Source organism: Saccharophagus degradans 2-40 (assembly GCF_000013665.1).
Lineage (GTDB): Bacteria > Pseudomonadota > Gammaproteobacteria > Pseudomonadales > Cellvibrionaceae > Saccharophagus > Saccharophagus degradans.
On record NC_007912.1, the window covers coordinates 403,700 to 519,042 of the forward strand.

98 protein-coding genes, 1 tRNA gene and 1 riboswitch (2 of these 100 running past the window's edge) are annotated in these 115,343 nt (G+C 47.4%); of the genes, 52 read left to right on the forward strand and 47 right to left on the reverse strand.

Features of this window, described 5'->3' with window-relative positions; genetic code table 11:
* Together SDE_RS01710 and SDE_RS01715 are read left to right on the forward strand one after the other, a co-directional pair.
* Positions 1 to 940 carry the 3' portion of a helix-turn-helix domain-containing protein gene (locus SDE_RS01710; protein ID WP_011466812.1) on the forward strand. The gene continues 212 nt to the left of window position 1, outside the view, so only the last 940 of its 1,152 coding nucleotides appear in the window; its start codon lies off the left edge, out of view; it ends in the stop codon at positions 938 to 940.
* Positions 941 to 1,156: 216 nt separating this feature from the next.
* Complete coding sequence (locus SDE_RS01715) at positions 1,157 to 2,512, forward strand: glycoside hydrolase family 5 protein (RefSeq protein WP_011466813.1); 1,356 nt, start codon at positions 1,157 to 1,159, stop codon at positions 2,510 to 2,512.
* Between the two features lie 83 nt (positions 2,513 to 2,595).
* On the opposite strand, the gene SDE_RS01720 is transcribed toward SDE_RS01715, so the two are convergent.
* Together SDE_RS01720 and SDE_RS01725 are read right to left on the reverse strand one after the other, a co-directional pair.
* Positions 2,596 to 3,948: a sensor histidine kinase gene (locus SDE_RS01720; RefSeq protein ID WP_011466814.1), complete on the reverse strand. Its 1,353-nt coding sequence runs from the start codon at positions 3,946 to 3,948 to the stop codon at positions 2,596 to 2,598.
* The gene (locus SDE_RS01725; protein ID WP_226986463.1) at positions 3,938 to 5,428 is read right to left on the reverse strand and encodes a sigma-54-dependent transcriptional regulator; all 1,491 of its coding nucleotides are present in this window, start codon (positions 5,426 to 5,428) and stop codon (positions 3,938 to 3,940) included. Before SDE_RS01725 ends, SDE_RS01720 begins: the two co-directional genes overlap by 11 nt.
* 142 nt (positions 5,429 to 5,570) lie before the next feature.
* On the opposite strand from SDE_RS01725, the gene SDE_RS01730 reads away from it, so the two are divergent.
* The 6 genes from SDE_RS01730 to SDE_RS01760 all read left to right on the forward strand — a co-directional run bounded on the left by SDE_RS01730 (position 5,571) and on the right by SDE_RS01760 (position 14,026).
* Complete coding sequence (locus tag SDE_RS01730) at positions 5,571 to 6,875, forward strand: efflux RND transporter periplasmic adaptor subunit (RefSeq protein ID WP_011466816.1); 1,305 nt, start codon at positions 5,571 to 5,573, stop codon at positions 6,873 to 6,875.
* Between the two features lie 46 nt (positions 6,876 to 6,921).
* Positions 6,922 to 7,602 carry an ABC transporter ATP-binding protein gene (locus SDE_RS01735; protein WP_011466817.1) on the forward strand — a complete coding sequence of 227 codons (681 nt, stop codon included), beginning with the start codon at positions 6,922 to 6,924 and terminating at the stop codon, positions 7,600 to 7,602.
* 9 nt (positions 7,603 to 7,611) lie between these two features.
* The gene (locus SDE_RS01740) at positions 7,612 to 10,119 is read left to right on the forward strand and encodes an ABC transporter permease (RefSeq protein ID WP_011466818.1); all 2,508 of its coding nucleotides are present in this window, start codon (positions 7,612 to 7,614) and stop codon (positions 10,117 to 10,119) included.
* 454 nt (positions 10,120 to 10,573) lie between these two features.
* Complete coding sequence (locus SDE_RS01745) at positions 10,574 to 11,806, forward strand: RNA ligase RtcB family protein (protein WP_011466819.1); 1,233 nt, start codon at positions 10,574 to 10,576, stop codon at positions 11,804 to 11,806.
* Positions 11,807 to 11,808: 2 nt separating this feature from the next.
* Positions 11,809 to 12,555, forward strand: coding sequence for a peptide chain release factor H (prfH, locus tag SDE_RS01750; RefSeq protein ID WP_011466820.1), 747 nt, complete (start codon positions 11,809 to 11,811; stop codon positions 12,553 to 12,555).
* 493 nt (positions 12,556 to 13,048) lie between these two features.
* Positions 13,049 to 14,026: a transposase gene (locus tag SDE_RS01760; RefSeq protein WP_011466821.1), complete on the forward strand. Its 978-nt coding sequence runs from the start codon at positions 13,049 to 13,051 to the stop codon at positions 14,024 to 14,026.
* 349 nt (positions 14,027 to 14,375) lie between these two features.
* On the opposite strand, the gene SDE_RS01765 is transcribed toward SDE_RS01760, so the two are convergent.
* From SDE_RS01765 to mutY, 5 genes are all read right to left on the reverse strand, one after another.
* Positions 14,376 to 14,840, reverse strand: coding sequence for an immunity protein YezG family protein (locus tag SDE_RS01765; protein WP_011466822.1), 465 nt, complete (start codon positions 14,838 to 14,840; stop codon positions 14,376 to 14,378).
* 12 nt (positions 14,841 to 14,852) lie between these two features.
* A complete protein-coding gene (locus SDE_RS21750; RefSeq protein ID WP_011466823.1) occupies positions 14,853 to 16,253 on the reverse strand; it encodes a DNA/RNA non-specific endonuclease in 1,401 nt (466 codons plus the stop codon).
* 690 nt (positions 16,254 to 16,943) lie between these two features.
* Positions 16,944 to 17,019, reverse strand: a tRNA-Phe gene (locus tag SDE_RS01780).
* 74 nt (positions 17,020 to 17,093) lie between these two features.
* Positions 17,094 to 17,366, reverse strand: a complete 273-nt coding sequence (locus SDE_RS01785; protein WP_011466824.1) for an oxidative damage protection protein — start codon at positions 17,364 to 17,366, stop codon at positions 17,094 to 17,096.
* Positions 17,363 to 18,430, reverse strand: a complete 1,068-nt coding sequence (gene mutY, locus SDE_RS01790; protein WP_011466825.1) for an A/G-specific adenine glycosylase — start codon at positions 18,428 to 18,430, stop codon at positions 17,363 to 17,365. The genes SDE_RS01785 and mutY overlap by 4 nt, the downstream gene beginning before the upstream one ends.
* Positions 18,431 to 18,615: 185 nt before the next feature.
* Between mutY and gcvT the strand changes: the two genes are divergently transcribed.
* Together gcvT and gcvH are read left to right on the forward strand one after the other, a co-directional pair.
* Positions 18,616 to 19,707: a glycine cleavage system aminomethyltransferase GcvT gene (gcvT, locus tag SDE_RS01795; protein WP_011466826.1), complete on the forward strand. Its 1,092-nt coding sequence runs from the start codon at positions 18,616 to 18,618 to the stop codon at positions 19,705 to 19,707.
* A gap of 210 nt (positions 19,708 to 19,917) precedes the next feature.
* Positions 19,918 to 20,310 carry a glycine cleavage system protein GcvH gene (gene gcvH, locus SDE_RS01800; RefSeq protein WP_011466827.1) on the forward strand — a complete coding sequence of 131 codons (393 nt, stop codon included), beginning with the start codon at positions 19,918 to 19,920 and terminating at the stop codon, positions 20,308 to 20,310.
* Positions 20,311 to 20,455: 145 nt separating this feature from the next.
* Here gcvH and SDE_RS01805 read toward each other — a convergent pair whose 3' ends face one another.
* From SDE_RS01805 to SDE_RS01835, 7 genes are all read right to left on the reverse strand, one after another.
* Positions 20,456 to 20,881: a substrate-binding domain-containing protein gene (locus SDE_RS01805; RefSeq protein WP_011466828.1), complete on the reverse strand. Its 426-nt coding sequence runs from the start codon at positions 20,879 to 20,881 to the stop codon at positions 20,456 to 20,458.
* 11 nt (positions 20,882 to 20,892) lie between these two features.
* Positions 20,893 to 22,089, reverse strand: coding sequence for a porin (locus SDE_RS01810; protein WP_011466829.1), 1,197 nt, complete (start codon positions 22,087 to 22,089; stop codon positions 20,893 to 20,895).
* Between the two features lie 249 nt (positions 22,090 to 22,338).
* Positions 22,339 to 22,755 carry a phosphate ABC transporter substrate-binding protein gene (locus tag SDE_RS01815; protein WP_011466830.1) on the reverse strand — a complete coding sequence of 139 codons (417 nt, stop codon included), beginning with the start codon at positions 22,753 to 22,755 and terminating at the stop codon, positions 22,339 to 22,341.
* Positions 22,756 to 22,825: 70 nt separating this feature from the next.
* A complete protein-coding gene (locus SDE_RS01820) occupies positions 22,826 to 24,469 on the reverse strand; it encodes a methyl-accepting chemotaxis protein (protein ID WP_011466831.1) in 1,644 nt (547 codons plus the stop codon).
* Between the two features lie 159 nt (positions 24,470 to 24,628).
* Positions 24,629 to 25,504 (reverse strand): HDOD domain-containing protein, encoded by an 876-nt coding sequence (locus SDE_RS01825; RefSeq protein WP_011466832.1) that lies wholly within the window; start codon positions 25,502 to 25,504, stop codon positions 24,629 to 24,631.
* 88 nt (positions 25,505 to 25,592) lie between these two features.
* Positions 25,593 to 26,672: an imelysin family protein gene (locus SDE_RS21060; protein ID WP_011466833.1), complete on the reverse strand. Its 1,080-nt coding sequence runs from the start codon at positions 26,670 to 26,672 to the stop codon at positions 25,593 to 25,595.
* A gap of 96 nt (positions 26,673 to 26,768) precedes the next feature.
* On the reverse strand, positions 26,769 to 27,425 hold the full coding sequence (locus SDE_RS01835) for an HAD family hydrolase (protein ID WP_011466834.1): 657 nt from the start codon (positions 27,423 to 27,425) through the stop codon (positions 26,769 to 26,771).
* Positions 27,426 to 27,614: 189 nt separating this feature from the next.
* Between SDE_RS01835 and SDE_RS01840 the strand changes: the two genes are divergently transcribed.
* From SDE_RS01840 to SDE_RS01890, 11 genes are all read left to right on the forward strand, one after another.
* Positions 27,615 to 28,127, forward strand: a complete 513-nt coding sequence (locus SDE_RS01840) for an RNA pyrophosphohydrolase (RefSeq protein ID WP_011466835.1) — start codon at positions 27,615 to 27,617, stop codon at positions 28,125 to 28,127.
* Complete coding sequence (gene ptsP, locus SDE_RS01845) at positions 28,121 to 30,391, forward strand: phosphoenolpyruvate--protein phosphotransferase (RefSeq protein WP_011466836.1); 2,271 nt, start codon at positions 28,121 to 28,123, stop codon at positions 30,389 to 30,391. Before SDE_RS01840 ends, ptsP begins: the two co-directional genes overlap by 7 nt.
* Before the next feature lie 166 nt (positions 30,392 to 30,557).
* The gene (gene lgt, locus SDE_RS01850; RefSeq protein WP_011466837.1) at positions 30,558 to 31,382 is read left to right on the forward strand and encodes a prolipoprotein diacylglyceryl transferase; all 825 of its coding nucleotides are present in this window, start codon (positions 30,558 to 30,560) and stop codon (positions 31,380 to 31,382) included.
* Positions 31,383 to 31,403: 21 nt separating this feature from the next.
* Positions 31,404 to 32,237 (forward strand): thymidylate synthase, encoded by an 834-nt coding sequence (locus SDE_RS01855; protein WP_011466838.1) that lies wholly within the window; start codon positions 31,404 to 31,406, stop codon positions 32,235 to 32,237.
* Between the two features lie 11 nt (positions 32,238 to 32,248).
* On the forward strand, positions 32,249 to 32,764 hold the full coding sequence (locus SDE_RS01860) for a dihydrofolate reductase (RefSeq protein WP_011466839.1): 516 nt from the start codon (positions 32,249 to 32,251) through the stop codon (positions 32,762 to 32,764).
* A 348-nt stretch (positions 32,765 to 33,112) separates the two neighbouring features.
* The gene (locus SDE_RS01865; RefSeq protein WP_011466840.1) at positions 33,113 to 33,895 is read left to right on the forward strand and encodes a DUF3450 domain-containing protein; all 783 of its coding nucleotides are present in this window, start codon (positions 33,113 to 33,115) and stop codon (positions 33,893 to 33,895) included.
* Positions 33,892 to 35,274 (forward strand): MotA/TolQ/ExbB proton channel family protein, encoded by a 1,383-nt coding sequence (locus tag SDE_RS01870; protein WP_011466841.1) that lies wholly within the window; start codon positions 33,892 to 33,894, stop codon positions 35,272 to 35,274. Before SDE_RS01865 ends, SDE_RS01870 begins: the two co-directional genes overlap by 4 nt.
* A gap of 12 nt (positions 35,275 to 35,286) precedes the next feature.
* On the forward strand, positions 35,287 to 35,814 hold the full coding sequence (locus tag SDE_RS01875) for a MotA/TolQ/ExbB proton channel family protein (RefSeq protein WP_011466842.1): 528 nt from the start codon (positions 35,287 to 35,289) through the stop codon (positions 35,812 to 35,814).
* Between the two features lie 33 nt (positions 35,815 to 35,847).
* On the forward strand, positions 35,848 to 36,252 hold the full coding sequence (locus tag SDE_RS01880) for an ExbD/TolR family protein (protein WP_011466843.1): 405 nt from the start codon (positions 35,848 to 35,850) through the stop codon (positions 36,250 to 36,252).
* A 7-nt stretch (positions 36,253 to 36,259) separates the two neighbouring features.
* On the forward strand, positions 36,260 to 36,859 hold the full coding sequence (locus SDE_RS01885) for an energy transducer TonB (protein ID WP_011466844.1): 600 nt from the start codon (positions 36,260 to 36,262) through the stop codon (positions 36,857 to 36,859).
* A gap of 13 nt (positions 36,860 to 36,872) precedes the next feature.
* A complete protein-coding gene (locus SDE_RS01890; protein WP_143710825.1) occupies positions 36,873 to 38,255 on the forward strand; it encodes a tetratricopeptide repeat protein in 1,383 nt (460 codons plus the stop codon).
* A 157-nt stretch (positions 38,256 to 38,412) separates the two neighbouring features.
* Here the strand turns inward: SDE_RS01890 and ilvD are convergent, their stop codons facing one another.
* The 4 genes from ilvD to SDE_RS21065 all read right to left on the reverse strand — a co-directional run bounded on the left by ilvD (position 38,413) and on the right by SDE_RS21065 (position 44,322).
* Positions 38,413 to 40,257 carry a dihydroxy-acid dehydratase gene (gene ilvD, locus SDE_RS01895; RefSeq protein WP_011466846.1) on the reverse strand — a complete coding sequence of 615 codons (1,845 nt, stop codon included), beginning with the start codon at positions 40,255 to 40,257 and terminating at the stop codon, positions 38,413 to 38,415.
* A 162-nt stretch (positions 40,258 to 40,419) separates the two neighbouring features.
* Complete coding sequence (locus tag SDE_RS01900) at positions 40,420 to 42,102, reverse strand: tetratricopeptide repeat-containing response regulator (protein ID WP_011466847.1); 1,683 nt, start codon at positions 42,100 to 42,102, stop codon at positions 40,420 to 40,422.
* A gap of 150 nt (positions 42,103 to 42,252) precedes the next feature.
* Positions 42,253 to 43,572 carry an amino-acid N-acetyltransferase gene (gene argA, locus SDE_RS01905; protein WP_011466848.1) on the reverse strand — a complete coding sequence of 440 codons (1,320 nt, stop codon included), beginning with the start codon at positions 43,570 to 43,572 and terminating at the stop codon, positions 42,253 to 42,255.
* Positions 43,573 to 43,683: 111 nt separating this feature from the next.
* Positions 43,684 to 44,322 carry a TetR/AcrR family transcriptional regulator gene (locus tag SDE_RS21065; protein ID WP_011466849.1) on the reverse strand — a complete coding sequence of 213 codons (639 nt, stop codon included), beginning with the start codon at positions 44,320 to 44,322 and terminating at the stop codon, positions 43,684 to 43,686.
* A gap of 167 nt (positions 44,323 to 44,489) precedes the next feature.
* Here SDE_RS21065 and SDE_RS01915 point away from each other — a divergent pair, with 167 nt between their 5' ends.
* The gene (locus tag SDE_RS01915) at positions 44,490 to 45,167 is read left to right on the forward strand and encodes a glutathione S-transferase family protein (RefSeq protein WP_011466850.1); all 678 of its coding nucleotides are present in this window, start codon (positions 44,490 to 44,492) and stop codon (positions 45,165 to 45,167) included.
* Between the two features lie 37 nt (positions 45,168 to 45,204).
* On the opposite strand, the gene argE is transcribed toward SDE_RS01915, so the two are convergent.
* The gene (gene argE, locus SDE_RS01920) at positions 45,205 to 46,368 is read right to left on the reverse strand and encodes an acetylornithine deacetylase (protein ID WP_011466851.1); all 1,164 of its coding nucleotides are present in this window, start codon (positions 46,366 to 46,368) and stop codon (positions 45,205 to 45,207) included.
* Between the two features lie 128 nt (positions 46,369 to 46,496).
* Between argE and SDE_RS01925 the strand changes: the two genes are divergently transcribed.
* Both SDE_RS01925 and SDE_RS01930 read left to right on the forward strand, forming a co-directional pair.
* Complete coding sequence (locus SDE_RS01925; protein WP_011466852.1) at positions 46,497 to 48,275, forward strand: GspE/PulE family protein; 1,779 nt, start codon at positions 46,497 to 46,499, stop codon at positions 48,273 to 48,275.
* A gap of 134 nt (positions 48,276 to 48,409) precedes the next feature.
* Positions 48,410 to 49,237, forward strand: a complete 828-nt coding sequence (locus tag SDE_RS01930; protein WP_143710826.1) for a hypothetical protein — start codon at positions 48,410 to 48,412, stop codon at positions 49,235 to 49,237.
* A 42-nt stretch (positions 49,238 to 49,279) separates the two neighbouring features.
* On the opposite strand, the gene SDE_RS01935 is transcribed toward SDE_RS01930, so the two are convergent.
* Positions 49,280 to 50,644: a TolC family outer membrane protein gene (locus SDE_RS01935; protein ID WP_011466854.1), complete on the reverse strand. Its 1,365-nt coding sequence runs from the start codon at positions 50,642 to 50,644 to the stop codon at positions 49,280 to 49,282.
* 160 nt (positions 50,645 to 50,804) lie between these two features.
* Entirely contained in the window at positions 50,805 to 51,221 is a 417-nt protein-coding gene (locus SDE_RS01940; RefSeq protein ID WP_011466855.1) for a hypothetical protein, read from the reverse strand.
* Positions 51,222 to 51,392: 171 nt separating this feature from the next.
* Positions 51,393 to 51,508: riboswitch (TPP riboswitch) on the forward strand.
* 92 nt (positions 51,509 to 51,600) lie between these two features.
* Here SDE_RS01940 and thiD point away from each other — a divergent pair.
* The 7 genes from thiD (at position 51,601) to parE (ending at position 59,208) form a co-directional block, all read left to right on the forward strand.
* Positions 51,601 to 52,449, forward strand: a complete 849-nt coding sequence (thiD, locus tag SDE_RS01945) for a bifunctional hydroxymethylpyrimidine kinase/phosphomethylpyrimidine kinase (protein ID WP_011466856.1) — start codon at positions 51,601 to 51,603, stop codon at positions 52,447 to 52,449.
* 70 nt (positions 52,450 to 52,519) lie between these two features.
* Positions 52,520 to 54,436: a phosphomethylpyrimidine synthase ThiC gene (thiC, locus tag SDE_RS01950; RefSeq protein WP_011466857.1), complete on the forward strand. Its 1,917-nt coding sequence runs from the start codon at positions 52,520 to 52,522 to the stop codon at positions 54,434 to 54,436.
* An 83-nt stretch (positions 54,437 to 54,519) separates the two neighbouring features.
* Complete coding sequence (locus SDE_RS01955) at positions 54,520 to 55,137, forward strand: NUDIX domain-containing protein (protein WP_011466858.1); 618 nt, start codon at positions 54,520 to 54,522, stop codon at positions 55,135 to 55,137.
* A 63-nt stretch (positions 55,138 to 55,200) separates the two neighbouring features.
* The gene (locus tag SDE_RS01960) at positions 55,201 to 55,761 is read left to right on the forward strand and encodes a DUF1249 domain-containing protein (RefSeq protein ID WP_011466859.1); all 561 of its coding nucleotides are present in this window, start codon (positions 55,201 to 55,203) and stop codon (positions 55,759 to 55,761) included.
* A 79-nt stretch (positions 55,762 to 55,840) separates the two neighbouring features.
* Positions 55,841 to 56,656: a 3',5'-cyclic-AMP phosphodiesterase gene (gene cpdA, locus SDE_RS01965; RefSeq protein ID WP_011466860.1), complete on the forward strand. Its 816-nt coding sequence runs from the start codon at positions 55,841 to 55,843 to the stop codon at positions 56,654 to 56,656.
* A gap of 44 nt (positions 56,657 to 56,700) precedes the next feature.
* Complete coding sequence (locus tag SDE_RS01970) at positions 56,701 to 57,291, forward strand: YqiA/YcfP family alpha/beta fold hydrolase (RefSeq protein ID WP_011466861.1); 591 nt, start codon at positions 56,701 to 56,703, stop codon at positions 57,289 to 57,291.
* 21 nt (positions 57,292 to 57,312) lie between these two features.
* On the forward strand, positions 57,313 to 59,208 hold the full coding sequence (parE, locus tag SDE_RS01975) for a DNA topoisomerase IV subunit B (protein ID WP_011466862.1): 1,896 nt from the start codon (positions 57,313 to 57,315) through the stop codon (positions 59,206 to 59,208).
* Between the two features lie 87 nt (positions 59,209 to 59,295).
* Here the strand turns inward: parE and SDE_RS01980 are convergent, their stop codons facing one another.
* The 5 genes from SDE_RS01980 to SDE_RS02000 all read right to left on the reverse strand — a co-directional run bounded on the left by SDE_RS01980 (position 59,296) and on the right by SDE_RS02000 (position 64,474).
* Positions 59,296 to 60,363 carry a DUF748 domain-containing protein gene (locus SDE_RS01980; protein WP_158303842.1) on the reverse strand — a complete coding sequence of 356 codons (1,068 nt, stop codon included), beginning with the start codon at positions 60,361 to 60,363 and terminating at the stop codon, positions 59,296 to 59,298.
* An 82-nt stretch (positions 60,364 to 60,445) separates the two neighbouring features.
* Positions 60,446 to 62,929: a fatty acid cis/trans isomerase gene (locus SDE_RS01985; RefSeq protein WP_011466864.1), complete on the reverse strand. Its 2,484-nt coding sequence runs from the start codon at positions 62,927 to 62,929 to the stop codon at positions 60,446 to 60,448.
* 375 nt (positions 62,930 to 63,304) lie between these two features.
* The gene (locus SDE_RS01990) at positions 63,305 to 63,511 is read right to left on the reverse strand and encodes a hypothetical protein (RefSeq protein ID WP_041324036.1); all 207 of its coding nucleotides are present in this window, start codon (positions 63,509 to 63,511) and stop codon (positions 63,305 to 63,307) included.
* 142 nt (positions 63,512 to 63,653) lie between these two features.
* Entirely contained in the window at positions 63,654 to 63,899 is a 246-nt protein-coding gene (locus SDE_RS01995; RefSeq protein ID WP_011466866.1) for a VF530 family DNA-binding protein, read from the reverse strand.
* Positions 63,900 to 63,919: 20 nt separating this feature from the next.
* Positions 63,920 to 64,474, reverse strand: coding sequence for a helix-turn-helix domain-containing protein (locus SDE_RS02000; protein ID WP_011466867.1), 555 nt, complete (start codon positions 64,472 to 64,474; stop codon positions 63,920 to 63,922).
* Positions 64,475 to 64,585: 111 nt separating this feature from the next.
* Here SDE_RS02000 and SDE_RS02005 point away from each other — a divergent pair, with 111 nt between their 5' ends.
* Both SDE_RS02005 and SDE_RS02010 read left to right on the forward strand, forming a co-directional pair.
* Complete coding sequence (locus SDE_RS02005) at positions 64,586 to 65,326, forward strand: SDR family NAD(P)-dependent oxidoreductase (protein ID WP_011466868.1); 741 nt, start codon at positions 64,586 to 64,588, stop codon at positions 65,324 to 65,326.
* Positions 65,327 to 65,405: 79 nt separating this feature from the next.
* Entirely contained in the window at positions 65,406 to 66,437 is a 1,032-nt protein-coding gene (locus tag SDE_RS02010) for a Stealth CR1 domain-containing protein (RefSeq protein ID WP_011466869.1), read from the forward strand.
* Between the two features lie 53 nt (positions 66,438 to 66,490).
* On the opposite strand, the gene SDE_RS21070 is transcribed toward SDE_RS02010, so the two are convergent.
* The 9 genes from SDE_RS21070 to glnE all read right to left on the reverse strand — a co-directional run bounded on the left by SDE_RS21070 (position 66,491) and on the right by glnE (position 79,341).
* On the reverse strand, positions 66,491 to 67,144 hold the full coding sequence (locus SDE_RS21070; RefSeq protein WP_011466870.1) for a DUF4253 domain-containing protein: 654 nt from the start codon (positions 67,142 to 67,144) through the stop codon (positions 66,491 to 66,493).
* 30 nt (positions 67,145 to 67,174) lie between these two features.
* The gene (locus SDE_RS02020; protein ID WP_011466871.1) at positions 67,175 to 67,588 is read right to left on the reverse strand and encodes a GFA family protein; all 414 of its coding nucleotides are present in this window, start codon (positions 67,586 to 67,588) and stop codon (positions 67,175 to 67,177) included.
* A gap of 24 nt (positions 67,589 to 67,612) precedes the next feature.
* Positions 67,613 to 67,786 carry a hypothetical protein gene (locus SDE_RS22785; RefSeq protein ID WP_158303843.1) on the reverse strand — a complete coding sequence of 58 codons (174 nt, stop codon included), beginning with the start codon at positions 67,784 to 67,786 and terminating at the stop codon, positions 67,613 to 67,615.
* A 237-nt stretch (positions 67,787 to 68,023) separates the two neighbouring features.
* Entirely contained in the window at positions 68,024 to 69,763 is a 1,740-nt protein-coding gene (locus SDE_RS02025; protein ID WP_011466872.1) for a hypothetical protein, read from the reverse strand.
* Positions 69,764 to 69,942: 179 nt separating this feature from the next.
* The gene (locus tag SDE_RS02030) at positions 69,943 to 71,838 is read right to left on the reverse strand and encodes an alkaline phosphatase PhoX (RefSeq protein ID WP_011466873.1); all 1,896 of its coding nucleotides are present in this window, start codon (positions 71,836 to 71,838) and stop codon (positions 69,943 to 69,945) included.
* A 305-nt stretch (positions 71,839 to 72,143) separates the two neighbouring features.
* Positions 72,144 to 73,427 carry a lipid IV(A) 3-deoxy-D-manno-octulosonic acid transferase gene (waaA, locus tag SDE_RS02035; protein ID WP_011466874.1) on the reverse strand — a complete coding sequence of 428 codons (1,284 nt, stop codon included), beginning with the start codon at positions 73,425 to 73,427 and terminating at the stop codon, positions 72,144 to 72,146.
* Between the two features lie 100 nt (positions 73,428 to 73,527).
* Positions 73,528 to 75,288: a lipid A export permease/ATP-binding protein MsbA gene (gene msbA / locus SDE_RS02040; RefSeq protein ID WP_011466875.1), complete on the reverse strand. Its 1,761-nt coding sequence runs from the start codon at positions 75,286 to 75,288 to the stop codon at positions 73,528 to 73,530.
* An 81-nt stretch (positions 75,289 to 75,369) separates the two neighbouring features.
* Entirely contained in the window at positions 75,370 to 76,299 is a 930-nt protein-coding gene (locus SDE_RS02045) for a branched-chain amino acid transaminase (RefSeq protein ID WP_011466876.1), read from the reverse strand.
* 102 nt (positions 76,300 to 76,401) lie between these two features.
* On the reverse strand, positions 76,402 to 79,341 hold the full coding sequence (gene glnE, locus SDE_RS02050; RefSeq protein ID WP_011466877.1) for a bifunctional [glutamate--ammonia ligase]-adenylyl-L-tyrosine phosphorylase/[glutamate--ammonia-ligase] adenylyltransferase: 2,940 nt from the start codon (positions 79,339 to 79,341) through the stop codon (positions 76,402 to 76,404).
* Positions 79,342 to 79,612: 271 nt separating this feature from the next.
* On the opposite strand from glnE, the gene SDE_RS02055 reads away from it, so the two are divergent.
* Positions 79,613 to 83,440 carry a PAS domain S-box protein gene (locus SDE_RS02055; RefSeq protein WP_011466878.1) on the forward strand — a complete coding sequence of 1,276 codons (3,828 nt, stop codon included), beginning with the start codon at positions 79,613 to 79,615 and terminating at the stop codon, positions 83,438 to 83,440.
* A 195-nt stretch (positions 83,441 to 83,635) separates the two neighbouring features.
* On the opposite strand, the gene SDE_RS02060 is transcribed toward SDE_RS02055, so the two are convergent.
* The 3 genes from SDE_RS02060 to SDE_RS02070 all read right to left on the reverse strand — a co-directional run bounded on the left by SDE_RS02060 (position 83,636) and on the right by SDE_RS02070 (position 87,057).
* Positions 83,636 to 85,135, reverse strand: coding sequence for a methyl-accepting chemotaxis protein (locus SDE_RS02060; protein WP_011466879.1), 1,500 nt, complete (start codon positions 85,133 to 85,135; stop codon positions 83,636 to 83,638).
* A gap of 317 nt (positions 85,136 to 85,452) precedes the next feature.
* Positions 85,453 to 86,412: a sensor domain-containing diguanylate cyclase gene (locus SDE_RS02065; protein WP_011466880.1), complete on the reverse strand. Its 960-nt coding sequence runs from the start codon at positions 86,410 to 86,412 to the stop codon at positions 85,453 to 85,455.
* 33 nt (positions 86,413 to 86,445) lie between these two features.
* A complete protein-coding gene (locus SDE_RS02070) occupies positions 86,446 to 87,057 on the reverse strand; it encodes a histidine kinase (RefSeq protein WP_011466881.1) in 612 nt (203 codons plus the stop codon).
* A 160-nt stretch (positions 87,058 to 87,217) separates the two neighbouring features.
* On the opposite strand from SDE_RS02070, the gene SDE_RS02075 reads away from it, so the two are divergent.
* Together SDE_RS02075 and SDE_RS02080 are read left to right on the forward strand one after the other, a co-directional pair.
* Entirely contained in the window at positions 87,218 to 87,865 is a 648-nt protein-coding gene (locus SDE_RS02075) for an MBL fold metallo-hydrolase (protein WP_011466882.1), read from the forward strand.
* A 75-nt stretch (positions 87,866 to 87,940) separates the two neighbouring features.
* Entirely contained in the window at positions 87,941 to 88,324 is a 384-nt protein-coding gene (locus SDE_RS02080; RefSeq protein ID WP_011466883.1) for a DUF2750 domain-containing protein, read from the forward strand.
* Between the two features lie 11 nt (positions 88,325 to 88,335).
* Here the strand turns inward: SDE_RS02080 and SDE_RS02085 are convergent, their stop codons facing one another.
* Together SDE_RS02085 and SDE_RS02090 are read right to left on the reverse strand one after the other, a co-directional pair.
* Complete coding sequence (locus SDE_RS02085; RefSeq protein WP_011466884.1) at positions 88,336 to 88,683, reverse strand: hypothetical protein; 348 nt, start codon at positions 88,681 to 88,683, stop codon at positions 88,336 to 88,338.
* Positions 88,684 to 88,838: 155 nt separating this feature from the next.
* The gene (locus SDE_RS02090; RefSeq protein WP_011466885.1) at positions 88,839 to 89,573 is read right to left on the reverse strand and encodes a GNAT family N-acetyltransferase; all 735 of its coding nucleotides are present in this window, start codon (positions 89,571 to 89,573) and stop codon (positions 88,839 to 88,841) included.
* A 164-nt stretch (positions 89,574 to 89,737) separates the two neighbouring features.
* On the opposite strand from SDE_RS02090, the gene parC reads away from it, so the two are divergent.
* Both parC and SDE_RS02100 read left to right on the forward strand, forming a co-directional pair.
* Complete coding sequence (parC, locus tag SDE_RS02095; protein ID WP_011466886.1) at positions 89,738 to 91,984, forward strand: DNA topoisomerase IV subunit A; 2,247 nt, start codon at positions 89,738 to 89,740, stop codon at positions 91,982 to 91,984.
* A 361-nt stretch (positions 91,985 to 92,345) separates the two neighbouring features.
* The gene (locus SDE_RS02100; protein WP_011466887.1) at positions 92,346 to 92,606 is read left to right on the forward strand and encodes a PilZ domain-containing protein; all 261 of its coding nucleotides are present in this window, start codon (positions 92,346 to 92,348) and stop codon (positions 92,604 to 92,606) included.
* Positions 92,607 to 92,647: 41 nt separating this feature from the next.
* Here the strand turns inward: SDE_RS02100 and SDE_RS02105 are convergent, their stop codons facing one another.
* From SDE_RS02105 to SDE_RS02115, 3 genes are all read right to left on the reverse strand, one after another.
* On the reverse strand, positions 92,648 to 93,427 hold the full coding sequence (locus SDE_RS02105) for a glucosaminidase domain-containing protein (RefSeq protein WP_011466888.1): 780 nt from the start codon (positions 93,425 to 93,427) through the stop codon (positions 92,648 to 92,650).
* Positions 93,428 to 93,546: 119 nt separating this feature from the next.
* A complete protein-coding gene (locus SDE_RS02110) occupies positions 93,547 to 94,167 on the reverse strand; it encodes a replication protein P (RefSeq protein ID WP_158303844.1) in 621 nt (206 codons plus the stop codon).
* On the reverse strand, positions 94,130 to 95,284 hold the full coding sequence (locus SDE_RS02115) for a DnaT-like ssDNA-binding domain-containing protein (RefSeq protein WP_011466890.1): 1,155 nt from the start codon (positions 95,282 to 95,284) through the stop codon (positions 94,130 to 94,132). The genes SDE_RS02110 and SDE_RS02115 overlap by 38 nt, the downstream gene beginning before the upstream one ends.
* 348 nt (positions 95,285 to 95,632) lie before the next feature.
* On the opposite strand from SDE_RS02115, the gene SDE_RS02120 reads away from it, so the two are divergent.
* The 4 genes from SDE_RS02120 to radA all read left to right on the forward strand — a co-directional run bounded on the left by SDE_RS02120 (position 95,633) and on the right by radA (position 100,068).
* Complete coding sequence (locus SDE_RS02120; protein ID WP_158303845.1) at positions 95,633 to 96,604, forward strand: ABC transporter substrate-binding protein; 972 nt, start codon at positions 95,633 to 95,635, stop codon at positions 96,602 to 96,604.
* Positions 96,604 to 98,100 (forward strand): sensor histidine kinase, encoded by a 1,497-nt coding sequence (locus SDE_RS21075; protein WP_011466892.1) that lies wholly within the window; start codon positions 96,604 to 96,606, stop codon positions 98,098 to 98,100. The genes SDE_RS02120 and SDE_RS21075 overlap by 1 nt, the downstream gene beginning before the upstream one ends.
* A gap of 93 nt (positions 98,101 to 98,193) precedes the next feature.
* Entirely contained in the window at positions 98,194 to 98,700 is a 507-nt protein-coding gene (locus SDE_RS02130; RefSeq protein WP_011466893.1) for an NADAR family protein, read from the forward strand.
* Positions 98,701 to 98,703: 3 nt separating this feature from the next.
* A complete protein-coding gene (radA, locus tag SDE_RS02135; protein WP_011466894.1) occupies positions 98,704 to 100,068 on the forward strand; it encodes a DNA repair protein RadA in 1,365 nt (454 codons plus the stop codon).
* A gap of 69 nt (positions 100,069 to 100,137) precedes the next feature.
* Here radA and SDE_RS02140 read toward each other — a convergent pair whose 3' ends face one another.
* Both SDE_RS02140 and SDE_RS02145 read right to left on the reverse strand, forming a co-directional pair.
* Positions 100,138 to 100,500 carry a PilZ domain-containing protein gene (locus tag SDE_RS02140; protein ID WP_011466895.1) on the reverse strand — a complete coding sequence of 121 codons (363 nt, stop codon included), beginning with the start codon at positions 100,498 to 100,500 and terminating at the stop codon, positions 100,138 to 100,140.
* 10 nt (positions 100,501 to 100,510) lie between these two features.
* Positions 100,511 to 100,873, reverse strand: coding sequence for a PilZ domain-containing protein (locus SDE_RS02145; RefSeq protein ID WP_011466896.1), 363 nt, complete (start codon positions 100,871 to 100,873; stop codon positions 100,511 to 100,513).
* A 199-nt stretch (positions 100,874 to 101,072) separates the two neighbouring features.
* Here SDE_RS02145 and SDE_RS02150 point away from each other — a divergent pair, with 199 nt between their 5' ends.
* From SDE_RS02150 to SDE_RS02175, 6 genes are read left to right on the forward strand one after another with little or no spacing between them, the layout of a single operon-like run.
* On the forward strand, positions 101,073 to 101,768 hold the full coding sequence (locus tag SDE_RS02150; RefSeq protein WP_011466897.1) for an RDD family protein: 696 nt from the start codon (positions 101,073 to 101,075) through the stop codon (positions 101,766 to 101,768).
* Positions 101,765 to 102,793 (forward strand): stage II sporulation protein M, encoded by a 1,029-nt coding sequence (locus tag SDE_RS02155; protein ID WP_011466898.1) that lies wholly within the window; start codon positions 101,765 to 101,767, stop codon positions 102,791 to 102,793. The genes SDE_RS02150 and SDE_RS02155 overlap by 4 nt, the downstream gene beginning before the upstream one ends.
* Positions 102,790 to 104,409: a hypothetical protein gene (locus SDE_RS02160; protein WP_011466899.1), complete on the forward strand. Its 1,620-nt coding sequence runs from the start codon at positions 102,790 to 102,792 to the stop codon at positions 104,407 to 104,409. The genes SDE_RS02155 and SDE_RS02160 overlap by 4 nt, the downstream gene beginning before the upstream one ends.
* Positions 104,402 to 106,021 carry a DUF4350 domain-containing protein gene (locus SDE_RS02165; protein WP_011466900.1) on the forward strand — a complete coding sequence of 540 codons (1,620 nt, stop codon included), beginning with the start codon at positions 104,402 to 104,404 and terminating at the stop codon, positions 106,019 to 106,021. The genes SDE_RS02160 and SDE_RS02165 overlap by 8 nt, the downstream gene beginning before the upstream one ends.
* The gene (locus SDE_RS02170) at positions 106,018 to 106,995 is read left to right on the forward strand and encodes an AAA family ATPase (protein WP_011466901.1); all 978 of its coding nucleotides are present in this window, start codon (positions 106,018 to 106,020) and stop codon (positions 106,993 to 106,995) included. The genes SDE_RS02165 and SDE_RS02170 overlap by 4 nt, the downstream gene beginning before the upstream one ends.
* Before the next feature lie 39 nt (positions 106,996 to 107,034).
* Positions 107,035 to 108,411: a DUF58 domain-containing protein gene (locus SDE_RS02175; protein WP_011466902.1), complete on the forward strand. Its 1,377-nt coding sequence runs from the start codon at positions 107,035 to 107,037 to the stop codon at positions 108,409 to 108,411.
* Positions 108,412 to 108,505: 94 nt separating this feature from the next.
* On the opposite strand, the gene SDE_RS02180 is transcribed toward SDE_RS02175, so the two are convergent.
* A complete protein-coding gene (locus SDE_RS02180) occupies positions 108,506 to 109,066 on the reverse strand; it encodes a DUF805 domain-containing protein (RefSeq protein ID WP_011466903.1) in 561 nt (186 codons plus the stop codon).
* A gap of 379 nt (positions 109,067 to 109,445) precedes the next feature.
* Positions 109,446 to 111,107 (reverse strand): energy-dependent translational throttle protein EttA, encoded by a 1,662-nt coding sequence (gene ettA, locus SDE_RS02185; RefSeq protein WP_011466904.1) that lies wholly within the window; start codon positions 111,105 to 111,107, stop codon positions 109,446 to 109,448.
* A 323-nt stretch (positions 111,108 to 111,430) separates the two neighbouring features.
* Between ettA and glyA the strand changes: the two genes are divergently transcribed.
* From glyA to SDE_RS02205, 4 genes are all read left to right on the forward strand, one after another.
* Positions 111,431 to 112,693, forward strand: a complete 1,263-nt coding sequence (glyA, locus tag SDE_RS02190) for a serine hydroxymethyltransferase (RefSeq protein ID WP_011466905.1) — start codon at positions 111,431 to 111,433, stop codon at positions 112,691 to 112,693.
* Positions 112,694 to 113,198: 505 nt separating this feature from the next.
* On the forward strand, positions 113,199 to 113,624 hold the full coding sequence (locus tag SDE_RS02195; RefSeq protein WP_011466906.1) for a GtrA family protein: 426 nt from the start codon (positions 113,199 to 113,201) through the stop codon (positions 113,622 to 113,624).
* Positions 113,624 to 114,460, forward strand: coding sequence for a glycosyltransferase family 2 protein (locus tag SDE_RS02200; protein ID WP_011466907.1), 837 nt, complete (start codon positions 113,624 to 113,626; stop codon positions 114,458 to 114,460). The genes SDE_RS02195 and SDE_RS02200 overlap by 1 nt, the downstream gene beginning before the upstream one ends.
* A 24-nt stretch (positions 114,461 to 114,484) precedes the next feature.
* On the forward strand, positions 114,485 to 115,343 hold the 5' portion of the coding sequence (locus SDE_RS02205) for a lysylphosphatidylglycerol synthase domain-containing protein (RefSeq protein WP_011466908.1). Its footprint extends 35 nt past the window's final position; 859 of the gene's 894 nt are visible here — the first part of the coding sequence; its start codon is at positions 114,485 to 114,487; its stop codon lies off the right edge, out of view.

The window sequence follows — 115,343 nt, forward strand, 5'->3', positions numbered from 1 at the left end:
AGATTTTGAATTCAAAATGGCGAGCGCGCTGGAATACCCATACGCCTCTATGGCCATTAGTATTTTAGATGAAGACGGTGGCGAGCTGCTTATTGATATGTCTCGCTATACTCGGCTTTCGTTTATGGTGCGCTGCGAACCGCATAATATTTTGTTTTTTGCCGCGCACATGGTTGATGAAGACGTAACAGACCCAGAAGACCCATCCAAATACAGAAGCCCTTCGTCGCATTTTTCCTGTGAAAAGGAATGGGCACAGGTACATATAGACCTAACGCGCCTTAAAACCCCGCAATGGTGGTTCGATAAATTTGGTTTAGATCTTTCTCGCGAAGCCTACAGGCTTACCCAAGTATCTAAAATATCCATAGGGGCAACCCACCAAAGCCCACAAGATGTAAGCTCCTTAGTAAAAATAAATGAGTTAACAATGCACGGCCGCGATTGGCGCTATATGTATGCACTGGCGGTATGGGTAGTGCTGGTGTGGGGTGGTTTTATATTTTGGTTGTTTAGGGCACACACAAACGCACTTATTGCCGAATTAAAACGCAAATTTGAAAAAGACAGGCCCCTAATTGCCTACCAGCAGTTATCTATGCAACCGCAGCGAGCCAAAGAGCAAAGCGATATTTTGCGCTATATGACAACCGAATATGCTAACCCAGAGCTTAACTTAGATTTAGCCGTTACCCAGCTGGGGGTTAGCCGCACAAAAATAAACGCAATATTAAAAGATGAAATTGGCTACACCTTTAGCGCCTACCTTAACAAACTAAGGTTAACTGAGGCCGCAAGGCTGCTAACCGAAAGTGATAGGGCCAACGTGGCAGAAATAGCCTACTCGGTGGGCTATAACAATGTATCGTATTTTAATAAGTTGTTTAAAACCGAATACGGCTGTACCCCTAAAACCTTTAAGGATGTTTACAAAGGCTAGCGCAGGTGCGCCCAGTTTTGGGGGGCTTGTGCCTTCAATTTCTGATAAAAAATCTTCAACTATCTGCAAATTCAAAGTGTTATTGGTAAATACACCATTGTTTTGGTCTTCAATACCGTAATGTGATTGTTTGGGCGGTGGTGCCATTGCGCACATACACGTTTTTGCCGGCCCACATTCAACAATGTAAATAACGGTTTTAGAGGCCATAAATAAATGAGAATAATAACGGCGTTTGCAGTTATGCTGCTATGCATAACAGGCTGTAGCGGATCGGGCGCGAGTGATAGCCCGCAAGCATCCAATTCGTCTTCGGGCAGTTCTTCTAGCTCTAGCAGTTCGTCAAGTTCGAGCAGTTCCTCTAGTTCGTCGTCTAGCTCTTCAACAAGCTCTAGCAGCTCATCTAGCTCCAGCTCATCATCAAGCTCTAGCAGTTCTTCGGGCGGCGAAGCGCTTTACCCAAGCTACAATACAAACCCGCCAGCGCCAGATATGACCGGCATGACAAGTACTGCCACACAACTAGCAGATCGTATAACCGTGGGCTGGAATATTGGTAACACGCTAGAGGCAATAGGCGGCGAAACCAACTGGGGTAACCCGCTGGTTACTAACGAATTAATTCAAGCGGTAAAAGCCAGTGGCTTTGATTCCATTCGTATACCCGCCGCGTGGGATCAATACGCCAACCAAGAAACGGCCGCAATAGATATAAACTGGCTAAACCGCGTTAAACAAGTTGTGCAATACAGCATAGATAACGACATGGTGGTAGTGCTAAACATCCACTGGGATGGCGGTTGGCTAGAGCGCAATGTAGAGCCCAGCGAGCAAGTAGCAGTAAATGCAAAACAAAAAGCCTATTGGGAACAAATTGCCACTCACCTGCGCGACTTTGACGAGCGCCTAATATTTGCCAGCGCCAACGAACCCCATGTAGAAACCGAAGCACAAATGGCCGTACTAAACGTATACCATCAAACGTTTGTAGATACAGTGCGTGCAACTGGCGGTAAAAATGCTTACCGCGTACTGGTATTGCAGGGGCCAAAAACAGATATAGAAACCACCTCGCTATTGTGGACCCAAATGCCGCAAGATAGCGCCGTAAATAAACTTATGGCAGAGCTACACTTCTATACCCCGTACAACTTTACGTTAATGAATGTAGATGAAAGCTGGGGCAACCAGTTCTACTACTGGGGCGAAGGTAATCATTCCACTACCGACACAGGCCGCAACCCAACCTGGGGCGAAGAAGCAACAGTAGATTCACTGCTGGCAATTACCAAACAACAGTTTGTGGACCAAGGTATACCCGTAATTATTGGCGAATACGGTGCACAACGCCGCGATAACCTTACCGGCGATGAATTGGCCCTGCACTTACAATCGCGCAACTACTACTTAAAATACGTTACTCAAAAATGTGTAGAGCTAGGCTTAAAACCTTTTTATTGGGATACCGGCGGCTTAGACAACAATCAATCTGGCCTGTTTAATCGCAGTACCTACCAAGTATTTGATCAAAATGCCCTAGATGCCATTATGGAAGGGGCCAGAGGGGAATAATCGCTAATTAAAACCAGTCGCTAAATACTAGCTGCTAATCGCTAGTAGTTAATTACTAGTGATTAGCGACTGGAATCTAGCAATTAAAAAATAAGCGTAAATATTGCTCCACCTGTTTTTGCGTTCTCTGCCTTTACTGCGCCACCGTGTAATATCATTGCTTGGCGGGTAAGTGCTAAGCCCACACCAGACCCTTCCTTTTTAGTGGTAAAAAATGGAACAAAAATTTGTTCTATTAAATCCGTCGCTAAGCCGCTGCCGTTGTCTGATATTTTAATGGTTGTATGGTCGCGCGAGTTAAGGCCGGCGCTTATCTCTATGGTTGGGTTTGGCGTATTGTGTAAGGCTTGTTCGGCGTTTTTAATTAGGTTAATAAATACTTGGGTTAGCATTTCTTTATCTGCAAACAGTTGTAGTTGGGCTGGGTTAACAGATGTTACTAACTGAATACCTTGTTGGGCTAAATCTTGGCTTACCAAACTACGTATATGTTCAATAAAGTCGCTTACCAAAAACGTTGAGCGATTAGGTGCAGGCAAGCGGGTAAGTTTACGATAGCTGTTTACAAATTGCGTTAGGCCATCACTGCGTTTAGCTACCGTATGCACGGCGCTGGCAATATCATCTAGCTCTTCGGCTAATTCACTACTATTGGCGTAATTGGTTTTTACATCGTGTATTAATTCATCTGCCGTTTTGGCAAGCGATGCAATAGGCGTAATGCTATTCATTATTTCGTGTGTAAGCACACGCACTAAATCTTGCCACGCCTGCAGCTGGGCGGCATCGAGTTCCGATTGAATATTCTGTAGGCTTATTAACCTTTCTTGCTTGCCCTCTACAATTAAATCGCTGGCGGTAACCATAAGTTGTTGTTCCATACCATCGCTAGCTATTTTAATTAGTCGGGTACCGCCGTTAGGTATGGCAGTTAATTGCGCAGCAAAGTTTTCGCCTAATTGGTTTAAATCATCGGTATTTTCACAGCATAAAATACCTAGTAACTTACGTGCCTTGCTATTCCAAAGTGTTACGCGGTTATCTTCGTGTAGGCTAATCAACGGTACCGGTACTTGCTCTACTAAGGCGGCTAATTGCCGGTATTTTGCTTCCTTGTGTAGGGCAATCTGTTGCTGCTTTTGTAATACCGCCTCAATGCTATTGCCTAACTCCTCAAACCCATTACCGGTATGTGCAAAATTAAAATGCTGCGAAAAGTCGGCGTACTTAAGCGCATCTAAAAACCGAGCTATTTCCAAATTAGTTTTATTAGTGTATTTAAAAAGGGCAACACATTGCATAATAGCGATGCCAATTAGCAGGGTAGTAACGGCAAAATAACCCTGCTGTTGTAAGACGAAAGCAATAACAATAAACAGCGCTAAAATAGCACCAAGCCGAATGGATAATTGCAGGCTAAACTTTTTAAAGGCCATATTTTTCCATCCTGCGGTACAGTGCTGCTCGAGTTAAACCCAACGCTTTTGCGGCATGGCTAATGTTAAAATTGTAGCGTTTAAGTGCAAGCTGTATGGTGTTTTGTTCTATTTTCTCTAGGTTTAACTCATCTTGCGTGTTGGGGCTGTTGGTTGTAAGCGTGCCGGTGCTAGCTTCAATCGCGCTGGTTTGGTTAGCTAGTTGAAAGTCTTGCGGCAGTAACATTTCACTTTGGCTAAGTATAACGGCGCGTTCTAATGCATGGCGCAATGCGCGAATATTGCCTGGCCAGTCGTAGCATTGCATTGCGGTTAAGGCTTCGTTGCTAATTGGCTTTACGGGCTTGTTATATTTTTTACTGTAATGCGCCAAATAATACTCGGCTATGGCTTGTATGTCGTCTACTCGTTGCCTTAAAGGCGGCAGGTGTATTTCAACTGTATTTAAGCGAAATAATAAATCTTGCCTAAATTTTTGCTCATCATTTAATTGCTGCATGGTTAAGTTGGTGGCAGCTATTACTCTTGCATCAAATGGAATGCTTTGATTGCCACCTACTGGCGTTATTCGTCGCTGCTCCAGCGCGGTTAATAGTTTGGCCTGTAGGTGTAGGGGTAAATTGCCTATCTCATCTAAAAAAAGTGTACCGCCATCGGCGGCTTTAATACGCCCAACTCTATCTTCATTCGCGCCGGTAAATGCGCCTTTTTTGTAGCCAAATAATTCGCTCTCAAAAAGTGTTTCGGTTACCGCGCCTAAATCTACGCTCATAAAAACGTTATTTGCTCTTTGGCTGCGGTGGTGCAGCTCACGCGCTACAAGCTCTTTGCCTGTGCCGTTTTCGCCTAAAATTAACACATTGGCATCGGTTGGCGCACTTAAATTAATAAGGCCCATAACCTCTTGCATAGCGGTAGATTGCCCAAGTATTTGCTGGCCTGTTAGTTGGCTGCTTACCTCGGCGAGCAATTTATTTGTGCTGCGCAATTGCTTGGCTTCGTTGCGAGTATTACTTAACGCCACCGCGCTAGACAACGTCGCCACCACTTTTTCGTTTTGCCAAGGCTTGGCAATAAAATCTGTGGCGCCCAGTTTCATAGCTTCTACGGCGGTGTGCATATCTCCGTGGGCGGTAATCATAACAACGACAGCTTGCGGGTCTATTTGCAGAATTTTTTGCAGCCAGCCATAGCCTTGCTCGCCGCTGCTTTCGCCTGGGCCAAAGTTCATATCCAACAAAATTGCGCTGTACTGCTGCTTTGCTAAAAGCGCGGGAATATTCGCAGGGTCGTTACATGTATCTACTTTGGCGAAGTGGCGTTTTAACAGCAGCCTACCGGCGGTAAGAATATCGTCGTCGTCATCAACAATAAGAATGCAATCGCTGTGTTTCATAGCCTGCCCTGTCGGTGTAATCCATGCCGTAGAAGAAAAATAGTGTTCATAATCGTACACATGGTGTTCGGCGTCGTACAGCAAAAAGTGTTCATAACCGCACACTTAAAATAATAGTTCAATAAAAACAACAGGTTACGAACTGGCACGGTAATTGTAAACACCTATACGAGCTAAGTCGTTAAATAAAAGTTAAGCCGTTAAGCAAATAGCCAAGGCCAGTTAAATGAGCAGTGTTAAATCAATTAGCCACATAGAAAGCGCACAACCAACCAGCAGCGCGGGCATGGATAGAAAAATTGCCAAGCCCCCACAGCGCAAAAAGCTTGTGCTGGCCGGAGGTGTGTTACTTGGCTGCGCAGTATTGGTTGCAACATTGCTAAGTGTAAGTGGCGGCAGGTCATTAAATGTGGATAGCCAGCGCATAGCCACTGGTGTAGTTAGCAAAGGTAGCTTTGAAGATTTTATCCCCCTGCGTGCGCGGGTAACGCCAGCCAAAACGCTTTACTTAGATGCGGTAGAAGGTGGGCGTGTAGAGCGAGTGCTAGTAGAAGATGGCGCGCAACTACAAGCGGGCGATTTAATTGTGGAGCTTTCAAATGCGAGCTTGCAGCTAAGCGTGTTAAGTAACGAAGCGCAAGTAGCCGAACAGTTAAACAATATGCGCTCTATAGAACTTAGTTTAGAGCAAAATAGGTTGCAGCATAAACGCAACCTCGCCGATATAGATTATCAAATAAAAATGCTCACGCGACAGTTGCAGGCTGAACAAAAATTATTAGAAACGCAATCCCTTAGTCAATCGCAATTTGATAATACACACGATACTTTAAATTGGTACCAAGCTAGAAAGCAGCTCACCTTAGAAAGCCAAGCCTCCGATGCCAAAATGCAAGAGGCGCAATTAATTTTTTTACAAGAAACAAGTGAGCGTTTGCAAAATAGCTTGGCGTTATCGCGCCAAAATTTAGACAACATGAATGTACGTGCACCGGTAGCCGGCAAACTTTCTGGGTTTGATGTTGAAGTAGGGCAGAGCATTGGCCGCGGTGAACGCCTAGGGCAAATAGATACACCCAATGACTTTAAGCTAAGCGCGCTTATAGATCAGTTTTATCTAGGCCGAGTTGATATTGGCCAGCGGGCTAGTTTTGAAGGCTACGAACTCACAATAAGTAAAATTTACCCACAAGTGCAAAACGGCCAGTTTGAAGTGGATTTTACCTTTGTAGGTGAACAGGCTAGCAATATTCGCAGGGGCCAAACTATTCAATTAAAACTTGTACTAGGCGACGCCACCGAAGCCCTGCTAATTCCAAATGGTGCCTTCTATCAAGATACCGGCGGCAACTGGATATTTGTTATTAGCCCAAATGGCGACCATGCAATAAAACGCAATGTACGTTTAGGCCGGCGCAACAGCCAATTTATAGAAGTGCTTGAAGGTTTAGAGGAAGGGGAGCGTGTAGTAACAAGCCCTTATAGCAGCTATCAAGATTTACAGAAATTAAACTTATCTAGTAGCGAATAGTACCTACTACACACTAACAAACTAATAGTAATACTAGGAAAGCAACATGTTAAAATTACACAATATTTGCCGCACATATCGCACCAACGAAGTAGAAACCTTGGCACTGAATAATGTCAATGTAGAAATAGCTGCGGGCGATTTCGTGGCTATTATGGGGCCGTCTGGTTGTGGAAAATCAACATTGTTAAACACCATTGGCATGTTAGATTCACCCACCAGTGGCGATTACATATTTAATGGCGAAAATATTGCGGGCTATAGCGAATCGCAGCTGGCAAATATTAGAAAGCGCAATATAGGCTTTATATTTCAAAACTTTAATTTAATAGATGAATTAACAGTAGAAGAAAATATAGAGCTGGCACTGCTCTATCACAAAATTCCAGTTGCAGAGCGAAAACAACGTGTAGCCAAAGTAATGGATAAAGTAGGTATAGCGCATAGAGCCAAACATATGCCCAGCCAACTTTCCGGTGGTCAGCAGCAGCGGGTTGCCGTTGCGCGCGCGGTTGTGGGCAATCAGGATGTGATATTAGCAGATGAACCAACCGGTAACTTAGATAGCGCCCACGGGCAAGAAGTAATGGAAATGCTGTTAGCACTTAACAAAGAGGGCACTACCATCATTATGGTTACCCACAGCCCAGCCCATGCCGACTATGCAAAGCGTACCATCAATCTATTTGATGGAAAAATAATAACCGAAAATATGCGCGCAGCCTAAGGGGGCACTATGTTTACGCACTATTGTATTAGCGCTTGGCGCAATGTGGTAAAAAATACGCTGTTTTCAATTATTAATATATTTGGCTTGGCGGTAGGGTTAACCAGTTGTATTTTAATTTTACTATTTATAAAAGCAGAAAGCGGCTTCGATAGCTGGGTGCCGAATAGTGAGCGTATTGTACGTTTACATACAGCGTATATGTTTCCTGGTCAGGCAGACTTTTTAACGGTTAGATCTGCAGGAAAAATGAAAGACGCCATTACGAATTACGCACCCAATTACGTAGAAGAGGCCACCCGTATTGCGCCCATTAATTTTACAGTAAGCCGCGATAAAGATGCATTCTCTGAGCGGATTATGTTTGTAGACGCGAGCTTTTTTGATGTATTTGATTTTCCATTTGTACACGGCGACAAAGCAAACTCGTTTGCCAAGCCGTTAGATTTGGTGGTTACGGAACGCACAGCCATAAAATATTTTGGTAGCACAGACGTTATAGGTAAAACGCTAACAATATGTTGTATTGAAGATAAAACTCACAATTTTGCGATTGCGGGTGTAATTAAAGACTTTCCAAGCAATAGCCACTTTAATCTAGATTTCATTGTGCGTATTGAGCCGGAAATATTTAAGCTTTACCCAAACATATTGGATACGTTTACAAGTGTGAACGTATACACCTATTTCAAACTAATGCCGAATACCAAGCTGGAGGATTTTCAGCAACGTATATATCAGTGGGTGGATAACGAAAGCCCATTTTACGAAAAGCTATTAGAACATGCCGCTATAAGCGAAAGTGCTAAAGCAACGGATAGCGTAAAACATAGGGTAATGCCATTAGAAAACTTACACCTAGATGCAAAACCATACGCTGGCACAATGGGCGATTTGTCACCTATGGGCGACCGCGTAATGATCAATACCTTTGCGGTTGTAGCGCTACTTATTATAGTTATTGCGAGTATCAACTTTATTAACCTAACCACAGCTAAATCTAGTCAGCGAGCTAAAGAAGTGGCAATGCGTAAAGTGTTAGGCGCTAGCCGCTCACAGGTAGCGCTGCAGTTTCTAAGCGAGGCAGTTGTACTGGTATATATTGCTTTATTTTTCGCCCTTGCAGCGGTGGAGGTGCTATTACCTATTTATAGCAATGCGATAGGCATAGAAATACAATTTTCATTGTTGGCCAACCCTGCAATGTTATTTGGCTTTTTACTGTTAACATTTGTAATAGCGTTGGGTGCAGGTATCTACCCTGCAATGTATCTATCGCGCTACATGCCGGGTGATATTTTGCAGTCGAGTAAGGGCGCAGAGTCTGCTTCTTCTGCGAATGTTAGGTTTGCTCTGGTTATTTTTCAGTTCGCCATATCAATATTCCTATTGGTTTGCACTGGCTTTATTTATGCGCAAACTATGTACGCAAATGCTATAGACGTAGGCTACACCCATCAAAATAAATTGGTATTAGATGTTGGTTCTGCTGGTGATAATAAAAGTAGATTACAACAAGAAATGCTCGCGCTTAACGCAGTAACGAGTGTTGTGTTTTCCTCAGAAGTGCCCTCACAGGATAACGAAAATAACACATCGTTTACTTTAATTGATGATGGCTTGGCCAAAGTTGCTAGCCAAACACAACTGCTTAATCATCACTCAATGGGGTATGGCTTTTTTGAAGCGTACAATATAAAACCCTTAGCAGGACGTTTATTCAGCGAAGCCTACGGCTCCGATGCCATGTCGTATAACAGTGAAGAGGGCACTAACGGCGGTAGTGCTATTTTAAATGAAAGCGCAGTAAAGAAATTTGGCTTTGAGAGTAGTGAACAGGCTATTGGTAGCACGCTATTTGTAGATGCATGGGGTGGGCATAACCTCACTATAATAGGCGTAATACCAGATGTATATTTCAGGTCTGTTAAATTTAGTATTCGGCCATCTGTTTACATGCTAAACCCAAAGCGATTAAGTTGGGCAACAGTTAGCTACACCACAAAAAATGTACCGCAATTGATAACTGCAATAGAAAAAGTGTGGGCCAGCACGGTGCCGATGCAGCCAGTGCATATTATATTCTTAAACGAAATGATGGCGGCGCAATATAAAAGCGAACAAATACAGGCAAAATTATTTAGTGCGTTTTCGTTTTTAGCCATACTTATTGCTTGCTTGGGGTTGTATGGTTTAGCCGCCTTTACCGCCGAGCGGCGAGCAAAAGAAATAAGCATTCGCAAAGTAATGGGTGCAGGTGTTAGAGATATTGTTATCTTACTGGTATGGCAATTTTCTAGGCCAGTACTGCTAGCAAATCTAATAGCTTGGCCCATAGCAATATACGCTATGGCAAATTGGTTACAGGGCTTCACCTACCGTTTAGAGCTGTATTGGGTGTTACCAATATGCGTAGTAGCAGGAATACTCTCGCTACTGGTTGCTTGGTTAACGGTAGGTGGCAATGCGGCAAAGGTAGCCAATGCAAACCCAATAAAAGCATTGCGCTGTGAATAGTAGGTAACTCTTTCGTAATATGTTTTATTGCCAGCCTGTATGTATATAGGCTGGCTTTTTATTACTAAATAAAACTAAAAAAGGGTTGCACCCATAAAAAACCTTGGTTATAGTTCGCGCAATTATTAATCACCCATCAAATTTTACGTAAAGGAGGCGCAATATGATTTATTTAAATTCAAACATTCAGTTGGGCCTAAATGTGCGTAAGGTTGTTCGTAAGTTCAATTCAACCGCTTTTAAATAAGCGCGTTATCTTGCCTATTTAACCGAGCTTCTTCAGTTCGCACGGCAGCCCAATTTAAAACTTAAATTTTATTCATCGTAACTGCTTATTTTGGCAGTACGTAATGCTATTCGTTAATTCTATTTTCTCGTGCATTTTTAACCAAAACAATGCGCGCTGGCGAAGCTTTGCCTAAAGAAAATGAATTAGCCAAAAAGAGAATTAAAAATGGGCACAGTAATAAACGAAGTGCCGCTGCACGGCGAATGTAGTGACGAAAGTGGCAGCGTATGTAAGGTTCGTTACATTTCATCTAGTAAAAACTGGATGGAAAGCGAAGCACTTCAACAATTAACCAAAACCAGCCAACTGCAAGGCATGCGCTTTGCTGTAGGTATGCCAGATTTACACCCGGGCAGAGGTAACCCAATAGGTGCGGCGTTTGTAACCCAAGGCTGCATATATCCACACTTGGTGGGTAGCGATATTGGTTGCGGTATGGGTTTATGGCAATTAGATGTAAAACCCAAGCAAATAAAAATAGATGCTTGGGAGAAACGCTTAATAGGCTTAGACGACCCCTACCAAGGCGAAATCAGTGATGCTATAGCCAACATAAACTTAAATGCATTAAGCGTAGATGCAGGGTTGCATAACTTGGGCACAATTGGTGGCGGCAACCACTTTGCAGAGTTTCAAAAAGTAGAGCGTGTGTTTTGCCAAGATAGTTTTAATGCATTGGCGTTAAAAAGCCAATCGGCATTTTTACTTGTGCATTCCGGTTCGCGCGGCGTAGGGCAAAGCATTCTTAATAAATATGTGGCAGAAAGTGGCGTAAGCAAAGTAGATGTTGGTACCCAACAATTTACTAGCTACTTGGCGGCACATAACGCAGCGCTTAGTTGGGCAGAAGCAAACCGACAGTTAATTGCAAAACGATTTATGGATTGCATTAAAACTACCGGCAAACAGGTATTAGATGTTAACCACAATACCGTTACGCCATTAACGGCTCCGCAAGCCTTGCAGCTGGCACAACTTCTAGGCAACAAAGCCTGCGCCGCCGAGTATTGGATTCATAGAAAAGGCGCAAGCCCAACGCATTTAGGGCCAGTAGTTATTCCCGGCTCTAGGGGCAGCCTAAGTTATTTGGTGCAACCGCTACAGCAAAATAGCCAGCACCTTGTTAATGCAGGCTTTTCTCTAGCGCACGGTGCGGGCCGCAAATGGAAGCGAAGTGACGTAAGGGGGCGTTTAGAAAATAAATACAAAGTGGCAGATTTAGAAAACACGCCCCTAGGTAGCCGCATTGTGTGTAAGCAGCGCGATTTACTGTATGAAGAGGCACCGCAAGCCTACAAAAATATTCACGTAGTAATAGACGACCTAGTGCAAGCGGGTGTAGTTAAAATAATTGCCACCTTAAAGCCCCTGCTTACCTATAAAACAAGGCGGAAATAAACATGGAAGTGAACCCAATAGAAGTAAAGTCGAAAGCAACAAGATCGGAAACAACTAAAGGCTACCCACAAGCAAATTCAGTTGAATGGCTGCAGCTAACCGCAGGCCAAGGGCCAAAGGAGTGTGGCTGGGTAGTGGCGCAATTGTTAAAAGTAATGCTCGTACAGGCGCAAGCCCGTGGCATAGATGTAGAAGTAGTCGAATCGCTCGCCTTCGACAAAATGTTACGCAACCAACACATAGTCATGCCAGATGCATATCTATCGGTATTACTGCGTATAGAGGGCGAGCAAGCGCAGCTGTTTGCCAACGAGTGGTGCGGTACGCATAAGTGGCAGGGCGAAAGTATTTATCGGCCTAAACACAAACGCATTAACTGGTTTGTTGGCGTAGAGCGCATAACACCGGTTAAACCCGTTGAGACCAGTATTAATTACCAGCAATTACAGCGGCAATTGGTGTTCGAATCTATGAAGTCATCTGGCGCGGGTGGGCAGCATGTTAATACCACTAATAGTGCGGTAAGAGCTACCCACACACCCAGTGGTATTACCGTAAGGGTAGATACCGATAGATCGCAGCATCGCAATAAACGCCTAGCGTTAGAGCGGATAGCCATGCTTCTACTGAGCGCAGAAAAAGAAGGAGCAAACAAACAAGTGAACGAGCGCTGGTTACAACATTATCAAGTTAAACGGGGCAGCCCAGTTAAAACATTTATTGGGCAAGAATTTAAAGAAATTAATTAGAGGGTTACCTATGAGTTATCTATTTACACCCATTTTAAATGGGCAAGCTAAACAACACATACAAAAATTAATTAAGCGTAGGTACAGCACATATTACCCGCGCGTATGGATTACAACTTATGAAACTAGAACTGGTAAACGAGATTATAGAATGCTTGGGCGGTGAACGTAGGCTATTTTGTTTTTACCCCGGTTGCCATTGGGTAAATACCTTAGTAAACGCAATGCAGCAACGTGCGCTTTATACCGTTAAGTGTGGCGAGCTAAATACACTTTGTGGTACGAATGTAAGAGATCATCCCAAACCCCAGACACCCATCCCAAACCCCAGACAAACCCCAGACACCCACTCCAACCATTGACACCCCATCAATACAACGCTATAAATAACTGTATATTCAGACAGCAGACAAACCCCAGACACCCACTCCAACCATTGACACCCCATCAATACAACGCTATAAATAACTGTATATTCAGACAGGGGGTCGATATGCCCAAACCAAGGAAAATGCAGGTTTCTTTAGATGCCACACCATATTATCACTGTACTTCACGCTGTGTACGCAGGGCCTTTTTATGTGGCTTTGATACGGTAACCAACAAAGATTACGAACATCGTCGCCAATGGGTTGAAGATCGCATTCATTTATTAGCCGAGGTATTTTGTGTTGATGTATGCGCCTATGCGGTGATGTCTAATCATTTACATCTCGTGCTGCATATCAATCAGCACAAAGCCTCAACGTTATCAGACTTGGAGGTGTGCCAGCGCTGGCACCGACTGTATAAGGGTACTTTGCTCACCCAACAGTTTGAGCAGGGCAAAGCACTTACCCAAGCCGAGCTTGAGGCTGTAAAAGCTAGAATAGAAGTATGGCGCGCGCAGCTGCACGATATTAGCTGGTTTATGCGGGCACTTAACGAGCCGATTGCGCGCATGGCCAACGCAGAAGATAACTGCACGGGGAGCTTTTGGGAATCGCGCTTTACTTCGCAGGCGCTATTGGATGAAAAAGCACTAGCAGCATGTATGGCTTACGTAGACTTAAACCCAGTGCGCGCCAAAATGGCCGCTACGCCAGAGGATTCGGAGCATACTTCTATCAAGCTACGTGTAGCGCAGGTAAAAAATAAAAAACAACAACCTACCACCCTATACCCATTTGTAGGCAACCCACGCCAACCTATGCCCGAAGGCTTACCATTTAAACTGGCCGATTATTTAGAGCTAGTTGATTGGACTGGTCGAGTAATTCGCGCAAATAAACGCGGCGCCATTAATGCAGATTTACCCTCTATCTTAAGCCGAATAGAGTTACCCATCACAGAATGGTTAACTCTTGCGACCCAATTTGAGCAGAGTGTTTCCACGTTTGCTGGTTCCGAGCGTGCCATCCGGTTAGCAGCTGAGGTACTAGGGTATAAAAAAACTCCCGGCGTAGGGTTAGCTAGACGGTTATTTGCTTAGCTCTTTTATTTAATTCCTTAATACTTTCGCCTTCAGTGGTTTGGCTCGCCTTGAATTTGGGTTTTTGGCGGGTGTGTCGTCTTAACTTGTTATTTATTTCATCTTATCATGCAGGTTTAAATTAACACTTGGCCAGAACTGTGGATTCGGACCGATTTAATAAGCCTTTTCAAAACATGGCTGTCATGAATATCTCCGTCATGAATATCTCCTACGGTTACATCGTAATTGGTAGTGGGTTATAGAATCTCTATGCTTGGGTCTGAATGGCATAACATAAGAGAACCCTACCTAATTAATCCGCCATGAAATTAGATAGGGCCAAAATATTTACTTCTATCGGATTTAATTATTGCTGCAACCAAGGCCTTGGGTGGTCTTGTGGTAGGCCTTCCCAGGATTCGATTAGGTCTGTTACATCCAGATCCAAAAGCTCATCGAATTCGTTACTATCGGCATCAAGTGATTTCATATAGGCGAAATCTTCATCGTATTTAAACTCTATATCGAAGGTGCCGTCGTTGTTAAGGGTGAATTTGTATTTGTTGAAAGGGGTGGCGTTTACTTGAGTTTTCATTAAATTAAATAGTGATTTAGTCGCGTCGAAGATCTCCGCGAAAGCCGTGTCTGCTCCATCGTCAATATCAAATTGACCCGCTAATTCGCTCTTTTTATAGTAATCCCCCCATTCCGATAATGCGCCACGCTGGCTATAGGAAACAAGAAATTCTGCTTTTTCCCACTCTGGGTCTGGAATAGCCCTTACTATACATTCAGCAATATATTGATAAATTTCTGCGGTAGAGTTAAACATTTACTTAATCCTTTACTTGTTCTCGAATTTTAGCGGGCGCATATTTTTTCCGTCTATTTTGGATAAGGTTTTGATCATTGAAGGTGTTTGACTGTCATCATTGTAGGAAATTTGAATTTCTACATCGATTGATTTGTTTTGGCTAAGTTTATGTGCCCAGTTTCGCTCCATTGCTCGCCAATCGCCATGCCTATTCTGCTCCGCCAATTGCGGCACCAAATTAACCTTCTCCGCAGGCCCTTGAAATAGCGTGGCAATTAAATGCCCGCCATCGTATTCTTTTACAGGGCCGCCGTATTTTCGTTGGGTTCTTGGGTTGCGGTGGTTTTTGTCGCGGTCTTTTGGTGTTTTTGCAATAGAAAGCGCTAACGAGCCTTGCACGCGCACTACTCGGCTAAGGTGGTCGGTTTCGTAACTATATACAACGGGTTGGCCGTCATGTACTACGGTTACGTCGTATATTGTGTTGGGTTGTAGTTTTTCGAGCTCTGGGTTCCACGTTCCTTTTTGGCCTTTCTTAGTCGATTTTTGGCCAGCGTTTACGTGTAGTACTGGTTTGGTTGTGCCGTCGGTACCGTTGCGGTGGGTTTCATGTGCTTGCTTTGCGGCTGCATCCATTTTCGCTTTTATAACTGTTTGTTCATCTAGCGGCATGTTCCCCAATACTTTATTTGCTGTTTTGTTTTCTGCTGCGCGTGCTTGTGCTAATTGTTCTAAAGTAGTTTGCGGGTCGTCTATTTGTTCGTCTATAAATTCGCTGTGTTTCGCTAATATTTCGTCATCGTTGCTGCGCGCGTAATCGAGTAGCCAAGCTTTTTGGTAGCGCGTTGATGCGGCGTCTTCGAGTGCTTCTTGTTTCCGTAATTTTTCGGCTAGCGTGTGGCCGAGTTTTTCTGACTGGCCCGCATTGGGTGACGGTACTGCTTCGTTATTGCTGGTGAAATATTCTTGCCATGCGTGTATGCCACCCGCCTCGCCGCGATATTTTACGGCTATGTCAGCTTCCATTACTTGGCGTTCGTAGTCTGATAGTTGTGGAGCATCTAAATTATTAAAGCTGTCTTCAAAAATTTGCCACTTCTCGTTGTGTTCGGCTTCGCTAATTATAACGTTACCACTGCCGCTGCCCGAGCCGTTGCCAATAAATACGGTGGGTGAACCCATAAGTAAACGGCCGCCGCAGTTTACGCTATCGCCAACACGCGCTGCATTTTTGCCGTTAATGGTTACCGTAGAGCTGCCAGAGGTAATAGTGCGGATACCGGGGTGATGAGGCGCGAGCATGTCGCCTTTTCTTGCTGCAGGGCGACTATTAATTAATACGTTAGCGCTACCGGTAATGACCGGTGTTGGGGGCGAGGGTGGGTGACCTGTGTCGATATCCCCTAAGCGAGCGGCAGGTTTTGCGGCCATGCGATGTACCTCCTTGTAGGCTATGCATTTTGTTGTGCATGGTAGCTAATAATTGATTGCCGTGGGTATTTAGCTTTGCGAAAGAGATCACAATTAAGTGTGCTTTTGGCGTGTGGGTAATTTAGCTTTTTATTTTTGGGTTTGAGTGGGGTTGGGTTTGGGTGGGGTTGGGGCGTTTATTGTTTTTTTTAGAATGCTAGGTGGTTATTTGTGGTTAGCGTTGTGGATTCAGCGGTTTGATGGGGGGCGAAATTGATATGTTTGCTATACGGGGCGTAGGAGTTGGATTGTAGTGTTGAATAAACTAGCGAGGGTCTAGTGACCTATTAGCTTGGCATTGGCAGGGCGTTTGGACGGAAGAATCCAAAAAGCCTAAGGGCTTTTTGGCCCCTGCGGGCTCAGAGTGGCCCGCGAAGCGCTTTGGCCAGCGCGCTTTGCGCTTGTTCAAAATGCTGCGCATTTAGTTGCTCGGCTCATCCGTGAGCCTCGGCCTTCGGCCCGCCCGTTGGGCGTCTAAAAATGTACCTACATTTTTATCGAACCAGATCCGTGCTACTGGCTCAAGCACATCCATGTGCTTGCCCCTTCGGGTGCCTGCGGCAGCCCAAAACGTTCCAGACGTTTTGTCATCCGCGACCGAACCCCATCCAAAAAAAAAGCCCAGCATTTCTGCTGAGCTTTTGTTTTGGATGGTGCCCGGTCGCGGAATCGAACCACGGACACGGGGATTTTCAATCCCCTGCTCTACCGACTGAGCTAACCGGGCTTCTTTCAGGGCTTGGCCGAAAGAGGCGCGTATTAAACCCGTTCAGGAAGCTTTAGTCAAGCCACCTTTTGAAATTACTTTTCGGGGGCTACGTAGCCTTCTGCTTGGTCGTATTCTTCGCCGCTTAGGAACTTATCCATTTGCTGGTTAAGATATGTACGGTCGGTGAGGTCCATCATGTTTAGGTGCTTTTCGTTTATTAGCATTGTTTGGTGGCTTAGCCATTCTTGCCATGCTTTTTTGGATACGTTTTCGAATATGTCTTGGCCTTTGGCGCCGGGCATGGGGGGAAAGTCCAAGCCTTCTAGCTCTTGTTTAAATTTGCGGCAGTTTACTGTGCGGCTCATGGGGTCTCCGAGTGGTGTTGTTTTACCAGTTGCAGTAGTTTTTTAACCGGTGCAGCAAGGCCAAGGGCCTGCGGGGTGTGTAGCTTATACCAAACGCAATCGCTTTGTTCCATTACCTGCACGGGTGCGCGTTTTAAGTCTAGCAAGTGGGCGCTTATATCTAGGTGGTAATGGCTAAAGGTGTGGCGCAATTGGGCTATTTGTTGGTGCTGTGTTACTTCGCCGTAGGTGGCTAAGGTGTGTTCTAGCGGGCTTTGTTCTGGCTCTATTTCTGGCAGGCTCCACAGGCCGCCCCATATGCCTTGCTGTGGGCGCTGCTGTAAAAATATATCGCCTGTGGGGCTGCGTAGCATAAGCATGTTTACCGCTTTTACGGGCATGAGTTTTTTAGGCTTTTTGCCGGGGTAGTCTAGCGGGTTGCCTTGGGCATAGGCTTGGCAGCTTTGGGCTACGGGGCAGGCGTGGCATTGGGGTTTGCTGCGTGTGCATAGGGTTGCGCCTAGATCCATTATGGCTTGGGTGTAGTCGCGGCAGCGTTTTTGCGGCATGTGGCTGTGGGCGTGTTGCCACAGGATGTTTTCTACCGGTTTTTGCCCAGGCCAGCCTTCTACGGTGTGGTGGCGGGCAAGTACGCGTTTTACGTTGCCGTCCAGTATGGCGGTGGGGTGTTCAAAGGCTATGCTGGCTATGGCGGCGGCGGTGCTTGGGCCTATGCCGGGCAGGCTGGCCAGCTCTTCTACGGTGTTTGGGAATTCGCCGTTGTAGTTTTCCCAAATGGTTTGTGCGCATTTGTGTAGGTTGCGGGCGCGGGCGTAGTAGCCTAGGCCTGTCCATAGGTGCAGCACGTCATCTTGTGGGGCTTTGGCTAAATCTAATAGGTTTGGGAAGCGCTCTAAAAAGCGATTGAAGTAGGGTATTACTGTTTCTACTTGGGTTTGCTGTAGCATAATTTCAGATAGCCACACGCGGTAGGGCGTAATGGGCTGCTGCCACGGCAGGTTTTTGCGGCCGTGTTTATCAAACCAAGCCAGTAGCTTGTGGGCAAATGGGTGTGTTTGCTTCATAGGGGTATCTGGTTGCTGTGCTTTACTTGGGGCATGCCAAGGGGAGTGCGCGTTTTACCACATAGTTGCGCGGTATCACAGGTTTGGTTTTGTGCGGCCACCATAAACCGGTACAATGCGCGCCTGCATAAAAGGCGTTTTAATGCGCTGGCACTCACCCACGGTAGATTCTACGGAACAAGCTTATGCTTAATGAAACAGTTTTAGCGCCACTACACCGCGAAATTGGTGGCAAGATGGTCGATTTTGGTGGCTGGGATATGCCATTGCATTACGGGTCGCAGGTTGAAGAGCATCAAAAAGTGCGTACCGATGCCGGTATGTTTGATGTTTCTCACATGACTGTAGTGGATGTGACCGGCGCTGGTGCTAAGACGTTTTTACAGTATGTGTTGGCTAACGATGTGGCCAAGCTTACCAAGAATGGTAAGGCGTTGTATTCGGGCATGCTTAACCATGAGGGTGGCGTGGTTGATGATTTGATTGTGTACCTTATGGAGTGGGGGTACCGCGTTGTAGTGAACTGCGCTACCCGCGAAAAAGATTTAGCCTGGATGGTCGAGCACGCAAAAGGGTTTGAGGTTGCGCTAAACGAGCGCGACGATTTGGCGATGATTGCGGTGCAAGGCCCTGCTGCACGCGAGAAAACGGCGCAAATTTTGCCCGAATTGTTAACTATGGATTTAGATATATTCCAAGGCGCCGATGTAGCCGCGCTGGGCGATGTAACTTTTTTTGTGGCGCGCACTGGTTACACCGGTGAAGACGGTTACGAAATTATGCTGCCCACTAGCGATGCCGATGCGTTTTGGCGTGCGCTTATGGCGGTGGGTGTAGCGCCTTGCGGTTTGGGTGCGCGCGATACATTGCGTTTAGAGGCGGGTATGAATTTGTACGGCCACGAGATGGACGATAACACCTCGCCGCTGGTGGCCAATATGGCGTGGACGATTGCTTGGCAGCCAGAAGAGCGCAATTTTATTGGTCGCGAGGCGATTAGCGCCGAGAAAGCGGCGGGCGTTACCCATAAGTTGGTGGGCCTAGTGTTGCAAGATCGCGGTGTGCTGCGCGCAGAGCAGGTTGTAACCTGTGAAGGCGTAGAGGGCGAGGGTGTAATTACCAGCGGTACTTTTTCGCCTACATTAAGTAAATCTGTGGCGCTTGCGCGCGTACCGGTGGCTTTTAGCGGTGAGTGCACAGTGGCTGTGCGCAATAAGCAGTTAAAAGCGTTGGTGGTTAAGCCTAGTTTTGTGCGTTTGGGTAAGGCTTTGGTTTAATTTTTTGCTCTTAACCAAGCAATAGCTGTTTGGTTATGCCATAAGGTAATGGTTTATGGCTGTATCTTTGATATAGAATATTGGGCATTAAGTCATTAACGTCGGCAACACATTACGTTAAATTTAAAACGAGTAAAGTTTAGTTATTAGCGAGTGCATTAGTTGCTGGCTAATAAGGAATTCAAACCATCGGGTGTAAGGACTCTGATAATGAGCGAATTGCGAAGCGAATTGAAATACCTAGAGAGTCACGAGTGGGCTCGAGTTGAAGAAGACGGTACGGTAACTATTGGTATTACCGACCACGCTCAAGAAGCCTTGGGTGATGTAGTGTTTGTAGAAGTGCCAGAGGTGGGCAGCCAAGTATCTATTGGCGAAGAAGCCGGTGTGGTTGAATCTGTTAAAGCTGCTTCCGATATTTACTCGCCCGTTTCTGGTGAAGTAATTGCCGTTAACGAAGCCTTGGAAGATGCCCCCGAAACTGTAAACAGCTCGCCTTACGACGATGGTTGGTTCTTTAAAGTTAAGCCAGATGATTTAGATGAGCTAGAAAAAGCGCTTTCTATGGAAGATTACAAAGCTGCTATTGAAAGCGACGACTAATTACTAGTTCGCTGTATGTAGTACTTAAAAGCCGGCTATATGCCGGTTTTTTTGCGCGTAATGGTTATGTGTAAGTGCCGCAAAACAAAAAGGCTTGAGACGTTGCCATCTCAAGCCTTTTTTAGTGCCTTTGGCTAGCGCAGGGTTAGAAAGTTAATGCAACTTTCACCGAGCTATCCACGTTGGCTGCATCTATGTAGCCAATCATATTGGGGTTAGAGGCAACTAGCTTTTTAATTTCGTCTTCGCTGCTTACTTCCTGTGGGGGTGTACCCTTGCCGGTAAATACCAGTTTGGACCAGTAGGATTTAAGCTGGCTAGCCGATTTGCCGATAATGCCATCGTCGAAAGCGGTGCGCACAATAGAGCCTTCTGCTTGGTTTACTGGCACTGCGGTAGCGCCACCAGGGAAGGATTTTGCTTTACCCAAAAAGATACGGCTCACTTCATCTGCGTCTAGTGCGGCGCCATTGGATGGGTGAACGATAATTGCGATATCCGCCAAGCTTTGCACGCTAAACAAGGTGCCAGCGAGGAAGATAGTCATGCCGATTAAGTGTTTAATTCTCATGATAGTCCCCCTTAGAATACGGTGCTGATTGCGAAGCGGAGTAGGCTGTCAGTACGTTCGTAGTGATTGGCGTTGTGCACTGTGTACTCAACTTTAAAAGCTGCCGATGAGTGGAAATCCCAGCGAATACCAGCAGTAACATAGTCGTTATCGACGATTAAATCTTTGTTGTTGAATACACCATCTGTAGTGAAAATTAACTCAGCAAGACCTGCATTACTGCGATATGGGTCGATAAAGCTTGTGCTTGAAGCTTCGTTTTCGTCTACACCGTAAGTTATATGCGGAGTTACATCGCCAAAGCGCTTACCTAAAGAGAAGTAATAGGATGTTTGTTTGGCAGGCAGGTTGGTGCCCTCTACCGTAATTTCGGTGTATTCAGTAATGGCGAGCCAATTACCATTATCGTAAGTTGCACCAAAGCCAACGAAACTACCCTTGTTATCTTCGTCGCTGGCAAGAATTTGTTCGCTAAAATCTTGACCAACGGCAGTTTGCCAGTTTGCTACTAGTGGCTCTAGCTCTGGTACGCTGTACTGCAGGTTTGCACTTGCGTAGCCAGCACGCAAAGAAAAGTCTGAAAAGTTAAGTGTCCAAGCTGCGCTGTACATGTCGGATAGGTCTGCGTCGCGAGGTCGGTCGAGTTGTAAGTCTTCTTTAATGCGACCAGTTACAAAGTGTAATGTGGAGTCGGCGCTACCGAGCTGGTGAGTAATAATTGCACCAATACCATTTGTTGAATCAAATGGTAGGCTGTATGCGCCTTCTGGTGGGGTAATCCAGTGGTAGGCGTAGCTCACATCTAGGTAATCTGAGAATACGTAGAATGGCATACGTTGACGGCCGGCTATAAGTTTAACGTTGTCGTTAATTTCATAACCGATGTAAGCCCAAGCTAATTTTGCATTCCACTGGTCTGAGCCGCGAGCAATAACCTGAGCGGTTGCACTTAAGCCGTCACCTAAATCTGAAGATGCCTGCAGCGCGAGTAATGAGTTGTTTTCATAGTCGAGCTGATCGTCGTACCCAAATAAACGGCTAGGCTGGCTTGAAAATGGATCTGCACTCAGATCAAGGCCTGGTTCATCGTCTATGCTTGCAACCCCCCCAGCCAATGTCGCAAACCCGTTAAAGGTCACTTCCGCTTGGGCCGATGCAGCTGCTAAGCCTATGCCGCACGCAAAAAAGAGTTTCTTCCTAGTATTCATGGTTTCTTGCCTCGTTTATAAACATGTTAATTTGTAATCAATTTTTCGCGCATTATACACGGAACTGCAAATCAATTTGGTTACGGATAACCCCTGTTTTTAGCGTAAATTTATGTAAATTTTAATCGTTTTGGGAGCGTGTTAATGGAAAAAGCTCAATTGCGGTTTGAGCTTTGTAAAAGCCGTGAGCGATGTTGTTTTTTCGCTAAATATTGGTGCATGGTTAAATTTTAACTCTTGAGGTTTAGATTAAAACTTAAGCAGCACTTTAACGCTGTCGTCTACCAGCGATGCGTCCACATAGCCAATAATGCTTGGGTTGGCGGCTACCAATTGTTTTACTTCGGCATCACTCTGCACTTCTTGTGGGGGTGTGCCCTTGCCGGTAAACATAAGTTTGGACCAGTAGGATTTTATTTGAGAAGACGATTTACCCAGTACAGACTCGTCAAAGGCGGCGCGCACGGGCGAGCCTTCGAGCTGGTTAATGGCAATAATGGTTCCGCCGTCGGGGTAGGATTTAACCTTGCCTAAAAATATTTTACTTATGGCGGTTTGATCCAGCGGGTTGGTATTGGAAGGGTGCGTGATAATGGCTATGTCGGCCAAGCTACCCATACTGAAAATGACGAGCCCTAATACTGTGGCAAGCTTGAGTAATTTCATTGTTAATCCCTTGGGTTGCGCTAGCGCATTGGCAAATTATGTTTGCAGGTAATGTTCGCGCAGCGTGATGCTAAACGCGAAACTGCCTTGTTATTTGTTCTAGGTTAGAAGCTAAAGTGCTAAGTTGCGTACTCACATCATTTAATTTGTAGGCAGAGCCGGCAGTATTTTCTGTTTGTTGGCTAATTTGCTCCGCTTCTACCACTAATTCGTTAGATATTGTTTGTTGCTCGTCAGTGGCGTTGGCAATTTGCTCGTTCATCGCGTTAATAGTGTTAACGGTATCGGCAATGGTTTGCAGGCTTTGCCCTGCAAGGTTCGCTTTGGTTACCGAAGTTTCTACTGCTGCAGTGCTTTCTTGCATGGTTTGCACCGCTGCCTGCGATGCTGCTTGTAACTGGGCTAATATGCCGTTAATTTCTGCTGTAGATTCTTGTGTGCGCGAGGCTAGCCCGCGCACTTCATCGGCCACTACCGCAAAGCCTCTGCCTTGCTCACCCGCGCGCGCTGCTTCAATGGCGGCATTAAGTGCAAGTAAGTTGGTTTGCTCGGCTATGGATTTAATTACCGCAAGCACCACGTTTACGCTGGCGGTGTCTTCTTTTAGCTGGTCGATAACTTTAGATGCTTCGGCAATGCTTACCGATAAACTTTGAATGCTGGCCACGGTGTTAGACACTATTTCGCGGCCGCGGTTGGCTTCTTCGTCGGCAATGCGTGCCGAGTGCGATGCTTCGGCAGCGTTTTGCGCAATGGTGCTTACGCTGTGACTCATCATTTCTATGCTGTTTTTAGATTCAGAAACGCTTTTATTTTGTATGGTAAGTGTTTGAGTTATTTCGCCAGAGAGCGAGCTTACATCTGTGGCTAAGTGAGCGAGTGGCGGTGCGGTTTCCACAATTTTTTGCATTACCGACTGCAGTTTATCCATAAAGGTGTTAAACCACATTACCAAATCGCCAATTTCATCCTTTTGTAGAGTTCGCAGGCGTACAGTTAGGTCGCCGTTATCTTCGGCTATGTCTTTTAGGCGGGCTATTACTCGGTCGATACTGCGTTTAATCATACCGCTAACAAAAACGCCAACAAATATAAGCAGTAAGCTTGTGCCTACACCTATTACTATGCCGATGGTAAACACTTTGTTTGATTGGTCGTCTGCGGTTTCGAAGGCTGTGTCGAATTCTTGGCGGCGATTGTTGTAAAAAATATCCAGGCGTTCGGTGAGTTTTTCTAACGCTTTTGCCATATCTTCTGAGCGGGCAGGCAGCGTTGAGAAGTCTATTTCATTGTTAAGCATACCCGATGAAATAGAGTGAGCTTTACCGTAGTAGTCATCGAACAGGTTTTGTAGGTCGGTGAGGTCGTCGTCAAGTTTGCTGTCGATAGCCTTAGATTGGGTAATATTTTCGGCAAAGGCTTTGGCCATTTTTTTAGCGCTTTCTATGCCTTCTGGCTCATCGGACGATACAGCAAAACTTAGGGTTTCTTGAATTTTTTCAACTCTGCCAATGTTGTCGTTGGCCAGTAAGAGCAGGGGAAACTGCTGACTTTGTGCTGATCTAACTAGATCCATTGCGCCGCTAATTAGCCACGCACTTACAAATAAATAACTAAAAAAACCTACAGCACCTACAAAGGGGATGAGCAGAATTTTTTTTCTAATGGAAAGCTGACGCAAAATATCCAACGGTGGGTCCTCAGTAACTGTCACCTTTACCCGTTGTGGGTATTGTTAAAGGTAGTAATTCAAGTCTAGGACACAGCGAAATAAATGCAAAAAAAGCGGTAAAAACAGTGTTTTTATATAATCAAAGCTAAATTTTGGTGCGTTTTTAAAACCTTTCGGGCTCTTGTGTTGATTCAGGCGACGTTAGCTGTAGTAATCGGTAGAGCCCAATCCCAGTTCAATAACGGTGGCGTGCAGGTTCTCGAAGTCGTACTCGGTCATACCTACGTAATCTAAAACGTATTGCTTTACTTGGTGCCACTCATAATTTTCGCTTTGGCCGCCTATGGTAGCGTGACAACCACATATAAATTCCGCCATTTTTAGCACTGCTAGCAGGTTCTTTTTGCGGTTATCTGCAAATTCATCGGTGAAGATGTTTATAGGGTTGTGGTGGTCGTGAATGGCTTCGCACAAATATTTTGGCAGGTTCCAGGCTTTGCCTACGTAGTAACCTACAACCGCGTGATTTGTGCGTATTAGTTCGTTTTCTTTTTCGGTAATAGATAGGGTTTGCTCGGCATAGCATTGCTGTATTACCGATTGGTAATCGTCGCAGCGTTTCATTAGCAGCGGAATACCACAATTGTGGAACAAGCCTAGAGTGTAGGCTTCATCGGGGTTTTGCATACTAATTTGCTTGGCTATGACTACCGATGTTGCGGCTACCTCCATGGCGCTATCCCAGAATCGCCCCAGGGCAATGATGTCTTCATCAGCAAGCTCGCCTTTTATAGAGTGGGCGTTTACTAGGTTAACAACGGTTTTTATGCCCAGCAGGTTTACCGCTTGAGTTATAGAGGTAATGTTACTTGCGTGCTGAAAAAAAGATGAGTTAACCGTTTTTAAGATACTGCCAGACAGGCCTACATCTTGGCTAATAAGCTTAGCCACCGAGAGCACGCTGCAATTGGGGTCGAGTTGCTCCATTTGCAGGTCGACTAGTATCTGGGGTTGCGGCGGAATCGCAATGCCTTGCAGGATGGTTTTTATTTGGTCGTCGGTAAGTTGTGCTGTCATCAATCGGCGCCATTATTAATGTTTAGGGGCTAGCCTAAGTTTAGACTAGCCATGATTGATGCGACCGAAAAAAGTGAAATTTGTGCTGCTAAATATTGGCGGTAGTGATGACCATTAGCTGTTCGTATACCGTCTTGTGCCAGTCTGGCTGCGAGCTGGCGGAGGCTGATAGGGCAAGGTCTAGGGCGCTGACAAGCTGGGTGCGCGCATCGCTTGGAATTACTGGCAGTGCGTGCTTAAGCGAGGACAGGCTCATTTTTACGCGGTCGCGGGTTACGCGATCTGGGCTTGCGCCTGCTGCTTGCTGGCTGCTTTTGGCTGCTTCTATTACCTCTAGTAGCAGCGACGAGGCGCTTTGTTTAAAGGCGTGCACTACCACGCTGTAGTGTTGTTTAGGGCTAAGAGTTAACCATTCGTTGCTAAGTGCTGGGCTCTGCCAGTAATCCGCTTGGTAGCGCATGTCTTCGAGCAGAATATCGTTTTGCAGTTGTAGCAGTAAGCGCCTGCGGTTGTTGGGTGTTTCCTCAAGGTTTTGATAGCCGTGAGTTTGGTGCGCAGAGGTAAGCTCTAAGTGGGCAATGTAGTCTTTTATGGTGCGCGTGTTTTGGTAGCCAAACAGCATGTATTCTATGGCGTAAAAACCGAGGGCGGCATCTGCTAGGTCGGTCATACCGTGCTGGTTAAGCAAAGTAGCTTTGTTAAGCGGCATGCTTATATCGTGCACAATGCCCGAGTATTGGTAATCGCCAAAGGAATCTAAATAGCCCGGCTGAATAGGGTGTGCCGCTATGCGGTAATGGTTGTCGGCTACGGTGTTAAACAGTACCGAATTTTGCGGCTGCAGTTGCGCAAATACATTGAACTCTTGATAGGTAATAGCCGCTGTAGCCCACGCTTTTTGCGCCTGCAGTAGGGCATCTTCGCTGGGGGTGTTTAACAGCGTGGTAATTGCGCTGTTAAGTGCTTGGGTTGCACTAAGGCTTTGGTTAAGAATTTGGCTGCCGCTGGCCCACAGTGCCTGTGCACTGCCGCTTTCCGCGGGAGGAGTGGCCTCTACGGGTTCTGGTTGCACCGCGGTGGCAGGTGCTTCCGTTTTGTCACAGCCGCCCAGCACTAATAAGCCTAAGCAGGTAAGTGTCGCAACACCCTTGTGGCGAAAGCGGGTCATGGTGAATCCTTATGGGGCAGCCTTTGCCCATGGTTTATTTGTTGTGCTGGTACTTCTGTATCGCCTATTGCATCACCGAGATACGGGCGGCGCATATTAATCGCGCAACGAGATAACAGGCCATTGTTGCTCTGTGGCGTGCTTTAGCAAGCGCTCGTCTGGGTCTACAGCTACTGGGTTTGCCACCCGTTCTAACAGGGGCAGGTCGTTGGCGGAATCGCTGTAAAACCAGGCGCCATCTAGCGAGTGGCCTGTTGTACTTAGCCATTCGTTTAGCTTAACAATTTTACCCTCTTGAAAGCAGGGTATTCCCACAATCTTGCCGGTGAACATGCTATCTATAATCTCAGGTTCGGTAGCCAGTAGGGTATCAATTCCAAGGGCGGTGGCTATAGGGCCGGTCACAAAACTGTTAGTTGCAGTGATAATAACTAATGTATCACCTTGTTGGCGGTGCTTCTCAATAAGTTTAACCGCTTTGGGTTGCATCATTGGGGTAATAACTTGCGCCATAAATTCATTGTGCAATTGTTTCCTTTGCGCGGAATCAAGCGGTATAAGTGCTGTCAAAGCAAACTCTTGATACGCCACTATATCTAACGTGCCGTTTTTGTAATCTTCGAAGAAGGCATCGTTGGCCTTGCCATAGGCTTTGGCGTCTACAATGCCCTTGTGAATAAGGAATTCTCCCCAGCTGTGGTCACTGTCGCCTGCTAGCAGGGTGTTGTCTAAATCAAAAAGGGCGAGTGTCAAAAGTGTCTCCTTGCGAAAAATGGCGCAAAATGTAGTCGATCTGTAGCGATAATGGAGAAATGCTGGCGGAATGGACGGTTATCTGGCACCTTTAATATCGATCGGCTTATTTGCCAATTGCTGTGCCTTACTATCTTATGGAACAATAAGGCCAATATTATAACAATTATTATCGCTTACGAGGTTTGTGTGATAGATGCAGATGGTTTTCGCCCGAATGTAGGCATTATCTTGACGGACGATCAGGGGCGATTACTCTGGGCGCGTCGCGTGGGTGGACAAGATGCTTGGCAGTTCCCGCAGGGCGGCATTAAGCACAATGAATCTCCCGAGAATGCGTTGTACCGCGAACTCGAAGAAGAAGTTGGCTTGTGTAAAGCCGATGTAGAGGTGTTAGGCGTAACGCAGGGTTGGTTGCGTTACCGCTTGCCGCGCCGTTTAGTGCGCGATAAAGAGCCAAAATGTGTTGGTCAAAAACAAAAATGGTATTTACTGCGTTTGGTATCTAACGACTCCGCTATTCGCTTAGATGCCTCTAGCCCCGCTGAGTTTGATACTTGGAACTGGGTAAGTTACTGGTACCCTCTGGGCAAGGTGGTGGCCTTTAAACGCGATGTGTATCGCCGTGCTTTAAAAGAGCTATCGCCTGTCTATAATCAATATTTTCTAAGCACTCTGGGTGAAGGCCGAGCTCTATGCTGAATGATTTGCGTAGTATCGTTCAAGAGGTATATGCCGCTACAGATCTAAGCTCGGTATTAGAGATTATTGTTCGCCGAGTTAAATCAGCCATGAACACCGAAGTGTGTTCGGTATACCTACGCAACGAAACTGGCGCTTACACTTTAATGGCTACCGATGGCTTAAATCGCGAAGCGGTAGGCCGCGTTACACTGGCTAAAAACGAAGGTTTGGTGGGGTTGGTTGCCGCGCGCGAAGAGCCTATAAACCTAGACGACGCCGAATCTCACCCCAAATATCAATACTTTGCCGAAACCGGCGAAGAGCGCTTTTCTGCATTTTTAGGCACCCCAATTATTCACCAGCGTCAGGTTATGGGGGTGCTGGTAGTGCAGCAGGCGGCTAAGCGTCGCTTTGATGAAGGCGAAGAAGCATTTCTTATTACCATGTCTGCCCAGCTTGCCGGTGTGATTGCACATGCCGAGGCTACAGGTACCTTGCGGGCAATGGGGTCTAAATCTGCGGTGCGTTTTAACGGCGTGCCGGGGGCCTCGGGTGTGGCTATTGGCGAATGTGTGGTGGTATCGCCGGTTGCCGACCTAAATGCCGTGCCTTATGCCACCTGTGACAACATAGAAGAAGAGCTGGCCTTTTTTAGCCGCAGTTTGGCGGCGGTGCGCGAAGACGTAAAGCGCTTGGGGCAGTCCTTAGAAAACCTGTTAAACAAAGAAGAGCGGGTATTGTTTGATGCTTACCTAGGTATGCTCGACGATACATCGCTGGCCCGCGAGGTAACCGAAAAAATTAGTATGGGTTTGGCTGCGCCTTACGCGTGGAGCGAGGTGATTTTAGATCACGTTAAAACCTTCTCTGCCATGCCCGATGCCTACCTGCGCGAGCGTGCATCCGATGTGCGAGACTTGGGCAGTCGCGTATTAGCCTACCTGCAAGAAACCACGCAAAAAGAATTGGTATACCCCGAAAAAACTATATTGGTGGGTGAAGATCTCACGCCATCAATGCTTGCCGAAGTGCCGGTGGGGCAGCTGGCGGGTTTAGTGTCTGTGCGCGGTTCGAGCAACTCCCACATTGCCATTTTGGCGCGGTCGATGGGTATTCCCACCATTATGGGGGCGGTCGATCTGCCGTTTACCAAGCTTAATGGCAGAGAAATGGTAGTCGATGGCTACCGCGGGTCGGTCTATATCGACCCAGGCGAAGCGTTGTTGCAAAGCTATCAAGCCATATTGGAAGAAGATTTACAGCTGGTTGCTGGCCTGCAGTCTATAAAAAACCTGCCCTGCGAAACCTCAGACCACCACCGCGTTGCCCTTTGGGTAAACACTGGTCTATTGGCCGATACCATGCTTTCTATCGAGCGCGGCGCCGAAGGGGTGGGGTTGTATCGCACCGAAGTGCCTTTTATGTTGCGCGATCGCTTTCCCAGTGAGGAAGAGCAGCGCTTGGTGTACCGCGAGCAGCTAGAAGCGTTTGCGCCGCACCCAGTAACCATGCGTACACTCGATGTGGGCGGTGATAAATCTTTACCCTACTTCCCTATCGAAGAGGAAAACCCTTTCTTGGGGTGGCGCGGTATTCGCGTAACCCTCGATCACCCAGAGATTTTTCTAGGCCAAGTGCGCGCCATGCTTAAAGCGAGTGTGGGGTTAGATAACCTGCGCATTATGCTGCCAATGATTACCAATATTGCCGAAGTCGAAATAGCCCAAATGCTTATTCATCGCGCCTACGATGAATTACTAGAAGAGGGCTACGATGTGCAAATGCCGCCCTTGGGGGTGATGATCGAAGTGCCTGCTGCGGTGTATCAAGCAAAAGAGTTGGCGGCGCGCGTAGATTTTATTTCTGTGGGCAGTAACGATTTGACGCAATACTTGCTGGCCGTAGACCGCAACAACCCTCGCGTCGCCGATTTGTATCATTCACTGCACCCGGCGGTGCTGCGCGCTTTGCGCAAAATTGTAAAAGATGCCCACAGCCAAGGTGTGCCGGTAAGTATTTGTGGTGAGTTGGCCGGCGAGCCTGCCGCAGCCCTTTTGTTGGTGGCAATGGGGTATGATGTGCTCTCGATGAACGCCACCAACCTGCTTAAGGTTAAATCGGTTGTGCGGGCTGTAACGCTCGAGCAAGCGGAAACCCTATTGGCAGAGGTGATGTCGCTGCCTGATGCCGAGTCGATTAACCGCTGCCTAGAGGCTGCATTCCGCCATGCGGGGCTCAATCGCATGTTGCGCCCAGACCTTGGCGATGACGCCAACATCTAGTAGCCTGCGCTCACAATTTTGTAGGTGGCTGATGACGTATTGGCTACCTTAGTGGCACCCTATTTGGAACACTAGGCTATTTGTAACACAAGGTAAGGGTAAGCAGCCCGTCACTTGGCGGATTTATAATTAACCTCTTACCCACTCAATTCTTTTGGACCCATCTATGAATTATCCGGATATTGATCCTATTGCGCTCTCCATTGGGGCGTTCGAACTGTTTGGCTTTGAAATTGGGCCTATTAATGTTCACTGGTACGGCATTATGTACCTGTGCGCATTTTTGGGGGCTTGGGGCTTGGGCCGCTATCGGGCCAGCAAGCCGGGCGCTTGCCTTACCAAGGCGCAGGTGGAAGACCTTATCTTCTACGGCGCTGTAGGGGTTGTGGTGGGTGGTCGTCTTGGTTATGTGTTTTTCTACAATTTCTCTGCCTTTTTGGCTGACCCCGTTTGGTTATTTAAAGTGTGGGAGGGCGGCATGGCGTTCCACGGCGGTTTAATTGGTGTGGCAGTTGCCATGCTGTTATTCGCCCGCAAGGTAAACCGCAATTTCTTTGATGTGATGGACTTTACTGCACCCTTGGTGCCTATAGGTTTGGGCTTTGGCCGTATAGGCAACTTTATTGGTGGCGAGCTGTGGGGCCGCGAAACAACCGTGTCTTGGGGTATGGTGTTCCCTAAGGATGAGCTTGGACTTGTGCGTCATCCATCGCAGCTGTATCAAGCATTTTTAGAGGGCGTTGTACTGTTTGCAATTCTCTTCTGGTTTTCGGCTAAGCCGCGCCCGCGCGCAGCGGTTTCGGCACTGTTCTTAATTGTGTATGGTTGTCAGCGTTTTGCGGTTGAGTTTGTTCGCCAGCCAGATGAGCATATTCAATTCGATTTATTTGACTGGGTAACGCGCGGCCAAATACTGTCGCTGCCAATGATTGCAGTGGGTTTAATTGTATTTGCATGGGCCTATCGCACCAAGCCTGGCGCTACTCGTTAAGCATTTTTTGGGGTAAAACAAGTGAAGCAATATTTAGATTTAATGCGCCATGTGCGCGATACCGGTACCAAAAAAGAAGATCGCACCGGTACTGGCACTGTGAGTGTATTTGGCTACCAAATGCGCTTCGATTTAAGTGAAGGTTTCCCGTTGGTTACCACCAAAAAGTGCCATTTAAAGTCGATTATTCACGAGCTACTTTGGTTTTTAAAGGGTGAGACTAACACTCAATACCTTACCGATAACGGCGTGCGTATTTGGAATGAGTGGGCAACAGAAGAGGGCGATTTGGGCCCAGTTTACGGCGCACAGTGGCGCTCTTGGCCTACGCCAGATGGCGGCTCGCTCGATCAGTTTGCATTGCTAGTTGAGCAAATAAAAAATAAACCCGACTCGCGTCGCCATATTATTTCTGCGTGGAACCCAGCGTTGCTACCCGACGAGGGCGTGTCGCCACAGGATAACGTGCGCAATGGCAAAATGGCCCTGCCGCCTTGTCACACCCTGTTTCAGTTTTACGTGGCCGACAATAAATTAAGCTGCCAGCTGTACCAGCGCAGTGCCGATATTTTCTTGGGGGTGCCCTTTAATATCGCATCCTACGCCCTGTTAACCATGATGGTGGCGCAGGTAACGGGTTTAGAGTTGGGGGATTTTGTGCACACCTTTGGTGATGCGCATCTTTACCTGAATCACCTAGAGCAAGTTGAAACGCAGTTGGCCAGAGAGCCCTTGCCACTACCCACGATGAAAATTAACCCTGAAGTAAAAGATATTTTTAGCTTCAAATTTGAAGACTTTGAACTGGTAGATTACCAGGCTCACCCGCACATTAGTGCGCCTATATCGATATAGCAGGAAGGTACATGGAGTTAGTTATAGTTGTCGCCGCAGCTCAAAACGGCGTAATTGGTATCAATAACACGCTGCCTTGGCGTATATCGGCAGATTTACAGCATTTCAAGCAGGTCACCATTGGGCACCCCATCATCATGGGGCGCAAAACCTACGATTCGATTGGTAAGCCGTTGCCGGGCAGAACTACCATTGTGGTTACCCGTCAGGCAGATTGGCAAGCCGAGGGCTACGAAGATCAAGTAAAAGTGGCCTATAGCTTGGAAGGCGCAATGGAACTGGCAGAACAAATAGCTGCCCAAATGGGGGTAGCAGAAGCCATGTTGGTAGGTGGTGCGCAGTTATATCGACAGGCGCTGGAGCGGGTAAGTAAGGTACATTTAACCCGTGTGCACGCCGAAATAGAGGGCGACGCGTGGTTTCCTGAGCTGGACGGTAACATTTGGGCGGAAGTTCAATGTGTGCGTTACAAGGCCGACGAGAAAAATGAATATGACTATTCCTTTGTGGAATTGCATAGGCGCTAGGCAACTTGCCTAAATATACGCCTTTTATGACAGTGTGTAATTTTTAAGAAATAGCGAATGTGTGATCTAACCACACTTTCACCTAAGCCTAATTAATGAGCTGGTGTTACCAAGGTGTTACTTTGTGGCGTTAATTTCTTTGTAAAGTGTTACTTTTGGTGATGAACTGAGTGCCCACTTTAGGGCATTTCCATTTGTGTTTGAATGTTAGGAAGCGGTCTTATTACAATGCGCTACTCTAACGAATACCAAGTCCAAAACTTATATTTTGTTAACCTTTCGGATGTAAACCATTACGGTTTTATTCGGTCGCAAACTTTTAATTAAGGTACCCAAGTTGGGGGAAATATGAAGAAGCAGCGAATGAAAGCTGTGGCACTGTCCACCGCGATCTCTGCAGGGGCGCTTTTCGCGGGCGCTGCACAGGCAGATCAACTAGATGCTATTTTTGAAACCAGCCAATCTAAGCTGGCTTTAGCTCAAGCATCACAAAAGCGTATCGATAAGTTGCAAGACGATACCGACTCGCTTTTGAATCAGTTCAAAACCGTAAGCAAGCAAATCGAAGATTTGCGCGTTTACAACGCTCAGTTAGACAAGCAGTTAGCTAACCAGCGCACTGTATTGAATGACTTAGACGAGTCTATCAACAACGTAACCGTAATTGAGCGTCGTATTCAGCCGCTAATTATGCGTATGTTGGATGGCTTGGAGCAGTTTATCGAGTTAGATGTTCCTATCTACTTGGATGAGCGCCGTGACCGTGTTGCCAAAATACGTGCAAACATGGAACGTGCCGATATCACCGTTTCTGAAAAATTCCGTCAAGTGCTAGAAGCTTACGACATCGAAGCTGAGTACGGCCGTAAACTATTTGTTTACACCGATACTTTGAGCGTTGGTGGTCAAGATCTTCAGGTGAACATCTTAGGTGTTGGTCGCGTAGCATTGATGTATCAAACACTGGATACCAAATACTCTGGTGCTTGGGATCAGTCGCAGCGTGCGTGGGTTGAGCTAGATTCTGGCGAATACCGTGCAGCAATCTTAAAAGCGATTAAGATCGCTCGTAAACAAGCGACTCAAGATATGATCCAGTTGCCAATCTTGGCTCCGGAGGCAGCACAATGAAAATGACCATCACTAAAAGCATAGTAACTTTTGCTGCAGCGGCCATCTTCGCACTTTCTGGTGCAGTGTCTGCGCAAAGCAACGATAAAGCGGCTTCCTTGGACGAGCTGCTAAAAATGGTTAAAGATTCTAAGATATCTGAAACCGCTGAATACAAACAGCGCGAAGCAGACTTCCGTCGCAAGAAGTCAGAGCAAGCGTCTCTACTTAAGCAAGCTGAGCAAACTCGTACCAACGAAGAAAACCGCTCTGCTCGTTTAGAAGCACAGTACAAAGAACAAGAACTCGCTATTCAACAAAAACGCGCTCAATTCGAAGAGCGTTTAGGTTCGTTGAAAGAGTTATTTGGTCACTTAACATCTACCGCTGGTGACTTGCGTTCTAACATGGATGTATCCATCGTTAGTGCTCAGTACCCAGGTCGTACCGAATTCTTAGATACGCTAATCGAAAAAATGAATAGCGAAACTAAGTTGCCAACTATCGAAGAAGTTGAGCGCTTGTGGTACGAAACTCAACGCGAAGTGGTTGAGTCGGGCAAAATTGTTAAATTCCAAGCAGAAGTTGCTAGCCCATCGGGCGACTCAGCAATGACCGAAGTGGTTCGAGTTGGTAATTACAACTTAATCGCTAACGGCGCTTACCTTGTTTACGATGAAGGTAAATTGCAAGAGCTACCAATGGATAACCAAGGTCGCTTAACCGCGGGTGCAGACGCAATTGCTGATGCTAACTCTGGTTTCGTTAAGCTAGCTATCGACCCTGCTGGTCCTCTTGGCGGCAACTTGCTTAAAGCGTTGGTTATCAACAGTAAAGGCTTGAAAGAGTACTACGAAGATGGTGGCCTAGTAGGTACTATCATCTTGGCAGTAGGTGCTATTGCTATCTTAATCGCTCTGTGGCGCTTCTTTGCTCTACAAGCTATTAGCAGCAAGGTTAACTCTCAGCTTAAAGCTAAGTCAGCTAACCCGAACAACCCATTGGGTCGTATCTTGAAAGTTGCTGAAGACAACCCAGGAATCGATACTGAATCCTTAGAGTTGAAGCTAGAAGAGGCTATTCTTAAAGAGCGTCCCGCTATTGAAAGCTGGTTGGGTGCCATTAAGATTATCTCTATGATCGCTCCTCTAATGGGTCTATTAGGTACCGTAACCGGTATGATCGTAACGTTCGAAGCGATTACTATCTTCGGTGCTGGCGATCCTAAGAACATGGCAAGTGGTATCTCGGGTGCCTTGATGACTACAGTAATGGGTCTGATCGTAGCTATCCCAACCGTACTACTCCACACTTGGTTGAACGGTAAAGCTAAGCACATTACTCATGTTCTTGATGAGCAAAGTGCAGGCATCATTGCTGAGAAATCAGAACAGAAATAAGGGGTGTGACACATGTTGGCACTATTGGATGCGATAGCAGACATACTAGCCTTTATTGAGAAAGGTGGACCGATTCTTTTAGTAATCGCGTTTATGACTTTCCTAATGTGGACTCTTATTTTTGAACGGCTCTGGTTTTACAAGGGCTCCCTTGGGAGACTTGTGAGCGATACGGTAGATGCTTGGGAAGCGCGTAAAGAGCGCAAATCATGGAATGCACGTCAAATTCGTGTAGCTATGATTTCCCGAGTATCCGGCAAGATCAATGCTAACCTCGATGTAGTAGGTACCATGGTGGCGTTATGTCCACTACTGGGCCTACTCGGCACCGTAACTGGTATGATCGAGGTGTTTGGTGTTATGGCTGCTACTGGCGGTGGTGATGCTAAATCCATGGCATCGGGTGTTTCCAAAGCAACTATCCCCACTATGGCGGGCATGGTTGCAGCACTTTCCGGAGTGTTTGGCGCAACCTTGATCAACCAGATCGCTAGTCGCGAAAACCAATTGCTTGAAGACCATTTGACGATGGACCACTAAGGTCCATCTCGGCCTTGAACTAAGAGAATTCTCATGAGTAGCAGAAACACGAAATCAGAAGAAGAAGTTGGGGCGATTGACTTAACCCCTATGCTGGACGTGGTTTTCATCATGTTGATCTTCTTCATTGTAACTGCGTCCTTTATTAAAGAGCCTGGCATCGAGGTTAATCGTCCCGACGCCACGACGGTGGAGCCGAAGGCTAACGCCAATATCTTGGTCGCAATTAGTTCGGATAATGAGATCTGGATTAACAAGAGTGTGGTCGACCCTCGCCAAGTTGAAACTCAACTACAGGTGTTGTTGTCAGAAAACCCAAAAAGCGCGCTAGTTATTCAAGCGGATAACGAAGCGAATGTGAAAACCATGGCAGAGGTTACTGAGGCAGCTCGTAAAGTAGGCATAGCCGACGTCTCTGTCTCTGCTGAGAAGAAGTAGGATTCCTATGACCTTAGCAAGATTAATTTCGTCTTTGATTCCTGCAGTGGCCATTACGGCTGGTCTATTGCTGTTAATGCATTTTTTGATTAACGCGAATATCAAGGCACCGGAAGAAGGGGAGGCGTTTAAAATCCCTGAAATTACCATGCCTGAGCGGGAAATTGAGACCGAATACGACACCAAGAAGCCAGCTAAGCCAGACGAGCCAGAGCAACCACCACCTGAGTTACCTGAGCCAGAGTTTCAGGATGCTGATATCGAAGCTACAGTGTCCATTCAACCTACGGTTAAAGCTAATTTAGATGTAGGCGGCATTGGCGGTTTTGCTTCAGACGGTGACTACTTACCTATCGTAAAAGTAGCGGCTAAATACCCACAGCGTGCTGCTGCACGTGGTATTGAAGGCTACTGTATTGTTATGTACACCGTGACCAAAACTGGTGAAACGCGTGACGTAGTGGTTGATGATTGTCCAGAAAGTATCTTTGCCCGCGAGTCCATCAAGGCGGCAGAACGCTTTAAATACAAGCCGAAAGTGATTAACGGCGAGCCCGTAGAAGTTCCAAACGTGCGCAACCGCTTCACCTTCGAAATGGCTAAATAAAATGGTAGACGTTATGAAATTGACTAACGCTGTCAGATCGTTAGGGATGGGTACAATGTTGGTTGCGGCCGGCCTTGTACTGCCCTCTGCAGTTGAAAAAGCAGTAAGCGAGCTGGGTTACTCTGTAACGCTTGGCTCTGCCGCTATGGCACAGGAAGATACTCGCCAACCGCGTAGGCTTCCTGGTCTTGCTCTTAAATTCACCGAAGATATGGCCAAGGTTGAAGAGTTTATCAACCCGCCAGACCCAGAAGACGGCAAGCCTGCGGCTAAGCAAGATCTACCCGCTGCCGAAAAACTTCTCAACTCTATGGAGAAGAAGTGTAAAGATAAGTGTAACGGCTACGAAATGGCCAACATTTATAACTTTATGGCTTACTTGGCTTACGAACGTGAAGACATGAAAAAGACTGCTTTCTACTACGAAAAAGTAGTAGAGCAAGCTCCAGAGATTCCATGGGGTTTGGAAGAGCAGACTTTGCTGTACTTGGCCAAATTGTACGCGGGTGAAGAAAACTACAAAAAAGCGATCCATTACATGGACCGTTACATGAATACTGTAGTTTCACCTAATGCCGATGCTTTCTACACCAAATCAACCATTTGTTATCAAATGAGTGATTACGACTGCTCACTTAAAAACGTGAATACAGCGGTTGAGATGATAGAAAAAGCAGGCTTTGTTGCTAAAGAGCAATGGTACAACCTGCAGCGCGGTATTAATAACGAGCGCGAAGATTACAAGCAAAGCTTAAAGTCTAATATCAAGCTAGTTAAAAACTATCCTAAGAAGTCCTATTGGAACGATATGGCGAGTTTTTACAGCCTGCTTGAAGATAACGACAAAGCCCTTGCTGTAATGGATGCTGGTTTTATTGGTGGTACTTTAACCAAAGAAAAACAATACCTCCAGTTAGCTCAATTCCTTTACCAAGCCGATGCGCCATACAATGCGGCTATGGTTATTCATAAAGGGATGAAAGCAAACGCCATTGAGCAAACTGAAGCTAACTTGGAAAAAGCCGGTCGCTACTTCCTATTGGCAAAAGAATACAAAATGGCCATTGATTACCTAACGCGTGCGGGTGACAAATCTGATAAGGGCGATATCTACAGCGATGTAGTGGGTATATACCTCGCCGTTGAAGATTTGAAAGGCGCGATTGCAATGGGTAAAAAAGCGCTTGATAAAAAAGGCGGCTTGAAAAAGCCTGGTCGTTTGCACTACAACATGGGCTCTGCCTATTTTGAAATGAAGCAATTCGACGCCGCACTTAAATCCTTGCAGAAAGCGACTGAAGATCGCGAAACCAAAAAGTTGGCTGAGCAATGGATTAAGTACGTAGAAAATGAAAAAGATCGTTACGAGCGTTTAGCTGAGTTTTACGATAAGTAATTTTGCGTTAAGCATTATATAGAAGGGGCTTTTATAGCCCCTTTTTTTATGGGTAAAAGAATTAGTTCACAGTTCACAGTTCACAGTAAGAAGAAAATGCGGGTATTAAAAAAGGGCCGCTTGGGCCCTTTAAGAATTTAGTAAGTAGAAATAAATACTACTGTAAGGACTCTAGTTTTTTCAGGTCTCTTACTGCGCCTTTATCTGCGCTGGTAGCAAGTAAGGCATAAGCTTTTAATGCGCTAGATACTTTGCGCGGGCGCGGTAGTTCGGGTTTCCAGCCTTTAGCATCTTGCTCTGCTCGACGTTTTTCTAATTCGCCATCTTCTAGCAATACGTTGATGCTGCGGTTGGGGATGTCGATAAGAATTTTATCGCCTGTTTTAACTAAGCCAATTGCACCGCCCGCTGCTGCTTCTGGCGATACGTGGCCAATAGATAAACCTGAGGTACCACCAGAGAAGCGGCCATCTGTAAGTAGCGCACAGGATTTACCAAGGCCTTTAGACTTAATGTAAGACGTTGGGTAAAGCATTTCTTGCATGCCTGGGCCGCCTTTGGGGCCTTCGTAGCGCACAATAACTACAGAGCCTGCGGTAACTTTGTCGGCAAGAATATCGGCCACGGCCTGATCTTGCGATTCTGTTACGTAGGCTGTGCCTTCAAACACTAATATACTTTCGTCTACACCTGCTGTTTTAACTACACAGCCTTGTTCCGCGATGTTACCGGTAAGTACGGCTAGGCCGCCTTCTTTGCTATAAGCGTGCTCAACAGAACGGATACAGCCATCAGCGCGATCGCCATCTAGCGACTGCCAGCGGGTAGATTGGCTGAATGCGGTTTGGGTTGGTATGCCTGCAGGGCCAGCTTTATAAAATTCAGCAACTTCTGCAGAGCCGGTTTGAGTGATATCCCACTGGGCGATTGCATCGGCCATGGTGGGTGAGTGCACGGTTGGGCAGTCTACGTTTAGTAGGTTGCCACGTGCTAGCTCGCCGAGAATAGACATAATGCCGCCTGCGCGGTGAACATCTTCTATATGGTATTTTTGCGTGTTTGGCGCAACCTTACACAGCTGCGGTACGTAGCGGCTAATGCGGTCGATATCTTCCATGGTGAAATCTAATTCCGCTTCTTGGGCAATGGCGAGCAAGTGCAGAATGGTGTTGGTAGAACCACCCATTGCGATGTCGAGCGTAATGGCGTTTTCGAAGGCGGCTTTGTTACCAATAGAACGTGGCAAAACGTTGGCGTTTTCGCGCTCGTAGTAATCTTTACACAGGTCAACAATAAGGTGGCCTGCGCGCTCGAATAAAGCTCTGCGGTCGGAATGGGTCGCAACTACAGTACCGTTACCTGGCAGGCTTAACCCTAACGCTTCAGTTAGGCAGTTCATCGAATTGGCGGTGAACATACCAGAGCAAGAGCCACAAGTTGGGCAAGCACTGCGCTCTATTTCTGCCACGTATTCGTCGCTTGCGCTGCTATCGGCTGCAATAACCATGGCGTCTACCAAGTCTAAGCCGTGCTCGGCCAACTTGGTTTTACCGGCTTCCATTGGCCCGCCAGATACAAATACAACAGGTATATTTAGGCGCATTGCGGCCATTAGCATTCCCGGTGTGATTTTGTCGCAGTTCGATATACACACCATGGCGTCGGCACAGTGGGCGTTAACCATGTATTCAACCGAGTCGGCGATAATGTCGCGGCTTGGCAAGCTGTAGAGCATGCCGTCGTGGCCCATGGCGATGCCGTCATCAACGGCAATGGTGTTGAACTCTTTCGCTACGCCGCCCGCTTTTTCTATTTCGCGCGCAACAAGCTGGCCCATGTCTTTTAAGTGAACATGACCAGGCACAAATTGGGTGAAGGAGTTAACTACGGCAATAATGGGTTTTTGAAAGTCTTCGTCTTTCATTCCAGTCGCACGCCATAGGGCGCGGGCACCCGCCATATTGCGGCCTTGGGTGGTGGTTCTAGATCGATATTGCGGCATGGTGTGCTCCAATTAAACGGTATTTCTATGGCGGGCGATGTTGTGCTTATCGCGCGCCTTAACGGCAAATTCTGGTTTTATATTGGGCGCAAGGATAACAGATTTTGCGTGCGGGTTCTTTCTGGTTCGTACGCCAGCAGTAGGTTTGGCAGTAAATAAAGCTTATTGAATCGCTTCTGGGTATAAGCGTTCTAGTTGTTTATGCAGATAAGTGTAACGTTTGTACTGTGCGTGATCTTCGTTGATTGTGCCAATGGCGCGAATACTGCGGCGACAGATAGCGCGGTATTCGTCACGTACACCATTGTCGTCTGAATCTGCTATAGCTGTTTGAATAAGGTTTAAATGCAGGCCAATGTGTTTGGGGTAGGTGGCAAGGGCTTCGTTAAATACGCGAATGGCTTCTTCGTATGCCTTGGAATCGTAAGAAGATATACCTTCTTTGGTAAGTTTCGCGGCAACTTCTTTACCGCCGCTACTAATAGGCTCACCGGTAATTGAATCGATAATTGATAGCGCATCTGTGTTGTTTGAATGCTTGGAAGCTAGTGTTGTTAGTAGGTCCCTGGCGCCTTGCTCATCGTTCATGGCGTGCATGGTGCGCGCAAATTCTAAGCTTGTTTCTAGCGGTGGTGCGGCCAGTTCGTTGTACATTTCTTTTGCTATGGCAGCGGCATTTTGCGCCTTTTCATCTTCGCCTTGGCTAGTGAGTATTTGCGCTTCTACCATTTGTGCTTGTACGGCAACTTCGGGGCGGTCTGAGTAGCGTTTTCTGGCCCTATCTAAAAAGCTATTTGCCTGCTTAACCATCACCTTAGCCTCGGTGGAATGGTCATCTTTGGTGACCTCAGAAACTTTGCGTGCGTAATTAAAGTAATCTTGTTCAGATTCGTGACAGGAGTTAGAGCCCCATTTAATTGCCTGTTGGTGAGATTTTAGCGAGAGTTCGTCATCGTGATTGATGTCGGCGAGCTTGGCCAATTTACGGTGCCTAAGCACAGACTTGGGTGATATTTGTGTGGCGTGCTCCGTGGCTTTTTGCGCGGCTAGGGTGTCTTTGCGTTTTAAGCTCACCTCGGCAAGCATGTCGTGGGCTTCAATATAGCGGTCGTCTTCTTCAATAATGTCTTTAAACAGCTCTTCTGCGCCATCTAGGCTCCCCATTTCTAGCAGGCTCTTACCCATGCCGAGTTTTGCCCATATGAGGGGTTTTTTGTTGAGCACGCTTTCGTAAACGGTCACAGCTTCTTTTAGCTGCTTAAGTAAAAAGTGAAGTTGGGCTTTGATTTTGAGAATATCGTGCGCGTAGCGGCTACCCCCTTTTATCATTTGATTACACTGGTCTAGCGCAGATTTGTAACTTCCTTCAGAAATACTGGTTTTAATGGGCAACAGCGCTTCGTGGCGAATAATGGCTTTGTTTAACCTTACTTTTAACGAGGCGGGGGTATAGGGCTTGGTTATGTAGTCGTCGGGTTGGCATTCGAGTGCGCCCAGTACCATTTCGCGCGATGATTCACCGGTAATCATTACAAACAGGCTGGTCATGAGTAGTACCCGCAGGTGGCGCACTTCTTCTAAAATTTGTTGGCCGTCTTTACCGCTACCTAGGTTGTAATCGCACAGTACTATGTCGTATTTGCGCTTAGTACAGTACTTAATGGCTTCTTCGCCGTTGGCGGCGGTATCTATATGGTTTACGCCAAAGGTTTTTAAGCTGCGGCTAAGGGAACCTCGAATCTCGGGGAAATCGTCGATAATTAAGCATTTTTTCTGGGCATAGATTTTTACGATATCTATTTGCTTAATATCGGCGGCGTTACTTTGGTGAAGTAATGGGTTCATACCTAGCTGCGAGCCTTTGCTTTATCGTAAACCAAGGGGGCACTTCTCCCTTTTATCAGTTGTTTATAAAGTGTAGGCGACGAATGCAGATATTTCCTGTTGTGAGAACAACAGTGAGAAGCGGCCCCGCATTTAGGGGGCCATAGCCAATTAGAGGTTTTTGATAAAGATTTTAGAGTTGCGGTGGTAGTTGTACAGCTCTTTGCGCTTTAACGGCAGCATATCTATATGGCCTTCCACAAAGCCTTGCTCCACGAACCAGTGCGATGTTTGAGTGGTAAGTACTAATAAGCGTTTTAGCTTGGCGCCTTCGGCTTGCTTCTCTAGGTGCGATAGCAGCTTGGCCGCGCGACCGCCGCGCTGGTAAGCGGGGTGTATGGCCACACAGGCAATTTCGGCGAAGTTCTCGTCTTCTATGGGGTACAGGGCCGAGCAGCCAATAATTAGGTTGTCTTTCTCCATAACAGTAAAGAAGTCGATTTCGGTTTCTAGGCGCTCGCGCGAGCGTTTAACCAATATGCCTTCATTTTCTAGGGGCTCAATTAGGTTAAGTATGCCCAGCACATCTTCTATGCGTGCGCGGCGTATGGTTTCGTAGCTATCGCGATACACCATGGTACCAGAGCCGTCTCGGGTAAACAGCTCTTTAAGCAGGGCGCCGTCTTCTGCGGCAGATATAACATGGGCCCTTGGTACGCCACCGTCACAAGCTTTGTAGCAAGCGCGCAACGAAAAGTAAGTATTACTTGTATTGTTTTGGCCTTGATCCACCAAAAATTTCTCACACTTGATAAGTGTGAGTTCTCGGTAGCGACTGCCATCTTTATCGCAAATGGGGCCGTCGTCGTTATAGGCGATAAGCTTATCTGCTTGTATTGCGGTAGCAATATGAATGGCCACATCGGCAAAAGAGAGGTTGAACACCTCGCCGGTAAACGAGTTGCCTAGAGGCGAAACCAGTGTAATAGAGCCTTCATCCAGCTGTTCGCGCACGCCTTTGGTATCTACGCTGCGCACCTTGCCGGTAAGGTGGTGGTCTATGCCATCTATTACACCTTGCGGCATAGCGGTAATAAAGTTGCCGCCTCGAATGCGAATTTTAGAGCCGTGCATGGGGGAGTTTGGCAGGCCTGAAGATAAATTTGCTTCCAAGGTAAAGCGTGTTTGGCCAACTGCTTTAAGTACGTCGGCCAAGTGTTCGCGCTCGGTAATGCGCACACCGCGATGAAATTTAGATTGCACGCCCGATGCATTAAGCTGCGCTTCAATTTGCGTGCGTGCGCCGTGCACAACCACAAGCTTAACGCCGAGGCTGTTTAGCAGGGCTATATCGCTAATGATGTTGGGGAAGTTGGGCTGATCGATACAATCGCCGGGCAACATAATGACAAAAGTTTTGCCGCGATGGGCATTGATGTAGGGCGATGAAGCTCTAAACCAATTGACGTATTGGTCGGTGTGTTCGCTCACTGGCTTTCCTAGGTAAGAGGCTTATTTAGGCGCTATTGGGCGCGCGTAAAACTATTACCTAACGATAGCAAATAAACCTAGGGTGTGAATAGGTGCCGCGCAGCCAGAGTTTTATTTAAGCAACGCGTTAAGCATTTTTTTAAAGCTGTCTACTTGCTGTTTAAAATCAGTCCAAGCTGGATCTATGCGGCTTACAAGTAGGGTGCCTTGCATAAGCGCAAAGTAGTGTTTACTCAGTGTTTCACCGCTAATGCCAGTCGGGCTATTAGCCGTTGCCAGTACTTCATCAAAGAGTGGTGCATAGGCTGTGCTAAACCGATTAATGGCTTGAGCGCTTATGGCGCGCAGGCTGGGAATATGGTTAAACAGTTGGTAGCTAAACGCGGCCATAAGGCAGCCATCTAAGCTTTCGTCGGCGCCGCCCTGTACATGGCGGCCATTAAATAGGTTTTCAAACTCGGTTAAACATATATCCAGAATTTGTCGCGGGTCGTCACTCTGTTGTGCGGCGGCGGTGCCAATTGCGTTGGCTGCTGCGGCTATACGCTCGAAGTACCTTTCCAGCAGGCGCTGGGCTAAGTCTTCTTTCGATTTGAAATGGTAAAAAAACGTGCCTTTACTTACCCCTGTTTGCGCAATTATTTTATCCACCGCTACGCCGTGGTAGCCGTTTTTAACAAACATGGCCTGCGCCACATCCATTAGCCGGTTGGGGGTTGAGCGTTTAGTGGGTGCGGGTGATGAGTTCATTGGGCAATTGTAGCTTGAACGGTGTTGACAGGGAAAAGTTAATATTTATACTGACTAGTCAGTTTATATTGTTTTTATAGCAATATGAGCTTTTACACGAGCGTATTGCTCACTTTTGCCAGCTTTAACGTGTTGGCTAAACCCGCCTCAAGATTAAGGACAGTGCTATGAGTAACCTGCGATTACATTATTTGCCTACGTCACCCTTCTCTAAAAAAGTGCTCTACGTAGCTAAACACTATGGAATAGATGCTGAGTTGATTCAGGTAAACCCGTTTATTCCCGAGCAGCGAGCGGCCTTGCGCAGCTTAACTGCACTGGGAAAGTTACCGGTGTTAGAGGTAGATGACAGTGTGGTAAGTGAGTCTTCACTTGTGGTGGAGGCGATAGAGCGTGCTGTGGATAAACATCAGTTTGTGCCAAAAGAGCCAAACGCATCGGCGCAGGTGCGCCACTGGGATAGAGTGCTAGATACCTACTTAATTGCGCCGGTGTTAGAGATGTTAATCGATAACTTTCAGGGTAAGGCGCCAGCAACCGATAACCGTGCAAAAGATAAACTTTACCGCATAGCCACTATTTACACCCAGTTAGAGCAGCAACTTAAAGCTGTAGCAGGCGAGGGTGGCGATAAACCAACTTTGTTGGGCGGCGCGATTACCTTGGCAGATATTACAGCGCTTTCAATTCTGCCTTTGGCGCACCTAGTTAAACCCCTTTCGGATTACCAATACCTGTCGGCGTATATCGAAGCGCACCAGCAAGACCCGATTTGGCAGGCTATAAACAGCGAAGCCGAGGCTTATACCCCGGCGTTTATTGAATCGGTAAGTAATGCTGCTTAGCTAGTTTTTGGCCCAAGTTAACCAGCTTTGGCCCCTATCAAAAACAAAACTGCTCTATCAGCCCGCGCACAATATTAATGCCGGGCTGAATTTGATCGTGAGCCAAATATTCGTTGGGTTGGTGGGCGCAGTCGATGGTGCCTGGCCCCATCACGATTGTTTCCATGCCCAAGTCTTGTAAAAACGGTGCTTCGGTGGCAAAGGCAACGCTTTCGGCTTGGTAGCCACTTAGCCTTTCTGCGGCTTTAACCAGTGCGCTATCGGCTTGCTCTTCGAATGAGGCGATGCCTGGAAACAGCGGTGTTAAACTGATAGGCGTGTGGTTTTTGTCGCCAATTGCTTGCAAGCGCTTTTCTATTTCTGCGTGTAAATCGTGGTTGCTCATGCCCGGTAGGGCGCGCAAATCAAAGTGCAGTTCGCAGGCACCGCATATTCTGTTGGGGTTGTCGCCGCCGTGAATGCAGCCGAGGTTGAGTGTAGGCACGTTAATATCAAAACCCGCATGTTGGTAGCGGCTTTGTAATTCGCTGCGAAATAAAATTAACTCGTTAAGTACTTGGGTCATGGTGTCGAGGGCGTTGTGGCCAAGTGCTGGGTTGGATGAATGCCCCGCTAACCCTTGTACGCGCACGCTCTCCATCATAATACCTTTGTGCATGCGAATTGGTTTTAATTCCGTGGGCTCACCAATCACCGCGCAGCGCGCCTTGGGTCTGCCCAGCGCGGCCAGTGCGCGCGCGCCGCACATAGATGACTCTTCGTCGGCGGTGGCCAAAATCATTACCGGTTGCTGCAACTTATTAAGGTCTAAGCCTTCTAATGCCGCTAACACCACAGGGAAGAAGCCTTTCATATCGGTTGTGCCCAAGCCGTAAAAGCGCTGCTCTTTTTCGGTTAGCTGGAATGGGTCCTGCTGCCAGCGGTTGGGGTCGCAGGGCACGGTATCGGTGTGCCCGCTAAGCACCAACCCGCCAGGGCCAGTGCCCCGCGTTGCCAGTAAATTGTATTTACCGGCAAAGCCTTCTACCGGCAAAATTTCTATTTTAAAGCCCAAATCTTCAAACCATTGAGCTAATAGTTCCACCACGCTTTTATTGCTCATGTCATATTCGGCAGACGTGCAGCTAATGGATGGGGTGGCGATAAGTTGTTGCAGGCGTTGTTTAAAAACAGTGACGTCGCTAGGCGCAATATTGGGCATGGTTCACGTAGATCCTTGCAAAGTGATACGGTGTTAGAGCTTCTTAGGGAAAACCGCTACAATCGATTGAGGCTAAAGCAGCCTTCTAATCATAATCCAATTACTGAATAAAAACCCTAAGGGTTGTTATGAGCGCTAAATTATCTGTCGACCGCGTATTAGATTTGCGATCCACACTGTTGGATCTTGTAACCGATGGCATTGTTAAGCAAGAAGATGCCAATGTGTTAATGGGGGCACATCGTACGCGCGAACAAACTGCCATGCACCCCTTGGTGTACCTTAGCACGCAGCAGTTGGCCGATCAGAAAAACCACGAAAAAGTTGTGGATGAAATGCGCCTCACTGCGTGGCTGGCCGATAAAGCCGAGCTGATGATTTACCACATAGACCCAATGAAAGTGCCGGTAGCGGATGTAACCGAGGTGATGTCCTACCAGTTTGCCAAGCGCCACGGCTTGCTGTGCGTAGATGTAAAAGCCGACTATGTAGTCATTGCAGTAACCCAACCATTTGCCAACGAGTGGATAGAGCAGTTGCAGCAGCTAGTGCGCCGCGATATCCGCCGCGTTATTGCCTTGCCCTCGGATGTCGAGCGTTATCGGGTAGAGTTTTATTCGTTGGCGCGCTCTATATCGGGCGCTCAAACCGGTGCCAGCCAAGGTCGCGGCAGCGGCATTGCCAATTTTGAGCATTTGTTGGAGCTGGGCACACTCAAAGACCCAGAAGCTAACGATCAGCACATTGTGAATATTGTAGATTGGCTACTGCAATACGCGTTTGATCAGCGCGCCAGCGATATTCATATTGAGCCGCGCCGCGAAATAACCCGCATGCGTTTTCGCATAGACGGGGTGCTGCACAATATTTACGAATTCCCTGCCTCGGTGGCAACGGCGATTGTGAGTCGTATTAAAATTCTTAGCCGCATGAATGTGGCCGAAAAGCGCAAGCCGCAAGATGGCCGAATTAAAACCAAGCGCCCAGATGGCAGCGAAGCCGAGTTGCGGCTATCTACCATGCCTACCGCGTTTGGCGAAAAATTGGTTATGCGTATTTTCGACCCAGAAGTATTGCTGCGCAGCTTTGAAGACTTGGGCCTAGGGGGCGACGACTACAAACGCTGGTCTGAAATGATTAATAAGCCGCACGGCATTGTGCTGGTAACTGGGCCTACCGGCTCGGGTAAAACCACCACGTTATATTCATCGTTGCGTCAGTTGGCAACCGACGAAGTGAATGTGTCTACCATTGAAGACCCAATAGAAATGGTGGAGGACGCGTTTAATCAAACGCAAGTGCAGCACAATATAGGTTTAGATTTTGCTGCGGGCATTCGCACACTTATGCGACAAGACCCCGACATAATTATGGTAGGTGAGATTCGCGATTTAGAAACCGCGCAAATGGCTGTTCAGGCTGCGCTCACCGGCCACTTGGTAATATCCACATTGCACACCAACGACGCGCCAACGGCCATGACGCGACTGCTAGATTTAGGCGTGCCGAGTTATTTGTTGCGCGCCACATTAATTGGCGTAATGGCGCAGCGCTTAGTGCGCACGCTGTGCCCGCATTGCAAAAAAGAATCGACCATTTCCAACGAAGATTGGGAAGGCATGGTTAAACCTTGGAAAGTCGCCAAGCCCACTAAAACGTTTGAGCCAGAAGGCTGTTTAGAGTGCCGCAATACCGGCTACCTTGGCCGCCAAGGCATTTACGAAATATTGGGTATGTCGGAATCGGTGCAGCAATTGGTAGGAGATCATTGCGATCTTGCCATATTGCGCCAGCAAGCTATGCGCGAAGGCATGCGCACACTGCGGCTTTCGGGCGCGCAAAAAGTTGCGCAGGGCATGACAACCGTGGCAGAAGTACTGCGCGTAGCACCACCGCCGGAAAAATAAATTGCGAAACAGGTCGGTAATTAAACCGGAATAATGGTCGGATTAATGCTTGGATTAATATTTGAGATAATAAAAAGGTAAGTAACATGAAGCGTGCCAGCAGGATTTGTACACTTGGAGTGTTAGCAGCGGCAATGTTAGCGGCCTGCAGCTCTGTGGAAATAGACCCCGCCGTGGTGCAGTCGCAAATTACCCCGAATGTAACTGTAGAAGAGCACCGCAAAGCACTGCCCATTGCAAATGCGCAGGTGCTGTTTAACAAAAATACTAACCTGTTAGGCGGTTGGAACCATGTGGCGAACTTCCCCGACGAATTCGCAGGCTTAAAATTTCCATCGGGTATGTATCGCATAGATAGAAAACCCGCGCTCAATCACGGCGAGCACCAGTACTCCACCACGTTGATAAAAAAATACGGCGATTGGCACCATCAACACGCCAACGGCATAACCGCACAGTACGCACCCGTGCCCTTCGCCAATGTGGCCGGTATTGAAATGGTACTACGCATAAACAGCGAAACTAGCAACCTGCCCAGCCGCAAAGAAATAGCCAAAACCTACGATGATTTAGTGCCCAAAGCACAGCTAGAAAAACTTGATGATGGCCAAGTGCATTTATCCATAGCACTGGTTGGTGTAGGCGCAGAAAGTGTAGAAACCCCTACGTTTAATGCCGATTATTTGCTGTCGTTAGATGCAAAAAAACAAACCGACGAATGGCTGCATATATTTATCCCCGCCGCAGAGCTAACCCGTTTTAGCGAAGTGAACTACAACAAAACCCCAGTAAACGCCCACCAAGCCAACCCAATCCCCGTTACCAGCCTACGCCTAATGGCCGAAACCAGCAGCACCAAAGTAATACGCAACCTAATACCAAACAACTTCGATGCGAACACACCGAAGTTGTTTAAGGAAGTAGGGGTGGAGTTGCAATATTTATCAATCGTTAAACGCTAATCGCTAACTACTAGTGATTAACGATTAGCAGCTAGCGATTGGTTAATATTGCACTTCTTTTGCCGTATCCAACCAGCCACTCAATGCGTCTATATCTGCAGTAGAAAGTGTGCCCGCTACTTGTTTTAGTTTGAGGGTGTTAACTACGTAAGCGTAGAGTGCGTCGGAGTAGTCGCGGCGGGCGCGGAATAGGCTGCGTTGTGCGTTTAGTACGTCGACTAAATCGCGTGTGCCTACCTCATAGCCAGCTTGCGTTGCGCGCAGGGCGCTCTCGCTAGAGGTAATAGCCTGCTTGCGCGCTTTTACAGTGGCCACGCCGGTCATTACTTCCAAGTGGTTAGAGCGTGCTTGCTGAATAATATCTCGCTGCGCTTTGTTGAAAAGCTCGCGCGATTCCCACGCTTGAGCATTGGCTTGGCGACGTGAAGCATGAGTGGCGCCACCGGCATAAATTGGCACTTTTAAAGTAAGGCTAAGGGTTTGGTTTTCTGGGTTTGTTTCGAACCCACTACCTATTTCGGTGGTTTTATCCGAATAGCTTACGCCTGCAGTTAGCGTTGGTGCGTGATCCGCTCTGCGCGCCTTGGCATTTTGCTGTGCGGCTTCGGCATTAAGTGACGCTGCTTTTAAATCAAAGTTATTTGCCAATGCAAACTCTACCCATTGGTTGCGATCGGCAGGTTCTGGTGCCGTTACAGGGAAGTCTGCACGCATTGGGTTGAGCGACCGGTAAGGGCGACCCGTAATAACTTCTAAGGCTTCGAATGCAATACCTAAGCGGCCTTCAGCAGCTAGGCGGGTTGCGGTTGAAGAGTCGAAAGCGGCTTGCGCTTCGTGCACTTCGGTAATGGCGGTTAGGCCCACTTCAAAGCGTTGTTTGGTTTGCTCTAACTGATGTTTAAGCGCTTCTTCTTCAGATTTAGCCGTATCGAAATTATCTACCGCAGCCAATGCATCAAAATAAGCTTGAGCAACCCGCACTATTACCTCTTGCTCGGCGGCAGCATAGTTAACCTCAGCAATTTGCGCCCTAGCTTTACCTTGCTTATAGGTATGCCAGCTTGCAAGGTTGAATAAGGTTTGGCTAAGGGAAACGCTATAGCCGGTAGTGGTGCTGTTTTGTGTGGTGCTGGTTTCTGTTGGGGTAGCATTTATATCGTATTCAGTTGTTGTATTTTCGCTATCTGCCCAGCTCGCTTCGGCACTTATTTGTGGCAACAAACCTGCGCGACCAATGTTTTTGTTTTCTTGGCCCGCTTCTAACGCCGCTTTGGCAGCCAAGAATGAGTGATCGTTCTCGAGCGCTTGCTGGTATATCTCGGCCAGCGTTTCCGCTTGGCTGTGTTGAGCTGCGGCGGCAAATCCAAAGGCCGCGAGCGCGATAATTTTTTGTAAAGACTTGTTCATTACTGATCCTTGCTGTTGTTTAGGCCCTGAGTAATAAGTACGCATTCTAGCTGAATAGTTAGCATCTTAACGTGAATTGAAAGACGAGAAGGTGCAAAAAATCGACAAAGCCTTGTTATGGAGGCACTTACTCAGAATTACACCCTAAAGGACGCGCGAACTACACAAAAAGATTCACTTGTTGGAATTTTTGTTGCCTGCTTTCACCATTATTTGATATTTCCCTAAAAATCTTCAGGGCCGCGGGCTCTGCATGCTCGTAGGTAAGCGGTGTTTTAGTCGCTGTGTTGCTAGCCAGTGTCGATGTATCTTGCTGCACGAATTGAAACACATTTTGCAATTGCGCAGGGGGCGTAAATGATAACTGGCGCTTAAACAGGCTGCTCGGCGAAAAATCGTAGGTAACCGGTGGCGTGCGCACGCTTGGGGTGTAGCGTGTTTCTTCTATGCCGGGTGTGGCTGTGGGGGCGGGCACCACGCGACCCACGCCTTCGTAAATTACCGAAGGCCTAGGCGAGGGGGTGGGTTTAGCGAAGGGGTGCGCTAAGCCCGATTGTGCAAGAAGCTTGTCTGCCATGGTGCGTTGGTTGGGTAATTAAATATTCTGTTGTTGCGCTGCCGAGGGCGAAACGGGTTGTTTAGTATTGGCGAAGCGGAATCAACACCTAAGTATAGGCCAGTATAGCGCGTGTGGTGCCAATCGCCGTCTGGGCCTTTACACCTGTGGGTAGCTTCCCTACACTGGGCGTCATTCTTGTCGGGGTGCTAGTTTTTGTGTGCTTTATTTGCGTGCAAAACAGGCTGAGAAAAACCCGTTGACCTGATCCGGCTAGTACCGGCGTAGGGAACGAGAAGAGTTTGGCGCTGTTTTCTGCCCGTTTACCACACGAGCCTCCTCGCGCGAACTCTGCCTTGTTTACTCACCGTGTACTTGCAACACGTGCTGAGTATATCGAATGACACCCACCGCTATTTTATCTATTGCCGCAAGCGACTCTTTTGGCGCCGCTGGTATTCAGGCGGATATCAAAACAGCTATGGCTCTGCACGCATACTGTGCCACGGCCATTACCGCTGTTACAGCACAAAACTCGCTGGGTGTTGCCGCCATTCACCCCGTACCTGCCAATATATTAAGCGCGCAGTTTACGGCGGCCGCACAGGGCTTTTTGCCGGCTAGGTTAGGTGCCATAAAAATTGGCATGCTCGGCCACGCCGAGGCATTGCCCGCTGTGGTGAGCTTTGTGCAGCAGCTAGCCGGGGCGATTCCAGTCGTGGTTGATACCGTACTTAACGCCTCTAGCGGTGCGGTATTACTGCCGCCTTCGGCGGTACGCGCTTATCGCGAATCACTTTTACCTTTAGCCACGCTCATAACCCCCAACCTACACGAAGCTGCACTTCTATTGGATGCGCCGCTAGCTACCAGCGAAGCCCAGCAGCGCGAGCAGGCGCAGGCCTTATTGCAATTGGGGTGTGGTGCTGTGTTGTTAAAAGGCGGCCACTTCGAAGGCAATAGCGCATCCGACTACTTAGTTACCCCGCATGGCGAAGCGCGTTTTTCTTCCTCCAAAATTCAAACCAATAACAGCCGTGGCACAGGTTGCAGTTTAGCAGCGGCTATTGCGGTGGGTATTGCACAGGGGCAGCCCTTAGAGCAAGCGGTAGAGGCGGCTAAAAATTACATAAGCGCTGCTTTGCAGGGGGCTGTGGGCTGGCAATTGGCGCAGGGTAGTGGGCCAATATGTCACGGTGCTAACAGTGCTTCAAGCCAGCAACTGCATTTAGGCCAAACCGATCATTAAAAAGACGATAGCAAAAAGATTTAGTTAAAAAACAAATTACATTCATTTCGTTACGCGAGAGAGACACCTCATGACAACCGATACATTAGAAAAACCACGCTTGAGTGATACCGCACAGGTAGACAGTCAATCCATTGCGCCGTTTCCAAATTCTAAAAAGATCTACGTGCAGGGTAGTCGCCCAGATATTCGCGTACCTATGCGCGAAATTAATTTATCTATAACGCCAACGGAATTTGGTGGCGAACAGAATCCACCCGTGCGTGTTTACGACACTTCTGGTGTGTACACCGACCCCAATGTAAAAATAGATGTGCGCCAAGGTTTGCCCGATGTGCGCAGCGCTTGGATAGCCGAGCGCGGTGACACCGAAGTGCTGCAACAAAAAAGTTCGTCTTTTACCCAGCAGCGCTTACACGATGCAAGCTTGGATACCTTGCGTTTTAATCACCAGCGCCAGCCCCTTAAAGCCAAGCCGCGCGCAAACGTAACGCAAATGCACTACGCGCGCTGCGGCATTATTACCCCAGAAATGGAATATATTGCCATTCGCGAAAATATGAGCTGGCAGCAAGCCAAAGAGCAAGGCGTGTTAGATCAGCAGCATGCCGGCGAGCATTTTGGCGCAAACATCCCAGATGAAATTACACCAGAATTTGTGCGCTCTGAAGTGGCCTGCGGCCGCGCAATTATTCCTGCAAATATTAACCACCCCGAACTAGAGCCAATGATTATTGGCCGCAACTTTTTAGTAAAAATTAACGGCAATATCGGCAACAGTGCGGTTACCTCATCTATTGAAGAAGAAGTGGCGAAGTTAACCTGGGGCACGCGCTGGGGTGCCGATACCATTATGGATCTGTCCACCGGTAAAAATATTCACGAAACGCGCGAGTGGATTATTCGCAACTCGTCAGTGCCCATTGGTACAGTACCTATTTACCAAGCTTTAGAAAAAGTAGATGGCGTAGCCGAAGATCTAACGTGGGAGATTTTCCGCGATACCCTCATCGAGCAAGCAGAGCAAGGGGTTGACTACTTCACAATCCACGCCGGTGTACTGTTGCGCTATGTGCCGCTTACCGCTAAACGGGTAACAGGTATTGTGTCGCGCGGCGGCTCGATTATGGCTAAATGGTGCTTGGCGCATCACCGCGAAAACTTTTTATACACCCATTTCGAAGACATTTGCGAAATTATGAAAGCTTACGATGTGAGCTTTTCTTTGGGGGATGGCTTGCGCCCAGGCTCCATTGCCGACGCCAACGACGAAGCGCAATTCGGCGAGCTAGAAACACTGGGCGAGCTTACCAAAATTGCGTGGAAACACGATGTGCAGGTAATGATTGAAGGCCCAGGCCACGTACCAATGCACATGATCAAAGAAAACATGGATAAGCAATTGCGCGAATGTGGTGAAGCGCCGTTTTATACCTTGGGGCCGCTGACTACCGATATCGCCCCAGGCTACGACCATATTACCTCGGGTATTGGTGCGGCCATGATTGGCTGGTACGGTTGTGCCATGCTTTGTTACGTTACACCCAAAGAGCATTTGGGTTTACCCAACAAAGACGATGTAAAAGAGGGTATCATCACTTACAAAATTGCTGCCCACGCAGCGGATTTGGCCAAAGGGCACCCCGGCGCACAGCTGCGTGACAACGCACTCTCTAAGGCGCGCTTTGAATTCCGTTGGGAAGATCAGTTTAATTTGGGCTTAGACCCAGATACTGCGCGGTCTTATCACGACGAAACGCTGCCAAAAGATTCCGCTAAAGTTGCGCACTTTTGCTCTATGTGTGGCCCCAAGTTCTGCTCGATGAAAATCACCCAAGAGGTGCGCGATTACGCAGCAGAACACGGTACAGATATTACACCAATCGCCGAAGATGAAGTGGTACGAATGATTGATGTAGAAGCCGAAATGCGCAAGAAGTCGGAGGAGTTCCGCGAGAAGGGCAGTGAGATATATGGGAAAATCTAGCTAACAGCTAACAGCTAACAGCTAACAGCTAACAGCTAACAGCGATTGCGGGGCTTGGCCCCGCAAAACACAGTGGATAAATAATGGAAGACTTGCCAGTTACACTTAATCGAGATGATGTAGACGTGCTCGATGAAAAAATTGTTTGGAACGGTTTTTTCAAAATGCACAAACTGACATTAAAACACCGTAAATTCGATGGAGAGTGGACGGGAGAGATTTCCCGTGAGCTGTTCCATCGCGGCGAAGCGTCGGCGGCGGTACTGTACGACCCCGAGCACGATCTAATAGGCTTGGTGGAGCAGTTCCGTGTGGGTGCTATCGATTCTTCCTTTGGCCCGTGGTGCCTAGAAGTGGTGGCGGGTATGTTAGAGGAGGGGGAAACCCCGGCAGAGCTAATCAAGCGCGAGCTAGAAGAAGAGGCTGGCGTAACCGATGCGGAGATTATTCCCATCACTACGTATTACTCCACCCCCGGCGGCTGCAGCGAACTCATCCACCTGTTTTGTGCCACCTGTAACCTAAAGGGGCGCGGTGGCGTTTTTGGGCTAGACGACGAAAACGAAGATATATATTTACACGTTTTGCCAGCCGACGAAGTATTTGCTGGTATGCTTAACAGTAGAGCCAACAACGCAGCCACCCTAATAGGCTTGCAGTGGCTACAGCTTAATAGGCAATCTCTAATGGCTAAGCGCTAAGTTAGCAGCGCTAGCGATTGGTGATTAGCGACTATAGATTGTTAACAGAGGTAACTATCATTCGTGGCATTAGTTAATCAGCGCAAATTGCCCAACAATCGCGGCTACAGTGTGGACATACAAGGCCATCACGCCCTGTGTGAAATGAACTTCCACCGTTTATTGCGCTTAATGCCCGGCCGCGAGGCGGGGGTAAAGCACTGGGGTTTCTCGGTAGGCCAGCTTAGTAACAATAAAGCCGAGGGCGAAACAGCTGCTGAAGCACCCGTAAACAATGCCGATATAAACCGCGAACAACCCAGCCTAATTAATGTTTCCATCAGCGTGGTGGACTCTGCCCCTTACACCACCACGGTAGAGCTGCAGCAAACCAGCTTTCTGCCACTGCTCAAAAAGCCCAAAATTCTTGTGCGCATGTACCACGATGCCGCCATGGCCGAAATAGTGGGCTGGGACAGGCACCGCCACTGGCGCCCGCAATACCTTTACCCCAATACTCACATGTATCAACCCGATGAAAAGCTCGCTCTGAATAAATTCTTAGGGGAATGGCTGGAATTCTGTCGCAAACATGGGTACCTTAAAGAAGAATTTTGTGACAAGGTTCTCGTAAACGGTAAATAGTATTCCCGCTTTAACCGTGATCGTACCAAACTATACAAACCCCAATCTCTAAGTGGCACTGTGCCCCTGTGGGTTTGATATGAATGTAAAAATTTTCAAGCGACGAGCGATGCGGCCTTTACGCGTAGTGCAGATAACGGATTGTCATTTGGGTAGCCAACCCGGTGAGCTTATGCTCGGTCTGGATACAGACCAGAGCTTATTTGACGTGCTTGAACTTATTCAAAACTCAGAGCCAACCCCCGATCTAATTCTAGCAACCGGCGATATCTCCAACGATGGCGGTGCCGCGAGCTATCAACGCTTCATAGATATTGTTAACCACTACTTCCCTGGTGTTGCTTTGGCTTGGTTGCCGGGTAACCACGACGACCCGCTAAACATGGATCAAGTGGACATCTTACCCATAGAAGCCCATTACCGAGCACAGGGATGGAACCTTATCCTGCTCGATTCGCGTATTCCCATGGAAGAAGGCGGCGAGCTGCACCCCAACGAGCTAATGCGCTTAGACGCCGAGCTAAAAGCCAACAGCGAACCTACCATGGTATTTTTGCATCACCAGCCAGTACCGGTAGGTAGCGAGTGGATAGACCAGTACGTGGTAAAAAATGCCGAAGCCTTTTTTGATGTGCTCGACAAATACGACCATGTAAAAGCGGTTTCTTGGGGCCATGTACATCAAGAGTTTCAAGATTCACGCAATAACGTAACTCTTCTGGCCACCCCCTCTACCTGCGTACAGTTTGCCCCCAAATCTAAACCCTTCAAGTTAGATACCATCATGCCTGGCTACCGCAGCTACTCGCTAAATGCCGATGGCAGCTTTACCTCCGAAGTAAAACGCATTCAAACTAAGGCCTATGCCATAGATTTTGCTTCTACCGGCTATTGAGCTGGTATACTCGCGCCTCAGTCATTCGCTAGAAACGAAGAACTATGGCCACCGTTCTCTATTTGCACGGCTTTCTAAGCTCGCCACAATCCAGCAAAGCTAAGGTTACTTGGCGTTGGTTGGCGAAAAATCATCCAGATGTCGACTTCTGTTGCCCGCAGCTTTCCTCCTACCCTAGCCAGGCAATAGCGCAAATTGAGGCAGAGCTAGATTCCCTTACGCAACCCGTGTACGTTATTGGCAGTTCGCTGGGCGGCTTTTGGGCCACTAACCTTGTAGAGCGCGGGCTAGTCGCAAAAGCGGTATTGGTTAACCCAGCCGTAGACCCGCACACCCGTTTCGACGAATTTAAAAACGTGCCGCTGCAAAGCTACTATTCCGATGAAACCTATTGTCTTACCGAAAAGGATTTGCAAGACTTGGTGGCGCTTAACTATGTCGAACCGCAGCAGCCCAACAAATATATGCTAATGGTGCAAACCGGCGACGAAACCCTCGACTACCGCATGGCTACAAAAAAGTATCGCCACTGCAAACAAATAGTTGAAGAAGGCGGCAGCCACACTTTTGACGGGTATGAAAATTGGCTGCCCCAAATAATCGAATTTTTTACCCAACAATCATCAGACCAATAATATAGAAAATAGACATACTCTATGGCTAATTATTCAGCAGAAGATATTGAAGTATTAACGGGCCTAGACCCCGTAAAAAAACGCCCCGGCATGTACACCGACACGGTGCGGCCCAACCACCTCGCGCAAGAAATTATTGATAACAGTGTGGATGAAGCACTGGCGGGGCACGCCAAAAAAATTGAAGTAATACTGCATAAAGATCAATCGGTAACCGTTACCGACGATGGCCGCGGTATGCCAGTAGATTTACACCCAGAGCAAAAAAAGCCGGGGGTAGAAGTTATATTATCTACCCTGCATGCCGGTGGTAAATTCTCCAACAAAAATTACCAGTTCTCTGGTGGTTTGCACGGTGTGGGGGTGTCGGTTGTAAACGCCCTTTCCGAAAGTTTAGAAGTAACTATTCGCCGCGATGGCCAAGTGTATCGCATGGGGTTTAAAAACGGCGATAAAGTTAGCGACCTAGAAGTAATAGATACTTGCGGCAAGCGCAACACCGGTACATCGGTGCGCTTTTTGCCCAACCCCAGCTATTTCGATTCGCACAAATTTTCTGTTTCGCGTTTGCGTCACAACCTGCGTGCAAAAGCCGTACTGTGCCCCGGCCTAGAAGTTGTTTTTACCGATGAGCAAACCGGCGACAAAGATACCTGGTACTACGAAGACGGCTTAAAAGATTACCTAAGCCAAGCAACCGAAGGCTGGGAAACACTGCCCGCCGATCCGTTTGTTGGCTCGTTCACCGGTACCACCGAAGCGGCCGACTGGGCTGTGCAATGGCTGCCCGAAGGCGGCGAAGTTACCCAAGAAAGTTACGTAAACTTAATTCCCACTGCGCAAGGTGGTACGCACGTAAATGGTTTGCGTACAGGCTTAATGGAAGCCATGCGCGAATACTGCGAAATTCGCAACCTTGTGCCGCGCGGTATAAAAATTACCCCCGACGACGTGTGGATGAACTGCTGCTTTGTGCTTTCATCTAAACTTGCCGACCCGCAATTTTCTGGCCAAACCAAAGAGCGATTATCGTCTCGTGAAGCGGCGGCATTTGTATCGGGCGTAGCTAAAGACGCCTTCAGTTTGTGGTTAAACCAACACACAGAAGAAGGCGATAAGCTCGCAGAATTCTGCATTAATAATGCGCAAAAACGCGTGCGCTCTAGTAAAAAAGTTGCGCGCAAAAAAATCACCGCAGGCCCAGCACTGCCTGGTAAATTGGCCGATTGTTCATCCGACGACCCAGCCAACGGCGAATTATTTCTGGTGGAAGGGGATTCGGCAGGTGGCTCTGCCAAGCAAGCGCGCGATCGCGATCACCAAGCCATCATGCCGCTGCGCGGAAAAATATTAAATACCTGGGAAGTAGAAAGCCAAGAAGTTTTGGCTTCGCAAGAAGTGCATGACATTTCGGTAGCGTTGGGTATAGACCCAGGCTCAGATAACCTAGATGGGCTGCGCTACCACAAAATATGTATTCTTGCCGATGCGGATTCCGACGGCTTGCACATTGCCACGTTGTTATGCGCATTGTTTTATCAACACTTCCGCGCACTAGTCAGCGCCGGCCACGTTTACGTAGCTATGCCGCCTCTGTACCGCATAGATATAGGCCAAGATGTTTACTACGCGCTAGACGATAGCGAAAAACAAGGGATTCTAGACCGCATAGTTGCCGAAAAGAAAAAAGGCAAAGTAAACGTACAGCGCTTTAAAGGTTTGGGTGAAATGAACCCACTACAACTGCGCGAAACCACCATGGCTCGCGACACACGCCGCCTAGTGCAGCTAACCATAGATGAAGAAGACGAAACAACTCAACTTATGGATATGCTACTTGCCAAAAAACGCTCCGGCGACAGAAAAACGTGGCTAGAAGATAAAGGCGATTTGGCTGATATTGGTAATGATTTGTAAGCTAGCTAACAGCTAACAGCTAACAGCTAACAGCTAACAGCGCGAAAGCACGCTTATTAGGGGGCGTGCTTTTTTATTTTAAAACCGTTATTTATTGTTATCTGTTTTTTGATCGGCGCCGAAACTCAATATTTCATCTACTTCAATATCTATTGCATCGATAAACGCGTTATTTAAAAGTGATAAAAACGATTCTATTACGGACGTTTCTGGGTTGTTTAAGCTGCCTTCAATAGGTATTTGGGTGGCAACTAGGTCTGTTTCTCTATTAGAAAGTATATTAGCGATACCGCCAATTAGGGCGTCTGCGAGTGCCTCGAATGGGTTGTCGCCATCTATTTCTATATCCTGTTTCCAAGAAAAGACGTCTAGCTCGTCTGCGCCAACTTTTAAATAACCGGTTAACTCACCCATATCTGCTTTTAGCTCGGTGGCGGCCATAAATGAGCCTGCTTCTACATCGAAGGGTGTGTATATTTTTATTAATGCATCAAGGTGTTTTGCTTGTATATCATCTATGTGTGCATCCACATCAAACATTGGTTTTTTACTGAATGGGTCGAAAGAGCCTTCTGCCGTTACTTTCGATTCGCCGTATACCATGCCATACCCAGTTAAGGTGCCTCTTGTGCTGGTTGTATTTTTACTCTTGTTGTTTTCCGTATCGTATTGAGAGGGACTGGTAATACCCACAACAACCCCGTTTATATCCGATACTTGAAATGCGCCCTTTTGATTTAGTGTGTTGGATTTACCTTCGAAGGTGAAATGACCGTCTATCACTTCTAACCTATCAATATCGAAAGGCACTAGCTGTTCGCTTATGCCAAGCCAAGTCGATTTATTGGCTGCAGCCTCGTACTTTTTTGTTTGTTCTTCTTTGGTGTCGGCGAATGTAAAGCTTGGTTGCTTGAACACAAGCTCGGTAACTACTTTACCTCTAATTAATTTTGTCCAGAAAATAGAAATATCTAATTCGCTTATAGTAACAAACGGGTGTTCGATGTTGTTTTTTACTGTGCGCAACTCGATACCTTCAATTTGGTAAGCGCCACGATACAAGTGAAGGTCGATATCTTGGATGCTTCCTGCAATGCCTGGCGCGTTATCTAGCGACTGATTGACTATGTTCTTGACAATTGTGGGCGCAAGCATGCGTAGCGCTACAAGTAGCGTGAATAGTATGCATGCGGCGATGAAAACTTTAGAGTGTAGTAAACGGCTATTTATTTTCATTTTACCAGCATTCATAACGATTCAAGTCTAGTAGTCCGCTAGAAATTGGGTTTCTGTTTTTTTCGGAATTACTTATCGCATGTACAGTTTGCCAAAAATTGTCGTCTAAACGTTTTAAAATAAATTCATCCATGCGTTCTCTAAATTCGGTATCGTTATCTGGCGTATTCAACGCGCCTATGAAGCGATTTATATCACTTTCATCGACCTTAAATATAAGGTTGGGGTAGCTACCCACAAGGCCTTTTCGAATTGATAAATAATCTTGTTCTGGTTGGTACCTAAGTTCCTCGCCGGTAAGAAATGCAACATTGCTATGCATTCTGTTGCGCACTAGTGAATAAACAATGCTTTGATTTTCATTGCTTGAAGTACTATTGTTGGAAATGGCATTGCTGGACGTGGCATTGTTGGACGTAATAAAAAGTAAGCTAAGATCGGGTAAATCTTTTATAAATGCGAGTTCTTTAGCGGGTTTGCTAGCTATAGAGGCTAGCTGGGTTGCTACCAAGTTTTGCGTATGCGCTTGCTCTTTTCCATCGTCTGTATTTGTTGTACTAGATTCTGCACGATTTATCGGGTCGTGCGCATTGGTGGAGCTTGGGAATTTGTCAAAGAAGTAGTTAAAAAAGGCGTCTTTAGGAGCGCTCTCATTTAGCTCTGGAGCACCCAGTGCTAAGGTGTCTAGTTTAGGGTAAGAGATACTTGTTTTTAACTGGGCTAGCCCTTGGTACCAATGGTTAAATATTGCTTCTCTGGAGTCTTTGGGCATATAGGCTAGAAAGTTAGTTTCACCGCCATGGCGAATTAAATCAAAATACAAACGTGTTTGTAACTGATGTGACACGTTGCCGAAAACATCAAAACCTGCAACAAGTTCATAGTAGGTACGTTCGAATAAGGGGTAGTCTAATACCCATGCGGTGCGTGGTTTACTGCCTTGCCAGCCCTGCAGTACCGTAGCATTGTTGTGGTGCCTAAATACGGTAAGAAAGGCATTGGGGTTTTCGCCTTTTTCTGTCCAAATTGTATTTAGTGGTCTGCCAGTATTGTAACTTTCGCGATAAGCTGTATTGCGGTCTTCTGCATATTTATTGCGGTTGTTTTGATAGATTGTCCATTCGTCACCGAACTCAGAAAGCTGGCTATTTTCTCCCGGTAGCCCAAGTAAGCTTTCAACGGATTGGCGATAATTTTTGTTGTTAACGAATAGCTCTGTTTCAGGGTTTTCAAACATTACCCAAAAGTGGTCTCGAATAACATCGGTTGCGATAGGGCCGTGGCACACCGGGCCTCGAATAAATGTACGAACAAAATATTCTGCATCCTGCAATAAAAACTTATAGCGAAGCTTGGCTGGTATCGCGCTGTAAGTTTTAAATGGATTAGATCTAAATTCGTACTCATAGCTAGGTAAGTTTTTTACTTGCCAGCTTTCGCTTGCGAACAAAGATTCAATTTCCGTTAATCTATTTTTATCAAACCGATAGGGTATGTGAGATTTATATACAATGGTTTCTTCCACAGGTTGCAAGCGATAGTAAAAATCCGATTGAGTAGGTTGATTTGGTAAAGCTGTGTTGATTGGAATGATAGCCGTTCCTGATGGCGTACTTGACCGTACTAAACGATAGAAATTGACGGGGTATTGTAATTCGCTATCGAGAATTCTCTCTGAAAGATTATCATCTGGCTGTAAGTGCAAGTGCGCGAGAAAAAGATGCTCGTAAATATAGCGTGCTAATAGCTTTCTTTCATTCGATGTTTCGTTTAACCAGTCTTCCCATTTTTGTATCACTTCTTTGTCTTGCTTATTGATTGTCCAAGGCGCGTCAGGGATGGTCGCGCCTTGTTCAAACCAGGTCATAACTAAATCGTATTCCGACTGAGATAGCCCTTGGGTGGCCAGTGGCATACCGTTATGAGGGTGGCTGTGGGTGAACCTATTAAACTCTTCGATTGTAGCGCTGCATTGGTTTTCTCTGGTTGTTCCCAGTTCAATATTGTTTTTTTTAATGGCTTCGTTAAGAGTGTTTGCGTTCTCACTATTTTGTGTAGCGAAGCCCCAAGCAATAAACGATTTTAGTAGTGGGCTTTGGTTGTTTGTTTCTAGTACCGAGTGAAAACCGAGGTTGCGCCACTCGGCTTCGGTATTACCATCCAAATTAAGGCGGGTGGGTTGTTGTGGTTCGGTGCGGCCGCCGTTATATACCTGCTTGGCAGTAGCGCCGCGCAGTAACCCTTTCGCATTTACAAGTTTTAGTTGGCATGGCGCATCAAAGCAGCTATGGCACGCCACGCACTTTTTATCCAATATTGGTTGAATGTCGCTGTAATAATTAACTTCTTCGTGCACAGTGTTGTGAGGTAGTACAGTAAACGCGGGTTCTTCCCTTTGTTCTTGAATATAGTAATAGCTTAGCCCTGCTACCATTGCAGTTAAGGCAAGTGCGATAAATAAGACGCTAGTTTTATTTCTAAGCATTTTGGGCTTCCATATAATAATATTTTGTAATTCTTTACTCGGCTTTGCATTTTTTACAAGCCAGCTTTATTGAGCTAGCTCGAGTAACTCTGCGCCATTTACTATTATTAATTTGATTCGGTAATGTTTAACCCGAGATAAATAGCGCTTTTAAACAGATATTATGAAGATGAAGCAGGAACCGTACCAAATAGTAATTGGTTGTTCGCTTGCCTATGGGGGGGCTGGTAATTGCAGTATAAATTTCTGACTACAGAGAGTATTAACGTTGGGTTGAGTCTAGTTGCTCGCTAAAGTTTGGTTATGCGGGGTAGTTATTTTATATAGAGTTGCGAAAAGAATAAGCATAGTAGCTATAGGATGGTTTTAATAAACCTAAAGCTTTCTATATTCCAATATCAACTCAATAATCTCATGGTCGCTTTTGGCGGCCGAGAGGGATTCGTCTAGGCTGCGGCGTTGGGGCAGGTAGACGTTGAATTTGCGTTTTAGCATGCTAACCACTTCTTCATCTACGCTTGGGTCTACTTCCATCTTTGCGTAAACATTTATGCGCTGGCGCAGGAAATCCTTGTTATCCATAGTGTGCTCTTTATTTGTACGAAGGGTAATGCGGGTAGGGGGAACTGCAAGATACACTAATTACTATAGTTTAAATAGCGGAGTTTAGTCGCTAGCGTTAGGTGTATTAGCTATATACCCGTTAATTGTTGTAAAAGGAGTGTTATTTACCTTGTTGCCACGGGGACTCGGCGGTAAAGGTTTTGACGTAGAGCGCTTCAACCTTATCACGTGCCCATTGCGTTTTGCGCAGGAACTTCAAGCTGCTTTTTACCGAGGGGTCTGATTTAAAGCAGTTTATATTGATTCTATCGGCCAAGCCCTGCCAGCCGTAATGCTCTTGCAGTTGGGTAACAACTTTTTCGAGGGTAATACCGTGTAAGGGGTTATTGGGTTGCTGTTCGGCCATGGGGTACCTACTGTTTGTAGTTAGTTGCTATAGCTTACGGTAAAACAGCCTTTGGCTAAAGGTCCGCTGCGGTTTTCAAAGCGGTGGGGGGTGCTGGCGGCAAAATGAATGGCTTGCCCGGCATTAAGTGAAATGGTTTCGTTGTGAAGGTGTAGTGTAATTTGGCCTGTGTCGAGCCACACTGTTTTTTGCGTGCCCAGCTTATTGGCTGCAAAGCCGGTTTTACCGTATTTACTAAAATAGAAATGGTAGAAGTCTACATTGCAGCTGTTACTTTGTGCGAGTAGTTGGTGACAAACGAAGGGGCTATTTTGTTTACTGACAATGTTCGTTTTGCTGCCTTTAACTATTACGTAGTGAGTAGTGTGTTTACTGGGTTCGACTAAATCTCCCAAGCTTATGCTCATGGCTCCTGCTAGTTTGGCAAGGGTGGTAACGGTGGGACTTTTCTGATTGCTTTCTATTTGTGCAATCATGGATCTACTTACACCAGACCTATCTGCCAGCGCTTGTAAGCTTTCTCCATTTGTTTGGCGATAATTACGTATAAATGTACCTATATGGTCGAAAGTCATGATGGACGCAGGTCTACTATAGTGGATTTATGGCTTTATAGTGTATCGGGATGGTGTTTTTATCGCTAGGCTTTCTCTGTTTTTTAAATTACAAATATGGAGAAAGTGAGTATGCAAATAGAAAAGGTAGTGGCTATCACAGGAGCAAGTTCTGGCATTGGCCTTGCTATGGCGCAGCTTTTTTTGAAGCGGGGGTTTAATGTGGCGGTGTTGGTGCGCAACCCCAAAAGCTTTAGTTGCGAGCCGCAAGCGTTAGGGAGGTTATTGGTTAATAAAGGGGATGTTAGGAGTACTGAAGACCTTGGCCATTTTTATAAGGCTATCCATGAGCGCTGGCAGCGGTTGGATGGTGTTATCGCAAATGCGGGTGTCGCTATTCCACAGGAGGTTGGTGATGTATGTGAATCGAGCTTTGACGCCACTATGGATACGAATGTAAAAGGCGTTTTTTTTACTGTAAAGCTGGCGTTGCCTTATTTAGAAGCTGGTGCTGCAATAGTGTTGGTTTCGTCTATTCAGGCACAGCGGGGCGCGGGAGCTTGGACGGTATACGGCGCTAGCAAGGCTGCGGTGCGTTCTTTGGGGCGATCTTTTGCAGAGGCGTTGGGCGGAAAGGGGGTGCGGGTAAATGTGCTTTCTCCTGGCGTTACAGATACCCCTATTTTGAATAAATTTGGGTTTGATGCAGAGACCTTAGCTTCAGTCTTGGATGGTGTGAAAGCAGCTACGCCTTTACAGCGTTTGGGGACACCGATAGATATTGCGGAAGCTGCATATTTTTTGCTGTGTGAGCAGTCTGCGTTTATAACAGGGGCAGATTTACAGGTGGACGGTGGGCTTGCGCAAATTTAAGCGCTGCTGGTGAATACAACAGCTGTGGTAGACTGCGCGGCTATTCCTTTAATACTTAAATAGCAGTGGGTTAGTGACCATGACAGCAACACAAACTGCACAGGCGCCAATTGATGCGGTGATTACATGGGTGGATGGCTCCGACCCTAAGCATGCGGCTAAACTAGAAGGCTATTTAGCCAGCATAGGTGGTTCGCGCCCGCGCGCTGCTTCGCCTTCGCGGTTCCATCACTCTGGCGAGCTGGATTATTGCGTTACGTCGCTGCTTCGCTTTGCGCCTTGGTTGCGTACTATTTACATTGTTACCGATGAACAAACCCCCGATTTAATACACAAGCTAAAGGGCACGGTGTATGAAGATAGGGTGAAGGTTGTAGATCACAAGGTGATTTTTACAGGGTTTGAGCAGCATTTACCCTGTTTTAATAGTAGGCCTATATTAAGCGTATTGTGGCGCATACCTGGGTTGGCAGAAAACTTTATATTCTTAAATGATGACTTCGCACTGCTGAGACCGGTACGAGAGAGGGACTTTTTCCGCGATAATAAAGTGGTATTGCGTGGTAAATGGCGCAAGTTTTCCGATAAGGTTATTCATAAAAAAGTGGCGCACTTTTTAGAGGGATTGTTCTCTAAGAAAAAGCGCGAGCTTCGGAAAACCAAGGTGGGCTATTTGGCCGCACAAGAAGTAAGTGCGAAATTGCTGGGTTTTAAAAATTGGTATTTCCAAATACCGCATAACCCTCACGCGTGGCGAGTATCTACTCAGCGCACTTATTTTGAAGCTAACCCTGAAGTGCTGGAGTTTAATGTAAGCTTCCCTTTGCGCAATAGCGAACAATTTATTGGCGAGTCCTTAGCTGCGCATTTAGAGCTAAAAAATAAAGGCGCTAAAATTAAAAATGATTTAAACGTACTCCAACTAAAACCCGCCGACCAAGCGCTGCTGCGCATTAAAAACAAACTAAACCGCGCCGACAAATCCAAAAAAACCGCATTTGTATGCGTACAAAACATAGAAAACGCGGACGAAGAAAAGCAAAAGCTTATATTCGAGTGGCTGGATAAGCGAATAGGGACTGTGGATGAATTGCTAAACGCGAATCGCTAATTATTAATAGCTAGTAACTAGTAATTAACGATTAGTGTTTAGCTACTGTTAATCTAATCCCACCAAAAAAACCATACTTTTTGATCTAATAATGCGGCGGCGAGGTTGGCGATGGTTTCTTCGCCTTGCTCTATTAGGTCTGGGCAGTACAAATAATGTTGCCAAGCTAGGGCGATGGCTTCTTCGCGGGTGCAGGGGGGCTTGTTGACGTAGGCTTCTATTACGTCGCCGCTTACACCTACTATGCGGGCATCGTATTTGTGTTGCCAAAATTGCCACAGGGCGCAGTGTTCTGCTGGGCTGGGGCAGTTATTCCAACCGCCAAACCCTAAGTAGGCTGGCACTTGCCAAGAGTGTTCACATTGCACTATTACCGCAGCGAGTGTATCTAGTGGTTGTTGGGTAACTATATCGTTGGCAAGCGCAAAACTGTGCTGTACACCATTGGCGCCAGGCCAGCGGCCTTCCAATTTTTTCTGTTCGCTCTCTTCCAATGGCAATGCTGATTTTTGGGTGTTAAACCAGTCAATGGCGTTTAATGTATTTGCCTCGGCAAGTATAGATTGAGCGTCGGTATTTATACCTATGCCATCTTGCAGTAAGTCGCGGTCGTCCGGGGAGCCGCAAATAATAACTTTATTTTTTTTGGCGGAAGTCTCAATAGCTTGTTTAAAACCTACCGAGCCGTCTAGCTCAATAAAATGCATAGCGTTGCCTTGTTGTAGTGCGAGTATAGGTTAAAGGTATTTACCTATATCATCGGGAAGTGCGTCGTAGTGGGTAAGGTTTTGAGTTGGGTCGCACCACTGTACTCTGCCGGCGTAAAAAGCGTTAGCGCTGGGTTGGATGTTTGGTGCATCTACCACCGCAGCGAGTGCAACACTCATATAGTCGCTGTGGGCTTTGGCGTAGTTCATTAAACGCGAGCCGCACACCGAGCAAAATACGCGTAAACCCATTGGTGACGATGGGTATTCGGTCAATTTTTCTTGGCCTTGAATAAAGCGCAAACTAGCCTTTGAGGCAAATAGCTGTGTAGCGTATGCCGCGCCGTGCGATTGCCTGCACATGGAGCAGTGGCAATTAATCGCTGTATTGTTTTTGGGTTCGAATTCAAATTCGATGGCTTTGCACAGGCAGCGGGCTAGCATAGCGGTATCCTTAGAGCACTGGCTTTAGTTGGCCTTGTTGTTTTCTATTTCTTTGAGTTTGTCTTGTATTTCCTGCAGGCGAGCTTGAGTTTTGTCTTGTTCGCGTTTGTGGCTTTTTATTATCCAAAAGATACCTGCTGCCAGTACAAGTAGGGCGGCCGCCACTACTAATAGTTGGGCGCTGCTAATTGATTGCATAAAAGCTCCTGCGCGCGTGTTGTTGGCTCGTTAGAGTTTCTATAAGGCTAGATGATTAAGTGGCGTCTATCTTAAACGATTCGAGCAATATTAAAAGATTGCGAGCCTATCATTTGTGTAAAGTGAAGGGGTAAATAGCAAACTGTGGCGCGGTTAGCGCCCCGTCGGCCCGCAGGTGATAGCGGGCGACGGGGTAGACATGGTTGTGCGTTGGCTGCACGTTGCTAGGGTAAGTGCTTATTGCGCAACTAAACTCTGCGGTCCTGTAGTGCTGTTCGCACTCCAGTCTAGGCGTATATCCCACTGGTGGCGGTGCTGTGGCAGTAGCGGTGGCTCGCTTTCGTCTACCTCGGTGTACACATTGGTCGCGGGTAGCAGTACTGTGTCGCGGCCAAATAGATAGCTCTGTTCTTTCACTATGGTGTAATAGGCCTTATTTAGGGCCAGAGCGCGCTCTTTAGAGGGGGTAATTAAATCGTATATCGATTCCAAGCTCTCTACTTTGGCTTTGTTTACGCCGTTGCTGGTAAACCAACGCGCTAACATCTCGCTATTTTGGCGAAACTCATCACCGCCGCCTACGCGTTCTAGGTAAGTTAAGTATTCGCCTTGCTCTTCTGGCTGTAAATCGCTTGCGCGAATATTGGGTACATCTTTAATGGTTTTTAAATTGATGTAACCCCAGCCCTCTGCACCGGCTACCTTGCGCGGAAATGCAAAGGTTTGATCAATGGTGGTGCCAATGGTTTTGTGGCAACCCATACAAAACGCTTGTTCTTCGCTATGCTGTTTTCTAAGGTTGCCTTGTTCGTCTTCTATAAAGCCGAGCACTTGCCAGCCAAAGCCATTGCTCATGCCCTTGTCTTGTTTATCTACCGAGTAGGGTAAATTGCCAAAATGCTTTTCTTTTGCTTCGCGGTAGTAGCTGCCGCTTAAGCGCTCGGTGGGCAAAAAAGTTTGTTTTTTCATATAGCGCAACTCTTTCATGCGCGGTGGGTTAAAAATTTCGCCGTTTTCACCCACGCCCACGTAACGCACCGAGTGTAAAAAGGCGGTGCCTTCTGGGTAAAGCATATGTGCTAGTGGTGTTTGATGGGCATCGCCAATGTAATGTGTGCGGCGAGTTATGGTTGTGGTGTTGCTGTTAAGTTTGCCATCGTTATCTAAGTCGAGCTGTAATTCAATTTCGTTGGTGGGCGGCAAGCTGGTAGATTGCTTGCCGGTTATTGCAAGCTCTAGCAGCGCCAGGTTGGCAAAGTAAACCTGCCTAGAAAATTCGCCGTTACGTTGGGTGAAAGGCGTAGCTAGCTTAATCATTACATCGTCGGTAGAGCCGTTTGTTGGCCAGAAGGTACTAGGTAGAGGCTTGTAGTTAAACGCAACCCACAGCGACCCGTCTTTGGCTAGGCCGTATTCATCAAACGCTTCTGCGCCTTTTTCTAGATGTTTTAATTCTGGTACCACACCACTCCAGTCACTGTTTTTAAGTTTTTCGATAAGTGGCGTGTAGTTGTCGGTTTGAATGTAATTTAAAATAAATTCATCGCTAATATCTTTTATTTTTTCTTCTCGGTTTACAAAAAGGTTTTTCCAGCTATTGGTTACGCCAACATCTGAAAAGGCATAGCTGCCCTGTTGAAAGCCATCGTGCATTTGGTTGGGGCGATCACTTTCGGAATACGTTTGGTGGCAAACATAACAAGGGTTAAATTTGCTTTCTGTTTTGGTGTAGCACTGCGCGGGTATTGGCGCTTCTGGGTTAAACACTTCGTTATGGTCGATATAGTCTTGTGCCAAAAATTCAGTTTTGCTTGGCTGTTTTTGTGCCGTATTAACTTGCGTTGTATTTGAAGTAGCTGGGCTTACACTTTTTTCGGAGCAGGCGGTAAGTGATGTAAATAGCAGTACCGAGAAAAGCGCTGTTAAAAGTGCTGTTGAATATGTAGAGCAGCGTAAAGCGGTGTTAGTTAATCGCATGGGTGTAACCAAAAAGTTAGTGCTATAGAAAATAAAGTAAGAACGATAAAGGCCAATAAAATTAGATGTGTAAGCCTAAGTAAGAGAATATTGCTGACGCGAAATAAAACGAAATTTGGAGTGGCCCTGCGGGCCACTCCAAATACGATGATTGCTATTTCAGCGTTTTACTTTCGCTATTATTTATTCCCTTTAGGGTTGTAAATCCACAGTGCGTTATTCACTTGGAAGCCATCTTCACCAATAATGATGCGGCCGTCGTCCAGCACGATAACGTTATCTGGTTGCGATAGAGACTCTACATCGCAACGCAACGCGCCAGAAAGGCTAGAGCGGTAAGTACCACCCATTACAACAGGCTCTATGCGGTTTACGTCGTAGTTGGCTTCTAGCTTCATGCGGTAAACACCACCACAATCTTTTACGCGTGAAGAAAGTTGAATGTCGCCAGCATCGTCTATCATGCCGTTATCTAAATCTGCAATGGCAAAGTAAACGTAAGCGTTGTTTACTTCTTCGTTTGGAATTAGATCTACACCTTCAACGGCTTCTTGAGCGCGCTTATGGTTAACGTAAATACCTTCAAACTTACGCCATTCTGCAGTTGCACCTTTAGCGCGAGCTGCTTTGCGCGATTCTAAGAAGGCAATACGGTCATCCATGGCTTTGGTTGCAGTTACAGTGCTGCCGCCGTTTGCAATGGTTGGGTAGGTTGCGCTGCCTGCTGCCCACGCTTCGGCATCAGCGTTGGTGAGGTAGTTGCTTTGGCCATCTACGAAGTCATCTAGGTTTATGTCGTCGTATTCAGCAATCCAGGTTTCGATTTCGGTGTTGTTACCGTGGGCAAGCTCTATCCACTCAATATCAAAACCGGTAGTTTGTGGTTCAGTGCTACCTACGTCTTGTGTTAATTTGGCACCGTACAATGTACCCGCGCTCAAGTCGCCAGCGGTATCGGCAACGAATTTATAAAACACACCGTTGGTATCATCCTGCGAGAGGTAAACCGTTTTTTGGTCTGGCATTACAATCGCGTTTTCGTGTTCAAAACGGCCCATTGCGTAATGTTTAACTGGCGTTGCTGTACCTGCAGGGTCGGTAATTTCTACAATGTAGTGGTAGCGGTAAGTGTTGGGGAAGACTGCGGCGTCTGCAGCGCTGCCTGCAGTAGGAGAGGTGTAACGCGCAAGTGAGTTGCGGTTGCCACTGCTTGCCGCTGGGTTGTTCCAGTCGGTGGTGTTATCGCCAAAGTTGCCCCACTCTTCTGAGGTTAACGGCGTGTTCCAAGGTGTTACCGAACCAAAGCAGTTTGCGATTGTGCCGTAGGTGCCAAAATCTAGCATCATTACATCGCTGCTATCTACGCTCCACTCACCGGTGCTGGTGTTTTTGTCTAGCTTTAATCGGCTCATGCCACCAGGAATCGCTTCCCAGTTTGTAAATAAGTAGCCGCTAGTGTCGCTAGTTGGAATAAAGCCGTTAAAGTCCGGGTCGTCGATTGAGCGCACAACGGTAGTGCCATCAACTGCCAATACTGTACCTAAACCTTGTGCCATTGCGCCGCCAAAGGTATCGGTAGTTTGTGCGATAACTTGGTACTCGCCGTAGGCCACTTGTACGGTTTGTTTTTCCCAATCCGATTGCGGTACGCCAACTGAAATTAAGTTTTGTGGCAATTGGTTAATGTTTACGCCTTTTAATACACCTACAGTACCGTGATCAAAAACAATACCGTTGGCATCGGCTTCGGTGTTACTGTTATCTGGGTGTTGTACGTTAAAGAAAAGGTCGCCATTTTCTGTAACATAAGCACCGGTCACTTCTGCACCTAATGGCACGGTAGCTAGGCGAGTTAATGAACCGCCGAAAGAGCCATCTACACCGTCTTTACCATCTGCGCCATCGACACCGTTCGCGCCATCTACGCCAGCAGCACCGTCGCTGCCGTTTGCGCCATCGCTACCATCTGCACCGTCTTTACCATCGTCGCCACTGCAGGCGGCCAATACAAGAGTGGGAATACCTATTAACAGGGCTTTGCGAATCGCATCAGCCAGAGTATTTTTTGAAAACATACGTTGCTCCTAATGAATTTACTGCGAGTAAAATAATTTTTATATGAATTAGCGCGAGTAAATTACGGGCAAGCTATGACTGTAGAGTGACTGCTTGTTGAAGGTTTTATGTGACAAATATGACAGAAAAGTTAAAGAATTTTTAAAAGCAGCGCAATTTAAGCGGCGCAACAGGAGGATGGCTGCCAATTGTGACAGTTCGGTTAAAAAATAGAGGGTTGCGCAGTCTTGTTAGCTCACTGCTTTTGGCGAGCGATTTATACGAATTGTGTAAGTTGTATAAATTATACAAAAAGAAAAACAGACTAAGGCGCGTTAGCCAATAGCCGTTGAATTATATCGAGATGTTTCTGCGTGGCGCCTTGGTTTTCGCTTACAAACCGCTTACCGGCTAAACCTGCCTGTTGTGCTATGGCTGCATTGGCAAATAGTCCGTCAACTTGATCGGCCAATTCATCGGCGCTGTGAACCGTATATAAGCTTGCCGCTTGGGTAAGTGCTTGGGCAATGGTAGCAAAATTAAATTGGCTGGGGCCAGATACAATAGGCAGCCCCCACACGGCAGGCTCTAAATAGTTGTGGCCGCCATTCGCAACAAAGCTGCCGCCCACAAAGGCTATATCTGCAGCGCCGTACATAAGCATCAGCTCGCCCATGGTATCGCCTAGCACTATGTGTGTTTGTGCGCTTGGCGCTTGCTGGCTGCTGCGGGTAACAATATAAAAGCCGCGTGTTGTGCACAGTTGTGCAACATTGTTGAATCTATCTGGGTGGCGAGGTACCAATAGCAGTAGCAGGGAGTTGTCTCTTTCCAATAATTTGTGAAAGGCGTCAAGAATTATTTCATCTTCACCGCGGTGGGTGCTGGCGGCGATAAGAATTTTGCGTTTGCCTTCAAGGCTGTATTCACCTTTTAATTGCGCGGCGCGCTCTGCGATGGTTGCATCTACGGCTATATCAAATTTAATACTGCCGGTTACTTCACTGTTGTTTTGTGCAAGCCCTAGGCGGTAAAAGCGTTCTGCGTCTGCCGAGTTTTGGATGGCGGCAAAACTTAGGTTGTGCAACATGGGCTTAGTTAGGCTGCTAAATTTTGCATAACCCTTAGCGGATTTTGCCGAGAGCCTGCCGTTGGCTAACAGTGTGGGTATGCCGTGCTTGTGGCATTGGCGCAATGTGTTGGGCCACAGTTCTGTTTCCATAAACACGGCTAAGCTGGGTGCGGTTTTATTTAAAAAGCGATTAATTAAAAACGGTATGTCGTAGGGGGCGTAAACATGGTACACGCGCGTGCCGAATTTTTTGCTTACCTGTTCGCTACCGGTGGGTGTGGTAGTGGTAATTACTATGTCGTATTGGTTGGTTTCTAGCAGCGCGTTGATAAGTTGCGAGGCAGCAATAAATTCGCCCACCGATACAGTGTGAAACCAAATAGTTTGTTTGTGCTTCTTTTCTAGTGGCGGTATTACACCAAAGCGTTCGCCGATACGCGCGCGGTAAGCGGGTAGTTTGCTACCGCGCAACCACAGGCGCACCACAATAATGGGCAGCGCGAGGGTAAATAATAAAGTGTAAAAAAGTCGCAGCATGTTCCAATCGCTAATTGCTAGTTGTGAATTGCTAGTTGTGAATTGCTAGTGTGAATTATGAGTGACGCATTAGGGCTGCGCCAAGCTTAGTTACCACAGGTTACGAAAACTGGGAGTGGTAGAGGTTGGCGTATACACCGCTGCGATCGAGTAGTGTTTGATGGTTGCCAGCCTCAACAATGCGGCCGTTATCCATTACTAAAATGGTGTCGGCGTTTTCTATGGTGGATAAACGGTGGGCGATAACCAGTGTGGTACGCCCTTGTTTTAATTCATCCAATGCCGATTGAATTTGTTTTTCCGATTCGTTATCTAACGCCGATGTGGCTTCATCTAAAATTAATATAGGGGCGTTTTTGTATAGCGCGCGGGCAATAGCTATACGTTGGCGCTGACCACCAGAAAGGCGTGAGCCATCTTCACCGGCGGGTGTTTGGTAGCCGTTAGGCAGTGCCATAATAAAATCGTGCGCGTTGGCTTGCTTGGCGGCATCTTGAATGCGCGCTTCGTCTATATGTTCGCTGCCGTAGGCAATGTTCGCGGCAATGGTATCGTTAAATAAAATGGTCTGCTGGTTAACCAGTGCAATGTGTTCGCGCAGGTTGTGCAATTCAAGCGATTGAATTGGTGTGCCATCAATAGTAATGCTGCCCTGTTGGTTATCGTAAAAGCGTAACAGTAAGCTCACAATGGTAGATTTACCACTGCCCGAGCTACCCACCAGCGCCACGGTTTGGCCAGGTTCTATGGCAAAGCTTATGCCGTTTAGGGCTGGGGTATCTTGATTGTAACCAAAGTGAACGTCTTTTAATTCTACTCGGCCTTTCGGTGCGTTAAGTTTTTGCTGGCCGCTATTGGGTTCGGCTTGTAGGTCGAGCACTTCAAAAATGGTGTCGGCAGCGGCAAGGCCTTTTTGGATAATGCTGTTTATTTTGGTTAGTTGCCTAAAGGGTTTGGCTATAGCGGCTGCGTAGGTGGCGTACACCACGGCTTTGGATGAGTCGCTATCCCATAAAATCATAATTAAATAAAAGGTTACCGCTAGCGCCAGCGCCAGCACTATGTGTAATACGGGGGTTTGAAAAGCAGACACGCGTTCGAACTTGGTGCCGTAGTGCAGGTTTTGGTTGGTGGCATCGTTAAAGCGGTCTAGTTCGTATTTTTCGCCGCCGTAACTTTTTACCAGTTTAATGCCTTGAATACTTTCGGTGGCGACATGGCTTACGCGGCCAACGGCAGACTGAATTTTGTGGCTAACTTTGCGGAAGTATTTGCTGGCAATATACATAAGGCCGCCCAACACAGGGGCTACGCAAATAAACGCGAGGGTGAGTTTCCAGTTGATAATTAGCATCATTGCTAAAAACCAAGCTACGCTCATGCCGTCTCTAAACAGGGTTTTTACCGCGTTGGTTACCGACCCCGTTACTTGCTCTATGTTGTACACCAATAGCGATATAAGCTCGCCGCTATTTTTTGTATCGTAAAAAGATTGTGGCAAATAAATCATTTGCGAAAAAATTTGGCGGCGCAGGTTGGTAATGACGTTTAAGCCTACAAGGCTCATATAAAAATTACCGAAGTAGGCGCCAATGCCGCGAATAATACTGAGCACCACAACCGAGATAGGCACAAACCACAAAGATGAAGTGACATCGGCAGATAACCCCAATACCGGTGCCGAAGGGCGCCCCTCTAGTCTATCTACAAAATATTCTAAAATATTAATTAGCTGGGCTTCCATGGCTGCGAAAACGCCAAAACCAATAAAGCTAATAATAAAATAGGCTTTGTATTTAAACGCATAGCTAAGCAAGCGTTTATAGGATTCTACAGAGGTGGGTTTAGCCGGTGTGCTCATGGTGTGCTCATGTGGTAAAAATGGGCTTGAGTCATTGTGCGGGGGGAATAAAAAAGGCGGTCAAGCGCCGCCTTTGGTGTTTTACTTCGCGATGGGCGCAAGCCAATCGTGGTGGTTGTCTAGTCGACCTTTTACCGCATCGAAATACAAAGATTGTAAACGCTCGGTAATAGGGCCGCGCTTGCCTTCGCCAATGTTGCGGCCATCTAGCATGCGAATAGGTAATACTTCTGCGGCGGTACCGGTAAAGAAGGCTTCATCGGCTACGTACACTTCGTCGCGGGTGATGCGTTTTTCTTTAATGGTGTAGCCGCAATCGGCTGCTAGTTGAAAGATGGTGGCACGGGTAATACCATCTAAGCAGCTGGTTAGCTCTGGCGTGTAGATTACGCCGTCGCGCACGATAAAAATATTCTCGCCGCTGCCTTCCGCTACGTAGCCTTCTGTATCGAGTAGCAAAGCTTCTTCACAACCGCAATCTAATGCTTCTTTTAGGGCAAGCATAGAGTTGATGTAGTGACCATTGGCTTTGGCTTTACACATGGAGATGTTTACATGGTGGCGGGTGTAGCTTGAGGTGCGCACTTTAATGCCTACTTCTTTGGCTTCTGGCGACATGTACGATGGCCAGTTCCACGCGGCAACAATAACGTGTGTTTTTAAGTTGTCGGCACGCAAACCCATCCCTTCAGATCCGTAAAAAATCATTGGGCGCAAGTAAGCTTCGTGAAGGTTGTTTTCGCGCACAACAAGCTTGTGGGCTTCGTTTAATTGCTCTTTGGTCCAGCTTACGGGCATATTCATAATATGCGCGGAGCGGAATAGGCGATTGGTGTGCTCTTGTAGTTTAAAAATGCAGGTGCCGTCATTTTGCGTTTCGTATGCGCGTACGCCTTCGAATACGCCCATGCCGTAATGCAATGTGTGGGTAAGTACATGCACTTTAGCATCGCGCCAAGGTACTAATTCACCGTCAAACCAAATAACTCCATCGCGATCTGCGAAAGACATTGTGCTACTCCAAAGTAAGTCTAAATAAAATTGTGTATGCCTGCGCTACCGCTGGTTACCCTGCTAAAAACTGGCGTCGAATCGGTATTGCCCAAGCTGGTATTAGCTTGCACCTACGGCAAACAATTGTTGCCATATGCGAATAACCGTTTCTCTCTCGGGTTCGAGCGAAGTTCCATCGACAAGGTTAGCCTGTTGTTGCAGGGCTAAGCTGTGTCCTAATGAGCGAAGGGCTTTGTATGCTTCTATCAGCTGTTCAACCTCTTGAGCCGACAGCAGCTGGGATTCAGCTAAACATTCTAATATTCGGATGTTATCCGTATACCTAAGTAACGCGGGTTGCGAGTGTGCCCAGGCAAGAACTGCGTATTGAACCATAAATTCAATGTCAACGATACCACCTGCGTCCTGCTTAATATTGAAGGTTTTGCTGCCGTCGTCGCTTGTGTCGCTACCCAAGTGTTTACGCATCTTCTCGCGCATTTCGGTTACATCTTTGCGCAGGGGGGCGAGCTCTCTTTTTTGCCCCAAAATTGCGCGGCGAACCTGGTCAAATTGGTCGGCCAATTCGCTGTCGCCGGCAATCACACGCGCGCGTACCAGCGCTTGGTGCTCCCATGTCCATGCGGACTCTTTTTGGTATTTTTCGAATCCGCTTAAGGTGGTAACCAGCATGCCCGAGTTGCCCGAAGGGCGCAGGCGCATATCTACTTCGTACAACTGACCGTTTACGGTTTGGGTGTTCATAATATGGATGATTTTTTGGCCCATACGCATATAGAAAGTTTGGTTATCTATGCTGCGCTCGCCGTCGGTGCTGCCGCTGGTATTGGCATTGTGGATAAACACTAAATCTAGGTCTGAGCCGTGGCTAAGCTCTATGCCGCCCACCTTGCCGTACCCCACCACGATAAAGTTGGGGTGGGTGCGTTTGTCGCCATCGGGGTAGCCGTGTTTGGCCACCATTTGGCCCCAAGCGAGGTGCACCACATACTCCACTATTACCTCGGCCATATAGGTTAAGTAATCACTCACTTTCATTAGCGGCAGCGCGCCGGTTAGCTCGCTTGCCGCTACACGCAACATATGGGCGGCGCGAAAGTGGCGCAGGGTTTCCATTTGCGTTTCGAGGTCGTCCTCGGCAATGCGTAGCATGGTGGTGTGTAAGTCGGCCTGCAGTTCGGCTTTTTCGGGTGGGTGGTAAAGAGTGCGCGCATCCAGCAGCTCGTCTAGCAAAGCAGGGTGTTCGGCCAGCCGGTCGGCTATCCACGGGCTGGCGGCGGTGAGTTTGACTAGTTGGGAAAGGGCGCCTGGGTTTTCTATCAACAGCAGCAAATAGGCGCTGCGGCGAATAACCGACTTCACCAATTTTAGAATGCGGTGCAGGGTTTGTGTGGGCGTGTCGGTGGCGGATATTTGCGCCAGCAAACGGGGAATAAACTCATCCAACCGCTCTTTACCCGCAGCTTGCAGGGTTTGTACTGTGCTGGACTCGCGCAGTTCATCTAATAGGCTAAGGGTGGTGTTGGGTGCCTCGTGTTTGTGCTTGGCTAGTATGTCGAATGCCACCTCTTGATCGAGCTGGCCCTGCCAAATTTGCTGCCACAGGCTATCTACCGTGCACTGGTCGTCTTTCTCTTCCGGCAGGGCGATTACCTCGTGGAACTCGGCTTTAACCACATCGCGGTGGGTATTTAGTTGCTGGTAAAACGATTGCCAATCGTCAAAGCCCATGCCGCGCGCAAGCCGCAGCTGATCGTCTGGGTTGATGGGCAGGCGCTGGGTTTGCTCATCGCGATAGGCCTGAATGGCGTGCTCGGTGTTGCGTAAAAACCGGTAAGCGTCGGCAAGGGTTTTGGCTGTGCCTGGGGGCAGGCAGTTAAGCTCTTCCAGTTGCGGCAGAATCACTAGCAGGCGGTTATCTTGCAATTGGGTGTCGCGGCCGCCGCGAATAAGCTGAAAGGCTTGGGCGATAAATTCCACTTCGCGAATGCCGCCCGGGCCGAGTTTTACATCGTCCTCCAATTGGCGGCGTTTTACCTCTTGGGTAATCATTTGTTTTAGGCCGCGCAGGGCATCGATGACCGAAAAATCCACATATTTACGGTAGGTAAACTGGCGTAGCAACGTCATTAATTGGCGTTTGTAGTGCGCGTGCTCGGCGTCGCTAATGCCTTCGGTTTGGCTTGCGGCAATAATACGGGTTTTTACCATTGCATAGCGTTCCCACTCGCGGCCTTGGGTTTGGTAGTAGTCTTCCAGCGAGTCGAAGTTAGATACCAGCGCACCGCTTTGGCCGTAAGGGCGCAGGCGCATATCCACCCTAAATACAAAACCGTGTAGGGTTTTAGCATCGAGGCTGTGAATAACTTTTTTGCCCAAACGGCTGAAAAATTCTTGGTTAGATAGTGGGTTATCGGGGTTGTTGGTATTGCCCGATTGCGGAAAAGTAAAAATTAAATCGATATCTGAAGAGAGGTTCAGCTCGCCCGCGCCCAGCTTCCCCATACCCAGCACTAGCAACGGCTGGATAGCGCCTTGTTTATCGGTGGGTTGGCCAAACTTGGTGGCCAGCAGGTTGTAGTGGTAATCCAGCGCAGCTTGCGTGCATATCTCGGCTAAAGAGGTGAGCGCGCCGGTGGTGTCTTCGAGTTGGCCCATACGGTGCAAGTCACGCCAAATAATACCCACCATGGCGCGATTGCGAAATTCGCGCAGCGCCTGTTCGAGGCTGGCTACACTGTCGATATGTTGCGCGTGTTGCTGCCACAGCGCGACTAGCTCTGCGTGATTAAATGGTGTATTTACCTGGCTTAGCGCAACAATCAAATCGGGAAATTTATACAGCTGATCACACACAAAGGCGCTGTTATAGCAGCAAAAAATAAGCTGCGTAGCAAACTCGCCGGTTATTGCACTGGCAATGGCTTCACCGTCGTCGAGAGCGTCGAGTTTTTCTTCCAGCCTAGCAAAAAATAACCGCACATCGTCATTCAGTAGGGGGTTATTTTCGGTGTTTAGCCAAGCTAAATGCGATTTCATTTTTGATCCTTAGTTATTCGTTAATTACGGTGTTGCAAATTGGGCAGGGCTAGGGGGGTCTACTACACTTAAGTGTGGCTGCCTGCTAAAACCAGCTGTCTGTTATAACCCATAGGGGTATGCCGAGTGTTACGTTAAATGCAATCTCCGCTTTATTCCTAAACATAGCATGTTGTTAGAGCCCGCAGAAAGGCCTGTGTGGTGTGCAAACAATGAATAGCGAATAGGGCCTATATTCCGGATTTTGAATACTAGGGAATGAGTTGAAAATATGATCAATTGGCTAGGCAATGAGAGCACACAGATGCGGTTTGATGCTGCTCAAATCGCCGTGGTTGCTGTGGCTTATCACGCACTGGCGCAACTTGGATTGTATTTCGCTATTCCACCTGGGTTTGCCACCGTATTTTGGCCTGCTTCTGGCGTTGCCCTAGCCGCTGTGATGTTGCGCGGCCCGTGGATGATGTTGGGCGTTTTACTGGGCTCGTTTTCGGTCAATCTTTATATTTCTCTGCAATTAAACGACTTTGCCATTAGCGCGGCCAACGTATTGGTGGCGCTTGGCATTGCTTGTTCGTCCGCTTTACAAGCTGGGTTAGGTGCCTGGCTTATAAGTTATTGGCTAAAGCGGCAAAACGGACGCTTAACCCAGCTGCGTCACCTGTTAGTACTTGTTGGTTTAGGTGGCCCTATTGGGTGCATGCTGGCGGCTACAGGGGGCACCACTATTTTAGTGGCGACTGGAGTCATGCTGCCCGAGCAATGGTGGCATAACTGGCTAATGTGGTGGTTGGGCGACACATTGGGTGTTGTGGTTATTGCGCCCGCGCTAGTAATTTTGGCGCAAAGCCCTAAATCTGTTTCGATACTGCGTAAAACGCAGGTATGTATACCCCTTGCGGTGCTTTTTATTTTATTGGCTTTCGGCTACTCGCGTTTTGAGTCACATACGCTCGAGCGCTTCGACAAAGAAATTAACAACCTTACAGACGGTGCTTACCTAGATGTACAAAGCAAATTAATGGATTACGAGCGCTCGTTGATAGGGGTGGTGTCGTTATTTCGCAATTCAGAATTTGTCACCGATGAGGAGTTTGCCAATCAAACAATTCCGCTAATTAATAGCTCACCTTCACTTATTGCTCTGCAGTGGGTGCCCAGGGTTACGCGCGATCAGCTTGCCGCGTTTGTTATACAGGCGCGCTCCAATGGATTGCCAACCTACACAATACACAATACAGAAAACAATGAGCTTACAGAAACTGCTGAGCGAGATGTGTTTTACCCCGTGCGTTATGTACGCCCCTTGCAAGGTAATGAAGTGATGCTGGGGTTTGATATGTATTCCAATGAGGTGCGCCGCAACGCAATTGATCTGGTGCTTACCAGTGGCCGCTCTGTGGCATCGGCACCAATAGACTTGCTCCAGTTGGATAATGAAAAAGGTTTCTTAATTATTTTCCCGCAACACCCCGCTAAAAGTAAAAATATAATTGTTGGCGTATTTAAAGTAAGACCTGTTTTTAGAACCGTTACCCACCAGCTGGCATCGTTTCCATTGGATTTGACCGTGACGGATGCCAACTCGGGGGATGAGGTTTTTCAATGGGGCGGCAAAAGTGCTGGCGTTTACCATTTAATAGTAGATAGGTTTTCAGTAGTTAAAACCGTCGCCTTTGGGCAGCGTACTTGGATTATGAAGTTTACTCCTCCTTTGGAGTTAATTAGTGGTTACTTATATAGAAATATGGCGCCATTACTTATCGCGGCGGTCGCCTTTATTGGCTTGTCGTCGTTGTTTTTGTTATCCATCGCGCTAAGCGCCATGACCTTGGAGGATGAGCTTCAAACAAAAGAGAGCGATTTAAAAGCAGAAGAAAATTTCTTAAATACGGTGTTAAATAATTTACCCTGTTACGTGGATGTACGTGAAGCTGAAGCCTTGACTTGCGTTAGGCTCAATCGCTTAGCAAAGGAATTTTGGCAGATTAACACTAGCGAGCGCGGCCTAGGCTATGATGCTTTCTATGACAGCGAAGAGGCTGCCTTTCAACGCGAAGAAGATTTGCGCACTATTAGCACGGGAAACAAAGTTGAAATAGGAATTAGAAAAATAGCGACGCCAAACGGTTATAAGTGGTTAAAGGCAAAAAAAGTACCTATTTTCGACGGCAACAACAATATTAAGTACGTGCTTAGTATTTATGATGATGTGACAGAGCAAAAAGAAGAGCATGAAACGTTTAACTCGGTGGTGGAGAACTTACCTAATGCGCTGCTCATTGTTAACGAATACTCACGTATAGAGTATGCGAACCCCGCAGCCTACAAAAAATTCCCTCTTGATAGAAAGCTTACGCCTCTAAGTAGAATTATTCCTGAGAAGTTTCATCACAAACACGCAGAGTTATTCAAACAATTTATTGCTCAACCTGAGAGCAAGCAAATGGCGCCAGGCAGAGACTTGTTGGCGGTCGATATTAATGGCGAAGAAATACCCGTTGAAATAACATTAACCTCTTTGGTATGGCTGGGGCGGGCGTGTGTAATGGCGACAATACACGATCTGTCCGATCGGCATCGTGCTGAGCAAGCTGAGATTGAAGCGAAGCACTTTTTTAGTAGTTTATTGAATGACATGGGGGAGAGCATTTGGAGTGTGAATGCAGAGGGTATTGCAACCTATGTAAACCCCGCACTGTGTGAGCAACTTGGTTACAGCGCAGATGAACTGGTGGGCAAAAATGTAGACCATTTAATTGGTGCTAGCGAACAGAATGATAATCTGCTTGCTTCTCTCAACCCTGTGTATGTGGCTATGCATAAACAAGAAAAAATAGTGGAGCGAAATAAAACGTTAATTGCGAAAAATAAACGTGCAGTACCGGTTGATTACATTGTAACCCCGCAAATTAATTTGGCGGGTGGTATTGAAGGGGCAGTGGTTGTAGCCGCAGATGTAAGTGAGCGTATAGCCGCGCTAGAAAGGTTACAGGCGCAGCATGAGTTGATATCGCTGGGGTTAGACGCCTCCGGGCTTGGTTCGTGGCAGTGGGTTGCGGATATAGATCAGATAATTTGTGATGACAACCTGCACCGCATATTTGGAATGCCCATTGGCACATTTGTAGGTGGCTATCGAGAGTTTTTAGCCTTGGTACACCCCGATGATCGGGAGCGAGTTGAAACGGTAACCAATAAACATTCGCACACAACAAACTTGTATGAAATTATATATCGTATAGTGCGCCCAGATGGGTTGGTGCGCTGGATACATGTACGGGCTAAATACTTAATAGATAAAGCCGCCAATCCGATAAAAATGCAAGGAGTTGCTTGGGATTGCACCAGTAATAAACAAATGGAATTGGAGCTAAAGAAAAACGAAAAAACCATAGATGGCGTAAATAAACAATTTGTAGATTACTCTGACATGGTGAGCAAACAGGTGTTACAGCCGACACAGCAAGCCGTTGAAGTGGGTGAACGGTTGTTGCGAAATTTAGAGAAGCTTTCTACCGAAGAAATGGCCAATACCCTGCGTGAACTTAACTACATAAATACTTCTATCGTGCATAGAGTTAGCGATCTTTCGCTTTATGCAGCAATTGTTGGGGCTAGGGATGGTAATGAGCCAGTAGAAACCGTTGAGGTAGTAAATAATTTGTTAAATACGTTACTGCCTGTTTTTAAGGCGGAAAATATTGACTGTCGAATAGAAACCCCCTTACCTAGAGTAAATGCGAATGCGCAGTACTTAGAAGAAATATTCAAACGATTAATTGATAACGCAATAACCCACAATAACAGTGAAGTAAAAAAAGTGCGTATTGGCTGTAGCGTAAGAGATGGCCAGCCTGTGTTTTACGTAGCTGATAATGGCAAAGGCTTATCTGCAGCAGATAAACAACGCTGGTTTACTGCTAGCAAAGTAGACATGAAAGATGAAAGTACACGAGATAAGAGTACACAAGATAAGAACACGGCAGACGAACCAATGAGCTTAAAAATTGTAGCCACAATTGTTGATAAATTAAATGGTAAGTTGTGGGCCGAGGATGAAGCGGGTAGAGGGACGGTTGTTTATTTTGCTGTTTAAGTGGGAGAGGGGAGAGTTAACTGAGAGAGTACAGTTAACAGGGGGTACAGAGAACAGCGTGCGTGCGCACACCGCCTTCTGTCCCCTGTCCCCCGTTTCCTGTTCCCTATTATTAAAGCCTTAAGATATGAAAAAAGGCGCGGCATTTAGATGCGGCGCCTTTTTTATGGTTTGCTATTGTTAATCAGAGTTTCCTTAAACTTTAAAGGAATCCATTTCGCGTTTTAGCTCTTGGCTTTCCGCTTCTAGTTGCGCGGAGTTGTCGCTTACTACGTGGGCATTTTCGGATACGCGTTCAGACAAGGAATAAATGGCCGATATGTTTTTACTCACTTCGTTGGCTACCGAGCTTTGTTCTTCGGATGCTGTGGCGATGTGGTGGTTCATATCGTTAATGGTTTCAATGTTTTGTCTAATCGAATTAAGCGCTTCTTCTACGCGGCTGGACGTGTCGATTGTTTCCTGTACCGACGAAATACTGGTGTTCATAGAGTGATGCGCTTCGTCGGCGGCTTTTTGTAGCTGGGTAATAATCGATTCAATTTCTTCGGTGGACGTTTGCGTTTTTTGCGCCAGTGAGCGTACTTCGTCTGCCACAACCGCAAAGCCTCGACCTTGTTCACCGGCACGTGCCGCTTCAATAGCCGCGTTAAGTGCGAGTAGGTTGGTCTGTTCGGCTATCGATCGAATAACTTCCATTACCGAGCCAATGTTTTCGCTGTTGTCTTTAAGAATTTGAATTTTACCCGCGGTGGCTTCAATTTGGTCAGTAAGCCGGCGAATGGTTTCTTGCGAAGAGCGTACCGTTTTAGATCCATCTTCTGCCGCTTGACTGGTTTCTTTGGTGCGGTCGGCAGTTTGTCCAGCGGAGCGCGCCACTTCATCTGCAGAAGCAGACAACTCATTAAGTGCCGTAGCAACTTGCTCTAGTTCTTTCAGCTGTTGGGAAGTAGAAACTACCGTGTTTTCTGTAGCAGACGACATGTTGTGAACGTTAACATTCACTTTGCCTGTTACCACCACCACGTTTTTAATAATGCTGGCTATTTGCTCCATTACGAGGTTGAAATTGTGTGCAAGCTCAGAAATTTCGTCGCCGCTGTCGGTGGGTAAGCGACGGGTAAGGTCTCCACCACCTGCCGCAATTTCAGCAAGGCTATTGCTCACATGGGCAACAGGGCCAACAATCATAGAGCGGATAAGCATATAAACCGTAACCAGCGTAATAAAGGTGAGCAGGGCAACTATAATAATATTCATCATTACTTGGCTGTTTAGCACGGCTTCCATATGGGCTTTAGAGAACAGTATGTTGTACTTGCCAATTACTTCGCCGTCGCGCACAACCTCAATGCCGTTGCGATCCACTTTTTCGGCGGCGTCTTTACCTGCTTCGGGGTCGCGGGCAAAGGCGAGTTCTTTGCCGCGGTGATCGGTAATTTTAATTTCGGTAATCAGCGCAGTGTTAACTAGCGATTTTGAAATAGCTTCAATTTGTTGGAAATCGTAGGCAAATACCGGTTCTAGCAGCGATGAGTTAATTAACTCCAGCTGTGCGCTGGCGTCCTTCTCAAAACTTGCTTCCATCTTGCTGGTTACAAGGTGGTAGTTAATAAACAACACTATGGCAGCGACGGCCAATATGATGACGACAAGTGCCGCCATAAATTTAGTTGAGAGCGATCGTTTAATCATGATTGGTTCCTGTAGCCCAAATTATTTTGCCTGGCCGGCAGCGGTTGTAGGAAACGCTGCAGATGCTTAGGTGAGCGTTAAATTTTGCAGTCTAGAATTAGCACTGGCAGTTGCCCGCTATATATTAAATTTAGCACATGACCCGCCTTCAACAAGTCCAATTACCAGTTCATTCGCAGTTATCTGGTTGGAAACGAAAGCAGGCAATGTAGGTTATCGCCCAATATAGGGCTGGCTTTAGTTTTTGTTGTAAGAAGAAGGGGCTTAGCTAAATAAACGAAATATAAAATCTAGCCATTAAGGCGCTATTAGCGAGGTTAGGGGGTGTAAACAACAGAGTTGTTGCGGCCATTTTTTTTGGCTTGATAAAGCGCCTTATCGGCGCAGTCTATCCACGCTGTGCGATTGGTCATTTGCTGGGTTAGCTGGGCAACACCTAGGCTTACCGTAAATTGAATGGCGAAGTCCTCATAGTGCACAGTGAGCTCTTGAATTTGATTGCGTATCCGCTCGGCAACCACAAGAGCACCCTCAGTATCGGTATCGCTAAGCACAATCGTAAACTCTTCGCCGCCGTAGCGGCCTGCTATATCTATATCGCGAATACACGATTTAACCGCGGCGGCAGTTTGCCGTATTACTTCATCGCCTGCCGGGTGGCCATAGCTATCGTTAATATTTTTAAAGTGATCTATATCGAACATCACTAACGAACAAGGGTGTTCGTGTCGCTTAAAGCGTTTGTACTCTTGCTCGGCGTCCAGTTCCCACGTTTTGCGGTTGAGTAAGCCTGTTAGACCGTCGGTGCGGCTAATTTCGTGCAATTGCAGGTTGGCGGCTTGAATTTGCAAGCGGTTTACGGCAACTTCTGTTACGTCGTAAACAATTAGGCAAATGTGTTCGACTTTGCCGCGGGTATCTTTTAGGGGAATAATGGTGCTGTTTTGATACATAAAATCGGCAATACCGGTAACGGGCCGATAATTTTTAAATTTAAATAAGTACGGGCGCTGCTCCCATGTGGTGAACGCGGAATTATGCAGCACAAATACCGATTGTACTTTTTGCCTAAACCACGGTTCGGGCAGCTCGGGGAAGGATTCAAAGATATTTTTGCCCAGTACGTCGGCGGGCCCCATGGCGCTGTGGTTTTGCATAAAGCTGTTCCACAGTTGGATATTAAACTCTTCGTCTAAAATAATAAGACCCACGTCGATATTCTGGAGAACATCCATTAACCAGTGAAAGTCACTTAGAAAGTCTTTAGGTGCTGGCATCGCTGATTTATCGCATATCCAAAACGGGTGAGTTTAATTTACCAAGTAGTCTATTTTCTTCAAAAGCCTAGCAATAGAGTCGTCAGTCATAATTAATAGTAGATCACATTGCACGTTATAACCTTCTAGCTCGTAACTAATTTCTGTAACCAGTGCCTGCTCCCACTTGGCATTGCGGAAGTCGAATATCTCAGACACGGCTTGGTGCTGCCCGAGCACCATGGGCGGGCCGAAGCTAAAATCCATATCTATTTGTTCGGCTATGCCGCTTAAGCAGGCACCAAATAAAACATTGGTGGTATCCATTAACAGCTCGCGCTCGGCTTGTTTGTCTAGCTCGTCGTCGTAATTCATGAGCTTGGCGAGGTCTGCAAAGCTGGTGTCGTTAAATAAAAGCATAGCTTCGCCGGCAATGCCACCGCCAATAAACCCCTGGCAAACACCCGAAACAGATTTGTTAGAATCAATCGCTTGAAGCGCCATTGCCACATCGGACGGGGCCATAACCGCAATATGAGGAATAGAAAGCACCACAAAGGTGTCGAGTAGGCGTGCGAGCTTGTCGCCCGCTTGCCCCATAGCCACATTGGTGACTTCTTGGATACAGTCTCGGTGGTCTTCGCTTAGGTTTAATATAACGCTCATATCTAACAGTGATTATTCCGCAGGTGTGTAATATCTATTCTAGTCGGCAACCGCTAAAATGCCGCAAAATTTAGAAACATTTTCTCTGCTATCACCAAAAGCGAGGGTTTAGGCGAAGTAAACCAGCGCTTATGTAATAAATAGTTATAAAAGGGGACCCATGCGCCACAGAATTCTGCCGGTTACGCATTATCAGCAAAACTGTTCACTTATTTGGTGTGAAAATACCAATCAAGCCGCATTTATTGACCCTGGTGGCGATGTGGAGCGGCTTTTGGCTGCGGTGCAGGAGGAGGGGGTAGAGCTAAGCAAAATTATTCTCACCCACGGCCACCTAGACCATGTAGGCGGTACCGCAGAGCTGGTGGCCAAGTTGGGCTTGCCGGTAGAAGGGCCCCATAAAGACGACAGTTTTTGGCTGGATATGTTGTCTACTCAAGCGCAAATGATGGGGTTTGCACCGGTTGCAAGCTTTACCCCCAACCGTTGGTTGAATGACGGCGATACAGTTACTCTAGGGGATCAGACGCTGGCAGTGTATCATTGCCCCGGCCATACCCCCGGCCACGTTGTTTTGCACCACAAGGCCACAAAAAAGGCTTTTGTAGGGGATGTATTATTTAAAGGCTCAATCGGCCGTACAGATTTTCCAAGGGGCGATTACGAGCAGCTGGTTACAGCTATTCGCAGCAAGCTTTGGCCATTGGGCGACGATGTAACATTTGTGCCCGGCCACGGGCCTACATCTACCTTTGGCGAAGAGCGAGCAAGCAATCCTTTTGTATCCGACAAGCGCTTAAAACAATAGCGGCTGCTACTTATTAGAAGTTAGCGGTTCAACACTAGTGTTTAATTTTATTGGCTTCACCCACGGAGACCCCAAATGGCTGATCAGGTAGACCAACTCGGCGACGATTTTGAAGAAAACTACGACATCTTTATAGAAGATGCGCTCGCCACCGGCTGTGTGTGGGGTTTAGAAAACGAAGAGGGTTGGGCACTGTGCGCCAGCAACGATAACGACGACGTGGATGTGATGCCGCTGTGGTCGCAACCCGAATACGCGAAAGCCCATTGCGTGGAAGAGTGGAGCAGTTACGAGCCTGTGCCTATTTCGCTAGAAGAGCTGCTAGACGACTGGCTACCTGGTATGCATGAAGATGTGATTTTAGTGGGCGTGAACTGGAACAAGGATATGGAAGGTCCAGAGGTAGAACCGTTGGATTTACTCGAAGACGTGGATAAATACGCAGCCGAAGCGGATTAGCTTGAGAAGGATTAACCTTCGTTAAACAGGTAGTGGTGCAAAATATCTACCATGTTATCGAATACATAGGTTTCTAGCTCTGCCATTGTTTTAAATGGTGGGGTTAAAAACTGAAAATCGTCTAGTTTGGCGGGTAGGTCGGTGCGGGTGGTTGCCAACCGGTAGCTGTAGCCGTGGGCGCCTACTTGGTCGACGTTGGTAATTTTTTCGCGCCAAGGTAGCACGTGCAGGCCAAAGTCTTTACAAAGGCGCGATAACTGCGGCAGCTGATCGTCTTCTATAGTGGGGCCGGAGTAGTTTTCCACAGCACCCTGTAGCTTCATTACTTTATCGCTAAGCATTGAACCTGCATTTGTCATAACAATCTCGAACCGCGTTTTTGGTTGACCAGTATATTTTTAGAATATTTATACAATGTGGCAAACAGCCATAAATGTAACGTATTCCTTAGAGGCCGTCACCGAAACTTTGTGAACTGGCGCACGTTTGGCGCCAAAGACATCATAATTTCTTCTTAGTTCACCAAAAATTCTCTAAGCGAAAGGGACTGGATTCCAAGCGCATTAATATTACTTTCGTCTAACCACGCGCGGTAGCGAGGAAGTAATTCACGCCACTCGTCGTCGGTGATAGAAAACCAGCAAGTATCTCGGTTGCGCCCTTTTACCACCAAGTGATTTCTGAACAGCCCTTCATAGGTAAAGCCAAAGCGCAGCGCTGCATTGCGCGAAGGTGCATTGTGCGCGTGGCACTTCCATTCGCAGCGGCGGTAGCCCAGCGCGAAGGCGTGTTCCAACATTAAGTACACCGCCTCGGTCGCCTGTACGGTTTGCTGCAGGGCTGGCGAAAAGGCGAGGTGCGCAAGCTCTACCGAGCCGCGGGCCTCATCGATAGCGGCATAGGCTAACACCCCAAGTGGAGCGCCGCTGGCTTTGTGCTCTATGCATAAGAAGCGCGGGTCGGTGGTAGTGGCGGCCATTTGCAGCCAGCAGTCGTAAGCTTCAAAGTCGTCAAAGGGGCCGTAGGGCAGGTAGGTCCACATGCGCTGGTCAGGGCTTTGTTGGTTGGCTTCAAATAAAGCTTGCGCATGTTTGCGCGGGTTAAGGGGTACAACACGGGTAAAACGGCCCTCTAAGGTTGCCGCGCTAATATTGCCGGCGCCCTGCCAATCGGGCACGGCTTTACCTAGTGCTTGACCCAATGCGTTTGGCTCTGCATACAATAGCGCCAAATCTTCTTCCATATTCATAGGTAACCTTATTAATGTGTTTGAAATGAATTTGTTATACTCGCCGCACATTCGCTATACCGCGTGCCGAAAATTGATTAAAAAAGAATCGAGCAACGGGTATAAAAGGCGAGATATTCGCCAACAAGCCATCATAACGAATAACTGATCGGGCCTCCCGCTTTATGACCGAATCCACAGTAGTATACGATGCCGAAGAGCAAATACCGCTCAAGCAGTTTTCCGAAAAAGCGTATTTGGATTACTCCATGTACGTTATTCTCGACCGCGCCTTACCCCACGTAGGTGACGGCCTTAAACCCGTTCAGCGCCGCATTGTTTATGCCATGAGCGAGCTGGGCTTAAAGTCCACCGCCAAGTATAAAAAGTCCGCCCGCACCGTGGGTGATGTAATCGGTAAGTTCCACCCGCACGGCGACAGCGCCTCCTACGAAGCCATGGTTATCATGGCGCAGCCGTTCTCGTTTCGTTACCCACTGGTAGATGGTCAAGGTAACTGGGGTTCGCAGGATGACCCCAAATCGTTTGCGGCTATGCGATACACCGAGTCGCGCTTGGCGGCGTTTAGTGATGTGTTGTTGGCCGAGCTTGGCCAAGGCACGGTAGATTGGCAGCCCAACTTCGACGGCACCTTAGATGAACCCAAAGTGCTGCCGGCAAAAGTGCCCACCGTTCTACTAAACGGCACCACAGGTATTGCTGTGGGTATGGCCACCGATATACCGCCGCACAATTTGCGCGAGTTGGTGAATGCAACAATTCACCTGTTGGAAAACCCCAACGCTACCGTACCCGAATTGTGCGAGCACCTGTTAGGCCCAGATATGCCTACCGAAGCCGAAATTATTTCGCCGCGTGAAGACATTATAAAAATGTACGAAACCGGCAAAGGCTCGCTAAAAATGCGCGCAATTTGGACCAAAGAAGGTAACGATGCGGTCATTACCGCTCTGCCTCATCAGGTAAGCGGTGCAAAAATTCTCGAGCAAATAGCCGCGCAAATGCAGGCTAAAAAGCTGCCAATGGTGGCAGACTTGCGCGATGAATCCGACCATGAAAACCCCACCCGTTTAGTGATAGTGCCGCGCTCTAACCGCATAGACATAGATGGCGTTATGAACCACCTGTTTGCCACTACCGATTTAGAACGCAACTACCGCGTTAACCTCAATATGATTGGTATTAACGGCCGTCCAGGTGTGCGTTCGCTCGATAAAATTCTTGGCGACTGGTTGAGCTTCCGCATGGTAACCGTGCGCCGTCGTTTGCAGCACAGGTTGGATTGGGTAAATCGCCGTTTACATTTATTGGACGCAGCGTTAATTGCTTTTTTAAACCTCGATGAAGTAATTGAAATTGTTCGCACCGAAGACAAGCCGCGCGAAGTGCTCATGCAGCGGTTTGATTTAACCGAAGAGCAAGCCAACTATATTTTAGATACGCGGTTACGCCAGTTGGCTCGTTTAGAGGAAATGAAAATACGCGGCGAGCAAGACGAGTTGCAAAAAGAGCGCGACACCATAGAAAAAACGCTTGGCTCTGCGCGCATGATGAAAACACTTATCAAAAAAGATATGTTGCAGGTACTAAAAGAGCACGGCGACGAACGCCGCTCGCCAATTGTTACCCGCGAAGAGTCACAAGCATTTAGCGAAGACCAGTTGCTAACTAGCGAACCGGTGACCGTTGTGCTTTCAGAAAAAGGCTGGATACGCTCCGCCAAGGGTCACGAAATGGACCCCGCATCGCTCAGTTATAAAGCCGGCGATGAATTTAAATTTGCTTCGCGGGGCAAAAGTAATCAAAGCGTTATTTTAATTGATTCAACTGGTCGCAGTTACGCTTTAGCTGCACACACGTTGCCGTCGGCACGTGGGCAGGGCGAACCTGTTACCGGCAGACTAAATCCTCCCAGCGGTGCCACTATCGAAGGCATGTTAATGGGCAGTGAAGATCAGCGTGTGCTGTTAGCTTCGGATGCCGGTTACGGTTTTGTGGGCAAGCTAGGCGATTTAGTGTCTAAAAATAAAGCGGGTAAAGCTGCGCTAACGCTTCCTAAAGGTGCTGAAGTTTTACCGCCCACCGTGATAGAAGATTTAGATAACACCTGGCTTGCCGCCTTTAGCAACGAAGGTCGCTTATTAGTATTTAAAGTTACCGAGCTGCCTGAGTTAGCGCGCGGTAAAGGCAATAAAATTATTAATATTCCTTCTGCCCGCGTACAAAACCGCGAAGAGTTTGTAATTGCTTTAGCCGTAGTGCAAGCGAGCGATACCTTGAAAGTGGTTTCGGGTAAGCGCCATTTAAATCTTAAGTTTAAAGATTTAGAGCACTATATTGGCGAGCGCGGACGGCGAGGTAATAAATTGCCACGCGGCTTCCAAAAGGTGGATGCTGTCGAATTACTATAGGTAGTCGATGTGCACTTAAGTAGTGCTTTGCCGTATTAGTTTTTTATTTGAAGCGAACAAAATTCTTGTTCGCTTTTTTTTGACCAAGAATTGAACGCGCCTTGAAGAGCTAGATTAAAATGTAAAAAACGCAATGCGAAACGGTTGGCATTCGAGAAATATCAGCGTCTAAATCCCTTTTATTGTTTAAGAATCACCATTCTGCTACTTGATCCATGTGTAAACTGGTGACACACTCTCTTACACTGTTTAGCGGCAACAACAATAATAGCTAAAACACATACATCCTAAACCGTAGTACGAGCACTAACTAGTTTTCTAGTTAATTGGTATTACTAAACCCATTTTTGTAGTAATTAAAATGTCTGAGTTTAGAAAGCACGGTCGTAAACTTGTTAAGTGTGCGGTACGGCTAACCCATAAAGAGTTTGGCGAAATAGTCACCGAGACGCGAGATATCTCTGAAACCGGTGTGTTTGTTTCCTGTGCCGATTTAGTGAGTTTTGTTGCTATAGGTGAGCGTATTCAAGCTAAGCTTTACGCAGATTGTGACTCGGTTTCCGAGACGCACTTAGAGGTTGTGCGCCTCTCCGATGAAGGTGTGGGGTTAGCATTTATCTAAAAAGCAGTTTAACTTTACTGCCTCTTCACTTATGCCTACGCTTACTCCTCTAAGCCGTTACTGCGCATCATCGCTTGTAACTCATGCACGTATTCTTCACCGCGCTCCGAGTATTTTATTAAACCTTCCGCCAATGCTACGCCGGTAATTGGCTGATTCGCTTGATGCAGCTGGGCGCGAATGTTTCTCAATTGCTTGTAAGCACGGTGAGTATTTAAGTTGCGCAGGTAGGCGTCCACCGAACCCGCTGGGCTTTTAAATTTTCGCACTTCATGTTTAGCGTTAGCGCGTCGTCCACTTGGCACCAAGCCGCAGCCCTTTTTAAAACACCACTGACCAAAATAATTATTGCCATCTTGCGCAAAGCGCGATGTACCCCAAGCCGATTCGTTAGCTGCTTGCGCCAATACCAGTGCGGGCGGAATGATGTGCATGCGCTTGTTTAGCTCTGCCAATTGTTTTTCGATTGGCCACTCTTCTTTAATTTTATAGCGCTTAAGCCAGCGCGAAAGATAAAACTGGTGAGTGTTGCTGAGTGTTGCATCTTCTTGCCAGTCGTTTTGCACCGCCGCCAGTCGTTCTCTGTCGGCAAGTATTAACGTGTTTTTGTGTTCAATAATGGGGGTGAAATAATTAAAAAACGTCGCTTTGCGTTCGGCAATATCGGTAATGGCGCTAAAGTCTGGGGCTGGGCCAAACGCAGTAGAAGTATTAATGGCGCGGCTGGGGGAGTGCTGAATTGCCCAAATAAGTAGGCCAAAGGTGGCAATAATATAGGCGGTAAAAAGCAGTGCAATAAACTTAGTTTTAGCGTTTTGCATGGGTATCCTTAGGCGCAAAAGAAAGAGGGTATTGGTTTATTTTAGGCAGTAATCATTACTGCCTTTTTGTTCGCAAGTAGCGCGGTGCACAACTTAAATAATAGCTGTTAATTGGAGAGCTATATTTTTAATGTGTCGCGCAGCTGTTTAAGGCGCACTTGGTTTTCTTGCTTGTTTAGAGGGGTGGTCGTTTCGGCCGGTAACGCCTTAACTTGCGGGGCGGGCAATTCTTCGCCCTTTAATAGGCGTTCGCATAATTTATTGAAATTAGCTTTAAATACTGGGAAGGCGATGTGCTCGGGGTTATTTTGTAAAAAGAACCAATCGCTGGCTTTGCCCGCGTGATAAACAATGGGGTGCGACCAAGTAAACCCGGCTTTGGGCGAAGGGGCTTGGCAGGCCTCAATAAACGCTTGGTGCGCGTCGGGTAAATCTGGCTGGGCCGCTTCTTCACAGGCTTGAATCATGCGTTTTAGAGTGGGCAAAAATTCACTGTTTTCAATAACCGAGCGCGATGCTTTAAGCAGCACTTCTGGCTCAAAGCGCGACAGCGAATCCAACCATAACCGCTTGATGTAGTTTAGGTCTTTATCGTTAGAAAAAGCCTTAAAGTACTGGTTGTGGTAGTTAAGCTGAAACAGCGCAAACACCTGATTAATGGCATCTATATGGCCGGTGTTTGGGGGCTGGCGCTGGCCGCTATTAGACTGCCCAGCTTCTGTCGGTAAGTTGTTCTTCAATGCTTATCTCTCTTGTCGATCTCTGCGCGGGTTGCGTGCCGTTATTCGTTGCTGTGCCATTGGCTAGGCGTTTGGCCCAGTGGAATTTTACGTGTTGTAAAAACCGCGTGTTCCACGACGTGTGCACTTGCTTGCTATCGCGCCAGTATAGGATGAATTCTGGCAGCACTGACTGGGCAAACGCAAGGTCAATATTGGCCAAGCGCAATACATCGTACACATCGTTAGAGGGTTGCCAGTTCTCGGGTATGGGTTTAGGGTCGGTGCTGTGCTCTACCGCACTGTTGTATTTTTTCCACTGCAGGCGCACATGTTGAATAAACTTGGAGTTCCATGTTTTAAGCACATCGCCGCGCTCTTGCCAATACAGTACAAACTCTGGAATGGCATCTTCCACAAAGCCGCGGCTAATACCCGCGTGCACCGTGAGTACATCCATGGCATCTAAGCTGGGCTGCCAAGCTGCGTGCATGGCAATGGCTTGGTCTTTTTGGTTGCGCTTGGACTCGAAATCGCGCCATTTAAAAATAACATGCTGCACAAACTTCGCACCCCACGACCTGTGCGCTTCGCGGCGTTCGCGCCAATAGGTAATAAAGTTAGGCAATTGCTCTAGGGCAAAGTGCTCGGGAATATTGTGTTGTGCTAGTTGGGTGAGGGTATCGCGTGATGGGCGCCAATTGGCCCCCAAAAAATTCTTGCCGAACGATTGGCTTATCTCATCTACCTGCGCTTCTTCGGCGCGAATAGTAGGGCCCTTTTGCGGCATAGATACAATGGGTGTGCGGCCTGTTTGCGCTGGTGCCGCGCTGCGCTCGTTATAGGCAAATTTAAAGCTGGGCTCGCTGCCAAAGTGCGCCGAGCCAATAAGCAAAATGCCTTTGTCACGCAGGCTTTGGCACACGCGTTGAACTTCTCGCGCATCCCAAAAGGGGGTAGCTTCGGCCAAATGTTCGGTGGCAATGGTGAGCCAAGTGTAACCGTTGTTGGGGCGCGCTTCGGCCAGAGGGCCTAAATCCGCTAACACCGCCAGCATGACGGCTTCCTCTAAACCAATTGTTGCTGCCAGCGAGGGCGGTACAGCAATGGTTTTTTCTGGAACGAGCGAACTTTTCATAGGGGTCTCTGTGTTGGATCGGTGACTTACATATGTGCACAGGCACTGCAGCTAAATGCTCTGCACGGTGGGCGGCCTGCGGTGTGGCTGTTCAGATTCTTGCCCAGGTACTTGTACCCGCGCTTAGATAAGCGATGTGCCCACCGAGCATATCAGCCTTGTAGGCGGGTAGCTGCTAGGCGCCTAGCCTAACATTTATCGGCTTTGGGCGCAGTAAACGGATGTAATTCGGTCGGCGCATTTTCTAATCTTAACCTATAGTTAAGGGGTGAGCTCGCAAGGGCTGTAAGCAAGCCAGCTACAAGGTGAGTAGCTAAAGGAAGCCGATATCTGATGATGTTTAACGCAATGCCAAAACGACTCCTAAGCATGAAAGCTGTTGCAGCTGCCCTGCTTGTTTTAGTGTTGGGTGCGTGTTCCCGCAATGAGATGCAGCAGCTTTCCATTGCCATAAACCCCTGGCCCGGTTACGAGTTGCTGTATTTGGCGCAAGAGCAGGGTTTTTTTCACGAGCTGGGGTTGGATGTGCGCTTAGTGGAGCTTAACTCGCTTAGTGATGCGCAGCGCGCTTATATGTCGGGGCAGGTTGACGGCTTAACATCCACCTTGGTGGAAGCCGTACTTATTCAAGTTGATTCCGCTTACCCGTTGCAGGTGGTTATTCCCACCGACTACAGCAACGGCGGCGATGTTATTTTGGCGCAGGCCGGCATCACAAGTTTAACCGAGCTAAAAGGTAAGCGGGTGGGCTGCGAAGCCAACAGTTTGGGTATACACGTTTTATACCACGCGCTTCGGCGGGTTGGTTTATCCCTGAGCGACGTAGAGGTGGTAAATGTGGGGCAGTCACAGGGGAGCGAAGAGCTGGCACTGGGTGTGCTAGATGCACTTGTTACCTACCCGCCAACGTCTATAGAGGCCCTAAAGGCGGAAGGTGTGCATAAGCTATTCACTTCGCGTGAAGCGCCAGAAGAGATACTCGATGTGCTATCTATCAAACAGTCGGTGCTTGAGCGCTACCCGGCGCTACCTCAGCAGTTGTTAGCCGTTTGGCAACGCGCTTACGAATATACAGAGCAACACCCCAAACAGGCATTTGCCATTATGGCGGAGCGAGAACAAGTTTCAGTAGAAGAATTTGAAACAATGTTCAACAACGAAATACATGTATTTGATAAAGATGGCGCACTACAAATATTGCGCGATTGGTCGTCGCTAACCAACAAATTAATGGAAACCTGCGAAGTGTTAAAAGAAATTAATCAACATAACAGCAATTGCTCGCGCGTGCATACGATGGTGAATCGTGAGATGTTTTAATGCTTAGTCGTTTTGCTAGGTTATGGCGCACGTCGGTTGCGTTTAAATTAAGTACTCCCATCGTGGTCGTTGGGGTAGTGCTTGTGGTGGTTATCTATTGGGTGGTGCGCAGCGAAGGTCGCGAGCTCACACAAAAAAGTGCCGTGCGCTTAGCTAATTTACTGGTCGACTCGATTGTGCTCGGGGCGCAAATTAACGGTAGCAATTCCAATGTTGTGCGCCTTGTTAATGCTTTAGGGGTGTACCGCGAGCTGGAGTTTGTGGCGTTGATTGATGAGCGCAGTCAAACTATTTTGGCGGCATCTAAAAATCGCTTAATCAATTCCCCTCAATCGGCGCTCGCCGAATACACCTTGGCCCTGCCGCTGCTGGCAAAAATAGACCGGCTCGAAAATGTGTATTTTATAGAGGAAGGTAGCCGCTACCATATGGCTGCGCGCATTAAATTGTACGACCCCGCCACAGTGTCGCTGCGCGATATGACCATTATTTTTGTTATTAATGCGCAAAAGGCCAGCGGTGAATTGGCTAGCGCCCTAAACCTAACTATCTGGGTTTTAATTATTTCAATTTTGTCTATGTTGTTTGCCTCTAGCTGGGTGCAGCAACGGGTGTTGTTTCGGCGTTTATCTAAATTCGAAAGTTTAATTGCCAGCGAGGTAGAACAGCTAACCGGCAGTAAGCTTGTTAAACGCGACGGCGATGAAATAGATGGCATTCAAGCCAATTTTTTAACCATGCTGCAAGAAAAGCACGAAGCGGATGTAGAGCGTGAAATGGCGCTGGAAGCTGCAGAGGCTAGCAACCAAGCCAAAAGTGATTTTCTGGCTAATATGTCCCACGAGTTGCGCACCCCGCTTAATTCAATTATTGGTTTTTCTAAACGCATTTTAAAAACGCAAGAAAATTTAGATGAGCGCCAAGTGCATTCCCTTGGGGTAATCAGTCGCAGTGGGGAGCACCTGCTACAGCTTATTAACGATGTGCTCGATCTCACCAAAATTGATGCGGGGCGTATGGAAATTTCGCCGCGACCAACGGATTTAACGCAAGTGTGCCGCTACGCCATAGAAGACCAGCAAGAAGCCGCTCACAGCAAAGGCTTGCGTCTAACGCTGCATGCCCCAGAAACTTTAGTGGGCGAAGTCGATGAGCTGCGTATTCGCCAAGTAATGCTTAACCTTGTGAGCAACGCCGTTAAATACAGTGAGCAGGGCGAAATTGTGGTGGCGTTGCGCTATGTGGATGATGCCATTGAAATATGTGTAGAAGACAGTGGCATAGGCATAAAAGCAGAAGATCAAAAACGGTTGTTTAAGCGCTTTGAGCAGTTCGATATGCAAAGCCGTATGCAAATAGGTCGCGGCTCGGGCTTGGGGCTATATATTGTGAACGAGTTTGTGCGCCTGCATAAAGGTTGGCTTAAAGTTGAATCGGAATACGGTCGCGGCAGTCGCTTTTATGTGTACTTGCCTAGCAAGGCCGTGGTTGAGTAACTATCTAAGTCCAGCTATTCAAACCGGAACTTCGCTTGACGATAGCGCGCCCCTCGCCAACAATGGGCACCCTTGCGCTGTTCAGGTTTTACCATGTTTCAACACGACACCCTTTTAGAAAAAGCCCTCTCATTCTCGCGTTTTGATGCCAGCCATTGGTTATCGCCCTGTGTTTTGCGCCCATTTCAGTTAGATGGCCATACATGGCCTACCGCAGAGCATTACTTACAGGCTAACTTGGTGGCGAGTGCTGCGCTGGCAGACAAAATTCGCCAAGCCGCCAGTGGCGAGCAGGCTCATGCCTTGGGTAGCCCTTGGTATCGCCGCAAGCGCAAAGATTGGAAAAACTTGCGCCGCGTATTAATGACCCGCGCCCTCTACACGCAAACTATGACTCACCCCGATATTAAAGATGCCCTGCTTGAAACCGGCGACCAGCATATTGTGGAAACCTCGTTGTACGATCACTACTGGGGTATAGCGCGCGATCAACGCGGTGAAAATATTTTGGGTAAAGTGTGGATGGGGGTGCGCGACAAAATCCGCGCCGACGCTGGCAAAACACCAGCACAAAGCACGGTAAAAGAGCAGAGGGAGTAGATTTTGGCAAAGCAAAAAACCGGCTACGTATGTACCGATTGCGGCGCAGATTACTCCAAGTGGCAAGGACAGTGCGCCGAATGTGGCCAGTGGAATACCGTACAAGAAGTGCGCTTGGGCGCGGCTACAAGTAGTCGCAGTGCAAGCCAAGCGGGCTACGCAGGGCAGGGTTTATCTAAGGTTACGCCCCTCGCCGAAATAGATTTGGCCGAGTTGCCGCGTATTGCCAGTGGTATGGATGAATTAGACCGCGTACTGGGTGGCGGCTTTGTGCCCGGCTCGGTGGTGCTTATTGGTGGCAACCCTGGTGCGGGTAAATCAACGCTGCTACTGCAAACTCTTTGTCATTTATCGCAAAAACACCCTGCGCTATACGTAACCGGTGAGGAATCGCTGCAACAGGTGGCAATGCGCGCGCAGCGTTTAGGGTTACCTACCGACAAACTCCAGCTTTTATCTGCCACCGATGTCGATGCACTCTTGGCCAGTGCCGACCAAGTTAAACCCAAACTTATGGTGGTGGATTCTATTCAGGTAATGCATCACGCCGATATTCAATCTGCCCCAGGCAGTGTGTCGCAGGTGCGCGAATCAGCTGCAGCGCTCACTCGCTACGCCAAACAAACCGGCACAGTGCTTATTTTGGTGGGACATGTAACCAAAGATGGCAGCCTTGCCGGCCCGAAAGTGCTCGAGCACATTATCGATTGCTCCATCATGATAGAAGGCTCTAATGACAGTCGGTTTCGCACCTTGCGCGGCAGTAAAAACCGCTTTGGCGCGGTGAACGAGCTGGGGGTGTTTGCCATGACCGAGCAGGGCTTAAAAGAGGTGTCTAACCCGTCGGCTATTTTCTTGCAGCGCTCCGACGAAGTGGCCTCTGGCTCGGTAGTCATGGTGGTGTGGGAAGGCACGCGCCCGCTGTTGGTCGAAATACAAGGCTTGGTGGATATGTCGAGCTTGGGTAACCCGCGCCGCGTTGCGGTAGGGCTAGAGCAAAACCGGCTGGCGATGTTACTAGCGGTGCTGCACCGCCACGGCGGCATTATGGTTGGCGATCAAGATGTGTTTGTAAACGTTGTGGGCGGTGTGAAAATTGTAGAAACCAGTGCCGACTTGGCGTTGTTGTTGGCGCTGGTGTCGAGCTTTAGGGATCAACCCCTACCGCGCGACTTAGTGGTATTTGGCGAAGTGGGCCTAGCGGGGGAGATTCGCCCCGTGCCCAGTGGCCAAGAGCGCCTGCGCGAAGCGGCCAAGCACGGCTTTAAAAAAGCAATCGTTCCCGCCAACAACGTCCCGCGCGAACCTATCAAGGGGTTGGAAATTGTCGCAGTCAAAAAACTAAGCGAAGCCCTAGAAGCCATTTAGAACAATCGTTAAATGCTAATTGCTAATCTCTAATGTCTAGTCATTAGCAATTAGCGTTTAGCGATTGAGTCACGGCGACTCTGCGTTATAGGCTTCGTTTCGTTGGGCTACAAATTCTATTACTTTTCTAAGCTTTTCGTGGTCGGTGTCGCCGTGGCCCGAAAACTCTAAGCCCACATAATGCTCTTTTAAATGTGCTACGCGGCCGTGGGCTATTACGCGGCCAGCGTGCTCTAGTTCCAGGTGCAAAGTAATAGACTCTTCCTCTTCGAGCTGGTGGTTATCTAATATGGCAATAAGCGCACCGGAGTAAGAAAGGTTAATAACAAATACCGGCCAATTGGTCTCGGCGGTGATAAGCGTGCCTTGTGCGCGCGTGTTGTGGCGCTCGAACTGGCGGCGCTCGTCGTCAATCTTTGGGGCTTGTTTCATAGCTCGATCTCTAACGTGGCGTTATTAGTTCTGCTAAAACACGCTCGCTGGCGTGCGGATCGTCCATGTTGAGTTCAATAATTCGACGCAGGTGGGTAATGCTCTCCATATCGATACTGTCGCAGTGAAAGCCCAGAACATGAGTGCCGCTGTGCACAAGGGTGGCACGCATATGGATATTGGTTTCGTCGCTTAGGCGAATAAAAATATCGGCGGGCGAGTCGGCGCGCAGCTCGTAGTGATCTGGGGTATCCAACAATATGCCGTTGAGCGAAACATCAACGATTTGAGATGGGTAGCTCACCCCACCTTGCGAAATGGCGGCTTCGGCGTCAAAGTCGACACGGGTATATCGCCGGCGTTCTTCGGTCATATTGTTGCCTACACAGTTCTAAAGAGTTCTCTTTGAGTTTAGACAGCATTTGAGCATGGCTCCAATAAACAATAGAAATAAATGCATGCGTCGTGTCATAGTCATTTGCTTCAAATTTGACGCCATTTGCGCTACGCTGCCACGCCCTACTAATAACAACAGTGCGCTAACAGCGGCAAACTAAAGGATTGGAACCCGTTTGATCACCGACACCCGAATAGCCCTAGAGATTCCCGAGGGCGGCGACTTGCCACTTGACCCTGCAGGGTTCGGCCCGCGCGCCGTGGCTTATATCATCGATTTCTTAATAACTACCGTGGCTTTGAGTATTTTAGGTGCGGTGCTCGGCTTGGCGGGTGGTTTTGGCGACGGCATTCTTTATATTCTTTACTTTCTTGTTAATTGGTTTTACCCAGTATTTTTTGAAGTGTGGAAAAACGGCGCCACGCCGGGTAAACGCAGCATGGGGTTAGTGGTAGTCAACGACGATGGTACGCCGCTTACTTTCTCTGCCTCGGTAATCCGCAACTTAATGCGCCCAGTTGATATGCTGCCGGTAGGCTATATGACCGGCGTAGTAAGCATACTGTGCACTCGCAAGTTTCAGCGTTTGGGCGACTTAGCCGCCGGTACCATGGTGGTTTACGCCCATCAACCTACACCCGCCCCAGTATTAGATGCCAAAGGTAAGCGCCCTGTACCTGTTAGCCTGCGCACCGATGAGCAGCGCGCGCTATTGGCGTTTGCCGAGCGCAGCAAAAGTCTATCGGCCCAGCGCCAACAGGAGCTTGCCGAACTGCTGCAGCCCATCATTAAAGCCGACGAGCCAGTGCTTGCTATTAAACAAATGGCCAACAGTATGGTAGGCGATTTTAGCGGGGGGCAAAACCGATGAAACAGGGTGTATTCGAACGCCGCTACCAGCCGGTTTGGCAAGAATTTGAAGCGCTACTCGCGCAGCTGGAATTAGACGAAAAGCACAGCGGGCCCATTGGGTCTCGCAAAGCGCGCGCGCCCGGTCAAGCCAATGCCAATATGGAAGAGTTCACCAGCTTGTACCGCAAGCTGTGCCACCTAAATGCACTGGCAATTCGCCGCAACTACAGCAGTTACCTTGTGGATAAACTGGGCGATTTAATTGTGCGCGGGCACCAGCAGCTATACCAGCGCAAGCCGCGGTTTGGCCGCCAAATACTGCGCTTTTTAATGGTGGATTTTCCTCAGTTGGTACGCGCAGAAGCAAAATTATTTTGGTTGTCGTCGGCGCTTTTTTACGGGCCAGGCTTACTTATTTTTATCGCCATACTGCTCAAACCCGACCTTATCTACACCATGATGTCGCCAGACCAAGTGAGTAACTTTGAAGCCATGTACGACCCCAGCAATCGCACCCTAGGTGCCGCGCGGGAATCGGAAACCAATTGGCAGATGTTTGGCTTTTATATTTACAACAACATTAGCGTCGCCTTTCAAACCTTTGCTTCGGGTATATTGTTTTGCGTAGGCAGTTTGTTTTATCTCATTTTTAACGGTTTGAATATTGGTGCCGTTGCGGCGCACCTTACAAATGTTGAATTTACCGAAACCTTTTTTACCTTTGTTGTGGGCCACGGCAGCTTCGAGCTAACCGCCATTGTAATTGCTGGGGCCGCAGGGCTAAAGCTTGGCATAGCGCTGCTGTCGCCGGGTAGTTTACCCCGGGTGGAGTCGTTGCGACGTGCGGCACAGGTAAGCATTAAATTGGTTTATGGGGTTACATTTTTGCTGTTAATTGCAGCGTTTGTGGAAGCGTTCTGGTCGTCCAATAATATTCTTGCCCCTTGGCAAAAATATTTATTTGGGGGTGTTTTCTGGTTAGTGGTTGCTGCGTATTTGGTGTTGAGTGGTCGTGGTTATGCGCCCGCTAAGGAGGCCGCGTGAATTTAGACGCGGTAACAATCGCCATTCGCCCGCGCCGTCCGTGGGAAGCCGTCGATCTAGGTGTGCTTATGGCAAAACGCTGGTGGTGGCTGCTTACTAAAGTGTGGCTCACCGTGGCACTGCCTATTTGGTTTGCGCTTAGTTTTATTCCGCAAGATTACATACTGTGGCAAGTGGTTATTTTTTGGTGGCTCAAGCCCGTTATGGAGCGCCCGTTACTTTATATACTTAGCCACGCGGTATTTGACCAAGCCCCAAGCTACGCCAGTGCTGTGGGGCAAATATTAAAACTGGTTTTCAGAAAAATAATTATTACTTTAACGTGGCGACGTTTAAGTCCGTCGCGTTCAATGAACTTGCCAGTTGATCAGCTAGAAGGCTTGAGTGGCGGTCGCCGCTCAGACCGATTGAGCGTATTAGACCGCGAAGACTCTGGCCCCGCTTTTTGGATAACCCTTTTAGGGTTTATCTTTGAGTTTATATTGGCGGCAAGCTTATTAGGCATTGCGTACATGCTTGTGCCTCGCGCGGTGGATGTAGATTTATACGGTTTATTTATAGAGCGCGAATACACATGGTTTAACCTGTTGCAAAATACCATGTACTTTTGCGCCCTTACGTTAGTGGCACCTTTTTACGTGGCAATGGGTTTTGCGCTTTACCTAAACCGCAGAATTAAACTCGAAGCCTGGGACATAGAAATATCGTTTCGCCGTATAGCCCAGCGCCACGCCAAAGAGGCAGCGCGCAAAGCCCAGCTTGGCGGCAGTGTTAGCGCATTACTATTTGCAGCGTTACTCACCTTTACCAGCTTTTTTGTAAGTCCAGATCTACAGGCGCAAAGCGATAGCCATAACTCTGCTAGCGAACACACGGTTACGGATGTGAGTAACCGTGACGAGTCGAAAGCATTAATTACCGACGTATTTGAAGGCGAAGCCTTCCATGAAATAAAAGTAGAAAAGCAAGCTGATTACTCCCACTTGGAATCGGAATGGCTAAAGAGTTTCTTTGAGTGGCTTTCGAACTTATGGGGCGACGACGAAGATGTTGAGCCTGAGATATCCGGCCCAGACCTCTCTTTATTTGGCAAGCTGTTGGCAAGCGGCGGTGAAATTCTGTTGTGGTTAGTGGTTATTGGACTGGTATTTTGGATTGTGTTCCATTACCGCCATTGGTTGCTTGGTTTTCAATTGCCAGAATTTGAGCGCGAACAAAAAAAAGAAACGCCCGAAGCCATGTTTGGTATGGATGTTCGGCCGCAATCACTGCCCGCCGATGTAGCCGAGCAAGCGCTGCAGTTTTGGCAAGATGGCCAGTACCGCACCAGCTTAGCGCTGCTATACCGAGCCACGTTAGTGGATTTATTTAAACGCGGTTTGGATGTAGATGAAGGTGCAACAGAGCAAGAGTGCCTAAAAGCCAGCTTAAAAGACCAACAAAAATTGAATATTGCCGAAGCGCCCATGGCCTATTTTACCAATTTAACTTTTCACTGGCGGCGCTTGGCTTATGGCCATATAGCACCGAGCAACGAAGAGGGCATAGCGCTGTGTAAAGACTGGCTAGCGGTGTGGCGTGCAGCTCCTGTGCAGCAGGAGGGTGTCCATGAGTAATACCACCAACCCCATTACCGCACGCCGCCTTAAAGATCGCAAATCGCTTATTATTGCCATCGCTATCATTGCCGTTGCGGCTGCTGGCTTTTATTTATTTTATGCCTTTATCGTTAAGTGGACCTATATAGAGCACGATATAGGCTGGAATAAAGATGTGCGCCGCGAGCCGGTATATGCCGCACGTGAATTTTTAGAAAAACAGGGCATAGAAACCGAATACCGCCGCAGCTTTGCCCTGTTCGATAAACTCGACGGCAATAGCTCGCGCAATACCCCCGGGCCTAACGACACAATCGTGCTGTTTGATAGCTTTGGCGTAATTAGTGAAGCGCGTTTCGAAAAGCTTTCGCCGTGGCTGCACAGCGGCGGCACGTTGGTTACCTCTACCTATAACCCACGCAATAAAGGGGTTGAGCCAGATGAGTTATTTTATTATTTGGGGGTAGAGGTACACGAATCTATTTCACCCATAGAGTTGCGCCAAGGCGAAAGCCAAGAGGATGCTGAACAGCGAGTAAAGCAACGCAGATTCCCCTTTGAAGGGTTTTTAAAGGATATAGCCGAAGAGGCAAAAAAGACCGAACAAAAAAATAAGCAAAATATAGAAGACGGCGAGTTTCTTAAAAAAGCCGACAAGTCATCGAGCCGCAGCGAAACGTTAGAGCCGGAACAATCTGCTGCAAAAGAAAACGAAAAAGCTGAAGGTGGCGAAGACAAAAATTCCAAAAATAAAACGGATAGCAGCCTGCTTCAGCCTGAAAAGCTGGATAAAACAGATGCCGACAAAGCAGAGGGCAGCGTAGAAGAAAAATCTGACGCAAAGTCAGATGAAAAGCCAGACGAGCAAGAAAAAAAGTATGGCTCTTACAAGCACTACAACCCCAGCGAGTGCCCCAAGTTAGCTGCCGCAACGCTCATTCCTTTTTCGAGTGAAGCAGAGCCATTGGCGGTACATTTTAATCGAGGCCGCCTGTTTGATTACATGGATGAATCCGCCGAGCCAGAAGGTTGGGTGGGCGATGAAAACGGCATGCTGTTTGCGCAGTATTTAATGAACAACGGCCAAGTGTATATTACGGTTAACAACCATATTTGGTGGAACGAAAATATAGCCTGCCTCGACAACGCCTACCTGTTGTTAAAAATAATTAATCGCGACGGCAAAGTGTGGTTTGTACAAAATATGGAATCGCCGGCGTTAAGCGAAGCCGCGTGGCAATTTGCCCCTGCGGTTGTTATTGGGCTAACCATTGCGCTGTTGTTGTGGCTGTGGTTTACCTCGCGCCGCTTTGGCCCAGTATTCCCAGAGCGAGATTTATCGCGCCGCAGTTTTGCCGAGCACTTGCGCGCCCACGCTCGCTTTTTATGGCGCAAGCAAGCGCATCAACGCATGTTAAATAGTTTGCGTCACAGCGTATTTGCGTTGCTCTCGCGCAAAATCTCTAGGTTCGACACATTGCCAGAGAAAGAAAAGTTAGACCATTTGGAAGCGCTCTTCAAAATGGATAGAACCGAGCTATATCGCGCCTTTATTAAAACCGATATAGATGACCCCAACGAACTTGTCACCGTAGTACAGTGCTTAAAGCAAATAAAGGATTCACTATGACCGATGAACTACACGAAAAAATAGCCCAAGCAAGTGCCTTGGCGCAAAGTATAAAAACAGAAATTAAGAAAGTACTTATCGGCCAAGATGACATTATCGAACAAGTGCTGGTTGCTTTAATCGGCCAAGGGCACGTATTGCTAGAAGGTGTGCCAGGCTTGGGTAAAACATTATTGGTGCGCGCCTTGGCAAAATGCTTTGGCGGCCAATTTTCGCGCGTGCAGTTTACTCCCGATTTAATGCCTAGCGATGTAACAGGCCACGCTATGTTTAATATGGGTAAACAAGAATTCGAAATACGTAAAGGCCCAGCATTTACCAACTTGCTATTGGCCGACGAAATTAATCGTGCACCGGCAAAAACCCAAGCGGCACTGCTAGAGGTAATGCAAGAGGGCCAAATTACAATTGAAGGCGAAGCCTTTAAAGTGCACAGCCCCTTCATGGTAATGGCCACCCAAAACCCGGTAGAGCAAGAGGGCACATACCCATTGCCCGAGGCAGAGCTAGACCGATTTATGCTAAAAGTACTTATCGACTACCCCTCGCACAGCGATGAAACGTTAATGTTGCGCCATATGAGCGGCGGCAAAGTAAGCGGCGGTTTCGATTTAGATTCGCTTACAACTGTTATTAAAGAAGAGCACGTTACCAGCTTGCAAAAAATTGCCACAAAAATTGTGGTAGACGATGAAGTGTTGGATTACATGGTGAAACTGGTGCGCGCCACTCGCGAATGGCAAGGCATTGCCCGCGGTGCAGGCCCGCGCGCAAGTGTGGCTTTGCTTAATGCCTCGCGCGCGGTTGCCCTTATTAATAACAATACCTTTGTTACGCCAGATGATGTGAAATCTGTTTACATTGCAGCGCTGCGCCACCGCATTTTATTGGCTGCCGAGCTAGAAATTGAAGGCGTAAGTGAAGATGCCGTGCTGGGCGATATTTTGCGCCATATACAAGCGCCGCGCAGCTAAAGGGCGTTTGCTAATGATGTGGAGCTACAGGTAACACGCATGTTTACAGGGTTGTTTAAGCGATTTGCATTTATAGCGCGCGCGTTGCCATCTAAATTGGCGGTAGGCTGCTTTTTATGGGGCGGCGCAATTTTATTTTTGCTTACCAGTTTGTTTGCGTTGCTAGAAATAGAATCTATTGAAAGCAGCGTAACCACGTTTGGTTTTGCGCTGCTGTTATTTTTTGTTGGCTTATTGCTGCTAGATTGGCTGGCGTGCCTTGCGCAAAAGCCCATTTTTGTCGAGCGCGAATTGCCCCACAGTATTGCCGTTAACCGCTGGACCAGTATAACCCTTGTGTTGCACCACCATTTTGCAAGGCCGGTTAAGCTGCAACTGCACGATGGGCTTGCCGATCAATTACTGTGTGAAGATATGCCGCTGCAGGTGCAATTGCGCCCAGGGCAATACTCCAAGGTGGCCTACAAAATAAAACCTGTCGTGCGCGGCAATCACACAATTACACCCTGTACCCTGCGGGTAGAAAGTCCCTTTCGCCTTTGGTTTAAACAGTACCAAGCGGGTGCGAGCAGCGAGATAAAGGTATACCCAGATTTCGCCGCAATATCTGCCTTTACAATAATGGCCACCGAAAACCATACCAGCCAAATAGGTATTAAACGCCGACCAAGACGCGGCGAAGGTATGGAGTTTTTACAACTGCGCGATTATCGTCGCGGCGATTCGCTGCGACAAATAGATTGGAAAGCCACTGCGCGGCGCCGCGAATTAATATCCCGCGAATACCAAGATGAACGCGATCAACAAATTGTATTGCTTGTGGATAGTGGTAGACGCATGCGCGCACTAGATGGCGAGCTTAGCCATTTTGACCACTCGCTAAACGCCATGCTGTTAGTAAGTTATATAGCCTTGCGCCAAGGGGATAGCGTAAGTGTAATGAGCTTTGGCGATGGCCACCGCTGGATACCGCCGCAAAAAGGCGCCGGCAAAATGAAAACCATATTAAACGGCATGTACGACTTAACCGCAGAAAACTGCGCGGCCGATTACGTTGCCGCGGCCGAGCAATTAGCTATATTACAGCGCAAGCGTTCGCTGGTTATTGTGGTTACTAATACCCGCGATGAAGAATCCGATGAGTTGGTAATGGCGGTTAACCTATTGCGCAAACGCCACGTGGTACTAGTGGCCAATATTCGCGAAAACATTTTAAAAGAAATGCACGATAGCGAAGTAAAAGATATGGATACCGCACTAGATTACCTCGCGGTAAACGACTACATGCAAGCGCGCCAACAGGCCCAAAACGAAATTCGTAACCAAGGTGTATACGCCATAGATTGCCAGCCATCGGAATTGGCGGTGAAGGTGGCGAATAGTTATATTGAGATAAAGAGGGCGGGAGTTTTGTGAAATGGCTAATAACTAATTTCTAACAACTAGCTATTAGAGATAAATTCTTAGCGTCTGAAAGCCCAGCTTGTGCTGGGCTTTTTTGTGGAGTTTTTTATTCGGACCAGTCTATTGTTTCTTGTGATTGCGAACGCTCTATGTAGTCTTGGTACGCGGGGATTGAGATTGCTGCAAGAATGCCTATTACGAACATGCCAATAAACGGAAGTAATGCGCCTACCCAGTGTTTGGTGGTGTTAGCGGGCGGTTTATGCCCCCATTTATTTACGCCCTGTGTGCCGGGTACAAATATAAGAAATATCATCATTACCAAGTTAGCGATTGGTATGAAGTTTAATAAAATAAGCCAGCCAGATTGGTTCAGATCGTGCAAACGCTGTATGCCAAATATAATACTTACCGCGAAAACGCCAATTACTATTGCGGCAAATAATAGCCAGAAAACTGCGCCGATTACCCCGCCTATAGCAGCAGCTATTCCCGCAGTAATACCAAGTGCTAAGTAACTGAGTATGCCAAAAGTGCAAGCGCGAGATAAATAGCGCAAACGGCCAATACGTGTACTTGCTTTAAAAAGAGCTACTTCGCCTTCGGCAAATACGCCTGTATCTAGGTCACCCTGTGGGGCCTGATAGGGGTTAAGAGTTTCTGTCATTTTCCTTTCCTAATGATTATTGTTAGTTTTAGTTTTGTTGTTTTTATAGGAAGCTCTGATTAACCCCAACAGCTTTTTGCGAGAGCCTAAACGTTCAGCTGCAAGGCGTTCTTCGCAGCTAATGGCCTTAGTCCTTAGCAAGAAGATCAACGAAGCGGATGGGCGTTTTGGCCAGGCCCTACGGGGCTTTCAGGCATTCTTGCCCTTGTCGTTATTTTATTTCGACAGACAACCAGTATGCCTAGAGGACAAAAAAGCCTGAAAGACAAAAAGCTGTTGGGGTTATTCAGAGGTTCCTACATATTGCGCTGCAGTATTTTTAGGGTTGTAATTAACCAGTAAAAATAATGCAGCGCTTGATACTAAGCGTACGCAGACTTTATTTCAACGATTTGTATTTCACTCTGCGCGGTTGGGCGTTTTCGCCTTTGCGGGCAACAAAGTCTTCGTGGTATTCGGTGTAGTTACCTTCAAAGAATACAATTTCGCTATCGCCTTCGTAAGCTAAAATATGGGTGGCTACGCGATCTAAGAACCAGCGGTCATGCGAAATAATCAGTGCGCTGCCGGGGAAGGTTTGAATGGCTTCTTCTAGTGCGCGCAGGGTTTCAATATCCAAATCGTTCGATGGCTCATCCAGTAGCAAAACGTTTGCGCCTTGCTTTAAGGTGTTGGCCAAATGTAAGCGGCCGCGTTCACCACCAGATAAATCACCCACACGTTTTTGCTGGTCGTTACCTTTAAAGTTAAAGCGACCGATATACGCGCGCGAGCCCACTTCGTAATTGCCTATTTTTAAAATATCAGAGCCACCAGAAACCGCTTCCCACACGCTCTTATCGTCGTCTAGGTTGTCGCGACTTTGGTCAACAAAAGCCACTTTTACTGTTTCGCCCAGCTCAATGGTACCGCTATCGGGTTGCTCTTGGCCGGCAATCATTCTAAACAGGGTGGATTTACCCGCGCCGTTACCGCCCACAATGCCCACAATGGCGCCCTTGGGAATTGAAAAGCTAAGGTTATCGATAAGTAACTCTTTGCCGTAGCCTTTGCTTACGCCTTTAAACTCAATCACTTTGTCACCCAAGCGCTCGCCGGGTGGAATGTAAATTTCGTTGGTTTCGTTACGAGATTGGAAATCCTGCGATTGCATTTCTTCAAAACGCGCTAAACGTGCCTTGCTCTTGGCTTGGCGGCCCTTAGGGTTTTGACGTACCCATTCCAATTCTGCTTTTATCGCTTTTTTACGCGCAGCTTCGCCGCGCTCTTCCTGCGCTAGGCGCTTTTCTTTCGCGTCTAGCCAATCGGAATAGTTACCTTCATAGGGAATACCGTGACCGCGGTCGAGCTCCAATATCCAGCCTGCAGCGTTATCCAAAAAGTAGCGATCGTGGGTAATGGCTACCACTGTGCCGGTAAAGTCTTTTAAGAAGCGCTCTAACCAGTAAACAGATTCGGCATCCAAGTGGTTGGTTGGCTCGTCGAGCAGTAGCATGTCTGGCTTAGAAAGCAGTAGGCGACACAGGGCGACGCGGCGCTTTTCACCACCAGAGAGTTTGGTTACATCGGCATCCCAAGGCGGTAGGCGCAATGCATCGGCGGCAACTTCTAGGGTGTGCTCCATGTTGTGGGCATCCCACGCCTGAATAATGTCTTCCATACGCGCTTGGGTTTTGGCCAATGCGTCAAAGTCGGCATCCGGCTCGGCGTAAGCGGCGTAAACGCGGTCTAGTTCGGCCAGAGCATCTACGGCCTCTTGCATGCCTTCTAATACGTTACCGCGCACGTCCTTTTCTGGGTTCAGCTGAGGTTCCTGCTGCAAATACCCCACTTTAATATCGGGCATGGGGCGCGCTTCACCAATATAGTCCTGATCCACGCCTGCCATAATGCGCAAAAGCGTCGATTTACCCGCACCGTTCAAGCCTAAAACACCAATTTTGGCGCCAGGGAAGAAAGAAAGGGAGATATCCTTAAGAATTTCGCGTTTTGGGGGAACAATTTTTCCCACTCGATTCATAGTGAATACGTATTGAGCCATGCGGAGAGAACCTCGTGCTTGCGCTGTATAAGAATTGGTAGCCGAGCCGAAAGGCCAGCCTAGTGGAATAGGCACGCATAATATCAAGTTGAGCGGGGTAGGGGATAGTTTATTGCGTGCAAAGAAGGTTGTTTGCGGGGGCGGATTAAGCGCTGGCGCAATGGCTGACGTTAGCCTCGTTTTTAGCGTGAGAAAACAGATTAGATCATGTACAATCGCCGCCTTATTTTCCTATTCTGGCGTGCGTACTTGCTTTGCTTCAACATGCTTAGCCCGTACTCGCGGCACCACCACTATCAGCACTTTAATGTTTGAGGATACCCATGTTTGATACCAAGCAAACACTCGACGCATTCGACCCAGAAATTTGGCAATCCATCCAAGATGAAGCCCAGCGTCAAGAAGAGCATATTGAGTTAATTGCTTCAGAAAACTACACCAGCCCAATGGTGATGGAAGCCCAAGGCACCAAGCTTACTAACAAATATGCAGAAGGGTACCCAGGCAAGCGCTACTACGGTGGTTGTGAGTATGTAGACAAAGCCGAAGCATTGGCTATTGAGCGTGCAAAAACCTTGTTTGGTGCAGATTACGCCAACGTACAGCCGCACTCTGGTTCGCAAGCTAACTCGGCTGTTTACGCCGCATTGTGTTCACCTGGCGATACCGTATTAGGCATGAGCTTGGCGCACGGTGGTCACTTAACGCACGGTGCTTCCGTTAGCTTCTCTGGCAAAATGTACAACGCGGTACAGTACGGCATTAACCCAGATACTGGTTTAGTCGATTACGAAGAAATTGCTAACTTGGCGCGTGAGCACAAGCCAAAAATGATTGTTGCTGGTTTCTCGGCCTATAGCCAAGTACTAGATTGGCAGAAATTCCGCGATATCGCCGACGAAGTAGGCGCTTACTTAATGGTTGATATGGCTCACGTTGCTGGTCTTGTTGCCGCTGGTGTATACCCATCACCTGTGCAAATTGCCGATGTAACTACCTCCACTACCCACAAAACATTACGTGGTCCACGCGGTGGTATTATCCTTGCCAAAGCCAACCCAGAGATAGAAAAGAAATTAAACTCTGCGGTATTCCCTGGCGGTCAAGGTGGCCCATTGATGCACGTCATTGCGGCTAAAGCGATTAGCTTTAAAGAGGCCATGACCGACGAGTACAAAGCGTATCAAAAACAAGTTGTTGCTAACGCAAAAGCCATGGCTGCAACATTCAATGAGCGCGGCATTAAAATTGTATCTGGCGGAACCGAAAACCACCTTATGTTGGTAGACTTAATCGGTAAAGAATACACCGGTAAAGATGCCGATGCCGCTTTGGGTGCAGCGTACATTACCGTAAACAAAAATGCGGTACCTAACGACCCACGCTCACCGTTTGTAACCAGCGGTTTACGCGTTGGTACCCCGGCTGTAACTACCCGTGGTTTTAAAGAGAAGCAGTGTATAGACCTTACTAACTGGATTTGCGACGTACTAGAAAGCTTAGAAAACGGCAATTCAGAGCAAGTAATTGCAGATGTAAAAGCAAAAGTATTGGCTGTTTGTGCTGAGTTCCCAGTTTACAAATAAGCTATCGCTTTTGTTACTCCTTTAAAAGGCAGCGCAAGCTGCCTTTTTTATGCCTCTCAATCCAATAATCCTACATTTACCTGCTCACGTTTTCACGGTGTGTTTATGTACGTACAGCTACGGTGTGTTTGGTAGGTACCTATTCGCTTGGTTGTTCTGCCCACCTGTTGTGCTCAGCTGTGCTGCTCAATGGCCGTGATCAAAAGGCAACGGCTAAAACAAGCCTCATATGCTAGATAAAATAGCGTTTATGGTATAAATTGCCAAACCGGTTAGCAAAATAAACAATTGCTCAATAATAGTGGCTTTGTAGGCTTGCTCGCCAAGCGTGATGAGCCTAGTATTTGCCGCGGCGTAACCGATGCGCACGCAATACCTGCAGTAAAACAAAGCACATTATAAAAATAAAAGTAACGATCACTCGTAATAATCACTGTTTATGGCCCATGTGCCTTTATAGCGTTTCTTTAGCGGGCGTCGAGCGGAGTTTGTTTTGACCCTACCCATGCAAAAGATACAACAGTTCCTAAGGTTTGCTCTGCTCTCTGGTGTGGGCTGGCTGTGCGACTTTGGTGTGTATAGCTTGTTGGTACTGCTTACAGATATTGGCTCATCGAGCGCTAATTTTATTTCGTCTTTTGTGGGTGTCACTTTTGTATATTTTACGTCGCTTGGTTACGTATTTCGGCGGCGCGATCAAAATCGCAAAGTGTTCCTTACCAGCTATTGGGCATGGCAAGCGGCATCCATTACGGCTTATTCTGTTGCCCTAGGGCTATTGGTAGCTAGCCTAGTTAACGTGCAACTACTAACCGAGCTTGGCGTAAATATCGCCATCGCCGGTAAAATAATTATTACGCCCATTAACCTGTTAACTAATTACATGTTTATGAAATGGTTAACCCGATTTATGACGGTGAAAAACGCTTAATGTCTAAGACCTTAGTTTTTATTCCAGCTTACCGCTGTGCTAAACAAATTGTTCGCGTACTGGCGCAATTTACCAAAGAAGTGCAGCAGCACGTCGATACGGTATTGGTGGTCGATAACCAATCACCAGATGACACCTTACAGTGCGCCATCGATACCGCCAAAACAACCTTTACCGATTGCGAATTTATCGCCTGGCGCAACGCAGATAATTACGGCTTAGGTGGTTCGCATAAAGCAGCGTTTAAATACGCCATAGAGCACGACTTCGACCATCTTATTGTGTTACATGGCGACGACCAAGCAGACATTCGCGACGCACTGCCACTGCTGCGTGAAGGTGCACATAAAAATGTGGATTGTTTATTGGGGGCAAGGTTTGCGCCGGGCAGCCAGTTAAAAGGCTACTCATTAATACGTACCTTGGGCAACAGGGTCTATAACCTACTTTTTAGCTTAACGACATTACATAGAATTTACGATTTAGGCTCGGGGTTAAATATTTACTCCTTAAAAACCTTCAAGCAAGCTTACTACCACACCTTTCCCGATAACCTTACGTTTAACTATGTGATGTTATTGGCGAGTTATAACAAAAAACAAAAGGTGGCTTACTTTCCTATTAGTTGGCGTGAAGAAGATCAGGCATCTAATGTGCGTATGTTTAGGCAGGCGTTTACGGTGTTGTATTTTTTAGGCTCGTATTTTTTTCTACGCGCTGGGTTTCTTAAACGCGATATGCGTGCAAAAGCGTTTGAGCAATACACGGGTGATATAGTGTACCAGCAGCATGCGGCTACGCACTCCAGTATCAATACCACCGCTAACGCTAGTTGATAACCTTGTGAACAGATACTAGCCATGCAGCAATCATTAGCGTTTAACATAATTAAAATAGTGTTAGTGATGGTGTTACTCACCGTAGTTGGCTGGGTGGCAATACGCTACTTAGATATTGCGCATGCGGTTAGCGCAGCGCCCACAATCTCACTGGTGGGTATTATCTCGCTTTATGGTTTATCTCATGTGTTTCGCATGGTGCGTTTGGCTTTATTAACGTTAGATCAACGCAAGCAAATATTACCGTTAGTTACTATGCACGCGGTAACCGCTTTTCCTAGTAGTTTTTTCCCGTTCAAAATTGGTGAGGTGCTGCGGCTAATAGGTTTGTTTGCGCTTTTTGACAATAAACATAAAGCACTGGCTATTTGGTTGGTAGAGCGGTTTGGCGATATAAGTGTTATTTCGCTGTTTATATTATTGCTATACCTGTTTGATGTGGCCATACCGCAAGCGCTTGGTTATGTATTTATTCTATTTATTAGTGTAAGTGTATTAAGCCTACTAGCGTTTTATGCCACGGCAAAAATGTTGCTTTTCTTAAATCGCTATTTAGTGCTCTCTAGCAGTACAGCTCGCGGCTTACGCATATTGCGAGCAAGTCATCAGTTGCGACATTTAGAGGCAACTATTATTGCTTCATTAGAAGGCCGATTTTTTGCCATGTTGCTTACTTCTGTAGCAATTTGGGCGTGCGAAATACTGGCCGTTGTTGCTTTTATTCGCAGCGTCTCCACCAGTTTAAATGAAATTACCACGTATTTTATTTCTATACTTTCTGGCAATGTGCCGCCAGTGCTTTCGGGTGTAATTGAAACCTTTACTATTAATAAAAGCATAACGCTGGCAGCAATGGCTGTAGTTTTTAGTTTAATTACCT

Coding starts and splice junctions, on each gene's coding strand:
- SDE_RS01785 (WP_011466824.1), bottom strand. CDS start 17,366: ATGAGCCGCACAGTAAACTGCCGCAAATTTAAACAAGAGCTAGAAGGC.
- SDE_RS21060 (WP_011466833.1), bottom strand. CDS start 26,672: ATGACCCGCTTTCGCCACAAGGGTGTTGCGACACTTACCTGCTTAGGC.
- ilvD (WP_011466846.1), bottom strand. CDS start 40,257: ATGCCGCAATATCGATCTAGAACCACCACCCAAGGCCGCAATATGGCG.
- SDE_RS01980 (WP_158303842.1), bottom strand. CDS start 60,363: ATGCTTGCGCCCACAATTGTCAAGAACATAGTCAATCAGTCGCTAGAT.
- SDE_RS01995 (WP_011466866.1), bottom strand. CDS start 63,899: ATGGCCGAACAGCAACCCAATAACCCCTTACACGGTATTACCCTCGAA.
- SDE_RS01815 (WP_011466830.1), bottom strand. CDS start 22,755: ATGAAATTACTCAAGCTTGCCACAGTATTAGGGCTCGTCATTTTCAGT.
- SDE_RS01745 (WP_011466819.1), top strand. CDS start 10,574: ATGGGCACAGTAATAAACGAAGTGCCGCTGCACGGCGAATGTAGTGAC.
- SDE_RS02090 (WP_011466885.1), bottom strand. CDS start 89,573: ATGAATATGGAAGAAGATTTGGCGCTATTGTATGCAGAGCCAAACGCA.
- prfH (WP_011466820.1), top strand. CDS start 11,809: ATGGAAGTGAACCCAATAGAAGTAAAGTCGAAAGCAACAAGATCGGAA.
- glnE (WP_011466877.1), bottom strand. CDS start 79,341: ATGAAATCGCATTTAGCTTGGCTAAACACCGAAAATAACCCCCTACTG.
- SDE_RS01985 (WP_011466864.1), bottom strand. CDS start 62,929: ATGCTTAGAAATAAAACTAGCGTCTTATTTATCGCACTTGCCTTAACT.
- SDE_RS02030 (WP_011466873.1), bottom strand. CDS start 71,838: ATGTTTTCAAAAAATACTCTGGCTGATGCGATTCGCAAAGCCCTGTTA.
- SDE_RS21065 (WP_011466849.1), bottom strand. CDS start 44,322: ATGAACTCATCACCCGCACCCACTAAACGCTCAACCCCCAACCGGCTA.
- SDE_RS02010 (WP_011466869.1), top strand. CDS start 65,406: ATGACAGCAACACAAACTGCACAGGCGCCAATTGATGCGGTGATTACA.
- argE (WP_011466851.1), bottom strand. CDS start 46,368: ATGCCCAATATTGCGCCTAGCGACGTCACTGTTTTTAAACAACGCCTG.
- ptsP (WP_011466836.1), top strand. CDS start 28,121: ATGCTGAATGATTTGCGTAGTATCGTTCAAGAGGTATATGCCGCTACA.
- SDE_RS02055 (WP_011466878.1), top strand. CDS start 79,613: ATGATCAATTGGCTAGGCAATGAGAGCACACAGATGCGGTTTGATGCT.
- thiD (WP_011466856.1), top strand. CDS start 51,601: ATGACACCCACCGCTATTTTATCTATTGCCGCAAGCGACTCTTTTGGC.
- SDE_RS02170 (WP_011466901.1), top strand. CDS start 106,018: ATGACCGATGAACTACACGAAAAAATAGCCCAAGCAAGTGCCTTGGCG.
- SDE_RS02105 (WP_011466888.1), bottom strand. CDS start 93,427: ATGCAAAACGCTAAAACTAAGTTTATTGCACTGCTTTTTACCGCCTAT.
- SDE_RS01715 (WP_011466813.1), top strand. CDS start 1,157: ATGAGAATAATAACGGCGTTTGCAGTTATGCTGCTATGCATAACAGGC.
- SDE_RS02000 (WP_011466867.1), bottom strand. CDS start 64,474: ATGACTTTCGACCATATAGGTACATTTATACGTAATTATCGCCAAACA.
- SDE_RS01925 (WP_011466852.1), top strand. CDS start 46,497: ATGAGCGCTAAATTATCTGTCGACCGCGTATTAGATTTGCGATCCACA.
- SDE_RS21070 (WP_011466870.1), bottom strand. CDS start 67,144: ATGCATTTTATTGAGCTAGACGGCTCGGTAGGTTTTAAACAAGCTATT.
- gcvH (WP_011466827.1), top strand. CDS start 19,918: ATGAGCGAATTGCGAAGCGAATTGAAATACCTAGAGAGTCACGAGTGG.
- waaA (WP_011466874.1), bottom strand. CDS start 73,427: ATGCTGCGACTTTTTTACACTTTATTATTTACCCTCGCGCTGCCCATT.
- glyA (WP_011466905.1), top strand. CDS start 111,431: ATGTTTGATACCAAGCAAACACTCGACGCATTCGACCCAGAAATTTGG.
- SDE_RS02020 (WP_011466871.1), bottom strand. CDS start 67,588: ATGCTAGCCCGCTGCCTGTGCAAAGCCATCGAATTTGAATTCGAACCC.
- SDE_RS01740 (WP_011466818.1), top strand. CDS start 7,612: ATGTTTACGCACTATTGTATTAGCGCTTGGCGCAATGTGGTAAAAAAT.
- SDE_RS01875 (WP_011466842.1), top strand. CDS start 35,287: ATGTTGGCACTATTGGATGCGATAGCAGACATACTAGCCTTTATTGAG.
- SDE_RS01720 (WP_011466814.1), bottom strand. CDS start 3,948: ATGGCCTTTAAAAAGTTTAGCCTGCAATTATCCATTCGGCTTGGTGCT.
- gcvT (WP_011466826.1), top strand. CDS start 18,616: ATGCTTAATGAAACAGTTTTAGCGCCACTACACCGCGAAATTGGTGGC.
- SDE_RS21750 (WP_011466823.1), bottom strand. CDS start 16,253: ATGGCCGCAAAACCTGCCGCTCGCTTAGGGGATATCGACACAGGTCAC.
- ettA (WP_011466904.1), bottom strand. CDS start 111,107: ATGGCTCAATACGTATTCACTATGAATCGAGTGGGAAAAATTGTTCCC.
- SDE_RS01890 (WP_143710825.1), top strand. CDS start 36,873: ATGAAATTGACTAACGCTGTCAGATCGTTAGGGATGGGTACAATGTTG.
- SDE_RS02145 (WP_011466896.1), bottom strand. CDS start 100,873: ATGACCGAAGAACGCCGGCGATATACCCGTGTCGACTTTGACGCCGAA.
- SDE_RS02100 (WP_011466887.1), top strand. CDS start 92,346: ATGTCTGAGTTTAGAAAGCACGGTCGTAAACTTGTTAAGTGTGCGGTA.
- SDE_RS01935 (WP_011466854.1), bottom strand. CDS start 50,644: ATGAACAAGTCTTTACAAAAAATTATCGCGCTCGCGGCCTTTGGATTT.
- SDE_RS01735 (WP_011466817.1), top strand. CDS start 6,922: ATGTTAAAATTACACAATATTTGCCGCACATATCGCACCAACGAAGTA.
- SDE_RS01865 (WP_011466840.1), top strand. CDS start 33,113: ATGAAGAAGCAGCGAATGAAAGCTGTGGCACTGTCCACCGCGATCTCT.
- SDE_RS02065 (WP_011466880.1), bottom strand. CDS start 86,412: ATGCCAGCACCTAAAGACTTTCTAAGTGACTTTCACTGGTTAATGGAT.
- SDE_RS02075 (WP_011466882.1), top strand. CDS start 87,218: ATGCGCCACAGAATTCTGCCGGTTACGCATTATCAGCAAAACTGTTCA.
- parC (WP_011466886.1), top strand. CDS start 89,738: ATGACCGAATCCACAGTAGTATACGATGCCGAAGAGCAAATACCGCTC.
- parE (WP_011466862.1), top strand. CDS start 57,313: ATGGCTAATTATTCAGCAGAAGATATTGAAGTATTAACGGGCCTAGAC.
- SDE_RS02175 (WP_011466902.1), top strand. CDS start 107,035: ATGTTTACAGGGTTGTTTAAGCGATTTGCATTTATAGCGCGCGCGTTG.
- SDE_RS21075 (WP_011466892.1), top strand. CDS start 96,604: ATGCTTAGTCGTTTTGCTAGGTTATGGCGCACGTCGGTTGCGTTTAAA.
- SDE_RS02155 (WP_011466898.1), top strand. CDS start 101,765: ATGAAACAGGGTGTATTCGAACGCCGCTACCAGCCGGTTTGGCAAGAA.
- SDE_RS01760 (WP_011466821.1), top strand. CDS start 13,049: ATGCCCAAACCAAGGAAAATGCAGGTTTCTTTAGATGCCACACCATAT.
- SDE_RS01880 (WP_011466843.1), top strand. CDS start 35,848: ATGAGTAGCAGAAACACGAAATCAGAAGAAGAAGTTGGGGCGATTGAC.
- SDE_RS01990 (WP_041324036.1), bottom strand. CDS start 63,511: ATGGATAACAAGGATTTCCTGCGCCAGCGCATAAATGTTTACGCAAAG.
- SDE_RS01940 (WP_011466855.1), bottom strand. CDS start 51,221: ATGGCAGACAAGCTTCTTGCACAATCGGGCTTAGCGCACCCCTTCGCT.
- SDE_RS01915 (WP_011466850.1), top strand. CDS start 44,490: ATGAGTAACCTGCGATTACATTATTTGCCTACGTCACCCTTCTCTAAA.
- SDE_RS01885 (WP_011466844.1), top strand. CDS start 36,260: ATGACCTTAGCAAGATTAATTTCGTCTTTGATTCCTGCAGTGGCCATT.
- SDE_RS22785 (WP_158303843.1), bottom strand. CDS start 67,786: ATGCAATCAATTAGCAGCGCCCAACTATTAGTAGTGGCGGCCGCCCTA.
- SDE_RS02060 (WP_011466879.1), bottom strand. CDS start 85,135: ATGATTAAACGATCGCTCTCAACTAAATTTATGGCGGCACTTGTCGTC.
- SDE_RS02005 (WP_011466868.1), top strand. CDS start 64,586: ATGCAAATAGAAAAGGTAGTGGCTATCACAGGAGCAAGTTCTGGCATT.
- mutY (WP_011466825.1), bottom strand. CDS start 18,430: ATGAAGCAAACACACCCATTTGCCCACAAGCTACTGGCTTGGTTTGAT.
- SDE_RS02070 (WP_011466881.1), bottom strand. CDS start 87,057: ATGAGCGTTATATTAAACCTAAGCGAAGACCACCGAGACTGTATCCAA.
- SDE_RS01765 (WP_011466822.1), bottom strand. CDS start 14,840: ATGTTTAACTCTACCGCAGAAATTTATCAATATATTGCTGAATGTATA.
- SDE_RS02045 (WP_011466876.1), bottom strand. CDS start 76,299: ATGTCTTTCGCAGATCGCGATGGAGTTATTTGGTTTGACGGTGAATTA.
- SDE_RS01730 (WP_011466816.1), top strand. CDS start 5,571: ATGAGCAGTGTTAAATCAATTAGCCACATAGAAAGCGCACAACCAACC.
- SDE_RS02120 (WP_158303845.1), top strand. CDS start 95,633: ATGCCAAAACGACTCCTAAGCATGAAAGCTGTTGCAGCTGCCCTGCTT.
- SDE_RS01955 (WP_011466858.1), top strand. CDS start 54,520: ATGGAAGACTTGCCAGTTACACTTAATCGAGATGATGTAGACGTGCTC.
- cpdA (WP_011466860.1), top strand. CDS start 55,841: ATGAATGTAAAAATTTTCAAGCGACGAGCGATGCGGCCTTTACGCGTA.
- SDE_RS02165 (WP_011466900.1), top strand. CDS start 104,402: ATGAGTAATACCACCAACCCCATTACCGCACGCCGCCTTAAAGATCGC.
- SDE_RS02130 (WP_011466893.1), top strand. CDS start 98,194: ATGTTTCAACACGACACCCTTTTAGAAAAAGCCCTCTCATTCTCGCGT.
- SDE_RS01810 (WP_011466829.1), bottom strand. CDS start 22,089: ATGAATACTAGGAAGAAACTCTTTTTTGCGTGCGGCATAGGCTTAGCA.
- msbA (WP_011466875.1), bottom strand. CDS start 75,288: ATGAGCACACCGGCTAAACCCACCTCTGTAGAATCCTATAAACGCTTG.
- SDE_RS01870 (WP_011466841.1), top strand. CDS start 33,892: ATGAAAATGACCATCACTAAAAGCATAGTAACTTTTGCTGCAGCGGCC.
- SDE_RS01860 (WP_011466839.1), top strand. CDS start 32,249: ATGGAGTTAGTTATAGTTGTCGCCGCAGCTCAAAACGGCGTAATTGGT.
- SDE_RS02140 (WP_011466895.1), bottom strand. CDS start 100,500: ATGAAACAAGCCCCAAAGATTGACGACGAGCGCCGCCAGTTCGAGCGC.
- SDE_RS01900 (WP_011466847.1), bottom strand. CDS start 42,102: ATGAACCCATTACTTCACCAAAGTAACGCCGCCGATATTAAGCAAATA.
- SDE_RS02080 (WP_011466883.1), top strand. CDS start 87,941: ATGGCTGATCAGGTAGACCAACTCGGCGACGATTTTGAAGAAAACTAC.
- SDE_RS01970 (WP_011466861.1), top strand. CDS start 56,701: ATGGCCACCGTTCTCTATTTGCACGGCTTTCTAAGCTCGCCACAATCC.
- SDE_RS01930 (WP_143710826.1), top strand. CDS start 48,410: ATGTTAGCGGCCTGCAGCTCTGTGGAAATAGACCCCGCCGTGGTGCAG.
- SDE_RS01825 (WP_011466832.1), bottom strand. CDS start 25,504: ATGACAGCACAACTTACCGACGACCAAATAAAAACCATCCTGCAAGGC.
- SDE_RS02200 (WP_011466907.1), top strand. CDS start 113,624: ATGTCTAAGACCTTAGTTTTTATTCCAGCTTACCGCTGTGCTAAACAA.
- SDE_RS02180 (WP_011466903.1), bottom strand. CDS start 109,066: ATGACAGAAACTCTTAACCCCTATCAGGCCCCACAGGGTGACCTAGAT.
- thiC (WP_011466857.1), top strand. CDS start 52,520: ATGACAACCGATACATTAGAAAAACCACGCTTGAGTGATACCGCACAG.
- SDE_RS02115 (WP_011466890.1), bottom strand. CDS start 95,284: ATGAAAAGTTCGCTCGTTCCAGAAAAAACCATTGCTGTACCGCCCTCG.
- SDE_RS02025 (WP_011466872.1), bottom strand. CDS start 69,763: ATGCGATTAACTAACACCGCTTTACGCTGCTCTACATATTCAACAGCA.
- SDE_RS02195 (WP_011466906.1), top strand. CDS start 113,199: ATGCAAAAGATACAACAGTTCCTAAGGTTTGCTCTGCTCTCTGGTGTG.
- SDE_RS01805 (WP_011466828.1), bottom strand. CDS start 20,881: ATGAGAATTAAACACTTAATCGGCATGACTATCTTCCTCGCTGGCACC.
- lgt (WP_011466837.1), top strand. CDS start 30,558: ATGAATTATCCGGATATTGATCCTATTGCGCTCTCCATTGGGGCGTTC.
- SDE_RS02085 (WP_011466884.1), bottom strand. CDS start 88,683: ATGACAAATGCAGGTTCAATGCTTAGCGATAAAGTAATGAAGCTACAG.